Genomic DNA, 114,557 nt, shown 5'->3' with positions numbered 1-114,557 from the left:
TTGGTCTCGGCGAATGCCGGTCCGCAAATGTCGATGGCCTGCCCTGGCAGCTCGGCCTCCTGCCGACCGGATATTGCAATGTGCGGGGGGAAACCGAACGTCCCTCGGCTGACAGGCAGGGCGCTGGCCCCGCATCGGCACGCATGTCTTTCTTCCACCCCTTTTTCGGGAGGCAGACATGAATATGCGCATATCCCAACTGAACGGCGCCAACACCGCAGGCTATTTCGACCGCCTGCCGGAAAAGCTGGTGCTGGAAGGCTATCGCCGCTGGACCGCGGGTTTCGAGACAGGCTCGATCGTCCCGTGGGAAATGGCCTGGGGCCTCTATGCGGAAGCGCTTGGACTGTCCGAGGCAAAACGCGCGGTGGGCGAGCTGTCGCATTTCATCCGCGTCCTGCGCCATTGCGCAAGCTGTCCGCTGCGTGCTTTTCCCTTCGATTCGCACCATGTCTGCCGCGAGGAATGCCTGACGCTGGGGCTGGTTTCCGGCATACAGAATCAGGATGCGCTGCTGCTCGATACGTGCCTTGAAGCGATTGCCTGCCATCGCCGCTGCGACGATGTGGCAGGGGCTGCACGCAATTTTGCCGACACGCTGGCTGATTTCGGCCAGACTTTGTTGCCAATACCTATACATGCCATCGACAGCGCCTTGAATTTTACGCAGCGCGCGACTTTTCACTGACCCGCCACTGGCCGGAAAAATCCCAGCGTTTTGCGAATGAATGTGATTCGAGATTTTAAGCCGCCGTCATAAGGCGCAAGGAGATAGAAATGCAGGCCAGAACCGAACGACGCCTCGGCATTGCCGCCGCCCTCGTCCTGACCGCAGGGGCATTTGTCATGCCGGGCATATCCACCCAGATCGCACAGAACGATGTTGCGCCGCAGAGTCAGATTCATATGGCCGCGGTGGAGAACCTGCACACCGAACCGCGCCATGTCGTCAATATCGGCGAAACCAGTGCGGCTTCAGTTGAAACGGAGACGCCGGAACAGCTCTAACTGTTTGTTTTATCACATTATCCTACGATGATCGGCGCCTTCCCCTGCACCCGGTTGTAGAGATCGATGATGTCCTGGTTCATCAGGCGGATGCAGCCCGATGACATGGACTGGCCGATCGACCACCATTCCGGCGAACCGTGGATGCGATAGCCGGTGTCGCGGCCGTTCTGATAGATATAGAGCGCGCGGGCGCCCAGCGGATTGGTGGGGCCGGGCTCCTGCCCGTTGCGGTATTTTTCCAGTTCCGGCTTGCGCTGGATCATTTCCGGCGGCGGGGTCCAGCGCGGCCATTGCTTCTTGTATTCCACATTGGCGCGGCCCTGCCATTCAAAGCCCGCCTTGCCGATGCCGACGCCATAGCGCAGCGCCTCGCCGCCCGGCAGGACATAATAGAGATAGTGATCCTTCAGGCTGACCACGATGGTCCCCGGCGCCTGCCCGGTCGGGTCCGGCACGATCTGGCGGCGGAATTGCTTCGGCACTTTTTCATAAGGGATCGCCGGAAGATCGTAGGGGCCTTCCTGTACCGAAGCATACATGACATCCGGCGTGGTGATGGCCCTGTCGACGCTGATCTGCGGACGCATCGGCGTGATGCCGCCTGTCGACATCGGATCGACATTCATCTGAAAGGCCGACATATCCATCGTCTGACTGCAGCCGGCCGCACCGGTGAGGAGGATGGCTCCGGTGCCGAAGAGGAAGCGGCGGCGGCTCGGATCGTCAACAAGCTTGGTCATGCAAATTACCCGGACTGAAGGGTTGAAACACAGTCGCCAGGCGACCGCCCTGATCAACTGCAATTTGCGGTCTTATGGTTGAGGAAGGGTTAAACCACTCGCGCAGACCTGTCTGAAAATTTCATCTGAAAGCAGAAATTGCAGCACCCGCGACCGTTAAATCGATTTAAAAATCAAGGCAAATGTGTCGAGCGTGCGATATGCGTGGCAATAGGATGGCAAAATTGTGGCTTTTGCGTAAAATGACAACTGATGATTGTGAACGGAGTATGAAAGCCGGATCACACGATCCGGCTTTGATGGCGGCTCAATAATCTTTTTCGTAGAAGATGCCGCCGCTGGAATCACCTTCCGCGCCGAGCGATCCCTTGGCCTTCAGATTGCGGGTGATGTCCAGATTGACAGTGCCCTTGGTCGTGCCGGCGGACCCCGCCTCCACGCCCAGATAGATATTGTCGCGGATATAGCGGCCGGCCCGAACCGCCGTCTGGCCCTTGTCGTCGGTCACGACATCGAGGTCGTCGAGACCCGTTCCGGCGCGCAGCTTGTTCATCAGCGAGTTGTTGGAACCGCCCGCAAGTTCTGCCGCCGCGGCGGCAAGCTGCGCGATCTGGAAGGCCGACAATTCGCCGATGGAGCGCTTGAAGATCAGTTGCGCCAGCACTTCATCCTGCGGCAGTTCCGGCGTCGAGGAGAACTGGATATCGAGATTGTCGACCGTACCCGTCACCGTCACGATGGCCGTGATCTCGTCGCCTTCCGAGCGCGCCACGAAATTGAGCTGCGGATTGAGGTCGCCCACCAGCGTGACATGGCCTTCGTCGAAGGTGATGCGCTGTCCGAGAATGCCGATGCGGCCGCGGATCATGTCGAACGAACCGACCGGCTTGATATCGGTCACGGGGCCGGTCAGGCGGAGGCGTCCGCCCAGTTCCGTATCAAGGCCGCGACCGCGCACGAAAATCTGGTTCGGCGCATTGATGAGGACATCGAGGCGCGGCACGGAGGGACGCGCCGTCGGCGTCGGCACCCGGTTGCGGCGCGTTTCGACCTTGGCGCGGTCCAGCGTGACCTGAACATTTTTCGGCGTGTTCTTGTGCTGCACCGGAACATAGGCTGCGCCGCCGCCCAGATTTTCCGGCACGGTGATTTCGGCCTTGTCCACATCGATGCGGCCTGAAATCAGCGGATCGCGCATCAGCGGCCCGGTGATCGTGATACCGCCATCGACCGTTGCAACCACCAGCTTGCCGTCGGCATAGCGGGCGCGGTTGAGCTTGATGTCGATATTGGCCGGGAAATTGGCCGCCGCATTGGTGGAGATCGTGCCGCTGGCGGAAACCGAGCCGCCGCTGCTCAAATTCGCATTGACCTGGCGCAGCGTGACGGTTTCTCCCTCCATGCTGCCCATGACATTGATATTGGTGAGGCGCAGATTGCTTTCCGGGTCCACGAAGGTCGCGCCATTGGTGGAGAACATGCCGCGCAATTGCGGTTTCTCAAAACCACCGGATATATTGGCCGTCAGCGTCAGCGTGCCGCTTGCCTGCGCGCCGCGATCCGCCAGAAAACGGTTGGCAAGCGCCAGCGGGATATTGCCGTTCACATTGACGCCGAGCCCCTGGCCCGAAAACGGCACCTTGCCATTGGCGGTGACGTTGAGGCCGCGGGGACCATCGACGGTCAGCGACGAAAAGTCGATGGCCTTTGCCGCATAGCTGCCCGCTGCCTGCAAGGTCAGCGGCGCAAGCCCGTTTTCACGCAGCGGTTTCGCCGCAAGGCCGGTGCCGCGCAGATTGAACGTCGCCGCAGGATTGGTGAGCGGCCCGGTGACCCGCGCCGTCCCCGTCACATTGCCCGCGAGATCCTGTCCCTTGACAGCGCCGTTCAGCGCCGCCAGCGGGAGATTGGCCAGATTGACGTCGAGGGCAAGATCACCCCCATTGCGCCCTTGGCCGAGCGGCACGCCGCCATTGGCGCGGACATCGATGCCGCCGCCCGTCACTTGCGCATCGAGATTGAGCCGATTATTGGCCGAGGTGCCCTTGGCATCGGCATTGAGGGGGGCGATGCCCTGCTTCTTCAGTTCCGCTGCCGTGACACCCCGCGCCGCCATGTCGAAGGCGACATCGGGCGCCTGCCTGGTGCCGGTGATGCGGGCGGTGCCGTTGAGCGTGCCGCCCAGCCCCAGTTCCGGCTTGAACGTATTGGCGAGTGCCAGCGGCAGGTTGGACAGCGCGACCGACAGATCGAGACGGCCATCGACCACGCCATTGACCTTGACCTGACCGGCGCTGGCATCCGCGCCCGTATTGATGACGATATCGCCGAAGGAGATTTCCTCGCCCTTCACGGAGATGGTGGCGGGCGCGGCCAGATTGGCGCTAAGCGTGCCCTGCTTCACATTGGCCGAGGCGAGCCCCAGTTCAAAACCGCCATCCTTCGGCTCCAGCGAACCGGCCGCACTCGCAACCGTGCCGATCTTCAATTTGGTATTGGCCGTGAAATCGGTCTTCGATCCGGTTGCATTGGCCCTCGCGTCAAAGCTGTCGATGCCGAACGTGCCGACCAGAATATCGCGCGCCGCGGCATTGCCGTCCACCACCGGCACCCCGAACAGGTCCCTTGCCGTCAGGGCAATATCCGCCGACGCGATATGATTGCCATTGAGCTTGATGCCGCTCGCATTGGCTGTGACCGTTGCATTCTGGCGGCCGTCATTGGCGTCGAGCGTGATATCGGCATTGGCCGCGCCGGTCGCATCGGCAAGAGCCAGAGCGGCGGCGGTTGAAATATCCGGCGCATCGAGCTTCAGCGCGCCGGTCAAAAGCCCCTTGGCCGTCTGGGTGACATTGCCGGTCAGATGCGCGCCGCCTGCATTGAAGACGAGATCGGTCAGGCGCTTTTCGTCATTGACGATATAGATCAGCGTTCCAAGATCGACACGCTCACCATTGAGCAATGCGCTGCCGGCAAGCTTGCCGGAAAGGGCCGCACCTGTCTTTGCATTGCCGTCGAGCAGGGCGTTGAAGTCGAGCCCACCCCTGGAAAGCTTGCGCCCCGCCAGGGTGCCCTCCGGCGCATCGGCGCGCAGCGCCAGCGCGATCAGCTTGTCGTCGCCGCGCGCACTGCCCTTGAGCGTCATCCGGCCCGATGCCTGATCGGAAAGAAGCTTGAGATCGGACAGCATGACGCCGAAATCGAAGTCCGCCTTGTCGGACGCAAAGGAGCCATTGGCGGTGATTTCGCTCAATTCGTTGCCGATGCGGAAATCACGCGCCGAAAAACCTTCCGCACTGCGGCCAAGCGCGCCGCTCAAGGTGACGGCACCGTCGAGAATGCGGTCCACGGCTTCAGTGCCGGTGCGCATGTTCTGCGCCGTGCCGTCGAGGCCGAGCTGGAATGCGCCGCTGATCGGGCGAACGACGCCGCTGGCATTGATATCGATGCTGCCTGCAAGGTCACGGTCGGCCAGAGCGCCGAACGGCGCAAGGCTTGCCACCCTGGCGGCGATATCGCCATTGAAGGCAAAGTCGTCAATATTGCCCTTGAGGTCGAGGCTGAGGCCGTTGCCGGCAATATTGGCCTTTGCAAGCTCCACCGGCGAACCGGCGCGCCATGCGCCGTCAATGGCAAGCGCAATCCTGCTGCCGAGCGCCTCGGCGATTTCCGCCCGTTCCGCTGAAATGCCATCCATGCCGCCATCGACCTTGAAGGTGATATGGCGATTGGCGGGGTCGTTCAGGTTTTCGGCCAAGCCGCCCATGTCGAGCGCGATGCTGTCGGCGGAAATCGTTGCATTCTTGAGACCGGCAATGGCAAGCGTTCCCGTCCAGTCATTGGTCGGGCGATCGCCATAGGCGACCTGAAATTTCGCATTGTCGATATAGGTTTCGGCGCCCTTGACCGGCAGGAGCACGCGTCCCTTGCTATCATCGGCGATGGAGGCGTCGATGCGCAGCCTGTCCAGAAAATGGTCGTTGCCGGTTTCGGCGGAGGCTTTCAGCTTCAGGGCGGCGCTGTTCAACGAAAGATCGTCGAGGCGGAAACCGCCCGCATCCCCGAGGAAGCCATCGGCGGACAACACGGTTTGCGCGCCGAAGAAATCGCGGAATACCGGCGGCACCAGAACCGCGATCGGGCCGTTGAAACGGGCGGTAAAGGCACGCCCGCCATCGGGCGCCTTGCCCTCGCGGTTGAGCGCGAATTGGCCCGTCAGCGTGCGGGCGCCATTGGTGTCGAGCGCAAGATCGACCTTCAACGCGTCCAGCGGACCGGCCCCGGTCAAAGTCAGATCGACCGGCGGACGGCCATCGATGTTCAACAGGTTGGCGACAATGCCATTGGCGGGTTCGGAGACTTTCAGGTCGAGATCGACCTTCTGGTCGGCATTGGCATAATCGGCACGCAGGGCGAAATTGCCGCCCGGCCCGTCGAGGCGCTTGATGTCGAAATTGGAATTGAGCGATCCACCGGCAAGCGACAGGCTGCCATTGAGCGAGACGTCCGATTCAAGGCCGAAAATCGTCGGCCCGAAATGCATGCGCGCAATGGCAAGCTGCTCCAGATTGATCGAAATCGGCAGGTCCGGCAGGCTGAAACTGGACGATTCCGGCGAGGGCATGCTGTTGTCGGGCAGCGGCTTGCGAATGAAATCGATGCGCTCGGCGGCAAGCGACTGGATGCTGAGGCGGCCAATGAGAAGCGCGGCGCGGCTCCAGTCGAGCTTGGCATTCTCGATGCGCAGCCACACGCCTTCGCGGTCGGCGACGGTGATCAGGCCGACCGAAGCTTCCGAAGACAGGACCCCGCTGATGCCGGAAATGGAAATGCGGCGGTTGGGCGCGGAAAGCTGGCTTTCCACGAAGGACAGGAAATAGGATTTCTCTTCCTCGGGCTCGGGCTGCGGCTCCACACTGCCCGGCTCCTGGGCCTGGGCCGTCGTCTGTGCCGTCGTCTGGGCCGTCGTCTGGGCACGCGAGGCCACCGGGGCCTCCCGCTCCGGCCAGCCGAAGATGACCGCCGTGACGGCGAAAGCGACAAAGGCGATGATTGCAAGAAATCTGGTCAAAACGCCTGTCCTATACCTACGTACAAGCCATAGCTCGGATCGCCCGAGCGGCGGTTGAGCGGAACGGCGACATCAAGGCGGATCGGTCCAAGACCGGTCAGGTAGCGCAAGCCGCCACCGACGCCGACACGCATCTGTTCCGAGAAATCGGGAAACGACTTTTCGCCGACATAACCGGCATCGACAAAGGCCACCGCGCCGATGGAATCGGTGATGCGGGTGCGCACTTCGCCATTGGCCTCAACGAGCGAACGCCCGCCGATGATCTCGCCATTGCCGGCGCTCACACCGATATTGCGATAGCCGTAGCCGCGCACCGAGCCGCCGCCGCCCGCCAGGAAAAGCTGGCTCGGCGGCAGGTCCGCGATGGACGCGCCGACAATCGAACCGACCTTGACGCGGCCCGCGAGGATGACCCGATCTTTTTCGCCAAAGCCGTAATAGGTGCGGCCCTCGGCAGTGAAGCGGGTGGCGAAATTGCCGTAGTGGAACTCGTAGAAGGGCTGGATATTGCCTTCCAGATAAAAGCCCGAGCTTGGATCCGGCTTGTTGTTGCGGCTGTCATAGAGAAGATTGCCCTCAAGCCCCGCCGTGGTGAAATCACGCGAACCGAAGACATCATCCTTGAAATGGCCCTGGCTTGCCTTGGCATAGAGCGCGCCGGACAGCTCGTCGCTGAATATCTGCGTGAAGCCGGTCTTCGCATTGGCCGATGTTTCGGTATAGGCGTCGAGCACCTCGCGCTTGGCATCGAGCGAAGCGACAAAATCCGTATCCGGCGTGTAAACGCCCGGCTTCATGAAGGTGGCGCCCAGAAGATAGGTATAATTCTGCGGGTTGAAGGAATTTTCCTGCGTGCCGCCAATGCCGCTCACCTTGGCGTCGAAACGCAGGCGCTCGCCGCGCCCGAACAGGTTGCGGTGCATCCAGTAGCCGGTGACACCAAAGCCGTCGATAGTCGAATATTCGGCACCGAAGCCGAAACGGCGCGGCTTGCGCTCCTGCACGTTGAGCGTGATCGGCAGGCTGCCGTCCGGCGCGATTTTTTCGGCTTCCTCGAAACTCATCGCGCGGAACACTTCCATGCGGCCGAGACGCTTCTTGGCTTTCTCGATATCGTCGGGATCGTATTCCTGGCCTGGCTTCAGCCCCGTCATCCACGCCACGAATTGCGGGTCCATCCGCGCCGTGCCCACAACGCTGACCGGGCCGTAATGCGCCCGCCGGCCCGGATCGAGCGCGATATCGGCCGAGACCCGGTTGTCGGCGTGATCGGCGACAATGTCCTGGCCCGTCACCCGCGCCTTGGCATAGCCCTGCTGACGCCATGCCTCGACGGCAAGGCGCTCGGCCTTGATGACCGTGCCGGAGCGCGCCACCTGTCCCGGCGCAAAACCCGCGTCCTCCGGCGACTGCACCTTATCGCGCCGGTCGGTCGGCGGCGGCGCGATGTTGGAAATGGCCGTGCGCGAAAACAGGAATTGCGGGCCGGGATCGACCGTGATCGCCACCTTCGCATCGTTGGGGATTTCCGCATCCGGCGGAATGTCGTTCGCCTCGCGGCCATCGACCTTGATGGAGATCGTGCCGCCATAGCGGCCCTCGCCATAAAGGGAAGCCAGAATGCGGCGATAATCGCCGCGCGCCTTGGCCAGAAGGCCGGCGGAACCCGATGCGGGCCTGTCTGCATCCGAAACAAGGCCGGACGCGCCTTCAATGGTCGATTTCAGATCGGCTTCAGTCCCGTCCGCATTCTTGCGGTCGCCCGTAGTCGTGACCTCGACCGAATAGGTCTTGGGGTCGATGATATCGGGATCTTCCTTCTTGTCCTCGCCCCACAGACGAACACCGAATATCTCGAACGCCAATGCCGGCGACAGCGCGACAGAAGAAAAATGCGCCGCCAGCAAAAGCACGGCGATGCCCCTTCCCTGTATCGTCCTGTTACTCCAAGTCATACGCGCTACTGTCCGGTTCCTGTCTATGCGGTCGCCTGGCAGCGTCCCGTTCATCACCCCCAGCCCAGGACGATTCAGGGATTACCATAGGGAGAACGGAACTCCAAGCAACAACGCTAGATATGGACCATTTCAGTCAATGGAGTATTAACGTTACCACAGCACTGCGATTTGCCGTGTCAATTGAAGCATTTGCCGCCATGCCAGCGGCCCGATTGCGGCTCCGGGAGAGAAAAGTTGCGGCTCGCCGGCGGGGGAATGTCGGCGAGCCGCCCATCAGGTCATTGGGGAGGAGGAGAGAACGACCTGATAAGAAGAGGTTCTGCTGTGAAATCCTGGCGTTACGGATCAGCGGCCGGCATGCATCGGGCGCATATTGCCGAAATGGAACCCGCCGCCGCCAAAACCATGGCCGAAGCCGCCGCCAAAACCACGATTGACGAATGCCGGACGGTTGAAGCCGCCAAAATGCGCCGGAGCCATCACGGGGCCGGGGCCCCAGTTACGGCGTATATGCGCATTGGGCCATCCGCGACCGCCCCAGTTGCCGCCCCAGTTGCGGCCACCGTTCCAGCGCGGGCCATGGCCCCAGCGCGGATTCCAGCCGCCGCGATTGGACTGGCAGTTGCGGCCGATGCAGCCATTGACGTAATTCGGACCGCCCCGCCAGCCCGGTCCCCAACCGCCGCCCCAGCCGGGACCCCAGTAGCCGCCGGTGGCCCAGCCGAGGCCAAGCCCCAGGCCGAAGCCGGGCGCCCAGCCGTCATAATAACCATCATTGTTGACCACGACCGTCGTGCTGGACGGCGCCGCATAGGCCGGGCCGCTATAGGAACCGAAGCGGACATAGCGCGCCGAAACCCATCCGACACGGTTGCCGTTGTAGATCTGGAACCAGCCGTTGCGGCAGGAACCGGCATTGACCGTTGCGCCCGCAGGAAGCGCGGCGAGCTTGCCATAATTGGCGCCGGGGCCAGAACGGACATTGACCGAGGCCGAGACATAGGCCGTCGCAGCAGAAGCAATCGCGGGCGTCATCAATGCCGCCGCCACGACAGCCGCCCCAAGAATATGATTGTTAACAAGCATTCTCTTAAATAAAGACATCGCATCTTCTCCAGATTAGCGAGCACATAGAGACGCAATAAAAGTATCCAACACAAATTATGCTACGCCATTATCCGGCGCAAGACAAACAACAGATTCAATAATGGTAAATTTAGGGCGTATATTATTATTTTCTACACTTTGATATTAACGATGATCATCTTATATTTACACCGGGTAACGCGGCGATTACAGCAAATTGATTAAAAGTTTACAGATTATCCAAAAGAAAGGCGCCCCGGAGGAAACCGGGGCGCCACGCGGCTTTGGGGGAGAGAGGGGAGGATAAAGCCGCGATCACGGGCCGTCTGGCCAATCGGGTTGTGGGGCCCATGGATGCATCCCCGCAGCATTGCCACAGGGAAACTTCCGGCAGGCCCCATCAGAGCGCGTTTCCATCCGATTGAATGAGATCGGCGCTCCAACTGTTCGCATTAACGCGCATCCTTTCCGAAAACCGCTTCGCACTTTTCGGGGTGCGCTTTAAGGCAGATTGCGCACGTCTTCCGGCGACATGTACATCGGCATCATGTTGGTATCGAGGTGATGCATGACCCAGATGGAGCCGGCAAGCACGATAGCCAGGATGATGACCGTGAAGATGAGCGCCAGAATGTTCCAGCCGCCTTCCGACTTCGGATCGAGGTGCAGGAAATAAACCAGATGCACCAGGATCTGGACGACAGCGATGCCGAGAACGACGGCGGCGGTCGTGGCAGGCGTGAAGTAGCCGTTCATGGCCAGCATGAACGGAACGACGGTGAGGACAACCGCAAGCACGAAGCCGATCAGATAGGACTTCAGGCTGCCGTGGCTTGCGCCGTGGTCGTGTGTTTCATGTGCAGAGCTCATCACAGTACACCCAGCAGATAGACAAGAGTAAAGACGCCGATCCAGATGATGTCCAGGAAGTGCCAGAAGAGGCTGAGGCACATCACGCGCGTCTGGTTCTTTTCCGTCAGGCCGTCGCGCAGAAGCTGGGCGGAAAGCACCAGGATCCAGATGAGGCCGGACGTGATGTGAAGACCGTGGGTTCCCACCAGCGCGAAGAAGGCGGAGAGGAACGCACTGCGGCCGGGACCCGCGCCTTCATGGATCAGATGGTTGAATTCATAGACTTCCATCGCGAGGAAGCCGGCGCCGAGCAGGAAGGTCACGCCGAGCCAGAACAGGAGGCCAGCGCGGTTCTTCCTGAACATGGAAAGCGTGGCCAGACCATAGGTCAGCGACGACACCAAGAGCAGCATGGTTTCGATCAGAACGAAGTTGAGATCGAACAGTTCACGGCCGGTCGGGCCGCCCGCGAACTGATGCGCCAGAACGGCATAGGTTGCAAAAAGCCCCGAGAACAGGACGCAGTCGCTCATCAGGTAGATCCAGAAGCCGACCAGCGTGGTCGACCCTGCATCGTGATGGTCCTCATGCGCGGGGTGCTCGTTTCCGCCCGTGAACGGAGCGGCGGTAGAAATGCTTGCGCTCATCGGAATCAGGCCTCCTGAGCAGTCAGTTGCCGGGTACGGAGGTCTTCGACTTCCTGCACCTCTTCGGCCGAGACGTAATAGTCCCTGTCATTATTGAAGGAGTGAGCGATGGCGACGGCCAGCACAGCCACGGCGGAGGCGATTGCCAGCCACCAGATGTGCCACACCAGGGCAAAGCCGAGCGGAATGTTCAGCATGCCGATGATGAAGCCGGTGCCGGTGTTCTTCGGCATGTGGATGCGCGCGAACTTTTCGGTGCGGCGGACATAGCCGTTCTGCTTCATGTCCCACCAGCTGTCATGATCGCGCACATGCGGAACTTCGGCGAAGTTGTAGAAGGCAGGCGGCGAAGCCAGCGACCATTCCAGCGTGCGGCCCGTGCCCCAGCTGTCGCCATTGGTGTCGCGCAGCTTTTCGCGGTCGCGGATCGAAACCGCAATCTGCAGAACCTGGAACACGATGCCGCAAAGGATGACGGCCACGCCGATGGCGGCGATGATGAGATAGATGTGCCATGCCGGATTTTCGGTGTGGTTGAGACGGCGCGTCATGCCCATCAGGCCCAGCACGTAGAGCGGCATGAAGGCGAGCATGAAGCCGACCAGCCAGCACCAGAATGCGTTCTTGCCCAGGCGCTCGTTGAGCTTGAAGCCGAAGGCCTTCGGCCACCAGTAGACCAGACCGGCAAAGCAGCCGAACAGGACGCCCGAGATGATGACATTGTGGAAGTGGGCGATCAGAAACACCGAATTGTGCAGCACGAAATCCGCCGGCGGAACGGCGAGCAGAACGCCCGTCATGCCGCCGATGACGAAGGTGCACATGAAGCCGATGGTCCACATGACCGGCGTTTCCATGCGAACGCGGCCCTTATACATGGTGAAGAGCCAGTTGAAGACCTTGGCCCCGGTCGGGATGGAAATGATCATGGTCGCCACGCCGAAGAAGGCGTTGACATTGGCGCCGCCGCCCATGGTGAAGAAGTGGTGGACCCAGACCAGGAACGACAGGATGGTGATGGCGACGGTGGCATAGACCATAGAGGTGTAGCCGAACAGGCGCTTGCCGGAGAAGGTCGCCACGATTTCCGAGAAGATGCCGAAGCACGGCAGCACCAGAATGTAGACTTCCGGGTGGCCCCAGATCCAGATGAGGTTCACATACATCATCGGATTGCCACCGGCATCATTGGTGAAGAAGTGGAAATCCAGATAACGGTCGAGCGACAAAAGCGCCAGCGTGACGGTGAGGATCGGGAAGGCGGCGACGATCAGCACGTTGGAGCAGAGCGCGGTCCAGGTGAAGACCGGAACCTGCATCATGCCCATGCCGGGCGCGCGCATCTTGATGATGGTGGTGATGAGGTTGACGCCCGAAAGCAGCGTGCCCATGCCGGAAATCTGCAAGGCCCAGATATAGTAATCCACCCCGACATCCGGGCTGAATTCCTTGCCCGACAGCGGCGGATAGGCCAGCCAGCCGGTCTTGGCGAATTCGCCGACACCGAGCGAGATGTTGATGAGGATCGCACCGGCAACCGTCAGCCAGAAGCTGAGCGAATTGAGGTAGGGGAAAGCCACGTCGCGCGCGCCGATCTGAAGCGGCACGGCGAAGTTCATCAGGCCGACGATGAAGGGCATCGCCACGAAGAAGATCATGATCACGCCATGGGCGGTGAAGATCTGGTCGTAATGGTGCGGCGGCAGGAAGCCCTCATTGGCGCCGGAGGCAATCGCCTGCTGGGCGCGCATCATGACGGCATCCGAGAAGCCGCGGAACAGCATCACGAGCGCCAGAATGATGTACATGACGCCGATGCGCTTGTGGTCGACCGACGTAAGCCAGTCGTTCCAGAGCGGGGCCCATTTGCGATAATAGGTAATGGCTGCCAGAATAGCGAGCGCCCCGCCAGCCACCGCGGCCAAAGTGACCATGATGATTGGCTCGTGATAGGGTATCGCTTCGAGCGTAAGTTTTCCGAACATTTTTATCACGCTTCGATTGGAGCAATTCCGGGATGGCGCAGAAGCGCCCTCTTTCCGGAACCGCGTGAAACAAGGGGTGAAGGCGAATGGCCGCGACCTCATGCGAGGTCACGGACCGGTCGTCACATCAGTTTTCGAGCTGCGAAAGGCGCTGCGGCTGGACGGCGCAGATGATGTCGCTCGCCCACTGGCTGAAATCGACGGGCGAAGACTTGCGCAGATTGGCGCGCGCTTCGCGGATCATCTGCTGGCGATGCATTTCATCGTCGAGGCAGACGGACTTGCCGTCCCAGCAGCGGTTCACGATGTTGTGGAACAGCGTCTGGTCGTTGAAGGCGAAATATTGCGGCGGAACCTTTTCGCTCGGCTGGACCAGCGATGCGTAACGGGCGCGGTTCAGCTCCTCGCCATTGGCCTTGGCCTTCACATCGGCAACCCACTTGTCGAAGTCGGCCTGATTGTAGGCATGCGCCTTGAAGCGCATCTGGGCAAAACCCTGACCGCTGTAATTGGCGGAGATGCCGGCGAACTCGCCTTCATGATTGGCGATCAGGTGCAGCTTCGTCTGCATGCTGGGCATGGTATAGACCTGGCTGCCGAGCTGCGGGATGAAGAAGGAGTTCATGATGTTGCTGGAGGTCAGCTTGAAATTGACCGGCACATCGACCGGCATGGCCATTTCATTGACGGTGGCGATGCCCTGGTCGGGATAGATGAACAGCCATTTCCAGTCGAGCGCCACGACTTCGACATTGATCGGCTTCGCGTTCGATTCCAGCGGGCGATAGGGATCGAGCTTGTGGGTGCTGATCCACGTGACCGTGCCGAGAACGACAATGATCGCCATCGGGATGAGCCAGACGGCAAGCTCGATCTTGGTCGAGTGATGCCAGTCGGGCTGGTAATCCGCCTTCTCATTCGAGGCGCGGTACTTCCAGGCGAAGTAAAGCGTCATGAAGATGACGGGAACCACGACGAGCAGCATGATGCCAGTCGCAAAAAGGATAAGATCGCGTTCCGCCATGCCGACTTCCCCTTTCGGGGACAGCAGGACCTGGTTCTGGCAACCTGCGAGAAACGCAGAGAAGACCAAGACGGCGAACGAAACGATCGTCCGGGGGGTGCCGTTTTTCATTTGTCTTTCCATCCTGCGCACAGACCGTCAATTCCGGCGCATTCATCATTTCCTAGTTTTCGGTAAATTCTGAAATTTCCAAAAGTACCGTTATAACGAATAATGCCGTTTGTCACGCGTCTGACGAAAAATGTGCTGGATCGTAATGTCGCGCCCGAAACCCGGCATTTTCACCGGCCGTTCGGCCCGCTCGCGGATGCGGGCGACATGCCTCAACAGGGCGCCGATTGTCGGCCACGGCGGAGCGAATAAGCCCAAAGCATGGAGTTTGCAAGATGAAAACCACCGCCTGTTGCAGGAATAAACGGGATCGTGATGGGATTTTACCAATTCTACCGCAAATTATGTGCGGCCCAAAAACTGTGAAACGGCGGTGCCGGCGCCGCCCGATCCTTGCCCGGCCTTTTTCCGGAAGACCCAACAGCCGGGCGCGCCTGGACGGTTTATCTTCCCCGCCATCTATGCTTATTGAAAGACCGCGCGGAAATTGGGGGACAGGAATGATATTTGCCGACATGCCGCTCGATGAGGCTGAAGGGGCAATTCTGGGTTATGCAACGACGGCGGGCGCGCTGACCTTGCGCAAGGGCACGGTTCTCGATGCGCCCAACCTCGCCTTGTTGCGCGAGGCAGGCATAGGCTCGGTTCTGGCCGCGCGGCTGGAAAAGGGCGATGTCGGCGAGGATGAGGCCGCGCTCACGGTCGGGCGCGGGCTCGCATCCGCCGCAGTGGAAATCGGGACGGCCACAACCGGACGGGTCAACCTGCATGCGCGGCACAGCGGCGTGTTTTGCGCCGATGTCAGCCGTATCGACGCGATCAATGCGCATGATGCGCGCATTTCCGTCGCGACGCTGCGCGATCATGTGCGGGTGGAAGCCGGGCAGATGGTCGCCACCGTGAAGATCATTCCTTTTGCCGTGCCGCAGACCCTTTTGCGGGAAATTGCCCTTGATGCGCGGCCGGCGCTTCACGTCCATCCCTTCACCGGCGCGCGGATCGGACTGATCCAGTCCCGCCTTCCCTCGATCCGCGAGACGGTGCTGGAAAAGACCCGCGAACTGATGGAAAAGCGCGCCCTCCGGAATGGCGGCGCGCTCGTTCTGGAAAAGCGCGTCGCGCACGATCAGGCCGCGCTTGCCGCGGCAATCGCAGCGGTAAGCCCGGCCTGCGACATTATCGTGATTTTCAGCGCATCCGCGGTTGCCGATGCGGCCGATATCGTGCCGCAGTCGATCCGTCGTGCGGGCGGGAAAATCCTGCGCATCGGCATGCCGGTCGATCCCGGCAATCTGCTGGTTCTGGGCCGGCATGACGGCAAGTATATCGTCGCCGCCCCCGGTTCGGCGCGCAGCGCCCGCGAAAACAGCCTCGATCGGGTGCTGGATCGCCTGATGGCGGGGATTGCGCTTTCCGCCGACGATCTTGCCCGCATGGGGGTCGGCGGGCTGGTCCTTTAGCACTACAGTTGCATTCTTCGTGATGCCGGGCTGCAAAGAGCAATTTGTCTGCGTTCCGGTGCTCACGTACCTTTAAGTACGCTGCGCTCCGGTACTCGAAAATTACTCTTTTCGCCACGGCCTGACGAATTTGCAACTGTAGTGTTAGGCTGCATCATCCCGCTGGCCGGGAACGGGCGTCAGTCCCGGAGCGCGTAGTCGAAAACCAGTATGCCCTCGATGCCGCCTTCCGCCGCTTCGACGAGGCTTTTGCCGACCTTCACGTGTTCGGGATGCGGAAGATAGGCGTCGCGCGCCGCGCCATCCGCGAAATCGACCACAAAACCGTGCCGGAACCCTTTTTCCAGATGTTCCGGGCTGTTGTTTTCGCCCGCCGTGATGGACAGGATGCCGCCGATCCTGTCCTTGAGGGCCAGAACGCCCTCCAGCTTTTCCGCGATTTCAGCGGCATCAAGATCAGGGCGGAACCTGATGAGAACGATGTGGCGTATCATGAGCGGTTTCCGTCACTGAAAAAAGGCTTCCGGATCATTTCATACGGCATTTGCCGCGCCGGGCAAACAGAACTCCAGCGCAACTTTGCGCGGAAAACTCCCGAAAACGAAAAAGGCCGGGCTGAACCCGACCTTCCGCCTTCACTTAAGTTGCGCCAGTACATCCGTGGTCGCTTCCTCAGGTGAATTCCCGACACGTAGCTGAGTATGCCCCTTCTACGTCTCGGCAATATGACATTGCGGGCAGAAGCCAGATTGCTCCAAAACCGGTTCAACCCGGCCCTGCCCCGACAATTCCGGCCCACAAACCGTTGCCTGAAACTGCCGTATCCTCGCGTGAATGCGCCATCCACGCTCAAACCTTCCGCGCCAGTCTGCTCCCGCAGACGAACGCCCATATTCAGTCCCGGCGGCGCCCCACCCGGCGGTTCAGCGGTCGTTTCAACCATCGGCAATCCGGCCGGGCAGCTGCCGCGCCGCAGAACTGCCGTCAGGCCGCCATCGGCGTCTGGACCTGTTCGGGATGGTTGTAATTCCACACCTCGATCAGGCATTGCCGCATCAAATCAAGATCAACCGGACCGATCCGGCTTAGCACGAGATCAAGGTCGTCAGGCTCCACGCCTCGGTTGAGTAGCTCAACAATCGCCTCGATCAGAATTCGTTTATCGTCAAATCTGTAGCGCTGCATAAACCTGCTCCGCTAACTGCCCCAGCTTATGGTCGTAGATTAAACAGTCATGGTTAACCGAAGCTTAAGCCGCGAAAAACCAACGCAATTTACCGATACCAGAAACCGACGCAGATGCTTGCTTCCAAAAACCCTCCTACACGCACCCGCAGGAGATTCCATAAATAACTTAAACAGAAAAATGAAATGTTTTCTTCTTTCCGACAATATTAAGTCCAAATCTTAGTATATTTTCCGCGAAATCCAAGAAGAAATTTTCAAAAAGATATATTTTATTATTTACGTGCGTTCGAATGAGGCCCTTATGTCGTTTTTTCGGAAATATGTCGATTGGTCCTTCACTTGCCTCCGGCTCACCGGACTTCTGCTGCTGATCGGCGCAAGCGTCATGGGCGGCTATCTCTACACGCTGCAATATAAGGGGAATGTCCATACCATCGTCACCGGAGAAGCCTACCGCTCCAACCAGCCCGATCCAGCGCGCATCGCCTCGCTCCAGAAGCTTTACGGCATCAAGACCATCATCAATCTGCGCGGGGACGAACCCGGCTCGAAATGGTATGACGACGAGATTGCAGCCTCAAAGGCGCTCGGCATCAACCATGTGGATTTCGAAATGTCGTCGCGGCAGCAGCTAAGCCCGGCGCAGACCAGACAACTCATCGCCCTGATGCGGAATGTGCCAAAGCCGGTTCTCATCCATTGCAAATCCGGCGCCGACCGCACCGGCCTTGCCGCAGCGCTCTACATCGCGGCGATCGCCAAGGGGAGCGAAAGCCAGGCACAGCGGCAAATGTCCATCGCCTATGGCCATTTCGGTTTTCCCTTGAGCCCCACCTACGCGATGGAAAAAACGTTCGAAGCCATAGCGGCGGAACTCGGCTATACCGGCTCCCAACAGGTTCCCACGCCATAAACGCAAAACGCCGGGAACAAACCCCGGCGTTTTTCTATCGTAAGATCACGACGATCTTATTCGAGGCCGACGATCTTGCCGTCATTCCACTTGAAGATGTCGAAGCTCGGCGAGCTGAGGTCGCCGCTTTCGCCATAGGTCAGCGTGCCGATAGCCGTTTCGATCGGCTTGCCGTCATGCAGCGCCTTGGCAACCGCAGCGGAATCGTCAGCCGAACCGGCGCGCTCGATGCCGGCCTTGATGACTTCCACGGCAGCATAGGCGTTCATGGTGAAGGCTTCAGCCGGAATGTTCTTGGCCTTCAGCGCTTCGATGGCATCCTTGGAAGCCGGGTTCTTGGTGGCGTCCTTGGCATTGGTGAAGAGCGTTCCTTCAGCATTGGTGCCGCCGATTGCCCAATACTCGGTGTTGGAGAGGCCTTCGCCGCCAAGCACCAGAGCCTGCAGTCCTGCATCATGCAGCTGACGCGACAGCAGGCCGCCTTCGGCATGGTAGCCGCCGAAATAGACGATGTCGGCACCGGCTGCCTTCAGCTTGGTGACGAGCGCGGAAAAGTCCTTGTCGCCCGGCGTGACCGAATCATAATGGACTTCCGTGACGCCGCCCTTGTTGAGCGCGGCCTTGAAAGCATCGGCCAGGCCCTTGCCGTAAGCGCCCTTGTCGTGGATCACGGCAACCTTCTTGTCCTTGAAGTTCTTGAGGACGTAATCGGCCATGACCTCGGCCTGCTGGTCGTCGCGGCCGCAGGTGCGGAACACGTTTTCCAGGCCGCGCGCGGTCAGGTCCGGGCCGGTGGCGGTCGGCGTGACCATCAGGACGCCGTTTTCCGAGAAAACGTCGGAAACGGGGATGGCAACACCAGTCGTGACCGGGCCAACGACGAACTTGATGCCGTCGCCAACGATCTGGTTGGCAGCCGAAACGCCCTGCTTCGGTTCGCCCGCATCATCGGCAAATTTCAGGACGACTTTCTCGCCCTTGATGCCGCCAGCCTTGTTGATGACTTCCACGGCGGTTTCCGCGCCCTTTTTCACCTGATCGCCGAAAGCGGCAACCGGGCCCGTCAGCGGTGCAACCACGCCGATGGTGATGTCTGCATAAGCGGCGCTGGCAAAGCCGATGCTAGCGGCAAAAGCCACGCTGGACAGAAGTTTCAGGTTCATTCTTTTTCTCCTTTGGTGGGGCGGCGTCCTCCGACGGCCCCGAGACAACCCTTGCCGGTCAAATCTCAGCGCATCAGCGCTGCCGAATTGCCGGGCCCTCCCTTTTGTTCATCGCATGATCTCAAAGGGTCAATCCAAAAGCGCACCGCCGCCTCAAAGAGGCCAGAGCCATAATATTATCCGAAACTGCATCCGCCCTTTCGGAATCATGCTCCGGAACGGGAGCGCGCTTTCATGATGTAATAAGAATGCATTTCCGGCTTTCGATTGCAAGCGCCAAGTACCCGCAACTACAACGAAAATCGGCTCCTCCCAAAGTCTTAGTTCCCTCCCTTCCATGATGGTGATTTCTTCGCAAAAAAGGCCGCGATTCCCTCTGCGGCCTCCGGTGTCTCCCATGTATCGGCAAGGCGGGTGAGCGTCATGTCGATCACCGCCTCGTCTATCGGCGCGCCCAGCGCATGGACCAGCCGCTTGGCGGCGGCAACCGCTGCGGGCGCGGTGGAAAAGTAAGGCTTTATCTCCGCCTCCAGCGCCGCATCGAGCCTTTCGGCCTCGACCACCTCATGCAGGAGGCCGATGCGCCGCCCTTCCTCGGCATCGAAAAGGCGGGCGGATGTGAATGTGCGCAGCGCATTGGCCTCACCGATGCGCGCCACCACATAGGGGCTGATGGTGGCCGGTATCAGGCCGAGCTTCGTCTCCGTCAGCCCGAAGCGCGCGCCGGAAACGCTGATCGCCGCATCGCACACGCTGATGAGGCCGACGCCGCCGCCATAGGCCTGCCCGTTGATGCGCCCGATCAGCGGTTTCGGCAGGTCGCGCAATGCTTTCAGCATGAGGGCCAGCTTGCGCGCCTCCTCGATGCGCCGGGTGCGGGTGGCGTTCACCTGTTCGCGCATCCAGCCAAGGTCGCCGCCCGCGCAAAAGCTCGCACCTGCGCCGGTCAGGATCACGAGGCGCACGGCTTCATTGTCCGCCAGATGCAGCGTCGCCGTCGTCAGTTCATCGATCATCCGGCCGGACAATGCATTGTGCTGTTCGGGCCGGTTGAGCGTCAGCGTGGCCACGCCGCGCTCATCAATGGAAATTCGGATCGTCTCGAACGCCTTCATGCGGCTTTATCCTGCCGCAGCGCCTCAGCAAACAAGGCCGCCGACCGAAGCCTGTCCAGATCGAGACCGGTTTCGAAACCAAGATCATGCAGCATTTCGGCGACCAGCACCGTGTCCACATTGCCCTTGGCGCCCGGCGCGAAGGGACAGCCGCCAAGACCGCCGACCGAAGCGTCGAACACCCGCAGGCCTTTTTCCAGACTGACGCGGATATTGTCGAGCGCCCGCCCTCCCGTGTCGTGATAATGGCCGGCAAGGCTGTGCGCCGGGGCGATGGCCAGCACGGCGTCGAGCATGGCCGCAATCTTGTCCGGCGTGCCGCGCCCGATCGTGTCGCCAAGGCTCACCTCGTGACAGCCGAGCGAGAAGAGTTGCTCGGTCACATCGGCAACCGCCTGCGGTTCCACCGGCCCGTCATAGGGGCATTCGACCACGCAGCTCACATAGCCGCGAATGGCCAGGCCGTCATTGATCGCGGCACCGATGACGGGAGACAGGCGCTCGATGCTTTCCGCGATCGTGCAATTGATATTGGCTTTGGAAAAGCCTTCGGAAGCGGAAATGAAAACCGCGATTTCATCAACATTGGCTGCTGCCGCCGCATCATAGCCCTTCATGTTGGGCACCAGAGCCGAGTAACGCACGCCATCGGCACGCCTGATCCCGGCCATGACTTCCCGGCTATCCGCCAGTTGCGGCACCCATTTGGGGCTGACGAAACTCGTTGCCTCGATGCGCGAATAGCCGCAATCCGACAGGCGGTCGATCAGCGCAATCTTGTCGGCGGTTGGCACAAAACGCTTTTCGTTTTGCAGGCCGTCACGCGCTGCCATTTCGACGATTTCAACGTGTTCAGCCATGTTGCTCCTCCAGCTCGACCAGCAATGCACCTTCACTGACCTGATCGCCCGCCGTAACGGTTACGGATGCGACCTTGCCGTCGCGCGGCGCAGTCAGTGATAGTTCCATCTTCATGGCTTCCATCGTCACCAGCGGATCGCCCTTGGCGACGCTCGCACCTTCGACCACGGAAACCAGCCTCACCAGTCCCGGCATCGGCGACAGGATGCGGCTTTCGCTGGACGCATCCTCCTCCGCACCAATCGCCTGCACATGATGGAATATGGTGTCGCGGCCATCGAATTGCACGGTTACATCGTGCCCTATGCGCAGGACCGATGCTTCCGACACGCGGCCCTCGATGGCAAAACGGACGAGACCGTTCTTGTGCTCACGAATTTCGATGGCACCGAAAGCAAAGCCGAAATGCCTATCGCCCCTGGCCGCGAGGTTTATCGCGTGACGCTCGCCGTGATGATCGAGCAAAACCGAGCGCGATGCCTCGCCCCACAGGCGGAACCCGCGCAGGCCAGACCATGGGTCGCCTGTTTCAGGCGCATTCAGGAGATCGAGCGCACCAAGCGCGGCCAGCGCAAAGGCGATATCCGAAGGCTGCTTTTCGGTGAAAAGCGCTGCCGTCTCGCGTCCGATCAGCCCGGTATCGACATCGCCGGTGCGGAAAGCATCGAGATTGCAGAGCGCCGACAGGAACTGGCGATTGGTGACAAGACCGGCAATGCGGGTCTTGCCAAGCGCCGCATCGAGCCGGTTCAGCGCCTCGTCGCGCGTGGCCCCATGGGTGATGATCTTGGCGATCATCGGATCGTAGAACGGCGTGATCGTGTCGCCGGTGCGAACGCCGGAATCGACGCGCGCATTTTCAGGCGGGGCAAAGAGCGCAAGCTTGCCGGTCGCGGGCAAAAAATCCCGCGCCGGGTCTTCCGCATAAAGCCGCGCCTCAAACGCCCAGCCGTTGATGGCAAGCTCGTCCTGGCGCTTCGGCAGCGCCTCACCCGACGCCACGCGCAATTGCCATTCGACCAGATCAAGCCCGGTGATGGCTTCCGTCACCGGATGCTCCACTTGCAGGCGCGTGTTCATTTCCATGAAGAAGAAGCGGTCGGGCCGCAAGCCCTCCGACACATCGGCGATGAACTCCACCGTGCCCGCGCCGCAATAGCCAATGGCCAGCGCCGCCTTCACCGCCGCCTCACCCATGGCGGCGCGCATTTCCGGCGTCATGCCGGGGGCAGGCGCTTCCTCGATCACCTTTTGATGGCGGCGTTGCAGCGAGCAATCGCGCTCGAAAAGATGCACCGCATTGCCGAGCTTGTCGCCAAAAACCTGCACCTCGATATGGCGCGGCTTCGCCATGTATTTTTCGACCAGCACCGCGCCATCGCCAAACGAGGCTTCCGCCTCGCGCCGCGCGCTGTCCAGTGCCGCCGCAAAATCGGCGGCGCTATCGACACGGCGCATGCCCTTGCCGCCGCCGCCCGCGCGCGCCTTGATGAGTACCGGATAGGTGATCCGGTCGGCCTCGCTTTTGAGAAAGGCGCCATCCTGATTGTCGCCGTGATAGCCCGGCACGACAGGCACGCCTGCCTTTTCCATCAGCGCCTTGGCGGCATCCTTCAGCCCCATGGCGCGAATGGCCTTGGCCGATGGGCCGATGAAGACAAGTCCCGCGGCCTCGACCGCATCCACAAAGCCTGCATTTTCGGAGAGAAACCCATAGCCCGGATGGATGGCCTCCGCGCCGGTTTCCTTCGCGGCCTTGATGATCGCATCGACATTCAGATAGCTTTGCGCCGAAATGGCAGGGCCGACACGCACCGCCTCGTCGGCCATCTCCACATGCAGCGCCCGTGCATCCGCATCGGAATAGATCGCGACCGTGGCAATGCCGAGCTTACGCGCCGTGCGGATGACCCGGCAGGCGATTTCTCCGCGATTGGCAATCAGTATTTTCTGAAACATCTGATTGTCTTCCTACATCCTGAAGATGCCAAAACGCGTCGGCTCGACCGGCGCATTCAGCGTGGCGGAAAGCGACAGGCCAAGCACTTCGCGGCTCTTGCGCGGATCGACGATACCGTCATCCCACAGCCTTGCAGATGCATAAAGCGGGTGGCTCTGGCGCTCGAACATTTCGAGCGTCGGGCGCTTGAATTCCGCTTCCTCTTCCGCCGACCATGTGCCGCCGGTGCGCTCGATCCCGTCACGCTTGACGGTTGCCAGCACGCCTGCCGCCTGCTCGCCGCCCATCACCGCGATGCGGCTGTTCGGCCAGGTCCACAGGAAGCGCGGCGAATAGGCCCGCCCGGCCATGCCGTAATTGCCCGCGCCATAGGATGCGCCGATCAGCATGGTGAGCTTCGGCACATTGGCGGTTGCCACCGCCGTCACCAGCTTGGCGCCGTGCTTGGCGATGCCCTCGGCCTCATATTTGCGCCCCACCATGAAGCCGGTGATATTTTGCAAAAACACCAGCGGAATATTGCGCTGGCAGCAAAGCTCGATGAAATGCGCGCCCTTGGTGGCCGCTTCCGAAAACAGCACGCCATTATTGGCGATGATGCCGACCGGCATGCCGTAGACGCTGGCAAAACCGCAGACCAAAGTTGTGCCGTAGCGCGCCTTGAACTCATCGAAATCCGAGCCGTCCACCAGCCGCGCGATCACCTCGCGCACATCATAGGGAATGCGCGTATCGGCGGAAACGACGCCCAGAATTTCTTCCGGGTCGTAAAGCGGGGCAGCGCCGTCGCCCCTTGGAATGAACGTGCGCTTCTCGCTGTTGAGATTGGAGGCAATCGCGCGCGCGATCTGCAAGGCATGGGCGTCGTCATTCGCCAGATGATCGGCGACGCCCGAAAGCCGCGTGTGCACATCGCCGCCGCCGAGATCCTCCGCGCTCACCACTTCGCCGGTTGCGGCCTTGACCAAAGGGGGACCCGCCAGAAAGATCGTGCCCTGGCCCCGCACGATCACCGTTTCGTCGCTCATGGCCGGCACGTAAGCGCCGCCTGCCGTGCACGACCCCATGACCACGGCGACCTGCGGAATGCCCGCCGCCGACATCTGCGCCTGATTGTAAAAGATGCGCCCGAAATGGTCGCGGTCCGGGAACACCTCATCCTGATTGGGCAGGTTCGCGCCGCCGGAATCGACCAGATAGATGCAGGGCAGGCGGTTTTCGCCCGCGATTTCCTGTGCGCGCAAGTGCTTTTTCACCGTGACCGGATAATAGGTGCCGCCCTTCACCGTCGCATCGTTGCAGACGATCATGCAGTCGCGGCCCGATACGCGCCCGATGCCGGTGATGATGCCAGCCGAAGGCGCTGCCCCGCCATACATGCCATGCGCCGCCGTCAGCCCCACTTCCAGAAACGGCGAGCCCGGATCGAGCAATTGCGCCACGCGCTCGCGCGGCAGCAGTTTTCCGCGTGCGACATGACGCTCGCGCGCCTTTTCCCCGCCGCCGTCAATGGCAAGGCGAGCGGCTTCCGCCACCACATCGATTGCCGCCAGCATCGCCTTGCGGTTGGCCCCGAAGCTGGCGCTGCGCGTCGAGATTTCCGATTTCAGGACCGCCATCAACGGGTCTCCTGAAAGAGTTCCCGTCCGATCAGCATGCGCCGGATTTCCGACGTGCCCGCGCCGATTTCATAAAGCTTGGCATCACGCAAAAGACGGCCTGTCGGATAATCGTTGATATAACCATTGCCGCCCAGCGCCTGGATCGCCTGCAAGGCCATCTGGGTGGCGTTTTCCGCCGTATAGAGAATGCAGCCCGCCGCATCCTTGCGCGTCGTCTCGCCCCGGTCGCAGGCCGCTGCCACCGCATAGGTGTAGGCGCGCGAAGCGTTGAAGGTCACATACATGTCGGCGAGCTTGCCCTGCATGAGCTGGAACTCGCCGATCGGCTGGTCGAACTGCCTGCGCTCATGCACATAGGGCACCACGACATCAAGGCACGCCGCCATGATGCCGAGTGGCCCGCCAGCCAGCACCACCCGCTCATAATCAAGCCCGGACATCAGCACATTGACGCCCTTGCCCTCGGTTCCGAGCAGGTTTTCGGCTGGCACTTCGCAATCCTGAAACACCAGTTCGCAGGTGTTGGAGCCGCGCATGCCGAGCTTGTCGAGTTTTTGTGCGGTCGAAAATCCCTTGAAGGTTTTTTCGACGATGAAGGCGCTGATCCCGCGCGACCCCGCAGACGGATCGGTCTTGGCATAGACCACCAGCACATCGGCATCCGGGCCGTTGGTGATCCACATCTTGTTGCCGTTGAGAATATAGCGATCACCGCGCTTTTCGGCGGCAAGCTTCATCGAAACGACATCGGAACCCGCGCCCGGCTCCGACATGGCCAGCGCGCCGACATGCTCGCCGGAAATGAGTTTCGGCAGATATTTCGCGCATTGGTCGGGCGAACCGTTGCGCTTGATCTGGTTGACGCAGAGATTGGAATGGGCGCCGTAGCTGAGGCCGATGGAGGCGGAAGCGCGGCTGATTTCTTCCATCGCCACGCAATGGGCAAGGTAGCCCATGCCAGCACCGCCATAGTCTTCCGGCGCGGTGATGCCAAGCACGCCAAGCTCACCCAGTTCACGCCACAGATGCATGGGAAATTGATTGTTGCGGTCGGTTTCGGCGGCCAGCGGCGCAATGCGGCTTTCGGCGAAACGACGCACACTATCTCGAAGGGCTTCGATCTCCTCGCCAAGACCGAAGTTTATGCCCCCATTTTGGCCCAAAGCAAACATACTCGTCCTCCACAAGTTCTGCCCGGCGGCCATCCTTTGCAAGATGGCTTATGTTGAAGGCAGAGTGTCCCGTGAATGTCGAATAGGCAACCGTTTTGCGTGGCTTTCTGTGGCTATTTATTACCGGATAACGAAATTTTGTTGCGCTCGTTACCCGGCAACCAATCAGCCCTCCTGCAGCTCGGCTATATTGCGATAAAGCTCCAGCGCTTCCGGGTTGGCCAATGCCTCGCGGTTCTTCACATCGCGGCCATGCACGATATCGCGCACGGCAAGCTCCACGATCTTTCCCGATTTCGTGCGCGGAATATCGCGGACGGCAACAATCTTCGCCGGCACATGGCGCGGCGTGGCGCCGGTGCGGATTTTTGCCTTGATGCGGGCCTTGAGGTCGTCGTCCAGCGCCACCCCTTCGGCAAGCCGGACGAACAGCACCACCCGCACATCCTTGTCCCAATCCTGCCCGATGCAGAGCGCCTCGGCCACTTCCGGCATCTGTTCGACCTGATTGTAGATTTCCGCCGTACCGATGCGTACACCGCCGGGGTTCAGCGTCGCATCCGAACGTCCATGGATGACGATGCCGCCATGTTCGGTCCATTCGGCAAAATCGCCATGGCACCAGATATTGTCGAAACGTTCGAAATAGGCGGCCTGATATTTTTCGCCCTGCGCGTCATTCCAGAATTCCAGCGGCATGGATGGGAAGGCTTTTGTACAGACCAGTTCGCCCTTTTGCTCCTGTACCGGCTTGCCGTCATCGTTCCAGACATCGACCGCCATGCCGAGGCCCGCGCCTTGAATCTCGCCCTGCCAGACGGGCTCGGTCGGTACGCCCAGCACGAAGCAGGACACGATATCCGTGCCGCCGGAAATGGAGGCGAGATGCACATCCGGCTTGATGGCGTCATAGACGAAGGCAAAACCTTCCGGCGACAGCGGCGAGCCGGTGGAGGAGACAGTGCGCAGCGCTGACAGATCGTGCGTTTCGCCGGGCTTCAATCCGGCTTTCAGCACGGCATCGATGAATTTTGCCGAGGTGCCGAAATAGGTCATGCCCTCGGCGGCGGCATAATCGAACAGCACATTGCCATCGGGATAGAAGGGTGAGCCGTCATAGAGCAGAAGCGTGGCCCCCGATGCGATGCCCGAGGCCAGCCAGTTCCACATCATCCAGCCGCAGGTGGTGAAATAGAAGAAGCGGTCGCCGTCGCGCAGGTCCGCATGAAGGCTGTGTTCCTTCAGGTGCTGCAGCAGCACGCCGCCTGCCCGGTGCACGATGCATTTGGGGATGCCGGTGGTGCCGGACGAAAACAGGATATAAAGCGGATGATCGAAGGGAAGCCGCGTGAATTCCACCTCCTTCGCCCGGAACGGCTCCAGCGCCGCATCAAGCGCAATGCCCTTTTCCGCCCTGTCGGCGACGGCTTCCGCTTCGCCGAGATAGGTGACGATGACCGCGCGCTTCAGCCCCGGCAGTCTTGCCGTTACCTCGGCCACCTTGTCGGCCACCTCGATGCGCTTGCCATTATACCAGTAGCCGTCGCAGGCAAAGAACAGCTTGGGTTCGATCTGGCCGAAGCGGTCAAGCACGCCCTGCACACCGAAATCCGGCGAGCAGGAGGACCAGACCGCGCCGATGGATGCCGCCGCCAGCATCAGGGCTATCGCCTCCGGCATGTTGGGCATCATGCCCGCCACCCGGTCGCCCGGCTGCACGCCCTGCGAAAGCATGAATTGCTGCAGCTTCGAGACCAGCGCATGGAGATCGTTCCATGTCAGGCGACGCTCGACCCTGTTCTCGCCGCGAAAGACGATGGCTTCCTCGTCGCCCTCATGGCGCAACAGGTTTTCGGTGAAATTGAGCCGGGCGTCGGGGAAGAATCTTGCCTCGCGCATATGGCCCTTATCGACAAGAACCCTGTTGCCGCGCTCGCCGATGACCGCGCAGAAATCCCACACGAGCTGCCAAAACCCGGCGCGATCTTCCACCGACCAGCGATGCAGCGCGGCATAATCCGGCAGGCTCAAGCCCGTGCGCTGCTCCGCGCGAATGCGGAATTGCTCCAGATTGCTGGCGGCGATGCGCCCCGCATCCGGTTGCCAGAGCGGATGGTCCTGCGAAAGCTGCGTGGGGACTGCGTTGGTGCTCATCGTTCCTCCCGATATCGGCCTGTAACGGTCAAAAGCCGGTCTCCTCCCGACTGGCTTTATCATGAGTTTCCAGAGCACTTCCAGCAAAAGTGCGAAGCGCTTATGCGGGGAAATCAGTCCAGTGGACTGATTTGCGATCCCGCTTCGATGCGTGAGGCATATGCAGCGAAACGAATAGTTGGAGCGGTTCCGACGAGCCCATGGTTTTCCGCCATTTGCCATTGCAAGCGCACAAGGCATCAGTAAATTAGCTTTATGCAAGTAAGGGGTTTGGGGCCACTCATCATCAGTCTGGCGATTCTTGTCGCGGCCGCTGCACAGGCTGCAAATACACCGTGCAGCAAGGGCAAAGGCGGCATATCGCATTGCCGTGGCGATATTTTCGTTTGCAACGATGGCTCTGTGAGCGCCAGCAAGAAATCCTGCCGGGCTTATATGGGCAATGCCGGACTGATGGGTACGGAGCCTCAAACCATGCAGCCATCGGCAACAAAGGCGTGCCCGTGCCGTGACGGGCTGATCTGTACCGGCCCGCGTGGCGGTCGTTACTGCATGGATGACAATGGCAGGAAAAGCTACCTGCGGAAATAGACCGCGTGGCGGCGCCACATCCGTCGATCTGCATCAAATCATGGAGAAGAAATTGGTGGAGCCAAGCGGGATCGAACCGCTGACCTCCTGCATGCCATGCAGGCGCTCTCCCAGCTGAGCTATGGCCCCATCAGACCTCTTTCGAGGTGCATCGGGCAGGACTTGCTGCCCGGTGTGGCGGCTTATTAAATGGCGTTTGTCAGAAGATCAAGAGCTAAATCGCAACTCTTTCCACATCTGCCAAAAATAATTCACAGATCGCGCCCGGCGCCCGTTTCACATGCACCCAAAACGAAACGAGGCGACCCGAAGGCCGCCTCGCAAATGCATCGGATACTGACCCGGCAGGGATCAGCCTTCCTCGTCGTCGCCGCCGACGCCACCGCCGAGAATGCCCGACATGTCGTCGTCCTCGTCTTCCTCTTCTTCGAGGAAGGTGTCGTCATCATCGTCGCCCAGATCGACATCGTCGTCGTCGATATCCGGCAGATCGTCGCCGCCGCCCTTGGTTTCGTCGTCGGCATCTTCCAGCGAGACGAAATCCGGCTTTTCCAGTGCCGTGTCCAGTTCTTCCTCTTCCGCTTCCTCTTCGACAACGCGGCTTTCAAGCGTGGAGTCGAAATAGGAGCGCGGATAGGAAATGCCGGTGTAAGGCGAAACGATCGGATCGCGATTGAGATCGTAGAATTTCTTGCCCGTTTCCGGGTCGATACGCTTGGTACCAAGTTCAGCTTTTGCCACGTCTAGCCTCGTTAATTCACACGGGGACACAAATTCATAAAAATCGCGCCGGGGTGCCCGGATCAAAGCATATAGCCCTTCACCATGCTGTTCGCAGAGCCGTATGGCAAGGGGCAAGTCTTGAGCGCGTTCATATTGTTGTCCGGTGCATAAACGCAATTTGGCGCGTTTGTCAAAGCCAAACGCAAAGGGACAGGCAGACTCTTGGCCCTGCGTGTCGCCCGTACCGCGTATTCACGGATGACCCCAGCTTTATCCTATGCTAGGGAAGCCCCGCTTATCTCTCAATCCCGGCGCGTATCCGCGCCAAAAATGTGACTGTGAAAAATCCATGTCCCATTCCGCATCCCCGAAACCGGCAACCGCCCGCCGCTCGGCCGCACTCAAAGGCGAAATCCGCATTCCGGGCGACAAGTCCATTTCGCATCGCTCCTTCATGTTCGGCGGTCTTGCATCGGGCGAGACCCGCATCACCGGCCTCCTGGAAGGCGAGGACGTCATCAATACCGGCCGCGCCATGCAGGCCATGGGCGCGAAAATCCGTAAAGAGGGCGATGTCTGGATCATCAATGGCGTCGGCAATGGATGCCTGTTGCAGCCCGAAGCCGCGCTCGATTTCGGCAATGCCGGAACCGGCGCGCGCCTGACCATGGGCCTCGTCGGCACCTATGACATGAAGACGTCCTTTATCGGCGATGCCTCGCTGACCTCGCGCCCCATGGGCCGCGTGCTGAACCCGCTGCGCGAAATGGGCGTTCAGGTGGAAGCAGCCGAAGGCGACCGCATGCCGCTGACGCTGATCGGCCCAAGGACGGCCAATCCGATCACCTATCGCGTGCCGATGGCCTCCGCACAGGTAAAATCCGCCGTGCTTCTCGCCGGTCTCAACACGCCGGGCGTCACCACCGTCATCGAGCCGGTCATGACGCGCGACCATACCGAAAAGATGCTGCAAGGTTTTGGCGCGGACCTCACGGTGGAAACCGACAGGGATGGCGTGCGCCATATCCGCATTGTCGGCCAGGGCAAGCTCACCGGCCAGACCATCGATGTGCCGGGCGACCCGTCCTCGACCGCCTTTCCGCTCGTGGCAGCCCTTCTGGTCGAAGGTTCGGACGTCACCATCCGCAACGTGCTGATGAACCCGACCCGCACCGGCCTGATCCTCACCTTGCAGGAAATGGGGGCGGATATCGAAATCATCGATCCGCGCCTTGCCGGCGGCGAGGATGTCGCCGATCTGCGCGTCAGGGCCTCGAAGCTGAAAGGCGTCACCGTTCCGCCGGAACGCGCGCCTTCGATGATCGATGAATATCCGGTTCTGGCCATCGCCGCATCCTTCGCGGAAGGCGAAACCGTGATGGACGGGCTGGACGAACTGCGCGTCAAGGAATCGGATCGCCTCGCAGCCGTTGCGCGCGGCCTTGAGGCCAATGGCGTCGATTGCACCGAAGGCGAAATGTCGCTGACGGTGCGTGGACGCCCCGACGGCAAGGGGCTCGGCGGCGGCACCGTCGCAACCCATCTCGATCACCGCATCGCGATGAGCTTCCTCGTGATGGGCCTTGCATCGGAAAAGCCGGTGACGGTGGACGACAGCACCATGATCGCCACGTCCTTCCCCGAATTCATGGACATGATGCCGGGACTGGGCGCGAAGATCGAACGGAGCGACGCGCGATGACGCCGTTTATCGTCGCGATCGACGGACCGGCCGCCTCGGGCAAGGGAACCCTTGCCCGGCGCATCGCCATTCACTACGGCATGCCGCATCTGGATACGGGCCTGACCTATCGCGCCGTCGCCAAGGCCCTGATCGACAGGGGCCTGCCGCTCGACGATGAGGCGGTGGCGGCTGAGGCAGCACGCAATCTCGATCTGCGCGAGATGGACAAGGCGGTGCTTTCAGCCCATGCAATCGGCGAAGCGGCATCGAAGGTTGCCGTCATGCCCGCTGTTCGGCGGGCGCTTGTCGAGGCGCAGCGCAATTTCGCCAACGCACTCCCCTCCAGCGTTCTTGACGGGCGCGATATCGGCACGGTCGTCTGTCCCGATGCAGCCATAAAGCTCTTCGTCACCGCTTCGCCGGAAGTGCGCGCCGAACGCCGCCATGAGGAGATCGTGGCGCGCGGGGAGAAGGCCGATCTTGCGGAAATCCTCGCCGATCTCAGGAAACGCGATGCGCGCGACACGAACCGCATCGATTCCCCGCTCCGGCCTGCTGAAGACGCGCACTTGCTTGATACGAGCGAAATGAGTATAGAAGCGGCATTTCTGGCCGCAAAAAAGCTGATCGATCACGCTTTGGCGCAGCATCGGGGATGAATCCGGCAAGTTTTTTAGCTTTTCGGATCTCATTATGCCTCGAAAAGCTGGATTATCCCGAGTTCGGACCTATATAGGCCGCACTCACACTGAAAAGCCTGTCTTCGCGTTCCACGCGCCGGTTGTCTGCACAGACGGAGCCGAGGTCGGGCATAACGCAACACGAACCCCCGGCGCCGCATCCGATGAATTTTCCGGATGCATCAGGAGTATTCATGTCAGAATTCAACCCATCCCGCGCAGATTTCGAATCCCTGCTGGCAGAATCCTTTGCCCAGAACGATCTCGCTGAAGGCTATGTCGTCAAGGGCCGCATCGTGGCCATTGAAAAGGACATGGCGATCATCGATGCCGGTCTGAAGGTCGAAGGCCGCGTGCCGCTGAAGGAATTCGGCGCAAAGGGCAAAGACGGCTCGCTGAAGCCGGGCGACGAAGTGGAAGTCTACGTCGAGCGCATCGAAAACGCTCTGGGCGAAGCAGTGCTCTCGCGCGAAAAAGCACGCCGTGAAGAAAGCTGGGTCAAGCTTGAGCAGAAGTTCGCCAATGGCGAGCGCGTCGATGGCGTCATCTTCAATCAGGTCAAGGGTGGCTTTACCGTCGATCTCGACGGCGCCGTTGCCTTCCTGCCGCGTAGCCAGGTCGATATCCGTCCGATCCGCGACGTCACCCCGCTCATGCACGTGCCCCAGCCGTTCGAAATCCTCAAGATGGACAAGCGCCGCGGCAACATCGTTGTCTCGCGCCGCACCGTTCTTGAAGAAAGCCGTGCGGAACAGCGTTCGGAAATCGTCCAGAACCTCGAAGAAGGCCAGGTCGTTGAAGGCGTCGTCAAGAACATCACCGATTACGGTGCGTTCGTCGACCTCGGCGGCATTGACGGTCTGCTGCACGTCACCGACATGGCATGGCGCCGCGTCAACCATCCGTCGGAAATCCTCACCATCGGCCAGACGGTCAAGGTGCAGATCATCCGCATCAACCAGGAAACCCATCGTATCTCGCTCGGCATGAAGCAGCTCGAGAGCGATCCGTGGGATGGCATCGGCGCAAAGTACCCGATCGGCAAAAAGATCACCGGCACCGTCACGAACATCACCGACTACGGTGCATTCGTCGAAATCGAGCCGGGCATCGAAGGCCTCATCCACGTTTCCGAAATGTCGTGGACCAAGAAGAATGTCCATCCGGGCAAGATTCTCTCCACCACGCAGGAAGTCGAAGTCGTTGTGCTCGAAGTTGATCCGGTCAAGCGCCGTATCTCGCTCGGCCTCAAGCAGACCCTCGACAATCCGTGGACGACCTTTGCCCAGAAGTACCCTGTCGGCACCGTTGTTGAAGGCGAAGTCAAGAACAAGACCGAATTCGGCCTGTTCATCGGCCTCGACGGCGACGTTGACGGCATGGTTCACCTCTCCGACCTCGACTGGAACCGTCCGGGCGAACAGGTCATCGAAGAGTACAACAAGGGTGAAGTCGTCAAGGCTGTCGTTCTCGACGTCGACGTCGACAAGGAACGCATCTCGCTCGGCATCAAGCAGCTTTCCGGCGACAAGGTCGGCGAAGCAGCAGCTTCCGGCGAACTGCGCAAGAACGCCGTTGTGACCTGCGAAGTGACCGCCGTTACCGACGGTGGCCTCGAAGTCCGTCTCGTCGACCACGATCTGGAAAGCTTCATCAAGCGTTCGGATCTGTCGCGCGACCGCGACGAACAGCGTCCGGAACGCTTCACGGTCGGTCAGAAGGTTGACGCCCGCGTCATCGCCTTCGACAAGAAGACCCGCAAGCTGCAGGTCTCGATCAAGGCGCTTGAAATCGCTGAAGAAAAGGAAGCTGTCGCTCAGTACGGCTCATCCGACTCCGGCGCTTCGCTCGGCGACATCCTCGGCGCCGCCCTGAAGAAGCAGGAAAAGAACTAATCTTTCCTTCTTCGCATGAACATGGAAAAGCCCGCCCCCTCGGCGGGCTTTTTCTTTATTAAATAAATTTAATACTTTTCTTCTGCCACGAAATGGTCACGAATCGGGCCGACCCTTTGCATCGGATCAGCGCTGATTCAAAGAATATATTTCATCCATCACAGTTCAATTTCCAATAAATTTTTCTCTACATTCATAATGGAGGATAAAAGCGTCCAGATATCCGCTGACCTTGAAATATCCAATACAGTTAAGTTTGAACGGATTGCATAAGATGATTACCAAAACCAAATCCCTACCCGTCATTGTGCTTTCAGCGGCGCTTTTAAGCGCATCCTTTGCGACGATTGGTTTTGCCGAAGAGGCTGCACAGCCGAAGGCGGCCGCCATGCAAGGCACGAACGCTGCCGAACAAGCGGCCATCAAGAAGCTGGATGCGATTTCCGGAGACGGTCTGGCAGCGGTGCGCGGCGTCACGCTGGCGCGGCTGGCCATATTTCAGGGAACGCCGGACCAGGCCAGGATCATCCTCACGACCGTCAAGGATGATCTGGACAAGGCCCTGAAAGATACCCCGTCGCTCCTCGACAAGATGAAGGCGGCGGGCGCTCCGGCCGATGAAATCGCCGCGGTTCAATCGGGCACGCTGCCGGTCGACATGGAAGTCGGCGTCGTCGATGATTACAAGCTGACGCCGGAAAAGGCGGCGCATCTGAAAAAGGCCAACGAGCACATCCAGCATGGCCGCAAGAAAGAGGCTCAGGAAGAGTTGAAGCTTGCCGATGTCGATCTGGTGATAACCGAGACGACAGCCAATCTGCCGGCCATCGACAAGGACGTCGATCTGGCACTGGAACAGCTCGGCGACGGCAAATATTACGAAGCCAATCTGACGCTCATCAAGGCCGAACATATGGTGACGATCCATTCCAATATGTCGGTGGACAACACCAAGGACGCCGCCAAAACCGCGAAAGCGCCGGCGGATGCAAAACCCGCCGACAGCGCCAAGTCGGCTGACGCGGCCAAGAAAAGCTGAGATTATTCATGAAGACCAGAGGCCGGGATGGGAACATCCCGGCCTTATGCTACGCCCAGCATGTGGATGAGACCAAGGCTGATGGCGCATAGCGCAACCAGCGACAGCACGGCAGTCAGCGTCACGCGCCCACCGGCCGACGCCACCGAGCGCACATCGACGCCGAGGCCGAGGGCGGCCATGGAAATGATGGTGAGAATGGTCGATGCATATTGAATGGCGGGCAGGATCGCTTCCGGTATCAGATGCAGGGAATGCAGCGCCATCATGCCGAGAAAGCCGATGATGAACCATGGCACAAGCTGGAAGAAGCCGGGCTTTACGTCCGCGTCCTTGTTGCCTGAAATCAGCGCAAAGACCAGAATGACGGGGCCCAGCATCAGCACGCGCACGAGCTTGACCAGCGTGCCGATCTGGACGCTGAGCAGCGAAACCGGCGCGGTCGCGGCCAGCACCTGCGGCACCGCATAGACGGTAAGCCCCGCCAGGACGCCATATTGCGTGAAGGAGAGGCCAAGCAGCGGCACCAGCAGAGGCAGGGTGAGCACCACGATCACGCCGAGAATTGCCGTGAAGGCAATGGAGGCCGCGACATCCTCGCTCTTCGCGCCGATGACCGGAGCCATGGCCGCAATGGCGGAATTGCCGCAAATGGAGTTGCCGCAGGCCACCAGAACCGCCATGCGATGGGGAAGCCTGAGCAGACGCCCGATGCCGTAGCTCAAGGTGATCGCCACGGCGACCACCGCCGCAATGCCGAAAATGAGGCCGGATCCTGCTTCTATGACCGCGCTGGCGCTGATCGAGGCGCCGAGAAGCACGACGGCGATTTCCAGAAGCAGCTTGGCGGAAAAATTGATGCCCTTGTTGAAGCGTGGGCCGGGGCGCGCCAGACTGCGCACTGCCGTTCCCAGGAGAATGGCGATGACAAGGGCTTCCAGCCATGCTCGCCCGGCATAATGCTCCTCGATCTTTTCCAGCACCATCGCCGCAGCGGTGACGGCAATGCTCAAGCCAAGTCCGGGGAGGATGTTCTGGATTTTCGAGTATGTCATTTTCGGCATTTCGTCTTGAGGGGGAAATATTTTTCGATCCAATGCCTGATTTTCCCTGTTCAATCCATTTCATTATATGGCATATTTCATTCGAAAAAATCGAACGATTATTGCTATGACACTGGAACAACTGCGCATTTTCATCGAAGTGGCCGAGCGCGAGCACCTGACACGCGCATCGGAGGCCCTGCATCTGACCCCTTCGGCGGTCAGTTCGGCCATCCGCACGCTGGAGGAGCGCTATGGCGCGACGCTTTTCAACCGCATCGGGCGGCGGATCGAGCTGACGGGTGATGGGCGGATGTTTCTGGATGAGGCGCGGGCCACGCTGGCGCGCGCCCGGTCGGCCGAGCGCATGTTGTCTGAACTTGGCGGCGGCAAGCGGGGCATTCTCGCCATCCATGCCAGCCAGACCATTGCAGGCTATTGGCTGCCGCCCTTTCTGGCGCGCTTTCACGCCGCCTTTCCCATGATCGATGTGCGGCTGACGCTGGGAAACACCGAAAGCGTGACCGGGGCGACCGAGGAAGGGGCCGCCGATATCGGGCTTGTGGAAGGCGCGGTGCAGGCGCCGTCGCTCTCGATCAGCAAGGTTGCAACCGACCAGCTTATCCTTGTGGCCCGCCCCGACCACGACTGGGCATGCGCCGGCAAACTGACCTGGGACCGGCTTTTTGAAGGAAAGTGGATCCTGCGCGAGCAGGGATCGGGAACACGCAGCGTTTTTGAAGATGCCATGCGCGCCGCCGGCTACGACCCGGCGCGGCTGCATGTGGCGCTGGAACTGCCATCGAACGAAGCCATCTGTTCGGCCGTCCGCTCCGGCAATTATGTGACGGCCATTTCGGAACTCGTCGCCGCCCCGCACCTGACGGCGGGAACATTGGTGAAGGCGGATTTTCCGCTGCCCCAACGCCAATATCTCATGCTTCAGCACAACGGCCGCTATCGCACCAAGGCGCTGCAATCCTTCGCCAATCTGCTGTTGGCGGACCCTACTCAGCGAATCTGACGCAACATATCCGGCTGCGGGAAGCAAGTTGGCGCATTGCCGTTTCTGGCCTGCCACAGGCCAATGGAGCGGCGGGTCTTGAAGCCGGGCAAACCATCCGGCTTGCCGACATCGTAGCCCTGAGCCTGCATGCGTTTCTGCATCGCGCCGATATCGGAGCGGTACATGGTGCCGACATTGCCCCATGGCGATGAAAAGTCGCCCACCCCATAGGCGATGCGGTCGCCCACATGGCCGATAAAGAGCGCATAGAGATCGCTCATATTATAGTCTTTAAGCACGTAGAAATTCGGGCTGACGATAAAGGCCGGGCCAAAGCGCCCGGCGGGCATGAGGAGAAAGCCCTCGCCTTTCATTTCATTGGCCGGAAACGGCTTTCCATTGACCCGTGTAATGCCGAGCCTTGCCCATTCGGCAATCGTCTTGCCCTGGTCCGGCCCTTCCAGCGAGCAGGACACATTCTGCGGTACATTGACCTCAAAGCCCCAGTCGCGCCCCTTCTGCCAGCCATGCAGTTTCAGATAATTGGCGATGGAGGCGAGCGTGTCGGGCACCGAATTCCAGATATCGCGCTTGCCGTCGCCATCGAAATCGACAGCGTGTTTCAGATAGGAGGTCGGCATGAATTGCGGCTGGCCGAGCGCGCCCGCCCATGAGCTTTTCATCGCGGTTTCATCGATATAGCCCTTGGAAGCGATTTCGAGCGCTGCGATCAGTTCCTTGCGGAACATGTCCTTGCGCGTCGCCATAAAGGCCTTGGTGCCGAGAACCTCATAGGCATTATAGGGAATCTTCACCGTGCCGAAGCCGGATTCGCGGCCCCATACGGCAAGCAGGATCGGCCCCGGAACGCCGTATTTCTGCTCGATGCGCTTCAGCAGGCCGGCATATTGGCCGTAGCGCGCCGTGCCGCCGCCTGTGACCGCCGCAATAGTCTTCGTGTTGAAATATTTGCCGGGCGCGCCGAATTCCGCCTGTTTCTGCTCTTTCGGCGTCGAGGGCTTTTCGCCGGGAATGACGAGATCGGGCAGTTTCCAGTTGATCGAGACACCGGCGAAAGCCTGATCGAACACGGCGCGGGACACGCCCGCGGCCTTTGCCTCCGGCCAAAGGTCCTTTTCCAGCCAGTTGCGATACCGGCTTTCAACCTGCGCCTTGGACGGTGCGGCAATGGCGGGAGAAATGGCAAGAATGACGGCAAGACCCAGAGCAGTTTTCAAAGCATGCTTCCAACGGCTTGCAGCCATGTGTTTCTCCATCAAGTCTAAAGCGTTGTCCGTGCCCGTAACGCAGCCGCAAGCGTGCCTTCATCCAGATAATCGAGTTCGCCGCCGACCGGCACGCCGTGCGCGAGCCGTGTCACGCGCACATCGAAATTCGACAGCTGGTCGGTGATATAATGCGCGGTGGTCTGGCCTTCGACGGTGGCATTGACCGCGAGGATCACTTCCTTGATGTCGCCGCCGGCCACCCGCTCCACCAGACCCTTGATGTTGAGATCGTCCGGGCCGATGCCATCGAGCGGCGACAGGCGCCCGCCCAGAACATGATAGCGCACATTCATCGTGCCTGCACGCTCCAGCGCCCAGAGATCGGACACATCCTCCACGACGATCAATGTCGCCGGATCGCGCCGCTCATCGGTGCAGATCGTGCATGGATCGGACGTATCGACATTGCCGCAGCATGAACAGATGCGCACCTTTTCCGCAGCCTCCTGCATGGCGCCGCCAAGCGGCACCAGAAGCGCTTCCTTCTTCTTGATGAGATGCAGCGCCGCGCGGCGGGCCGAACGCGGCCCTAGCCCCGGCACGCGGGCCAGAAGCTGGATCAGACGTTCGATTTCAGGACCGGCTATTCGTTTGGACATTTTTTGTAAGGGAGTAAGGGAATAGGGGAGTAAGGGAGTAGGAACGGGAACTCAGGAATATGCGGCATGGCGGCAATCCGCCGACCAAACATATTCCCCTATTCCCTTATTCCCCTACTCCCCCAAGAATTAAAACGGCAACTTGAACCCCGGAGGGATCGGCAGGCCCGCGGTCAGCGACTGGGTCTTCTCGGCCATGGCGGCTTCGAGCTTGGCCTTGGCGTCGTTATGGGCCGCGATGATAAGGTCTTCGAGGATTTCCACCTCGTCTTCCTTCATCAGCGACGGGTCGATCTTCAGCGCCGACAAAGTGCCCTTGCCGGAAAGCGTGATCGTCACCAGACCGCCGCCCGAAGAGGCCGAGGCTTCCAGATTGGCGATCTCGTCCTGCATGGCCTTCATCTTGGCCTGCAATTCCTTCGCCTGCTTCATCATGCCCATCATGTCACGCATGGGTTCACTCCATCATTCCGTAGTTCAGTCGTCTTCAGACGGTACGTCCGGGGTTTCCGGCATTGCGTCGAGGTCGATATCCTCGTCGTCATTCTGTTCCGGCACGGCAATGCGCACGTCCGTGATTTTCGCGCCCGGAAAGGCCGCGAGAATCGCAGCCACATCAGGATCGGCGCGAGCATCCGTCACCAGATTGTCGCGGCGCTCCGTCTCCGCCTCGGCAATCGTCTGCCCCGCCACGTCGCGCGCGACGGTGACGATCCAGCGAATGCCGGTCCAGTTGAGGAGGCGTTGCGAAATATCGCTGGGCAGCGACTTCGGCGCATCGTCGGTCAGGCCGATTTCAAGACGCCCCGGCGCTATTGCCGCCAGACGCACACAGTTCTTGACCAGAATCTTGAACTGCATATCACGATGCTTGTCGGCAAGCGCGACGATATCATGCAGGCTGTTGACCGGCACCGAAGGTTGCGGCGCCGCTTCAGATGGCTTTGGCGCGGAAACCTGGATCGGCGGCGTTTCCACGATGCGCATGGCCGTGGCCGGTCCACCAGAAGCTGGAGCCATCGACGATGCGCCAACCGCGTCAGCGGCGAAACGCGCCTCCGGTGCGCCACCGCCGCCATTGGGCCGCAGATTGCCCGGCTGCGGGCGCGGCGCAGAAGCCGAACCATTGTCGAGACCGCGGATCGCCTCGTCCAGTGTCGGCAGATCGGCGGCATGAGCAAGGCGAATAAGAAGCATTTCCGCCGCCTGAACCGGCCGCGTTGCCGTATCGACTTCCGCAATGCCCTTGAGCAGCATCTGCCAGGTGCGCGACAGCACGCGAACGGAAAGTTTCTGCGCGAATTCACGTCCGCGCACCCGCTCGTCTTCCGACAGCGACACGTCCTCCGCCACATCCGGCGTGAAACGCAGGCGCGTCACCAGATGGTTGAAATCGGCAAGATCGGTCAGCACGACCGACGGGTCGGCACCGACATCATATTGGGCGCGAAACTCATTCAGGGCGCCAGCCACGTCGCCGCGCATCAGCATTTCAAACAGGTCGATAATGCGGGCGCGGTCGGCAAGGCCCAGCATGGAGCGCACGGCTTCCGCCGTGACGCTGCCCGCGCCATGCGCGATGGCCTGATCGAAGATCGACAGCGAATCACGTGCCGATCCTTCGCCCGCGCGCGCAATCATGGCAAGCGACGTGTCATCCACCGCGATCTGTTCGGCTTCCGCAATGCGGCGCAGATGTGCGGCAAGCGTGCCCGATTCGATGCGGCGCAGGTCGAAGCGCTGGCAGCGCGACAGGACCGTGATCGGAACTTTTCGGATTTCGGTGGTGGCGAAGATGAATTTTACGTGCGGCGGCGGCTCTTCCAGCGTCTTCAACAGGCCGTTGAAAGCCTGATTGGAGAGCATGTGCACCTCGTCGATGATATAGACCTTGTAGCGTGCCGAAACCGGGCGGTAACGCACCTGATCGATGATCTCGCGAATATCGTCGATACCCGTATGCGAGGCGGCATCCATCTCGATCACATCGACATGACGGCCTTCCATGATCGCCTGACAGTTTTCGCCCTGCACGGAAAGGTCGATGGTCGGCTGGTCGATCGTATCGGTCTTGTAATTGAGCGCGCGCGCCAGAATGCGCGCCGTCGTGGTCTTGCCCACCCCGCGAACGCCCGTGAGCATCCAGGCCTGCGCGATGCGGCCCGTCTCGAATGCGTTTTTCAGCGTGCGGACCATCGGCTCCTGGCCGATCAGATCGTTGAAATTCTGGGGACGATATTTGCGGGCGAGAACGCGATAGGCGCCATCAGCGGATTGTGTGTCCATGAGCTGCCCTTCCGTTCTCCATTCGCTTCTTTCCCGGCCGCCAGTTTGGACCGGTCCTGTGATCGCCGTCAACCAAAGAGGCGATCCATCAACAGTCGTCGGCGTCGTGAGAAAGGGTGGGAGGCTGGCACGATGACCCGTGCCGTGGCTCGTTAGGGCTGCTTCCTTCCGGACCTGACCCGGTTGGCGAGTGGCTCGTCCACCACCAACCTCCCGGCTTGCATATCGTCAATTGCCACGCAAAATGCAAGCGCTGAACGAAAAAAACTGGTAAGAAACAGCTTATGGAACAGTTCGAACTCGATAAACGGCTTCATGCCGACACTTTTTCCGTCGCGACGCTCGGCCTGTGCGAGCTTCGGCTGATGAATGACAGGCGCTGGCCATGGCTGATCCTGGTGCCGCGCCGCCCCCACCTCACCGAAATCCACGACATGACCCCGCTCGACCAGACCATGCTGACGTTCGAGACCGGCATCGTGGCGCAGGCGCTCAAGACCGTGACCCAATGCCAGAAGATCAATACCGGCGCGCTCGGCAATATCGTGCGGCAATTGCATCTGCATGTCATCGCCCGCAATGAAGGCGATGCGGGCTGGCCCGGCCCTGTCTGGGGTTTCGGCACCCGCGAAGCCTATGACAAAAACCAGGCCGACACATTCATCGCCGACATTCGCGCGGCGCTTTAGTTTGTTTTCACGCGCATCTTTTCGGGATGCGCTCTGTTTCCCCCACTCCTTTCCAGAGAGCATCATGGCTTTCCGTCTTTATGACCTGCCGGAAATCGAACCAAGCCGATCTGTCGGATTTTCCGGCAACCGGATCGACCGCCAATCCGAAAAGCGGCAGGATGATTCTGCCTTCACGGCGCTGGAACTTCCCGAGACGCGAATCATGCTGCTGGGCGGCAACAGGCTGCTGCTCGACCATGCTGATGAGAAGGCGCCGCGCGCCCTGTTCCGCCTCGGCGAGGCGAAGGAATTTGCGCCCGACCTGCATGAACCGATCCTGCTCGGTCTTCAGGATGGCGTGCCGCTTGTCGCACTGACGACGCCGTTCGATCCGGAAACGCTGGAAGCGCCTTTCCGGCTACAGGACTATCGCAGCATCTATACGGAAGGGCTGGTATCGGCCGAGCTGCTGGGCGCATTGGCGCAAGCCGCCGCACTCACCGCATGGCACGCCAATCACCGTTTCTGCGGACGTTGCGGCACGAAGACCGAAATGCGCGCCGGTGGCGCCAAGCGGCAATGCCCCAATTGCGGCGCGGAGCATTTTCCACGCACCGATCCGGTGGCGATCATGCTGCCGGTGCGCGGCGAAAAATGCATTCTGGCGCGTGGGCCGCATTTTGCGCCCGGCTCCTATTCCTGTCTCGCGGGCTTTATCGAGCATGGCGAGACGATCGAGGCCGCCGTGCGCCGGGAAAGCTTCGAGGAAATGAAGCTCGCCATCGGCCGTGTCGCCTATCATGCGAGCCAGCCCTGGCCGTTTCCCTATTCGCTGATGATCGGCTGTCATGCCGAGGTTTTGAGCGACGATTTCATCATTGACCGTTCGGAGCTGGAAGACGGCCGCTGGTTCTCGAAGGCCGAAGTGCGCACCATGCTGGAAGGTACGCATGAAAACGGGCTGCGGGTGCCGCCATCCGGCGCCATCGCAACCCATCTGATCAAGGCCTGGGTCTACGACCCAAGCTGACTACTCGGCGGCGAGCAACTGCGTGCCCCGAATGTCGCTGCCCTGATAGACACCCAGAATGCGCACTTCCTTGGTGAAGAAGCGCAGTTCTTCCAGCGCAAGCTGAAGATTGTGATCTTCGGGGTGTCCCTCGACATCGGCATAGAACTGCGTGGCGATGAAACGCCCGCCGATCTGATAACTTTCGAGCTTCGTCATATTGATGCCGTTGGTGGCAAAGCCGCCCAGCGCCTTGTAAAGTGCAGCCGGGACGTTGCGCACGCGGAAGACAAAGGTTGTCACGATGCGCTCGCCATTTTCAGGACGCGGCGCCCATTGGCTGTTCTTGGACAGAACCACGAAGCGGGTCACATTGTCTTCCGCATCCTCGACATTTTCTTCCAGAATATCGAGGCCGTAGAGATCGGCGGCAAGACGCGGCGCGAGTGCTGCCATGGAGCGGTCCTTCATATCGGCGACGAGACGCGCGGCCCCTGCCGTATCACCCGCGATGACGCCCTTCCAGCCGTTCTGGCGGATGACGTTGCGGCACTGGCCAAGCGCATGGACATGGCTGTGCACCGTCCTGATTTCCTCGCGTTTGACGCCCGGAAGCACCATCAACTGGAAATGGATCGGCAGGAAATATTCGCCGACGATATGCATGTCGGCGAGCGGCAGCAGATAATGAATATCGGCGACGCGACCGGCCAGCGTGTTCTCGATCGGGATCATGGCCAGATCGGCGGCGCCGGTTTCAACCGCATTGAAGGCATCCTCAAAAGTCGGGCACGGCAACGGCTCCATATCGGGAAACATGTTGCGGCACGCCGTGTCGGAATTTGCGCCCGCTTCACCCTGGAAGGAAATCCTGTTGGTTTTCATCGTGTCCATGCTTTCTCAAATGCCGCTCAACGGCGGTCGTCAGATATCCTTTGCGACAAGAAACCTTTTACGCCGCATTTATGCGACGTCAAATGGTTCCCATTTGCCTGCAAAATGCTCTGGCGCGGTCAAGATCGGCCTGCGTGTCGACGCCGAGCGGCACCGTCTTCACAAGTTCCACATCGATGCGCATTCCGGCTTCGAGCGCCCGCAACTGTTCCAGTTTCTCGCGCTTTTCCAGCGGCGACGGCCCAAGCTTCACGAAACGTTCAAGCGCCGGGCGGCGATAGGCGTAAAGGCCGATATGATGATAGAGCGGGCCTTCGCCATAAGGCGCTGTCGCGCGGGTGAAATAAAGCGCGCGCAGGCGCGCATTGCCAGCCAAAGGCGAACCGACGATCTTGACTACATTCGGATTGGTCTTTTCCTCTTCCACCGCAATCTTCACGCCAAGCGTGGCGATATCGGCAGGCCCATCTTCCAGCGGCAGGAGCGCGCGGCGAATCGTGTCGGGATCGATGGTCGGCAGATCGCCCTGAACGTTCACCACCGCATCGACCGCGCCCGCCGGATCAAGCTTCATGAGCGCCTCATAAATGCGGTCGGAACCGGATTCATGGTCGCCGCGCGTCATGATCGCTTCGTGGCCATGCGCCGTCACGATTGCAAAAATCTCTTCGCTGTCGGTTGCGACCACGGTGCGGCCCAGTTTTGCCGCCACGGCGCGATCCGCCACATGCACGATCATCGGCTTGCCGCAAATATCGGCGAGCGGCTTGTTCGGCAGCCGCGTCGAGGCCATGCGCGCCGGAATGAGAGTGAGTGTCTTTAATGTCTGAAGCATCATCGCCTCTTGAGATCGATAAGTCGCGGCCGTCTTGTAACCCGCTTTGCCTTTGCAGGAAATGCATCAAAAGTGTCAAAAAGTCACGGGTCCGGTTGCCCTTATAGGTGTTGCATCGCCCTGGCAAAAGACCTAGTTTCCGCCCGATGCCGGGGAGAGAATTGCGGTCCTGTCACAGGTTTGCATGCCGGCTAGGAGAGCGTTCTCGGGGAGAGCGTTTGGTAGAGGGAGCGCTGACGGGCGATGAATTCAACCCGGACTAACAAGTTTATCATGGCTTTTCTGGCAACGGTTTTCGTTGTCATGACGACGGGCATCCTGTCCGATTCTCTGTTTCACTCGCCTGCGCCTGAAAAGCCGGGCTTTGCCATCGAAGCGGCGGAAGCCTCGACCGGTGGCGAAGGGGGAGCCGCGCCGGCCAAGGAAGAAGTTTCCATTGCAACCTTGCTGCAAAACGCCGATCCGGCGCGCGGTGAAACCGTGTTCAAGCGTTGCGCCGCATGCCATACCGGCGAAAAGGGTGGCGCCAACAAGGTCGGCCCGCATCTGTGGGGTGTCGTGGACCGTCCGGCTGCCTCCGTTGAAGGTTTTGGCTATTCGGCTGCCATGAAGGAATTCGGCGCGGCGGGCAACAAGTGGGATTTTGAACATCTCAACAAGTTCCTGACTTCGCCGAAGGGCTTCATCAAGGGCACGGCCATGGGCTTTGCCGGCGACAAGAAGGACAATGAACGCGCCGACCTGATCGCCTATCTGCGCACACTGTCCGACAATCCGGTCCCGCTGCCGACCGCCGATGCGGCGCCGGCCAAGTAAGCGACGACTATCCGATCCATCTCAAGAAAAAAGCGCCGGCAATGTTCCGGCGCTTTTTTCTTGGTTCAATGCATTTTCTCGACCGCGTGCCTTTCTTCCTCCGCAAAAAACCATAAGACTTCTCCCTAATATATCCGAAACGGAAACGGAGAGACTGGATGAGAGCTTTCTGGGCAGGTGCGTTCGCGGTGGCCATGCTCGCGAGCACGGTGTCGATGGGGCACGCAAAGGACGCGGAACCCCAATGGCGATATTCCTCCAGCCTGCTTGGCGAGCCCAAATATCCGGCCGATTTCAAGCATTATGACTATGTGAACCCCGACGCGCCGAAAGGCGGCACGCTGAACATGGTCGCCGTCGGCACCTTCGACAGTCTCAATCCGTTCGTGGTGCAGGGTGTTCCCGCTGCCGGCCTTTCCGATTTCGGCGGCGGGATGCTCTACGATACGCTCATGGCGGATTCTCTCGATCAGGGATCGACGCAATATCCGCTCATCGCCGAAGCGCTGCAATATCCCGACGATTTCTCCTGGGTGAAGTTCAGGCTCAACCCCAAGGCGAAATGGCATGACGGCCAGCCGATCACCGTCGAGGATGTGATCTGGTCGTTCGACGTGCTGAAGAAGCAGTCGCCACTCTACAACAAATATTATGGCGATGTGGAGAAGGCGGAAAAGACCGGCGACCATGAGGTGAAATTCACCTTCAGCCAAAAGGGCAACCGCGAATTGCCGCAAATCATGGGCCAGCTTGCCATCCTGCCCAAGCATTGGTGGGAGGGCAAGGATGCGCAGGGCAGGCAGCGCGACGTCACCCGCCCGACGCTGGAAATCCCGCTTGGCTCTTCTGCCTACAAGATTGAAAGCATGACACCCGGACGCTCCATCACCTGGGCGCGCGTCAACGACTATTGGGGCAAGGATCTGGCCGTCAATGTCGGGCGCAACAATTTCGACCGTGTGCGCTATGAATATTATTTCAACGAGGATGCGACCTGGGAAGCCTTCAAGAAAGGCGGCCAATATGATTATCGCAACGAAAATCGCGCCCAGCGCTGGGCCGAACAATATAATTTCCCCGCCGTGCAGCGCGGCGATGTGGTGAAGGCGTCATTTCCCTTTCATGCCGTCGGGCGCATGCAGGGTTATTTCCTCAACACCCGCCGCGACAAGTTCAAGGACCCGAAGGTGCGTCAGGCGCTGACCTATGCCTTCGACTTCGAATCGATGAACCGCATGCTGTTCTTCAACCAGTACAAGCGCATCGACAGCTATTTCGCCGGCAATGAACTGGAACTGAGCGGCCCGCCGACACCGGCGGAACAGGCCATTCTGGAAACGGTGAAGGATGCGCTTCCCGCCGAGGCGCTGACCAAGGAATTCAAACTGCCGGTCTATGATACGCCGCAGGCAACCCGCGAAAATCTGCGCACCGCGATGAAGCTCTTTGCGGAAGCGGGCTGGACGCTGAAAGGCAACAAGCTGGTCGATGCCAAGGGCAATCCGTTCACCATCGAATTTCTCGGCAAGGACCCGACGGACGAGCGCATCTACAATCCGTTCGCGGCAAGCCTGCGCAAGATCGGCATCGATGCGACCGTGCGCATCGTCGATGCGGCGCAATATCAGGCCCGCGTCAACGATTTCGACTATGACGTCATCACCTCCATCATCCCGCAGACCGCCTCGCCCGGCAATGAGCAGCGCGACATGTGGGGCTCCAAGGCCGCCGACTTCAAGGGCAGCCGCAACTATGCCGGGATCAAGAACCCGGCCATCGACAAGCTGATCGATCGTGTCATCTATGCCAAGGACCGCGACGAGCTGGTCGCCGCGACCCATGCGCTCGACCGCGCGCTTTTGTGGAACTATTACGTCATTCCGCAATGGTATTCCGACAAGATCAATGTGGCCTATTGGAACAAGTTCGGCATGCCTGAAAAGCAGCCGGATTACAGCGGCATCGATCCTTTCTCCTGGTGGATAGACCCCGCGAAGGAAGCCAAACTCAAGACCGGCAGTGAATGAGGCCCGAGCGAGAATGACGATCCTTCGCATGAACCGCCGCCATTTTCTGGGACTTTCGGGAAGCGCCGCCATTGCGGCCTTCCTGCCGGCCAGGGCCTTTGCCAATATTGCGACGGGCAAGGCGCTGCACGGGCTTTCGGCTTTCGGCGACCTGAAATACGGGCCCGATTTTCCGCATTTCGACTATGCCAGCCCTGAAGCGCCGAAAGGCGGCACGTTCAACTTTGCCCCTTCAACCTGGGTCTGGAACCAGAATACCGACACGTTCAACACGCTCAACACCTTCACCTTCAAGGGCGATGCGCCGCCGCGCATGGAACTGACCTTCGATACGCTGATGGCTTCGGCGCTGGACGAGCCGGATTCCGTCTATGGCCTGATTGCGGAAAGTGCGACGCTTTCGAAAGACCGGCGCAGCTGCACGTTCCGGCTGCGCAAGGAAGCGCGTTTCCACGACGGTTCGCCGATCGAGGCGAAGGATGTGGTGTTCACCTATACAACCATCAAGGAGAAGGGCCATCCGATCCTGCGCCAGTCGCTGGCCGGTGTCGAAAAGGTGGAGGCGACCGGCCGCCGCGACGTGCGGATGCGTTTCGTCGAGGGGCGCGGACCGAACGCCATTCTCGATGCCGTGACCGTGCCGATCCTGTCGGCAAGCTGGTTCAAGGATCGCGATTTCGAAGCCACGACCATGGAGCCGGTGCTGGGCTCCGGCGCCTATAGGGTCGGCAATTTCGCCGCCGGTCAGTTCATCGAATATGACCGCGTCGAGGATTATTGGGCGAAAGACCTGCCGGTGCAGAAAGGCTTCAATCATTTCGACCGCATCCGCATCGAGTTTTTCCGCGACCGCCAGCCGCAATTCGAAGCCTTCAAGAAAGGCAGCATCGATTATCGCGAGGAGAGCGTTTCCAAGAACTGGGCGACGGCTTATGACTTTCCGGCCATGGAGCAGGGAAAAGTCGTCAAGCGCACCTTTCCGAAGGAGAAGCTTCCGCTCATGCAGGCATGGGCGCTGAACCAGCGCCGCGAACGTTTTCGCGATCCGCGCGTGCGTGAAGCCATCGCGCTCTGTTTCGACTTCGAATGGACCAACCGGCATCTTTTCTACGATGTCTATGCCCGCTCGCAATCCTGTTTCAACGGATCGGATTTCCAGGCCAGCGGCCTGCCGACGCCCGATGAGCTGAAGGTTCTCGAACGCTATCGGGGGAAACTGCCGGATGCGGTTTTCGGCGAAGCCGTTCTCATGCCGGTATCGGACGGAACGGGGCGCGACCGTGCGCAATTCGCGCAGGCCATCAAGCTGTTGGAGGCCTCCGGTTTCGAGCGCAAGAACGGCCAGTTCCACGACAGGGACGGCTCGAAATTCGCGCTGGAGATACTCAATAATTCCGAAGCTTTCGCCCGCGTCTATAATCCCTTCATCCAGAAATTGCGGGCCATCGGCATCGATGCAAGCCAGCGACTGGTGGATGCAAGCCAATATCAGGCGCGGCTGCAGGATTTCCAGTTCGACATGGTGGGCATGGCGTTGCAGTTCAGCCCCACGCCGACGCAGGAATCCCTTGCCGGCATGTTCGGCTCCGCGTCGGCCAGGGTGCCGGGCAGCTACAATCTGCCGGGTACGGAAGATCCGTTGATCGATGCGCTGATTGCGGATATCGGCAAGGTTTCGACACGTGAGGAACTTGTCGCCACGATGCGGGTGCTCGATCGGTACTTGCGTATCCGACGCGACTGGATTCCAAATTGGACCACAGCGAATCATCTCGCGGCCTATTGGGACCGGTTCGGTTTCAAGGAGCCCAAGCCCGATTACGGCTTCCCCGTCGAGACGTTGTGGTGGATTGAAGAAGAAAAGGCAAAAGCTGTTGGCAAGTCTTAACACATTGAATCTGCGGCGCGGACAGGGCTGATGGGCGCTTATATCCTCCGCCGTCTGCTTCTGATGATCCCGACGATTTTCGGCATCATGGCTATTTCCTTCGCCGTGGTTCAGTTCGCGCCCGGCGGGCCGGTGGAGCGCGTGATCGCGCAGCTTTCCGGACAGGGCGGCGATGCGCTCGACCGTCTTTCGGGCGGTAGCAGCGATTTTGGCCAGAGCGCCATCGACAGCGGCTCGGTCAACTCCAAATATCGCGGCGCGCAGGGGCTGGACCCGCAATTCATCGCCGATCTGGAAAAGCAGTTCGGTTTCGACAAGCCGCCGCTGGAGCGTTTCGGCCAGATGCTGTGGAACTATATGCGCTTCGATTTCGGCCGCAGCTATTTCCGCGATATCAGCGTGATCGACCTCATCAAGGAGAAAATGCCGGTTTCGATCTCGCTCGGCCTGTGGCTGACTTTTCTTTCCTACATGATTTCCATACCGCTCGGCATCCGCAAGGCGATCAAGGACGGCTCGCGCTTCGACACCTGGACAAGCGCCGTCATCATCGTCGGTTATGCGATCCCGAGCTTCCTTTTCGCCATCCTTTTGATCGTGCTTTTTGCCGGCGGTTCCTTCTTCGACTGGTTTCCGCTGCGCGGCCTCACCTCACCCGATTTCGCGCAGATGACGTGGTTCGAGAAGATCAGGGATTACCTCTGGCACATGGTTCTGCCGGTGACGGCGCTGGTCCTTTCCGCCTTCGCAACGACGACGCTTCTCACCAAGAATTCGTTTCTGGAAGAAATCCGCAAGCAATATGTGACGACGGCGCGCGCCAAGGGACTGACCGAGAACCAGGTTCTCTATCGTCACGTCTTCCGCAACGCGATGCTGATCGTGATTGCCGGTTTTCCGGGCGCCTTCATTTCGGCTTTCTTCACCGGCTCGCTTCTGATCGAAACCATCTTCTCGCTCGACGGGCTTGGGCTGCTGGGCTACCAGTCGGTCATCAACCGCGATTATCCGGTGGTCTTCGCCAATCTCTTCATCTTCTCGCTGATCGGCCTTCTGGTCGGGCTCCTGTCCGATCTCACCTATACGTGGATCGACCCGCGCATCGACTTTGACCGGAGGGACGTGTGATGACCGACACCACGCTTTCCCCCGCCGCAAAGCCGGTAAAGCGGCCATGGCTCTCGCCGCTCAACAAGCGCCGCTGGCAGAACTTCAAGGCCAACAAGCGCGGTTACTGGTCGCTGTGGATTTTCCTGTTCCTGCTGATTGCAGCGCTTTTCTCCGAGTTCATCGCCAATGACCGGCCCATCCTCGTTTCCTACAAGGGCGAGCTGCTGATGCCGGTTTTCGTCGATTATCCGGAAGAAAAATTCGGCGGCTTTTATGCCGTTACCGATTATCGCGACCCGGTCATCGAGGATGAGATCAACGCCCATGGCTGGGCCATCTGGCCGCCGATCCGCTATTCCTACAACACCGTGAACAATGAGATACCGGAGGCTGCGCCCTCGAAACCGTTCTGGCTTTATTCGCCGGAAGTGCGCTGCCAGCGCTATCCGCTCGGCATAAACGATCCCAATTGCCGCTTCGGCAATTTCAATCTGCTGGGCACCGACGATCAGGCGCGCGATGTCTTTGCGCGCGCGCTCTACGGCTTCCGCATTTCGGTGTTGTTCGGCCTGATCCTGACCTTCTTCTCCGCCATCATCGGCGTGACGGCAGGCGCGGTGCAGGGCTATTTCGGCGGCTGGGTCGATCTTCTGTTCCAGCGCTTCATCGAAATCTGGTCCTCGATCCCGGTTCTCTACCTGTTGCTGATCATCGCGGCGATCTTGCCGCCCGGCTTCTGGGTGCTGCTCGGCATCATGCTTCTGTTTTCTTGGGTGGCCTTTGTCGGCGTCGTGCGCGCGGAATTCCTGCGGGCGCGAAACTTCGAATATGTGAATGCTGCGCGCGCGCTCGGCGTGAAGAACAGCACCATCATGTGGCGGCACCTTCTGCCCAATGCGATGGTGGCGACACTCACCTTCCTGCCTTTCATCCTGAACGGCTCGATCACCACGCTCACCTCGCTCGACTTCCTCGGCTTCGGCCTGCCGCCCGGCTCGGCTTCGCTCGGCGAACTGCTCGCCCAGGGCAAGAACAACCTGCAAGCGCCGTGGCTCGGCATTACCGGCTTCGTGGTCATTTCGCTGATGCTGTCGCTTCTGATCTTCATCGGTGAGGCAACGCGCGATGCCTTCGATCCGCGAAAGGCATTTCAATGAACGGCGGACCGATAAACCAATTGGGGAATAAAGCCCTGCTGTCCGTCCGCGACCTGTCCGTGGCGTTCCGCCAGGGCGGCGAGGACCGCATCTCGGTCGACCACATTTCCTTCGACATTGCCGAAGGCGAAACGGTAGCGCTCGTCGGCGAATCGGGATCGGGCAAATCCGTCTCGGCGCTGTCGATCCTGAAGCTGCTGCCCTACCCGTCCGCCAGCCATCCTTCCGGCGAAATTCTTTTCAACGGCAAGGATCTGATGAAAGCCTCCGAGCCGGAACTGCGCCATGTGCGCGGCAACGACATCACCATGATCTTTCAGGAGCCGATGACATCGCTCAATCCGCTGCACAGCGTGGAGCGGCAGATCGGCGAAATCCTGAAAATGCATCAGGGCATGGGCGTTGAGGCCGCGCGGGCGCGAACGCTGGAACTCTTGCACGAAGTCGGCATTCGCGAACCGGAAAAGCGGCTCTCCGCTTTCCCGCATCAATTGTCCGGCGGGCAGCGCCAGCGCGTCATGATCGCCATGGCGCTGGCCAACAAGCCGAAGCTGCTGATTGCCGACGAGCCCACCACCGCGCTCGACGTCACCGTGCAGGCGCAGATTTTGAAGCTGCTGGCCGAGCTGAAGGCCGCGCAAGGCATGTCGATGCTCTTCATCACCCACGACCTCGGCATTGTGCGCAAGATCGCCGACAAGGTCTGCGTGATGAGCAAGGGCAAGATCGTCGAGGCCGGGCCGACCAGAGAGATTTTCGAGAACCCGCAGCACCCCTACACCAAACATCTGCTTGCCGCCGAACCGAAGGGCGAGCCGCCCGCAGCCGATCCCGCCGCAAAAACCGTGATGGAGGGGAAGGACATTCGCGTCTGGTTCCCGATCAAGAAGGGTTTCATGCGCAAGACCGTCGACCATGTGAAGGCGGTGGACGGCATCGACGTCACCTTGCGCGCCGGGCAGACGCTTGGCGTCGTCGGCGAATCGGGGTCCGGCAAGACCACGCTTGGCCTGGCACTTTCGCGCATGATTGCGTCCAGGGGCGATATCCGGTTCGACGGGCGCGACATCGCCAGGTTCAGCTTCAAGGATATGCGCCCGCTGCGCCGCGAGATGCAGATCGTGTTTCAGGACCCGTTCGGCTCGCTCTCGCCGCGCATGACCATCGCCGACATCATCGCCGAAGGGCTTCTGGTGCATGAGCCGAAGCTTTCCGCGGACGACCGCGATGCGCTTGTCGTTGCCGCACTCAACGAGGTGAACCTCGACCCGGAAACCCGCTTCCGCTATCCGCACGAATTTTCCGGCGGCCAGCGCCAGCGCATCGCCATTGCGCGCGCCATGGTGCTAAACCCGAAATTCGTCATGCTGGACGAGCCGACCTCCGCGCTCGACATGAGCGTGCAGGCGCAGGTGGTCGATCTGCTGCGCGCCTTGCAGAAGAAGCATGATCTCGCCTATCTTTTCATCAGTCACGATCTGAAGGTAGTGCAGGCCCTGGCCAATGATGTGCTGGTGATGCGCAACGGCAAGGCGGTCGAATATGGCGCGGCGAAGGACATCTTCGCCCACCCGCAGACCGAGTACACCAAGGCACTGATGGCCGCCGCCTTCCATATGGAGGCGACCGAAGGGGGAGTGAGACAATGAGCGATAGTAAAGGCAATATCCTTCTGGCGATCACGGACTGGGACCCGGAAATCTGGCTGAAGACGTTTCGGGATCACGCCCCGGATCGGCCGGTGGTGACGGACCGCGCGGAAAACGACCCCGCCATCCAATATGCGCTCGTGTGGAAACAGAAGCCCGGTTCGCTTGCGAACCTGCCCAATCTGAAGGTCATCTTCTCGCTCGGCGCGGGCGTGGACCACGTTTTCCGCGATCCGCAGATTCCCGATGTGCCGCTGGTGCGAATCATCTCCGGCGATCTCACCATGCGCATGACGGAATATGTGGTCTGGCAGGTGCTGGACCATCACCGGCTCGGGCCGCGCTATCGCAGGCAGCAGCAGAATCATGTCTGGCATGAAGATCGCCGCCAGCCCGCCGCGCATGAAGTGACGGTCGGCATTATGGGCCTCGGCGTGCTGGGCCGCGATGCGGCGGAAAAGCTGAAAACACTCGGTTTCAATGTCACCGGCTGGAGCCGCCGTCCGCACGAAATGGACGGTATGCAGACCTATCACGGCACGGACGGTTTTGCGAAATTCCTCAAGAGCGCCGATATCTTCGTCTGCCTGCTGCCGCTGACGCCGGACACGAAAGGCATCCTGTCCATGTCGATGTTCGCGCAATTGAAGACCGACGGGCCGCTCGGTGCGCCGGTTCTCATCAATGCGGGACGCGGCGGATTGCAGAATGAAGCGGATATTCTGGCCGCGCTCGACCGTGGGCTTCTTTCCGCCGTTACGCTCGACGTGTTCAATCAGGAACCGCTGCCAACCAACAGCCCGCTCTGGGATCATCCGCGCGTGACGATCACGCCGCATGCGGCGGCAAGCTCATCCGCAACCGCCCTTGTGCCGCAGATCATCCGCCAGATCGAAGCTTTTGAGCGCGACGGGACGCTGGAGCATATCGTGGATCGTTCAACTCAATATTGATCGATCCGGATAGCCCCATCCTCGCCGACCGTCACCCGATGGCCGGCGAGTTGCTTTTGCGCCTCGCGGTCGAGTTCAATAGCAATCGGCACATCATGCCCCATTTCACGGGCCACGATCAGGCCGAGAAGCAGGATCGCATCCGGCTCATGCAGGACAATGGCCGCAGGCGCATGGCCGCTATGGACAAGCTCCAGAAGCACGGCAGCGGCTGACGACGACCCGATGGTCCCCGGCAGGCACAGCACGCGCCCGGCAATGCTCTGCCCATGTTCCGGGTGTCGCACATCGGCAATACGGCCGCTTTTCGGATCGACGCCACCCCAGAAACTGATCGGCGCGGAGAGAACCAGCGCTTCCGCATCTGCGCCCTTTCCGGCAACGAGTACGGAACTTTCACCAATGCTCATGCTGCCTGCCTCCGGAAAACCGGCCTGCCCGCAACGGCACTTTCCACGCATTCCTCCAGCGAACCGTAAAGCACGCCATAGCCGGTGTTGCCGGGTGCATAATGGGCGAACTTGCCGGAATTGGTCATCAGCACGGCGCCGTCCTTAGCTGGCAAAACAGGCGTCACCACCACACATGTATCAGCCACGATCAGCACGCCTGCCTTTTCAAGCGCCTGCCTGCGCCCGCCCTTCTCCAGTTCGGCCAGCGCGTGACGCCCGGTGCAGGCATAAAGCGGCACGGCGAGCCTGCGTTCCGCAATGGCGCGCTCCAGCCGGTCGAATTCCGCTATCGAAAGATGCGGACTGCCAATCGCAACCGCATCGATATGATCCACCCGCCCGACCGTCGAAAGCCGCTTGCGCGTGGCCTCAATCATGTCCTGCGTGACGCGGATGACAGCTTCCGGCCTCTGATGCTGCAAGGCCGTTTCAAGGTCGGGGGCTTCCGGTGTCACGCCTGCAATATGGAACAGGCCGACGGCGCCGACCGACGCCGACGCCGCGCCAAAAGCCTTGAGATCGTCTTCATCGGGATGGACAGGACTGCCCGCAACCACCCCGATATTCGTGCCCACGCTGCGCCCGAACAGATTGCCGAGAATGGGCCATGCCACTTCCGACGACAGGAATGCGGGGGCCAGTCCTGAAATATCGATCACCACCGTGGCGCGGCGATTTTCCGTTCGATGCAGGCCGTAATCGGGGGCGCGGCCCGCAATGGCGCAGGCAATATCGAGAAAATCGCCGTAGCGATTGGTGCGCGCGCCCAGAACCGAATTGCAGAACACGACCGCATTGGATTCGCCCCAGGCGACATCGGTGCCTTTTTCCGGGCGATGCCCGGCCTGATAGGGCGCGCAGGTCCATGTCGGCTCGCAGCCGAGCCTGATATAGGCCCGCATCATGCGCCGGGCCATATCCGCCTCGTGAGCCGGCAAAAGATTGCGGGAACAGCCGGTGAGATCAATGGAACCGACATTGAGCGTGGAGCGCACCTCGACCTTCGCGCCGCCTTCGACCAGTTTTTCGGCGAAAAGCGTTCCGCTGTCGCCGTGATAAAGCGCGCCATCGATATGCGCGGAAGCAACCGGGATAAGACGCGGCGCGCCCATCAGTCTTGCAGTATCGGCCACGATGCGCATGGCCATCGCAGCGCCGTCTCCGCGATCGCCTGCGGCTATCGACCGTTCTTCATCGGTTAATGTCAGCGCCATGCTCAGCCCTTCTTGCGCGCCTTGTAGCGAATGGTCTCAAAACGCACATTGAGCGCATTGTAGAGCAGCAGGCGACCGACCAGCGGTTCGCCGATGCCGGTGATGAGCTTGATGACTTCCATGGCCTGCAAGCTGCCGATCACGCCCGGCAGCACGCCCAGAACACCGGCTTCCGCGCAGGAGGGGATCGTGCCCGGCGGCGGCGCTTCCGGGAAAAGATCGCGATAGGACGGGTTCTGTGCGCCATCCGGCCCCGTCGCATAGGGCATCAGGACAGTCACCGTGCCATCGAAACGCCCCATCGCGCCAGTAACCAGCGGACGCCCGACTTTCGCGGCGGCATCGGCCAGAACATAGCGCGTGGCAAAATTGTCGGAACCGTCGACCAGCACGTCATAATTGCCGATCAGCGCCTCAACATTTTCAGCATCAAGGCGAAGCTGGTGCCCCTCGACCTTCACATGCGGGTTGATGCGGGCAATGGCGGCAAGCGCGCTTGCCACTTTCGGCTCGCCAATGCTTTGCGTATCGTGAATGACCTGCCGTTGCAGGTTCGACAGCGAAACCGTGTCGTCATCGACAATGCCAAGCGTGCCGACGCCCGCAGCCGCCAGATATTGCAGCACCGGCGCGCCAAGCCCGCCGGCACCGACTATCAGCACACGGGCGGCCTTCAGCTTCTGCTGGCCCGGACCGCCGATTTCCGGCAGCACGATATGGCGCGCATAGCGTTCAAGTTCTTCGGACGAAAATGGTCTGGATGATGCATTCATGCGGTCAAACATATGCCGCCCGAACGGCGCTGTCAGCGACTATTTTGCCTCATATCCGTGTCAGTTGACCGGCGGCGACGTTGAAAAACTGCGCATCGCCTTCAAGCGCATCAAAAAGAGTGCGATCGGTGCCGGTCATGAAAGCCTGTCCGCCAAGCTCGTCCAGAATGCCGAAGAGCGCGGCACGGCGACCCGTATCGAGATGCGCGGCGATTTCATCGAGCAGGAGGATCGGCGCCATGCCGGAAAGTTCCGCCGTCAGCCGGGCATGGGCGAGAACCAGACCAATCAAAAGCGCCTTCTGCTCGCCGGTCGAGCAGAGCGCGGCCGGCATGGATTTCGGCCTGTGCTGGACGATCAGGTCGGTGCGGTGCGGACCATCGAGCGTGCGCCCTGCCGCCCGGTCGCGCGCGCGGCCATCGCGCAGGGTGCGGCGGAAATCCTCTTCAAGATCGAGCGCCGCCTCGACATTGATTCTCTGCTCCAGCGCGCCTTCCAGAAAACAGTCGGCCTTTGGAAATGGTCCTTCGGCGGGCAGCCGTTCGATCATCGCCGCGATCAGGCGCATGGCTTCGGCGCGGGCGGCGGCGATAGCCGTACCCAGTTCCGCCATCTGGCTTTCAATCGCACCCAGCCATTGGTCGTCATTATTGCCGTCATTCAGCAGCCGGTTGCGGCTGCGCATCGCCTTTTCATAATCAAGCACGCGCTTGCCATGAGCCGTATCGATGGCCAGCACCATGCGGTCGAGAAAACGCCTGCGGTCAGAAGCGCCGCCGGTGAAAAGCCCGTCCATGGACGGCACCACCCAGAGAATGCGCGCATAATCGAGCATGTCGTCGCCGGAGGCCGCAATACCGTTGATGCGCACCTTGCGCCCGCCCTCGCCGCCGCCCGCGGTGCCGGTCCCGATTTCCGCCTCGCCATAGACCATGCAGTCGAGCGCGGCGTGGATCGCAAAACCATCGAGCGAACTGGTGCGCGCCACATCGTCATAGGCCGCGCGGCGCAGGCCCCGGCCCGGCGACAGAAAGGAAACCGCCTCGATGAGATTGGTCTTGCCCGAGCCGTTCTCGCCCGTCAGCACCACATGGCCCGGCCCCAGAGGCAGCGACAATTCTGCATAGTTGCGGAAATCGGCAAGCTTGAGCCGCCGGATCGAAACGCGATCCGGGCGGCTTTGATCAGGCTCAGGCGTATTCACTTTTCTGTTCTTTAAACACGCATAGGCATCAGGACGTACAACACATCTTCATCGCCGGTGTCGCGCACCAGCGTCGGCGAACCGGCATCGGCCAGCATGAAGACCGCATCCGAGCCCGAAAGCTGGCTGGTGATATCGAGCAGATATTTCGAGTTGAAGCCGATATCGAGCGGATCGCCATCGTAGTCGGCAGCCAATTCGTCCGTCGCGCTGCCGGAATCGGGATTGTTGACGGTGAGCGTCAATTGGCCATCGGCAATCGAAAGCTTGACCGCGCGGCCACGCTCGCTGGAAATCGTCGAGACACGGTCGACGGAGGCGGCAAAATCCTGCCGGCCGATGGTGAGCTTCTTGTCATTGCCGGACGGAATCACACGCTGGTAATCCGGGAAGGTGCCGTCGATCAGCTTCGAGGTGAGCACGACCGAGCCGACCGTGAAGCGGATCTTGGCGTCCGACAGCTCAACCGTCACAACCACATCCGGCACATCGACCAGCTTCTGCAATTCGGCAACCGTCTTGCGCGGGATGATGATGCCCGGCATGCCTTCCGTGCCGGACGGGGCTTCCAGTTCGGCGCGCGCCAGACGGTGCCCGTCGGTTGCAACCGCGCGCAGCTTCAGCGCGCCGTCGCTTTCGATGGCATGGAAGAAAATGCCGTTGAGGTAATAGCGGGTTTCTTCCGTCGAGATCGCAAATTGCGTGCGGTCGATCAGGCGCTTCAGCGCCTGTGCCTCGATGCGGAACGAATGGGTGAAGGCACCGGCCGTCAGTTCCGGAAAATCGGACTGCGGCAGGCATTGCAGCCGGAAGGACGACTTGCCCGAAATGACCGACATGGAGCCGCCATCCGGGTTGGTGGACAGCATGACTTCGGCACCGTCCGGCAGCTTGCGGACGATATCATAGAGAAGGTGCGCGGGAACCGTCGTGGCGCCAGCCTGCTCGACCATCGCGGCGGTTGCCTCGTTGACCTCAAGATCAAGGTCGGTGGCTTTCAGTGCGAGGCTTGCGCCCTCGGCCTGCAAAAGCACGTTCGACAGGATCGGTATCGTGTTGCGGCGCTCCACGACGCGGTGGACGTGGTTGAGAGATTTGAGAAGGTTCGATCGCTCTAGGGTAACACGCATGTTCAAACGCACTCGCTCGCTGGGACAGGGCAACTGCATCTGACGGGCAGGCAGGCGGCCCCTGTCGATAAGGCGCCCGAGGCGCCAGAAGGTCCGTTAAAGTGGCAGATTTTTAAGGAGAAAAGCAAGCCCGCGCCATGTCGGAAAGCGACAGGGCCCGGGCTTTTTGTTGATAACCGCCGTAGATCGCGGGAAAGCTTACCGATCAGGCAGCCTGATCGTTGATCAGGCGCTTGAGAAGTTCGAGTTCCTGCGCCAGCTTGGTGTCGGCGCCGACCAGATCCTCGATCTTGCGCACGGCATGAAGAACCGTCGTGTGATCGCGACCGCCGAAGCGGCGACCGATTTCCGGCAGGGAGCGCGGCGTCATCATCTTGGCGAGATACATCGCCACCTGACGCGGCTTCACGATGGTGCGCGTGCGGCGGTTCGAGAGCAGATCCTGCTTCGAGACATTATAATGACGCGCCACGATGCGCTGGATTTCCTCGATGCGGATACGCTTCGGCTCGCCGACGCGGGTCAGATGACCGAGCAGTTCGTCGACGCGGTCGATGGAAATATTCGGCTCGAAGGACTGGCGGAACAGAAGCTGGTTGAAAGCGCCTTCCAGCTCGCGGCCCGATCCGGTGACGGTGCGGGCGACGTGGGAAAGAATCTCTTCGCCAATGGTCAGGCTCGGATCTTCCGCCTGTGCAACAGCCAGACGACGGCGCAGCATTTCGACCCGCATGTCGTAATCAGGCGCGGCCACTTCGAGCGCGACCCCGCCCTGGAGGCGCGAGCGGACACGCACATCGAGCGATTCCAGTTCGGACGGCGCGCGGTCGGCGGCGACCACGACCTGCTTGGCGCTATCGAGCAGCGTGTTCAGGAGATGGCAGAATTCGTGCTGGATCGACTTGCCCTGCAGGAACTGCATGTCATCGATCACGAGAAGATCGATATCGCGCAATTGTTCCTTGAAGGAGAGCGCATTGTTGTCGCGGATCGCGGTGGCGAAGCGCCACATGAAATATTCAGCCGTCAGATAGACGACACGGGCCTTTTCCTGACGCTGGAGTGCGGCGGCGGCGATGGCCTGCAGAAGATGCGTCTTGCCGAGGCCGACGGACGCATGGATGAACAGCGGGTTGAAGCGCACGGCGCTGGAGCCGGCTTCGGCGATGGTGCGGGCGGCGGCAAGCGCCACGCGGTTCGATGCGCCGTCGACAAAGCTGTCGAACGTATAGCGCGGGTCGAGCGGCGAACCCAGAACGGCGCCGGAAGCCGCCGCCGATTCCGCGACCACGGCAGAGCCGCGCTTTTCACCGAGCGACTGGCCGCCAAAGGATTGGCCCCCGAAGGATTGACCAAGCGGGAACACCATCTTTTCGCGCGGCGCGGCGGCAGGCTTGGTGTCTGCCGCTTCGCCAGCTTCCACCGGCGCAGCACTGCGCACCACGCGGCTCACACCGCGCACAACCACTTCCACTTTCAGGATTTGCGGGTTTTCTTCCTGCCACAGTTCGGTCAGGAGCTCGGAATAATGATTGTTGATCCAGGAGCGCAGAAATGCCGTCGGAACCGACAGGCGGACAATGCTCTTGGAAATGTCGTCGAGCTTCAGACGACCGAACCAGCTTGAATAGATCTCGGTTCCGACACGGGCTTTCAGCTTTGCCGTCAGGCGCTCGAAAACCTCATCCCCCGCAGTGCCGCTCAACTCGACCAGGCTCTTGTCATTTCCGGTAGCAGAAGATCCGTGGATACGGTTCGCATGCGCATCATCACCCATCGTTGCCGTCGATTTGCCGGTCATCATTGCCATCGTCTCGCCTGCCTTCACATTCGTACGCGCCGTTTTCTGGCGCTTGTCATTTTTTTCCTGCCCCGACCGCGGATTTATCGTCCGTCCGGCGCGGCAGGTACTCACTCACAAGACCCGGCTTCACAAGCTCTGGGCCAAACACAAACTCAAACGGTCCCTTCAGGACCCACACCCGGATACTCCTTCCCGGCGACCTTCTTTACGACTCGCAACACTTTTACCGAAGGCTGATTGCCCGGATCGAAATCCGCCACAACCATTCAATTGTCGGGGCCATGCCTAAAACGGCATTCCGGTTAATGAATGGTAAGCAATCAACCATAAAGATCATGACCTTATGACCAGAATATAACACCCGCGGGTTGTAATGCCCACGCCGACAAATGCTCTCTTTGATGCTAACTCCGGGCCGGTGGCCCACCCCTCTTATGCCCTGACTTTAGCGAAGGCTCGCGGCAAAGGGCAAGCCTTGGAATGCCACATTTTTTTGGCAAAACCTCTTGCAAGGGGCCTTCATAAATGAAGGGAATCAGACGCCAGCGAAATAACACCTTTGGATTCAATGCGTTTTCGCAGAGCAATTTTTAGGTGGTCCTGATATGTTCTGCCCGAAAATAATTTTAAAAATATTTCTTGACTCAAACACCCTTCCGAGTCCCTAAACCAGCCTGTGGATAACAGTGGATAAAGCCATACAACCAATTGAAAATGCTAATTAAATTACCGGATGCATAGATTAGACCCTTATGAAAGACCCCGCCTGAACATTGAAAAATCCCTACAATTCAAGGTGGTGCGAGGGGCGCCGTTTTCTGAAAAATCGCTTAAAAAAAGAAAACCCGGCTAACAATGAGCCGGGTTTCGAAACTGATCCATCGGAATGGATGAATGGTCAGGCGTTGAGTGCCTTGACGCGCTGGGCAAGGCGGGAAACCTTGCGCGAAGCGGTGTTCTTGTGCATCACGCCCTTGGAAGCAGCACGCATCAGCTCAGGCTCAGCCGCCTTGAACGCGATTTCCGCAGCCTGCTTGTCGCCGCTCATGAGAGCGTCTTCCAGCTTGCGCACGAAGGTGCGAACGCGCGAACGGCGGGACTTGTTGATCTCGGTGCGGGCAGCGATCTTGCGCACCGCCTTCTTGGCCGAAGGAGTATTGGCCATAAATGCCTCTCTTTTTCTGTCAGCTAGCCAGGGGGATAAAACCGCCGGGCACAAAACCTCTAGGGCAGCCGAGAAAATCCCTTGAAGATCCCTGGGGCCACCGATCCGTGGGCGGGCTTATAGATCAGCTTTGGCGCGGCGTCAACGTGGATTCTGCCCCAAAGACCGATCAAAAAGCCGCAAACCCGGCCCGCAGGCCTGTCAAACAGGACCGGAAGGCCTCCGGCAAGCGCCGGTTGGGGCGGTCATTCGACCGCCAGCCGGGCCGTCAGCGATTCTTGAACGATGGCGTGCGCTTGTCGATGAAGGCCGCCATGCCTTCCTTCTGGTCCTGCGTCGCAAACAGCGAATGGAACTGGCGCCGCTCGAAGCGAAGCCCCTCGCTCAGTGTCATTTCATAGGTGCGGTTGACCGCTTCCTTGACCATCAGTACCGACGGGCGCGAGAAGGATGCAATGCGTTCGGCGGCCTTCAGCGCTTCGTCCAGAAGTTCTTCCGGCGCGACGACCCGCGAGACCAGGCCGCTGCGTTCTGCTTCCGCCGCATCCATCATGCGCCCGGTCAGGCACATATCCATTGCCTTGGACTTGCCGACATAGCGCGTGAGGCGCTGCGAACCGCCCATACCGGGCATGACGCCGAGCGTGATTTCCGGCTGGCCGAATTTTGCATTGCTGCCAGCGATGATGAAATCGCACATCATGGCCAATTCACAGCCGCCGCCCAGCGCATAGCCGGAAACCGCCGCGATGATCGGCTTGCGGACACGGTCCACCTTCTGCCAGTCGGCGAACATGTCCTGAAGATAGGCATCCACGAAATCGATCGGCTGCATTTCCTTGATGTCGGCCCCGGCGGCAAAGGCCTTTTCGGAGCCGGTCAGGACGATTGCCCCGATCTTGCCGTCCGCGTCGAAAGCGCCGAGAGCCTCCGTCAGTTCGTCGAGCACCTTGCGGTTCAGCGCATTGAGCGCCTGCGGACGGTTGAGGCGGATGAGGCCGACGCCGCCGCGTGTCTCAACGATGATCGTTTCATAGGCCATGGATTTGAACTCCTCCTTCGGGCAGATCAAGCATTTCCTGTTTTTCCTGAAGCACGGGAAATGCTCTATTTCTTTGGTTTGAACCGCGCATCCTGTCCGAAAGCCGTTTCACGCTTTTCGGGATGCGCTTGCGCTGGCTGGCGGGCAAGGTGGACCGGCGGAGCTTCTTTTTCAAGGCCTCATTGCTGGCAGGAAGCACAGAAAAAAGTCGAACGTCCCGACTGGACCGCCCGCTCCACAATGCCGTTGCAAGCGGGATTTCGGCAGGCTTCCCCCTCGCGCCCGTAGACAGAGAATGAATGCTGGAAATAGCCGAGCGCGCCATCCGCCTGGATATAGTCCCTGAGCGACGATCCGCCTGCGGCAATGGCGTCGGCGATCACGGAGCGGATATCGCAAGCAAGCCGCTCCATGGTCGCCGCATCCTGCGCGATGGAGCCGGCAGCACGCATCGGCGACAAGTGGCTGCGCCAGAGCGCCTCGCAGACATAGATATTGCCGAGACCGGCGATCAGCCGCTGATCGAGCAGGGCCGCCTTCAGCGGTGTCCGGCGTCCCTTGAAGAGTTCCGCCAGGACCGTGCCCGAAAGCAGATTACCCGTCGGCTCGACGCCGAGACTTGCAAGCAGCGGATGACTGTCGAGCATGCCTTCCTCGGCAAAGAGCATGAAGCCGAAGCGGCGCGGATCATTGTAGACGATGCGGGCGCAAGCGCCATCGGCGCGCTGGAGATGAAACACGACATGGTCATGCGCGCTCAGCTTGGAGCGCTCGTGTTGAAAGATGCCGGGCATGCTGCCGCCATCTTCGGTCTCGATGCGAAACGAACCCGACATGCCAAGATGGCTGATGATGGAAAGCCCGTCATCGAGATGGATGGTCAGATATTTCGCACGGCGCCCGAGCGCTGCAATCCGTCGACCGGAGAGGCGTTCCACAAAACGGTCGGGAAAGGGAAAGCGCAGGTCCGGGCGGCGCTGTTCGACCTGGGCGACGGTCGCGCCCTCCATGACGGGCTGCAGACCGCGGCGAACCGTTTCGACCTCTGGCAATTCGGGCATTGAAAACTGATCCTGAACAAGAGCCGCAGATGGCTTTGCCCTTATATGTTCAGTTTTGCCTGCAATGCCAAGAGCTCAGCAATTGGTGCAGGGAATCGTATTGGTATAGCGCGGCGCCAGATAATAGGTTTCGCGCATCGGAATGCTCTTGGAAATCCAGGCATTGATCGGCTTGTAGTCGAGTTCGACATCGACCCTGATGAAGTACGATCCCTCAACCAGGAGGTTGGTCGGAAAATCGCCGACGGTATCCTTCGCCGCCGCAAAATTCGCGATATTGGCATAGGACCAGTCCACCTTCGGCGTCAGGTTTCTGGCACTCGCGGTTCCGTCGACCCTGATTGCGGTGATGCTTATCTTCGGGCTGGTGCGGCCATAAGGCAGGAGCGAAGCGCGGCCGATATTGAACATGTCGTCGAGGTCATTCTTCGTGACCGACAATTGGCGCGCAACCAGATCGGCAAGGGCGCTCGCCGAGCGCGACACTTTCTTGTTCGTGTCCATTCCATCGGCAAGATCGACGGAGCCCAGATAGATCAGAAGCAGGAGCGGCGCGATGAGCGCGAACTCAACCGCTCCCAAGCCGCGCCGGTCACTCAGAAATTTCCGAAGATAGTTACGCATGACAATCGATCGCTCCGGTGATCGCTCTGGCGATCACTGTTGTTTCAGTTCGGAAAGGGTTCGTTCTGCCAGGTGATGGTCGCAAAAAGCGGCATCGTGCCGCCTGCGGCATGGGGGCTGTTGACCAGATAAAGAATGTTGGTCAGCAGGGGCCAGGCATAAACCACGTTGAGCTGGTTGATCGTGGAGGTTCCGCTTGCCTCGGTAATGCCTTGGGTCGTCAATTTTCCATCCTGGTCGAGAAGCCCATCGGTCGGGACCTTGGCAAATCCGTCATAGGTGCCGAAACTGAAGGAAAGATTGGGGCAGCCTTGCGTGACCATGAACTGCATCTGCTGGCAAAGCTCGGTGCGAAGCCTTTCCTCGCTGATCGCCTTTCCCTTGATATCGCCCGTCTGCAACTTGCGCGCCACGGTCTCCGTCGCGTTGGATATGACCTGACGCGCCGCGAAACTCACACCGACCTCGATTGTCGCAAAGATGATGATGAGAAACGGAACGATGAGCAGCGCGAACTCAACCGCCGCCACGCCATTTTGCGCGCTGGCGAAACGGCGCCGATGCGCACGCACCCGCGCAAGGTGACGCGCAAAAATCCCCCAGATCATAACCCCACCCAATTCTGCCTGAATTCGATAGGGCGTATGGTTACAACAGGACAACCTGAAAGAGTATTAACGGAAATGGCGGCTTATGACCGAATAGTGTCATTTGTCGTCGAAACCGGTCTTTGCCGAGGCTTTTTCGCAATAGGGCGTGCAGGAAAGCGTTTGCACATCGGCCCGGCGGTAGATCCGCGTCGTTCCGCGTGCATTGCGTGAAACCACAAGCTCCCGGTCGAGGATCGGCTCACCCTGCTTGTCCATCACGACGATGTTGGTGACGCCGAAATCCTTGCCGGTCAGAACGATGGTCTGCGCATCCTGAACAACCGCATCGGCAATCGACGGATTTCCGATCACGACGCTGTCGGCCGGACGCGCCAGCCGCAAAATGCGCGCCTGGCTGGTTTCGAGCGCTATATAGTCTTCGGCAAATGCCGGTAAGCCGGCAAAGACGGCCATGAATGCAGCGCCCATGGCGGGCAGCTTGCCCATGCCGCCCAAAGAAAACAAACGACGCATCGCGCGACATTCCCCCGCTGTGCCGCCGATATTTGCGGCCCCATCAATTGATGAGCAAAGAATGAACAGGATTGGTGAAGGAAGAATTAAGTCGCTACCCCCTTCCGCGCGGATCGCCCCTGCAATTCGCCAAGGATTAACCAATCGCGCAATGTCATAGCCTGGAAAGCACTGAAACGCTTCATTAACCCTGATTGTTAAGAGGGCCACAATGCCTCTCTCCTATGCTTGAGCACATCCGAATTTAAAGCGCACTGCAAGAACCAGCGCGATCGGAACAGCGAGGAGCATGCGATGCCGACATTGATGACGCGTTTCATGAAGAACAGGGCCGGTTCGACAGCCATCGAATATGCGCTGATCGGCACACTCGTTTCCATCATGATCATCAGCGGCGTCGCGCTTGTGGCCGGCAGTGTCGGCGAAAAATTCAACGACACCGCCACACAGTTCGAGCAGGCGGCAAACCGCTAATCGATAAAGCGCGGTTCCGTGCAAACGGTGGAGTGACGCAGGACGCGGGGGGCATCGGCAATGACAGCAGCAGCCATGACGGCAATCTTCGCCCTGGCCATGGTGACCGCCATGATCACCGACCTGACGTCGATGACGATCCGCAACCGTGTTTCCATCGGCCTGACACTCGGTTTCGTCCTTCTTGCTCCGCTTCTCGGGCTTTCTCTTTCCGACTATGCCTGGCATCTGGCGGTCGGCGCCATCACGCTGATCGTCACCTTTTCGCTCTTCTGCCTTCGCGCCATGGGCGGCGGCGACGCCAAGCTCATCGCCGCGACGGCCTTGTGGTTCGGCCCCAATATCAGCCTCATGGATTATCTTGTGATGGTTTCGATCCTGGGCGGCGTGCTGACACTCACCATCATTCTCTACAGAATGATCCCGCGCCCGCTTCTCGCCAACCGCTATACCTTCATGGGCACGCTTGCCCGCAAGGATGTAGGCATACCCTATGGCATTGCCCTTGGCGCTGCCGGTCTGTGGACCTTTCCGCTCTCGCCGGTCGGAACAATGATGAAAGCCTCTATGGCGGGGATATTTTAACACTGCAGTTGCATTCTTCGTGATGCCGGCTGCAAAGAGCAATTTGTCTCATGTTCCGGTGCTCACGTACCTTCAATGGCGGGGATATTTTAAGCGCATCGCGAAAAGTGTGAAGCGGTCTTCGGACAGGATGCGCGTCAGCACAAACAGATAAAGCGCCTTTATGCGCGAGGCCCGCGCCTGCTCCCAATCTTTCTTCATTCGAATAAGATTATATTAACCATAATTACACGATTGCCAGTGCAATTTTGGAACACGTCGTCATGACGTGGGGATTTGCGTGGGGCACATCATGAAATCAGCTCGACTGCTCGTTTTAGGAGTAGCCGTTCTTGCGGCTGGCGGCGCTGGCTATATTGCCATGAATCTCGCCGCGCCGCCGCCGCCCCCTGTTGTCGTTGCGCCCGAAACACCGCAGATGAAACTGGAAGACGTGCTGGTCGCCACCGAAAATCTCGGTGTCGGCGCGGAACTGACATCGCAGATGCGCTGGCAGCCCTGGCCTGCGGAAGCGGTCAGCGAAGGCTATATCACCCGTGCTGGCGAGCCTGATGCCATCAATCAATTGAGCGGCGCCACCGTCCGGCTTCAATTCTTCACCGGCGAGCCGATCCGCAAGGCCAAGCTGATCGGGCCGGGACAGAGCTTCATGTCGTCGATCCTGCCGCCCGGCATGCGCGCCGTCGCGACGCAGATCAATGCCGAAAGCTCGGCAGGCGGCTTCATCCTTCCCAATGATTTCGTCGATGTCATCATGACCCGCCGCAAGCCGGACAATGGCGATAAATCGCTGATCCCCTTCACCACGGAAACCGTGCTGCAAAACGTGCGCGTTCTCGCCATCGATCAGGCCATTCAGGAGGACGAGCAGGGCCGCAAGGTCATGGTCGGCCAGACCGCGACGCTCGAAGTCACGCCGGAACAGGCCGAAATCATCACCGTCGCCCAGCAGATGGCCGACCGTCTGACGCTGGCGCTTCGCTCGACACAGGATGTCGAGGACAAGGATATCAAGCAGGCCGACTATCTGGTTTCCTCGCCCACCCGCAGCGGGACGGTCAAGGTCATCAAGTCCGGCAGCGTTACAGAAATAGGACCGCGCTCATGAGAAAGATAAATCGCGTGCGCCCGTATTCCACAAGGATCGCGCTGTTTGCCGGTGCGCTGGCCGCTTTTTCCCTGCCGCTTTCGGGCATGTCCGCACTGGCGGCAGCGGGCATCGTGAAGGTCGGCGGGCAGCAGCGGTCGCAGACGATCAAGCTTGGGCTCAACAAGTCTGTCGTGCTCGACCTTCCGCAGGATGCCTATGACGTTCTCGTCTCCAACCCGGCCATCGCCGATGCGGTGACACGCACATCGCGGCGCATCTATCTTTTCGGCAAGCAGATCGGGCAGACCAATATTTTCGTTTTCGGCCCGAACGGCGAACAGGTTGCATCCATCGATGTCGAAATCGAGCGCGACGTGAGCGGCCTTTCCGCCCAGCTGAAACGCCTCATTCCCGGTTCCGACATCCGCGTCGAACTCATCAACGACAATGTGGTGCTGACCGGAACGGTGCAGACCCCGCAGGATTCGGCGCAGGCCGCAAAGCTTGCCGGCCTTTTCGTTTCCGGCGGTGAAGCCACAACCGGCCAGTTTACGACCACGGCGTCCGCGCCGACGGATGGCGGCGGCGTTGCCATCAACAACCCTGACTGGGGACGGCGCCAGAGCGCCATCGTCAATATGCTGACGATTGTCGGCGAAGATCAGGTGACGTTGAAAGTCACCGTGGCCGAGGTCAGCCGCTCGGTCATGAAGCAGCTTGGCGTCAATATGAGCGGCGGCGGTGTTTCAAACGGTATTTCCTATGGCGGAATTTCCGAGAGCATTGCCGGGGCCATCGGCAACAACCTGTCCGATACCGGCTTTGGCCTCGCGACGAACAATTTTTCCGCCTATCTGCGGGCGATGGAATCGGCGGGCGTGATGAAGACGCTTGCCGAGCCGACGCTGACCGCGATCTCCGGCGAAAAGGCAGCCTTCAATGTCGGCGGCGAATATAATGTCATCAACAGCGTCACCTATGACGATGACGGAAAACGCACCAATGAGCTGGCCAAGATCAATTACGGCATCGGTCTTGAATTCATGCCGACCGTTCTGGGGCCGGGACGCATCAGCCTGAAGATCAGAACCTCCGTCTCCGAACCGACAACGGAAGGTGCGGGCACGACCAACAAGATGGAGGGCGTTGGCGCGAGCATTCTGTCGCTGCGCAAACGTGTCGCCGACACGACAGTCGAGCTTCCGTCCGGTGGTTCCATGATGATCGGCGGGCTCATCCGCGATGAAGTGCGCCAGTCGGTTTCAGGCTTTCCGGGCCTCACCAAGATTCCGGTTCTCGGCGCGCTGTTCCGCAGCAAGGATTTCATCCGCAACGAATCCGAACTGGTGGTGATCGTAACCCCCTATCTGGCGCGCCCTGTCGCCCGCCAGCAGCTGGCGCGGCCCGACGACAATCTCAACCCCGCCAGCGATGGCGCGGGATACATCCTTGGCAAGGTCAATCGCGTTTACGGCACGATGGAAACCAAACTGCCGCCCGGTCGCTACAACGGCGTCGTCGGTTATATCTACAAGTGAGCGGGGGACAGATCATGACCTATTCAGTCAAGGGTTTTTGCAGGATTTCCGCCCGTCCGGCGCTTGTCGCGCTGGCGCTTGCCCTTCTCGCAGGCTGCGCGAACCGCCAGCACGTGACCGTTGGCGCCCTGCCGGACGATTATCGCACCAACCATCCGATCACGATTGCCGAGCGGGAGCAGGTCACGGATATTCCAGTCGGGCAGGCCGACCGGAAGCTCAGCCCCATGCAGCGCGGCATCGTTGAGGGCGCCATCGCCAATTATCGGCGCGGCGGCTCCGGCATGCTTTATGTTCTGGTGCCATCGGGCGCGTCCAACCAGGCCGCGGCCTATCGGCTCAGCACCGAAGTTTCGGCCATGCTGCGGCGCGGCGGCATCAAGGCGAACAATATCGCCATCGAAAATTATCCGGTCGAAACCCCGGAAGCGGCAGCGCCCATCCGCATCAGCTATTATGCGATGACGGCGGGCACGACGCCGTGCGGCCGCTGGCCGGACGACCTCGCCAGCACGCCTGAAAACCGGCACTACGCCAATTTCGGCTGCGCCTCGCAGAACAATCTGGCCGCACAGGTCGCCAATCCGGCCGATCTTCTGGGGCCGCGCGTGATGTCGCCCATCGATTCGGACCGCACGACCGAACGTCTCAACGGCAAGCAGGGCTATGTGAAGATGTCGCCCGCACAGACCGACAACTGGCGCGAACCCCGCAGCCAGCAGGCCGAGTATTAAGAGGGCGCCATGACCAATTTCGCGTTCGAACCGGCGGAAGAAGAACAGGGCGTCGAGACAGGCCGCGCGCCGATCATGCTTGAAAATGTGCGCCCGATCCCGCGCATTTCGATCCAGGCCTTCTGCGTCAATGAAAGCGTTGCCATCCCGATCGAGCGGGCGGGCGGCGACCGGCGCATGGCGAAAACCCATCTCAAGGTCATGATGGGCGGCATTGCGGCGGCAATCGAGTTCTATCAGACCGCCTCCACCCCCAATCTCATCATCGTCGAATCGGCTTCCGAACCCAATGGGCTGCTGGAAGAATTGCAGCAATTGTCGGAGGTCTGCGATCCCGGCTCAAAGGTCATGGTCATCGGCCATTCCAACGAGGTCTGGCTTTATCGCGAATTGCTGCGCCGCGGTGTCTCGGAATATATCGTGGCGCCGGTTTCGCTCGCAGATATTCTGGCCATCGTCTCCTCGATCTTTCTCGATCCCGGCGCGGAGCCGCTCGGCCGCTCCATCGCCTTTATCGGCGCGAAGGGAGGCGTTGGCGCTTCGACCATCGCACATAATGTTGCCTGGTCGATCTCCGATCTCTTCCGGCACGATGTCGTGCTGGCGGATATGGACTTGCCTTTCGGCACGGCGAACATCAATTTCGATCAGGACCCGACGCTCGGCATTGCCGATGCCGTCTTTTCGCCGGAACGCATCGACGAGGTCTATCTCGACCGGCTGCTGGTGCAATATGGCGACCATCTGTCGATCCTCGCCGCCCCGTCCACCCTGGAGCGCACATTCGACTTCGGCGAGGACGCCTTTGCCGAACTGATCGATGTCGCGCAGCGCAGTTCTCCACTGATCGTGCTGGATGTGGCGCATGGCTGGAGCGGATGGACGCGGACCACCCTGATGCGCGCCGATGAGATCGTGATCGTCGCGACACCCGATCTTGCCAATCTGCGCAACACGAAGAACCTTCTCGACACGCTGGCGCAACTGCGCCCGAACGATCTCAAACCGCATCTCGTTCTCAACCAGATGGGCATTCCCAAACGACCGGAAATCGCGCTCGCCGATTTTTCCGAACCGCTTGGCATCGATCCCATAGCGACCATCGACTTCGATCCGCAGCTTTTCGGCAATGCGGCCAATAATGGCCGCATGCTGGCTGAAACCAATCCGGAAAGCCCGGTCGCCGAAGCCATCAGCCATATCGCGCATGTCGTCACCGGCAGGGCCGATGTGCAGCCGCGCAAGAAGAGCGGCATTTCGAGCCTTCTCGGCAAGTTCGCACGCAAGACCAGGTAACGGCAGGAAATCATGTTCGGCAGAAGAGGCAACGATACGGGAAACAGGCCGGAAAGCGGAATGCGACCGGCTGCGCCGAAACCTGCCATTTCCGCTGCGCTGGCCGCTTCTGCCCCGCCATCCGCGCAACCGTCCCGCACGCCGGCCGCCGTGCCGTCGACGCCGGTAAAATCTCCCGTCCAGACCGGCACGCAAGGCCGCGAAAAGACCGAGAGCTATTACGACACCAAATCGCAGGTCTTTTCAGCACTCATCGACACGATCGACCTGTCGCAGCTTTCCCGCATGGCGCCGGATGCCGCGCGCGAGGAAATCCGCGATATCGTCAATGACATCATCGCGATCAAGAATCTGGTCATGTCGATTGCCGAGCAGGAAGAGCTGCTCGACGATATCTGCAACGATGTTCTGGGCTACGGCCCGCTGGAGCCGCTGCTTTCCCGCAACGACATCGCCGATATCATGGTCAACGGTTCGCGCCGCACCTATATCGAAGTGGACGGCATGGTGCAGGAAACCGGCATCCGCTTCCGCGACAACCAGCAGCTTCTCAATATCTGCCAGCGCATCGTAAGCCAGGTCGGACGCCGCGTCGACGAATCGAGCCCGATCTGCGATGCCCGACTGCCGGATGGCTCACGCGTCAATGTCATCGCGCCGCCGCTGTCGCTCGACGGCCCGACCCTGACCATCCGCAAGTTCCGCAAGGACAAGCTGACGCTCGACCAGCTGGTGCGGTTCGGAGCCATATCGAATGCAGGGGCGGAACTCTTGCAAATCATCAGCCGCGTGCGCTGCAATGTCATCATTTCGGGCGGCACCGGTTCGGGCAAGACCACGCTTCTGAACTGCCTGACCCGCTATATCGACACGCATGAGCGCATCATCACCTGCGAGGATTCGGCCGAACTGCAATTGCAGCAGCCGCATGTGGTGCGCCTGGAAACCCGACCGCCCAATCTGGAGGGCGAAGGCGAAGTCACCATGCGCGACCTGGTCAAGAACTGCCTGCGCATGCGTCCCGAGCGCATCATCGTCGGCGAAGTGCGCGGGCCTGAAGTGTTCGACCTCCTGCAAGCCATGAACACCGGCCATGACGGTTCCATGGGCACGATCCATGCCAACAGCCCGCGTGAATGCCTCAACCGCATGGAAGCCATGATCGCCATGGGCGGCTATGTGCTGCCGCAAAAGACCGTGCGCGAGATCATCGTCGGTTCGGTCGATATCGTCATTCAGGCTGCGCGTCTGCGCGACGGCTCGCGCCGCATCACCCATATTACGGAAGTAGTTGGACTGGAGGGCGACGTCATCACCACTCAGGATCTCGTTCTCTACGATATCAAGGGGGAAGATGCGTCCGGCCGTATTCTCGGCAGTCACACATCGACCGGGATCGGACGCCCCGCCTTCTGGGAGCGCGCACGCTATTATAATGAGAACAGCCGCCTTGCCTCCGTGCTCGACAGCATGGAAAGGGCCAATGCATGACCGGGTCCGGCGCCAGCATCCTGATGTTCATCCTGCTTGCCGTCATTGCCTGCGCGGCTTCGTTCTATGCGCTTTTTTATGAAAAGCTGGGCAAGAAGGACCATGCAGCACGGCGTTTTGAAACCGTGCGCAACAGCGGCTCCGAGCGGGCGATAACACGCAGCGAACGCGACCGGAACGCCGACATCCAGAAGCGCCGCAAACAGTTGCAGGACAATATCAAGGATCTGGAAACCCGGCAGAAGCAGCGCGACAAGAACCAGAAATACCCGCCGCTGCGCATTCTGCTGACCCAGGCGGGATTGAACCTGACCTTGCAGAAATTCTATATTTATTCGGGTGTTGCAGCGTTTCTGGCGACATTCATCGCGCTCATCTTCGGCGCGCCGCTGCTTTTCCTGCCGGGCATTGCCATTGCCGGTTTCTTCGGCCTGCCGCGCTGGTTCGTGCTGCAAAGGCGCAAGCGGCGGCTGAAGAAATTCCTCGAAGAGTTTCCCAATGCGCTTGATGTCATCGTGCGCGCCACCCGTGCCGGGCTTCCGCTCAATGACGGTCTGCGGCTCATTGCGAGCGAGGCTGTGGAGCCGGTGAAGGGCGAGTTCAAGAAAGTCGTCGAGGCACAGCAGATGGGCCTTTCCATTCCCGACGCGGTCGGCAAGATGCCCGATTCCATGCCGTGCCCGGAAACCAACTTCTTCGCCATCGTCATCCAGATTCAGGCCCAGGCAGGCGGCAATCTTTCCGAAGCGCTCAACAATCTTTCAAAGGTTCTGCGCGACCGCAAGAAGATGAAAGCCAAGGTCAACGCGCTTTCCATGGAAGCCAAGGCTTCGGCTGCGATCATCGGGGCCCTGCCCTTCATCGTTACGATTCTGGTCTATCTGACGAGCCCGCAATATATGACGCTGCTTTTCACGTCTTCGACCGGCCACATGCTTCTGGGCATTGCAGCCGTCTTGATGCTGACGGGCATCTTCATCATGAAGAACATGATCAATTTCGATATGTGAGGCGCCGGACATGCTTTCTCTCCTCACGCAGAAATTTTCCGATCCGCAGTTTCTGATCGGCGCCCTCATTACAGTCGCCGTCTTCGCCACAGCGGTGACGATCCTCATGCCGGTTCTGAGCGGCAGCGCGCTCAAATCGCGCATGAAATCGGTCGCCACCGAACGCGAAGCCATCCGCTCGCGCGAACGCGCCCGGCTGGCAGCGGAAAGCGATCGCCGCAACAGCCTGCGTCATCAGCAGAAGCAGGGCATTCGCGAATTCGTCGAAAAGCTTGATCTCAAGCGCGCGCTGGCCGATGAAAAGACGATAGCGTCACTCCGGCAGGCGGGCTTCCGCGGGCAAAACCCGCTCAACATCTTTCTGTTCCTGCGCTTTGTGCTGCCCTTTGGGGCCATGATCATGGCCGCCATCTACATCTTCATGCTTGGCGTGCTTGCCGACCAGTCGTTGTTCGTTCGGTTTTTCGCGTGCATTCTCGCAGGCTATGCCGGTTTCTATGCGCCCAACCTCTATGTCTCGAACAAGGTCTCCAAACGCAAGCAATCCATCCGGCGCGCATGGCCGGACGCGCTTGACCTGATGCTGATCTGCGTCGAATCAGGCATGTCCACGGAGGCTGCGTTTCGCCGGGTGGCGGACGAAATCGGCATTCAGTCCGTTGAGCTTGCTGAGGAACTGATGCTGACCAATGCCGAACTGTCCTTCCTGCCCGAGCGCCGCCAGGCCTATGAAAACCTCGCCAGTCGCACGGGGCTCGAACCGGTCAAATCGGTAACGCAGGCGCTGATTCAAGCCGAGCGTTACGGCACGCCGATTGCGCAGGCATTGCGCACGCTGTCTCAGGAAAGCCGCGACCTGCGCCTGCTGGAAGCGGAAAAAAAGGCCGCTGCCCTGCCGCCAAAGCTCACCGTGCCGATGATCGTCTTCTTCCTGCCCGTGCTCTTTATCGTCATTCTCGGCCCGGCCTTCATCCAGATTTCGGCGCAAGGCGGGTTGTTCGGCGGCAACTGATAAGAAAGGCTTCAGCCTTTCGGCTTGTCCTTGAGCATGTTCCAGGAATTCTGCTGGGCCAGCATGGAGCGGAGATAATCCGTATTGGCCTTGGCCTGCTGCGGAGAAATCTCCTGCGCGGCAATCGCCTCGGCTTCCTGAAAGCGCCCCTGCAAGCCGACGGAAAGAGCCAGGTTCTGGCGCACGCGGCTGTCGGCGCCGGGCGCGGCTGCGGCCTGCTTGAAATAGGTTTCCGCCGTTCGCGCATCCCCGGCCAGAAGATAGGACATGCCCATATTGGAAATGATCGACGGTTCATTCGGCTGGAGTTGCAGCGCCTTCTGATAGGTCGCGCGGGCTTCTTCCTTGCGGCCCATCTGGTCGAGAATGGCGCCTTCCGCGGAAACCAGCTTCCAGTCGGGATAGGCCGGGTTCTGCGCGCGGCGAACGGCGTCCAGCGCGCCGTCGAACTGGCCCGCACCGGCGAGCGCCTTGCCGTAAGCCGCAAGAACGGCCTGATCCTTCGGATAGACGATGGCGAGCGCCCGCATCACGGCCAGCGCCTGATCGTTGCGGCCAAGCCGCGCCAGCACATTGGCATAGTTGAGCGCTGTCTGGCGGTCCTTGGGATTGCGCTCATATTGCGCGCCGAGCCGACCGGCCATGGCGGCAAGCTGCGCGTCGTTCATGTGATCGAAAGTAGCGATGGTTGCCGCGCGGCGCACCGAGCCCGTTGTCGTCCGGTCAACCGATGTGCAGCCGGACAGCACAAGTGCCGAAAGAAGAAAGGCGAAGCCGAGACGTGTTGCGATAGCATCTTTTCGAGCGATGTGCAGCATCCCGCCTCTCCTGCCAAAGCGTGTCGCGCATCCAACATGCTTTAGTCACCCTCAAGCCCAATTCCTGCACAATCAATAATCTGTTAACCCTAATGATTGGTTAATAAAGCGATTGCGGTTTTGGTTTCCGCACGGCAATAATCGCGCTATCTGTCTGTTTTGGCGCGCATCTTATCCGAAAGCTGTTTCACAGTTTTCGGGATGCGCTATCTGTCTGTTTTTATGGACTTCCGACAAAATCCCATGCGCTTTTGCCGGACATCACCTACTGGTCAGAAAGAGCATCATGTCTGTCGAACTTCTTTCCCGAAAATCCGAACAAAGCCGCCCGATCTGGTTTACGCCGAAAGGCGGGCTGGAAACCTCCGGTCTTCCAGCCGATGCAATTGCATGGGCCGGGGCCAACGGTTTTGACGGCGAAGCCGGACGCGTGCTGGTTGTTCCAGGCGCGGGCGGATCGGTGTCGGGGGCGCTTTTGGGAACCGGCGACGCGCAGAAGGGCGGCCAGTCGCAGCTTCTGGCCGGAAAGCTCGCCCGCAGCCTTCCGGAAGGAGACTGGCATATTGAGGGCGCGGTGGATGAGGCAGCGCTTGCCGTTCTGGGTTTCCTGATGGGCGGCTACGGTTTTACGCGTTATCGCAAGGCAAATGGCAAGGCGATCCGCCTTGCCCTGCCCGATGGCCTGGATGAGGCCGAAATCCGCCGCATCGCCGCTGCGGTGACGCTTGTGCGCGATCTCATCAACACGCCGACCAACGATATGGGGCCGGATGCCCTCGAAAATGCCGCCCGCGAACTGGCGAAGCGATACAAGGCCGACATTGCCGTCACGAAAGGCGATGCGCTTCTGGAAAAGAATTTTCCCATGATCCATGCGGTCGGTCGCGCCGGTGCGGTTGCGCCACGCCTGATCGATCTCACCTGGGGCAAGGCAGACGCCCCGAAAATCACGCTGGTCGGCAAGGGCGTCTGTTTCGACACTGGCGGCCTCGACATCAAACCGGCAAGCGGCATGCTCCTGATGAAGAAGGATATGGGGGGAGCCGCCAATGTGCTGGGCCTTGCTTCCATGGTCATGGACGCGGAACTGCCGGTGCGGCTGCGCGTATTGATCCCGGCGGTGGAGAATTCGATTGCCGGAAACGCCTTCCGTCCGGGCGACGTCCTGCAAAGTCGCAAGGGGCTGACCGTCGAAATCGGCAATACGGATGCCGAAGGACGGCTGGTCCTTGCCGACGCGTTGGCACTTGCCGATGAGGAAGAGCCTGAACTCCTCATCGACATGGCGACGCTGACGGGGGCCGCGCGTGTCGCGCTCGGTCCCGATCTGCCGCCCTTCTATACGCATGATGACGGGCTTGCCGCTTCGATTGCGGAACATGCCGATGCGACGGCGGACCCGCTGTGGCGGATGCCGCTCTGGAAGCCCTATGCGCAAAAACTGTCCTCGCGGATCGCCGACATCAACAATGTCACCACAGACGGCTTTGCCGGATCGGTGACGGCAGCGCTTTTCCTCGACAAATTTGTCGAGAAGGCTGGAAAATGGGCACATTTCGACATTTTCGGCTGGGTGCCGGTCGAAAAACCGGCCTCGCCGGTCGGTGGAGAGGCACAAGCCATCCGCGCTCTTTACCAGCTTTTGAAGGAACGCTATCCGGCGCGCTGAATCCACTTGCCTGAAACGCCGAAAGCGGATTGAATAAAACGGTTCCGAAACAATCCCCGTTTTGGTGGAGCCGGATGCCGATTGAACTGAAACCGTCGCAGGCGCTGACATTGCTGAGAACCCTGTCGCTGGAACAGGTGCGTGACGAGATGCCCGATCTCACCACGCGACAGACGGCAATTCTGCTCGCCATCTATCTGGAGCCCCCGCCGCATACCGTGCGGGGACTTGCAGCAAAACTGAACGTCACCAAGCCGGTCATCACGCGCGCGCTCGACACGATGGGCGCGCTCAAGCTCGTCTCCCGGCATCGTGATGAAAATGACCGGCGAAATGTGCTAGTAAAGAGGACGGTCGCCGGCGCACTCTATGTTGAAAGACTGGGCGATCTGGTGATCGCCAAAGCCAGGGAGTTACCACTTTGACCATGCTCGACCGCCGCCTGAACGCCTACCGCCCCGACCTCGCCGATGAACGGCTGACCGGTCAGGTGGAAGCGGCGCGTTTTACCGTCGGAACGCCGATGCAGGTTTGCGCACCCGTTGTCGATCTGCGCGCCGAACCGCGCATGGATAGCGGACCACAGACCCAGATCATCTTTGGCGATCCCGTCCGCGTCTTTGAGGAAATGGACGGCTGGTCGTGGGTGCAGGCCGAACGCGATGGCTATACGGGTTATGTCTCCTCCGCCGCGCTGGAACAGCCTACCGGAGCCGAAACCCATCTGGTCATCGTGCCGCGCACCTTCGTTTATCCCGGCGCCGATCTTCGTTTTCCCCACACCAAGGCGCTGTCGCTCGGTTCACGCGTGCGCATTGTCGGCGCGGCCGAGACACGCGGCACGAAATATGCGCTTCTGGAAAGCGGCGAGGCGCTGATCGTAAGCCATCTTGCACCGGTGGGCGAACATGCAGCCGACTATGTGACCATTGCCGAAACGCTTCTTCACACGCCCTATCTGTGGGGCGGCACGTCGGGCTTCGGCATCGACTGCTCCGGCCTCGTGCAGCTGTGCATGTGGGTGGCTGGCCGCAAGGTGCTGCGCGATTCCGACATGCAGCAGAATACGCTTGGCGAAATCGTCGAGCCCGATGCTGCCTATTCGAACCTGAAGCGCGGCGATCTCGTGTTCTGGAAGGGCCATGTCGCCATCTGCGCCTCGCCCGACATGCTGATCCATGCGAGCGGCCACACCATGACGGTCACGCTGGAGCCGCTACAGGATGCGATCAAGCGCATCGCCTATCTCTACGATCTGCCGACACTCATTCGCAGACCCTGAAAATGAGACTGGGAAATCATGAAGGCAAAGACGACATTGACGATGGCCACCTTGCTCATCGGCCTTGCCTTGTCTTTTCCTTCCCCCGTTTCCACTGAGAGAATTGCGCGCATGGCCATTCCCGCGTCCCCTGCCGCCTTTGCCGAGGTCAACGGCATCGAAATGTATTACCGGATCGTCGGCAAGGGGCCGCCGATCCTGCTCATTCCCGGCGGCCTGTCCGACCAGCATGTGTGGGATGCGCAACTCCCCATCCTTGCCCGCCATCACACCGTCATCGTCGCCGACAGTCGCGGCCAGGGGCGCTCCACCCGCACCGAAGAGCCGATCACCTATGGATTGATGGCCGATGATTACGTGGCCCTGCTCGACTATCTCCATATCGACAAGGTCGATCTTGTCGGCTGGAGCGACGGCGGCATTATCGGCCTCGATATCGCCATGCGATATCCCGAACGGCTGAAAAGCCTGTTCGCGCAGGCGGCGAACGTCACGCCCGATGGCAATACCGGCTATGTCGAGGCCCGGGCCGAGGGAAAGCCGATACCGGAACTGCGCCATTATGAGAGCATCGACAAGGAAATCCATGCGCTCTGGGCAAATGAGCCGAATTATACCGATGAGGATCTGTCGGATATCCATGTGCGCACCGCGATCGTCATCGGCGACCGCGACACAGCCATCACGCGCGAACATACGGAATTCATCGCCAGCCAGATACCCGGTGCCGAACTGATTATCCTGCCCGATGCCGGCCATGGTGTAGCGGTCGAAAATCCGCGTCTTTATGCGCACACGGTCCTGCGCTTCATCGACGGCAAGAACACCGATGGAACGAAGACCGCGAGCCGGAAAAGTTAAACCCGGTTCGGCAATACGCGGTCGGGCGGGCGGTGCCCGTCGACAAAAGCCTTGATATTGATGATGACCTTGTCGCCCATATCGATGCGGCCTTCCATGGTGGCAGACCCCATATGGGGCAGCAGGACGATCTTGCCCTTTTCGGCCAAGGCCAGCAGGCGCGGATTGACCGCCGGTTCGTTTTCGAAAACGTCGAGCCCCGCCCCGGCAAGCTTGCCCTGCTCGATCAGCTCGATCAGCGCATTCTCGTCGATGATCTGGCCGCGCGCCGTGTTGACCATATAGGCGGTCGGCTGCATCAGCGCGATGCGGCGGGCCGACAGGAGATGGAACGTGGCCGGCGTCGACGGGCAGTTGACCGAAATGATGTCCATCCGGGCCAGCATCTGGTCGAGACTGTCCCAATAGGTCGCTTCCAGCTCTTCCTCGACCTGCGGATTGACGCGTTTGCGGTTGTGATAGTGAATGGAAAGCCCGAAAGCTTTCGCCCGGCGGGCGACAGCCGTGCCGATGCGCCCCATGCCGACAATGCCGAGGCGCTTGCCCCAGATGCGCCGTCCGAGCATCCAGGTCGGCGACCAGCCCGGCCATTGGCCGTGGCGTTCACCCAGCACGTTTGCGCCCTCCACCAGACGTCTTGGCACCGAAAGCAGAAGCGCCAGCGTCATGTCGGCGGTGTCCTCGGTGAGGACATTGGGCGTGTTGGTGACTGTGATGCCGCGCTTTGCGGCTGCGGCGACGTCGATATTATCCACGCCATTGCCGAAATTTGCGATGAGCTTCAGATCGGGACCTGCCTGCTCGATGGCCGCCGCATCGATGACATCCGTGATGCAAGGCACCAGAACGTCCGCTTCCTTCATCGCGGCGATGATTTCCGGCTGATTCATGCGGTGGTCGTCTATGTTCAGACGCGCATCAAACAGTTCCCGCATCCGGGTTTCCACTGGGTCCGGCAATTTTCGCGTAAGAACGACCAGCGGTTTCTTCTTGTTCGACATTTCCACCCCATCGTTGAGCAAAGCCCCTGGAACGGCCCGTATTGTTACCAACGGACAGGGCGCGCTCCAAGAAATTTCCTGCACATTTCCAGCGGAAAACCGACTCCCACTTTTCCCGAAAATGCGTTAACCGAAGCTTCATGTTGAGACCTCCTTAACCAAGGCGGTGCAATATGGGATATTGCTTCGGCTGAACATCTCTATCAAGGCGAAGCGGCAAAGACAAAGAAAAACCGGAAACTTCAGGTGCCTCTTGGAAAGTCAGCAATGATTTTCCGGAAAGATGCAATTGAAATCAAATAATTAGGTCAGATTTCGATCTGTTGCACACAGATGGACGAATGATCTGGAAACAGGACGGCAACGTCGCCTCGCAGCCCCCTTCAACTGCTGAAGCCGCAACCGTCCTGTCATGACAGGACGGCGAGAGGTCGCAGTTTGTACACAGTACTTTCGCAACGCTTTTGGATGGCCACGCTTGGCTTTCTGGCATTTTTTCTCTTTTTGGCGCCGCTTGGCGCCACGCACAGCCATGGCGCGCAGGCTGCGGCCCCCGCTGGCACGACGGCCGGTACGACGGTCGGCGCAAGCGGGCTTCCCGTACCGCGCTTCGTCAGCCTGAAACCGGCGCGCGTCAATCTGCGCATCGGTCCGGGGCGCGACTACGCGGTCTCATGGCTTTTCATGAAGGCAGGCCTCCCGGTCGAGATCATCCAGGAATATGACAATTGGCGTCGGATCCGCGACGCGGATGGCACGGAAGGCTGGGTCTACCAGTCGCTGCTTTCCGGCAAGCGGACCGCCATCACAGCGCCCTGGCTCAAGAACAATCCGGGCTCGATGATCAATATGCGCCGCGATGCCAGCGATACAGCGGGACTTGCCGCCGAAATCGAGCCCGGCGTGGTCGGCACCGTGCGCGAATGCAACGGCCAATGGTGCCGGGTGGACATGGGTGGCGTCCGGGGCTGGATCAAGCAATCGGATCTGTGGGGCGTTTATCCGGGCGAGGTTTTCGACTGACCAGCAAAAGGCTCCGGACCTGTTCGATGATCCGGAGCCTGCGGTGATTTTACCAGGCAGGCGTCACCGATCCCTTGAATGTCGTGGCGATGAATTCCTTCACCGCATCGCTGTGGTAGGATGAGATCAGGGTTTTCACCCAATCGGCATCCTTGTCTGCCGCGCGAACCACGAGAATATTGACGTAAGGCGCTTTCTCGCCTTCCCGCACCAGCGGATCGGTGGCCGGGTTCAGGCCTGCTTCCATCGCATAATTGGTGTTGATGACGGCGGCATCGACATCTTCCATCGAACGCGGCAGCTGTGCGGCATCGAGTTCAACGAATTTCAGATTCTTCGGGTTTTCGGTGATATCGAGGGCGCTGACCTTCAGTCCCTTGGCCGGATCAAGCTTGATGATGCCGTTTTCGGCAAGCACGAGCAAGGCGCGGCCGCCATTGGTCGGATCGTTGGGGATTGCAATCGTCGCGCCGTCGGCCAGTTCCGAAATAGTCTTCAGCTTCTTCGAATACATGCCCATCGGAAAATTGACCGTTTCGGCAATGCTGACAATATCGAAGCCGCGATCGGCGACCTGATTGTCGAGATAGGGCTTGTGCTGGAACGAATTCGCTTCCAGCGCGCCATCCGCCAGCGCCATATTCGGAATGACATAATCCGAGAATTCCTGGATATCGATTTCAAGGCCGTTCTTTTCGGCGACTTCCTTCACCTTTTCCATGATCTGGGCGTGCGGTCCGGGCGTTACGCCGACGCGGACGGTCTTAGCAAAGGCGCTGCCAGCGGTGAAAACGGCCAGAATGGTCGCAGCGACGAGTAGTTTGCGCATGATATCTCCTTGGAATGTAGCCGGCCGAAACCTGGGAGGCGATTCAGCCGGGGCCGCACAACTCTACTCCTTTTCAGCGCCGCGCCATCAACAGGCAACAAAAAAAGCGGCCGCGCCGCTTTCTTTTTATTCCCGATTGAAAAGGGCCTGTCACCGGCCCCATCGCCCGCCCTGTCTACCGGCCCTTGCGGCGCAGGCGCACGATAATATCCACATTGACGATTTCCATGCCCTGCGGTGCATCCGGCATGTTGGCAACAGTCGGCTGCCCTCTCTCGCCATGCGGAATATCGAACACGACATTTTCCCCTTCGAGGAAGAAATGCTGGTGATCCGAAATATTCGTATCGAAATAGGTCTTCGAGCCTTCGACCGCGATGATACGCAGCATACCGGCTTCCGTGAACTGGTGCAGCGTGTTGTAAACCGTCGCCAGCGACACCGGCACGTCGGCCATGACGGCCTCTTCATGCAGGTCTTCTGCGGACAGATGGCGATCGCCCTGGGCAAAGATCAGGCTCGCAAGCGCAACGCGCTGCCGCGTCGGACGCAGGCCCGCATGGCGAAGCCGCTCTTCCAGCGAGACCGTCGAGTGGGTATGTGAAGACTGCATATTCACCGTTGGTTCCGTCACAAGCTTGTAGCAAAATCATCAATCGTCAAACGGGCTGTTGCCCATTGCATACTGACATTGATATATGCCGTTGCGAAATAACTATCAATAGCCTTGGGGATTGACCGCTTTTTCGGATAAACCTCCGAATAACCCCATTGCGTGATTTTACTGCCGGAAACAGTCTGTGGTAGGGATGTTCCGGTAAACCTACAACCGGGCCGGATTGCCGGTCGATACAGAATAAACCTCAAGGGAGGCGTAATGGCAGAACAGAAATCAAGCTACGGGTATGAAGAACTCCTGGCCTGCGCGCGCGGTGAGATGTTCGGTCCCGGCAATGCTCAGCTTCCCCTGCCCCCGATGCTGATGGTCCATCGCATCACCGATATTTCCGAAACCGGCGGCGAGTTCGACAAGGGCTATATCCGCGCCGAATACGACGTGCGGCCCGACGACTGGTATTTCCCGTGCCATTTTCAGGGCAATCCGATCATGCCGGGCTGCCTTGGCCTCGACGGCATGTGGCAGCTCACCGGCTTCTTCCTCGGCTGGCTCGGCGAACCGGGCCGCGGCATGGCGCTTTCCACCGGCGAAGTAAAGTTCAAGGGCATGGTCCGCCCGCACACCAAGCTTCTGGAATACGGCATCGATTTCAAGCGCGTCATGCGTGGCCGCCTCGTGCTCGGCACGGCTGACGGCTGGCTGAAGGCCGACGGCGAAACCATCTACCGCGCAACCGATCTGCGCGTCGGCCTGTCAAAGGACAGCGAGGGCCAGTAAGGCGCCTCGATCATCATCATCCACGAGCGCGACGGCAAAAAAGTGAACAGTTTTCATGCGGCCGCGCTCAAAACATGCGAAGAACGCACCTATGTAACCGCGAACAGGCGGCAGTCCGCAGGACGGACCCACCGCTCACGGATCAGGTGTAAAGGAGAACGCGATGCGGCGTGTGGTCGTAACGGGTATGGGGATCGTATCCTCGATTGGCAACAACACCGAAGAGGTCACGGCTTCGCTGCGTGAAGCAAAGTCCGGCATCTCCCGCGCTGAGGAATATGCCGAACTCGGCTTCCGCTGCCAGGTGCACGGTGCCCCGAATATCGACGTCGAAGCGCTGGTCGACCGGCGCGCGATGCGCTTTCATGGTCGTGGCACGGCCTGGAACCACATTGCGATGGATCAGGCTATTGCCGATGCCGGACTTTCCGAAGAGGAAGTTTCCAACGAGCGCACCGGCATCATCATGGGTTCCGGCGGTCCTTCGACGCGCACTATCGTCGATAGTGCCGACATCACCCGCGAAAAGGGTCCGAAGCGCGTCGGCCCGTTCGCCGTGCCGAAAGCCATGAGTTCGACGGCTTCCGCGACGCTTGCGACCTTCTTCAAGATCAAGGGCATCAACTATTCGATCTCCTCGGCCTGCGCGACGTCCAACCACTGCATCGGCAATGCGTTCGAGATGATCCAGTATGGCAAACAGGACCGCATGTTCGCGGGCGGCTGCGAAGACCTCGACTGGACGCTTTCGGTGCTTTTCGACGCCATGGGCGCCATGTCGTCGAAATATAACGACACGCCATCCACCGCCTCGCGCGCCTATGACAAAAACCGCGACGGCTTTGTGATCGCGGGCGGCGCGGGCGTTCTGGTGCTGGAAGACCTCGACACGGCCCTTGCCCGTGGCGCCAAGATTTACGGTGAGATCGTCGGTTATGGCGCGACCTCCGATGGCTACGACATGGTGGCTCCATCGGGCGAAGGCGCGATCCGCTGCATGAAGATGGCGCTTTCGACCGTCAAGGGCAAGATCGATTACATCAATCCGCACGCAACCTCGACGCCTGCGGGCGACGCGCCGGAAATCGAAGCGATTCGCCAGGTCTTCGGCTCGGGCGACGCCTGCCCGCCGATCGCCGCAACCAAATCGCTGACCGGACACTCGCTCGGTGCGACCGGCGTGCAGGAAGCGATCTATTCGCTTTTGATGATGCAGAACAATTTCATTTGCGAAAGCGCACATATCGAAGAACTGGACCCTGCCTTCGCGGACATGCCTATCGTTCGCAAGCGCATTGACAACGCTCAGCTCAACACCGTGCTCTCCAACTCCTTCGGATTTGGCGGCACCAATGCAACGCTGGTTTTCCAGCGCTACCAGGGCTGAGGGAGAGGGAAAATATGGAAGGTTTGATGAAAGGCAAACGCGGCCTCATCATGGGGGTCGCGAATAATCACTCACTCGCTTGGGGAATTTCAAAACAACTCGCAGCACAAGGTGCTGAACTCGCCTTCACCTATCAGGGCGATGCACTCGGCAAGCGCGTGAAGCCGCTGGCCGAACAGGTTGGCTCCGATTTCGTCCTGCCTTGCGATGTTGAAGATATCGAATCGGTCGATGCGGTTTTTGCCGAAATCGAAAAGAAGTGGGGCAAGCTCGATTTCATCGTGCACGCCATCGGTTTCTCCGACAAGACCGAACTGAAGGGCCGCTACGCAGACGTCACCACGCGCGAAAATTTCAGCCGCACCATGGTGATTTCCGCCTACTCCTTCACGGAAATGGCGCAACGCGCCGAAAAACTCATGAAGGACGGCGGCTCGATCCTGACGCTGACCTATGGCGGCTCAACCCGCACCATCCCGAACTACAATGTCATGGGCGTCGCCAAGGCCGCGCTTGAAGCCATGGTTCGTTATCTTGCTGCCGATTACGGCCCGCAGGGTATCCGCGTCAATGCGATCTCGGCAGGGCCGGTGCGCACGCTGGCCGGTGCCGGCATCGGCGATGCCCGCGCAATCTTCAGCTATCAGCGCCGTAACTCGCCGCTGCGCCGCACCGTCGATATCGACGATGTCGGCAAATCGGCAGTCTATCTGCTGTCCGATCTGTCGAGCGGCGTCACCGGTGAAATCCATTATGTGGATTCGGGCTACAACATCGTCTCCATGCCGACGCTGGAAGAGCTGAAAAGCTCTGACGCGGAACGCGGCGAGTGATCTTCGTTTTGCTTAACAAAAAACCCGGCTGAGATGCCGGGTTTTTTGTTTTATTTCTTCGCATCGAAGATTTTGAAACCATTCGACTCTTCAAGAAGCGTCACGTTCTTGAACAACCCTTTGAGGGTCGTTTCATAAGGCAATTGACGGTTTGCGACCATCAGCAGACGCCCGCCCGGCTTCAGACGCGAGGCGGCAGCGGCGATAAATGCCTGCCCAAGCGATACGTCCGTCGCCCGCCCCTCGTGGAACGGCGGGTTCATGATCACTGTGTCGTAGATGCCTGCCATCTTTTCGCTCGCCACGTCAAACCAGTTGAAGTTGATCGGCACCGACGCGGACAACCGCTCCAGATTGCCGCGTGCGGCTTCCAGCGCCTCGTAATCGGCTTCATAGAGGTCAATCGACGTGATGCGATCGGTAAATTTCAGGCATTGCGCGGCGAGATAACCCCAGCCCGCACCAAGATCGGCCACATTGCCGAAGACGATCTTTTCCATATGCGGGACGAGCAGCGCCGAACCCTTGTCGATGACGCCATGCGAGAACATGCCGGGTTCGGTCCGGAACACCTCATCAATATCGGTCGCAAGCGGTTTCAGCGCCGCGATGAAATCGTCGTCCAAATCGGCGGGGCGCTTCAGCCAGAAAACCACCGCATGGTTTTTCGACATGCGGTCGCTGATCTCGGCAATATTGCCGACCCATTTGCGAAAACTGTCGATACCAAGCTTCTTGTCGCCGGACACGGCAATCCACCCGCCCGGCTCAACACGCGCCAGAAGCTCCGCAAACCATGCCTCATTGCGTCCGCGATGTTTTCCGAGCAGAAGCAGCCCACCGGAAAAACGGCTGTCTGCGGCCAATCTCGGCTCTGCGCGAAAGCCTTCCCTGCCGAGCGCCAGCCAGTCGGGGCGCCAGGGTTGCAGGCATGTCAGCGCCTGCTTCCATTCCGGCTCCAGAAGCCGGTCCGCCGCAAGGCCGCAGGCGAGGAAGGATTGCCCTTGTTCAGGCATATCGAGAATGCCCTGATCGAAGGGGAGAAAAAGTGTTTTCTGTGCCGGTGTCATCATGGTTCATCCATGATCTTGAAATGAATCCCATGCAACAAAAAAGCGCGCCCGGAGGCGCGCTTTCCAGTTTCAGCAAAGACGCAACGCTTATTCAGCGTCAGCTTCTTCCTTCTTCTTTTCCTGAGCAATTTCCTTGCCCGTTTCCTGATCGACGACCTTCATCGACAGGCGAACCTTGCCGCGCTCGTCAAAGCCCATGAGCTTGACCCAGACCTTCTGGCCTTCCTTGACCACATCGGTGGTCTTGGCAACGCGGTCGGAAGCCAGCTGTGAAATGTGAACCAGACCGTCACGCGGGCCGAAGAAGTTCACGAAAGCGCCGAAGTCAGCGGTCTTGACGACCGTGCCTTCGTAGATTTCGCCGACTTCCGGCTCAGCAACAATCGAGTGAATCCACTTCTTGGCGGCTTCGATTTCCTTGCCGTTGGACGAGGCGATCTTCACCGTGCCATCGTCTTCGATGTTGATCTTGGCGCCGGTCTTTTCCACGATTTCGCGGATGACCTTGCCGCCGGAACCGATCACATCACGGATCTTGTCGGTCGGGATGTTCATCACTTCGATGCGCGGGGCGAATTCGCCGAGTTCGGCACGCGAGGTCGACAGGGCCTTCGCCATTTCGCCGAGGATGTGGATGCGGCCGCCCTTGGCCTGTTCCAGAGCCACCTTCATGATCTCTTCGGTGATACCGTCGATCTTGATGTCCATCTGCAGCGAGGTGATGCCGTTTTCCGTACCGGCAACCTTGAAATCCATGTCGCCGAGGTGATCTTCATCGCCCAGAATGTCGGAAAGAACGGCGAAACGTTCGCCTTCCTTGATGAGGCCCATGGCGATACCGGCAACCGGACGTGCGAGCGGAACGCCTGCATCCATCAGGGCCAGCGAGGTGCCGCAAACCGTTGCCATCGAGGACGAGCCGTTCGATTCCGTGATCTCGGAAACGGCGCGGATCGTGTAGGGGAACTGCTCGGCGGCAGGCAGCATCGGGTGGATAGCGCGCCATGCGAGCTTGCCATGGCCGATTTCACGACGGCCCGGCGAACCCATGCGGCCGGTTTCGCCGACGGAGTAAGGCGGGAAGTTGTAATGCAGCATGAAAGGCTGCTTGTAGGTGCCGGTCAGGGCATCGATCATCTGTTCGTCTTCGCCGGTGCCGAGCGTGGCGACGACGATTGCCTGCGTTTCACCACGGGTGAACAGGGCCGAACCGTGGGTGCGCGGCAGAAGGCCGACTTCCGAAACGATCGGGCGAACGGTCGAAAGGTCACGACCATCGATGCGGCTGCCGGTGTCGAGAATGTTCCAGCGAACGATCTTGGCCTGCAAGTGCTTGAAGATGGTCGCGAACTGTTCCGGCGACATTTCCGTTTCTTCCGCGCCTTCAGGGAAGAAATGTTCCTTCGCCTTTGCCTTGGCGGCATCGACGGCGGCGTAACGGGCCTGCTTTTCGGTGATCTTGTAGGCGTCGCGCAGCTCGTTTTCGACAACGGCAAGCATCTTGGCTTCGAGGGCCGACAGGTCTTCCGGCTGGAAGTCGCGCGGTTCCTTGGCGGCAACCTCAGCAAGCTTGATGATCGCGTCAATCACAGGCTGGAAGCCCTTCTGGCCGAACACGACGGCGCCGAGCATGACTTCTTCGGAGAGTTCCTGTGCTTCGGATTCAACCATCAGCACGGCTTCCGACGTACCGGCGACGACCAGATCGAGCTTCGATTCCGGCATTTCGTCGATATTCGGGTTCAGGACGTATTCGCCGTTGATGTAGCCGACGCGCGCGCCGCCGATCGGGCCCATGAAAGGCACGCCGGAAATGGTGAGCGCTGCCGAAGCTGCCACCATCGACAGGACGTCCGGATCGTTTTCCAGATCGTGCTGGACAACGGTGATGACAACCTGCGTGTCGTTCTTGTAGCCATCGACGAAGAGCGGGCGGATCGGGCGGTCGATCAGACGCGAAACCAGCGTTTCGTTTTCGCTCGGACGGCCTTCACGCTTGAAGTAGCCACCAGGAATCTTGCCGGCGGCATAGGTCTTTTCCTGATAGTTGACGGTCAGCGGGAAGAAATCCTGACCCGGCTTCGGCTCCTTGGCGGAAACGACTGTCGCCAGAACGACGGTTTCTCCATAGGTTGCCAGAACCGCGCCGTCAGCCTGACGAGCGATCTTGCCGGTTTCGAGCGTAAGCGGACGACCGCCCCATTCGATTTCTACTTTATGGGTATTGAACATATCTTGTCCTCATGTGGCGATGCCGCGCAAAAGCGTCTGAAGGCATTGCCGGGTTGGCGGACAGGCCACGGGCAAGACAACGGGAAGCTCGCGGAAAATCAAACGAACTGCCTGCAATCCTGCCCCATGACTGGTCCAGTCGCGAGCCGTTTGGCTCTCGGGCATCCGATCCGGGAGCGCCATGCCGCCGGGCCGGGTTTCAAGGGCCACGAATAGCCCCATTCAAAATCAAACGGGCGACGTTTTGAGGCGTCGCCCGATTTCAACCTTAACGGCGCAGGCCGAGACGGCCGATCAGCGCCTGATAACGCGCTTCGTCAATGCCCTTGACATAGTCAAGAAGGCGACGACGCTGCGAAACCAGCTTCAGGAGGCCGCGACGCGAATGATTGTCATTCTTGTGGCCCTTGAAGTGTTCGGTGAGGTTGGCGATACGCTCGGAAAGAACGGCAACCTGTACTTCAGGAGAACCGGTGTCGCCTTCCTTGGTGGCGTATTCCTTGATAAGTGCTTGCTTGCGCTCAGCAGTAATCGACATCGTAACACCTTTCTAGATGAGAGGAAAACCAGACGCCCGGGCCGGGATGTCGTCCAGCGCGGGCCATTGACACGATTGACATGCTTTTACGCATGATCGATGAGGGGCATATAGTGCAAAATCGGCAGGAATGCCAGTCTCAATTCAATTTACAGCCACACCGCACGCTTCCGACGCAATCTCAGCCGGTTGTGAAAACGCGCTTCGGCTTGAACTGCCCGTGCTCGATATAGCCGATGGCAAGCAGTTTTCCACGTGCCGTGACGCAGGCTTCGTCCGCTTCCAGCGGTGCATCGCGCCCGCGCAGGATCACCGGATTTCCCAGACGCACGCGTTGCGCCTGATCGTCGGAAAGCGGCACCTGCGGCAGGCAGTCGAGCGCCGCACCCGTATCGATCACCAGAGCATCGAGCGCGGAAAAATCGCGGCGCGGCGCGGGCTCCACGACATTGCCTTCCTCATCCTTCGGCGGAAGCGGGGGCCATGCCTGTTCAAGTTCTGCAAGCGTAACGGAATCCTCTTCCGTGAACGGTGCCACCTCAATGCGACGCAGTTGCGAAATATGGCCGTAGCAGCCGAGATCACGGCCCATGTCGCGGGCCAGGGAGCGCACATAGGTGCCCTTGGAACATTCAACCTCGAATTCGGCGCGGTCGGCATCCGGAATGCCAACGATCTCCAGACGGTCGATCTCGACTTCGCGGGATGGAATCTCGACCGTCTCGCCTTCACGGGCGAGGTCGTAGGCGCGCTCGCCATCGATCTTGATGGCGGAGAACTGCGGCGGAACCTGCGAAATGACGCCGGTATAGTTCGGCAGCAATGCCTCGATATCCGCGCGCGACGGACGCTTGTCCGAAGTCTTGGTCGGCTGACCTTCCAGATCGTCCGTGGAGCGCTCCTCGCCCCAGCTGACCGTGAAACGGTAGATCTTGGTTCCATCCATGACATAAGGCACGGTTTTCGTGGCTTCGCCCAGCGCTATGGGCAACATGCCGGAAGCAAGCGGATCGAGCGTACCGGCATGACCGGCTTTTTCGGCGTTGAACAGCCACTTGATCTTCGAGACCGCTTCGGTCGATCCCATCCCCTTCGGCTTGTCGAAAATGACCCAGCCGGATATCGGGCGACCTTTTTTCTTGCCCCGTCTTGCCATGCTTTATTCGTCTCCATTGCGGGAAGCCTTGTCTGCCTCCCCATCTTCTTCATCGTCATGCCCAAGATCGCGGGCGACTTCCGGCGAGCGCAGCAGCGCATCGATCCTGGAAAAATTGTCAAAACTCGTATCGGCCCGGAAGCGGAATTCCGGCATGTATTTCATTTGGGCGAGGCTCGGCGCCATGCGGCCGCGAATGAACTTCGCATTTGCAGCCAAAGCCTTGATGACCGCCTGGGTATCGGCATCGCCAAGCGGCGTGATGAAGCAGGTCGCGATCTTGAGATCGGGCGACATGCGCACTTCCGACACGGAAATCACGGTGCGAGCCAGAAGATCGTCGCGGATTTCTCCACGCTGAAGCACCTGCGCCAATGCGTGACGCACCTGCTCGCCCACGCGAAGCTGGCGCTGGGAAAGGCCGCCTGAGCCTTTGGGGTTCGGAGAACGTGCCATAACAGTTAAATCCTCGATAAACAGCCATAAACCGGCGTCCAACCCTCAGGCTGTCCGACCGCATGACTTGAAAATTATGGGCGCAACCTACCACAATCCAGATGGGAGTCAGACCCTCGGAACCGGGCAATAGAAAGCCGGACCGCCCAATTGGGACGGTCCGGCTCAAAGTTTTTAGAGCGTGCGCGAAACGTGTTCGACGCGGAAGGCTTCGATGACATCGCCTGCGCGAATATCGTCGTAGTTCTCGAACGCCATACCGCATTCCTGACCGGCCGGAACTTCCGACACTTCGTCCTTGAAGCGCTTGAGCGTCTTGAGCTTGCCTTCGTGGATGACCACGTTGTCGCGGATGAGGCGGACACCTGCGCCGCGCTCGACCTTGCCTTCGGTGACACGGCAACCGGCGACCTTGCCAACCTTGGTGATGTTGAAGACTTCGAGAATCTCCGCATTGCCAAGGAAGGTTTCGCGACGCTCCGGCGACAGAAGGCCCGACATCGCCGCCTTAACGTCATCGATGAGATCATAGATGATGTTGTAGTAGCGGATTTCGATGCCCTGCTGATCGGCTGCGTCGCGGGCCTGCTTGTTGGCGCGGACGTTGAAGCCGATGATCGCGGCGTTGGAAGCCTCGGCGAGCGACACGTCGCTTTCCGTGATGCCGCCTGCGCCCGAATGGACGATGCGGGCGCGAACTTCGTCGGTGCCGAGCTTGTCCAGCGCATTCGAGATCGCTTCGATGGAACCCTGCACGTCGCCCTTGATGACGAGCGGGAATTCCTTCGTGCCCGACACCTGGAGCTGGTTCATCATCTGCTCGAGCGAGCCGCGGGCGCCGGACTGGCGTGCAACAGCCTTGTCGCGCGCCAGTCGCTGGCGATACTCGGCGATTTCACGTGCCTTGGCTTCATTGGCAACCACTGCGAAACGGTCGCCCGCCTGCGGCGTTCCCTGAAGGCCGAGGATTTCGACCGGCATTGCCGGACCGGCTTCCTTGACATGCTCGCCACGGTCATTGACCAGGGCGCGCACACGGCCCCATTCGCTGCCGGCAACGAGAATGTCGCCTGGATGCAGCGAGCCCTTCTGGACCAGAACGGTGGCAACCGAACCGCGACCACGATCGAGCTGGGCTTCGATGACCACACCTTCGGCGGTGCGGGTCGGATCGGCTTGCAGGTCGAGCATTTCCGCCTGAAGCAGAACTGCGTCGAGCAGCTTGTCGAGGTTGATCTTGTTCTTGGCCGACACTTCGACGTCGAGCACTTCACCGCCCATCGATTCCACGAAGACTTCATGCTGCAACAGTGCAGTACGAACCTTCTGCGGATCGGCGGCAGGCTTGTCGATCTTGTTGATCGCCACGATGATCGGCACACCGGCCGCCTTGGCGTGGTTGATCGATTCGATCGTCTGCGGCATCACGCTGTCGTCGGCGGCAACCACCAGAATGGCAATATCGGTTGCCTGCGCACCGCGGGCACGCATTGCGGTGAACGCGGCGTGGCCCGGCGTATCGATGAAGGTGATCTTCTGGCCGTTCTGTTCGACCTGATAAGCACCGATATGCTGGGTGATGCCGCCGGCTTCGCCCGACACGACATTGGCATGACGGATGGCGTCGAGCAGCGAGGTCTTGCCGTGGTCGACGTGGCCCATGATGGTCACGACCGGCGGACGCGAAACCATGGCAGCCTGATTGTCTTCCACGTTGAAGATGCCTTCTTCAACGTCCGATTCAGCAACGCGCTTGACGGTGTGGCCGAATTCTTCGGCGATCAGCTGTGCGGTATCGGCATCGATGACGTCGCCCGGCTTCATCATCTGGCCCTGCTTCATCAGGTACTTGATGATATCGACGGAACGCTCCGCCATGCGCTGGGCCAGTTCCTGCAGCGTGATGGTTTCAGGAATGGTCACTTCACGCGAAATCTTTTCGCGGGTTTCCTGCATCTGCGAACGCTTGAACTTTTCCTGACGGCGACGCATCGCGGAAAGCGAGCGCGAACGGCCCTCTTCCTCAAGATTGCTCGTCAGCGTCAGCTTGCCGCGACGGCGATCATCATCGCCCTTCGTGGCCTTCGGCGCGCGTACTTCCGGCTTCGCCGGAGCCCCGCGACGGACCGCGCCGCGACGATCATCGTCGTCATCCGACTGGCCGGGCTTGCGAAGCTGGCTCTGCGGAAGCGGCTTGCCCGGAATCGGGGCAGCATCGGCAAGGCTTGGCGCCGCCGGACGCGGACCACCCTGCTGCGGGCGGCCAGCCTGCGGCGGACGATTGCCCTGGGGACGACCCTGTTGCGGGCGGCTGCCCTGCGGCGCCGGGCGCGCATCATCGCGACGCTCGGTGCGGGCTTCCGGCTGCGGCATGCGCTTGGCGGCTTCTTCCTCGGCCTTGCGGCGGGCATCGGCCTCTGCCTTGAGACGGGCTTCCTCTTCCGCCTGGCGACGGGCAGATTCTTCCCGTTCCTTGGCGCGGCGCGCATCTTCCTCGGCGCGGCGCTTGGCTTCCTCAACAGCGCGCGCGCGTTCCTCGACTTCACGGGCCTGCGCTTCTTCAAGCGCGCGGCGACGTGCATCCATTTCGGAGCGCGACAGCGTGTTCAGCACCATGCCGGAGCGGTCGGACGGGCGCGGACGCTGTGCCTGCTGGCCGCTGGGGCGCTGCTGCACCGGGCGCTGCTGGGCGACATGCGGCTTCGTGACCGGAGCAGCAGGTGCTGCCGGCTTCGGCGCGGGCGTTGCCGGCGTCGGCGCGCGCACGGCCGGAGCAGGCTGTGCGGCCTGTGCCGGGGCCGGTGCTGCCGGCGCGGGAGCCGCAGGTGCCGAAACTGCCGGCGCCGCAGGCCGTGGGGCCGCTGCCTCTACTTCCGGCTTCTCGTCAGGCCGCGAGAACTTACGCTTCTTGGTTTCAACGACGACAGCCTTCGTGCGGCCGTGGCTGAAATTCTGGCGCACGGTGCTCTGTTCGACGCCTGGCCGCTTCATGGTCAGCGTCTTCTTCGTATTAACGCTCAGCGTCTTGTCGTCGTTTGTTTTATCGCTCATTACGTTTCCGTTTCCTTCGCGGCTCCGGCCGCTCTACTCGAGCATTATCCAACGCGACCGGGTCAGGTTGGATAATGCTCCAGTCATCCGCTTCAACGCGCAATCCAATCCAGGGTCTGCCAGGCCCCTCCAGAGTGCGCTCCAAAGCGTGTCGCCATTGTATCAAACTCTTACGACACGCTTTACGCTTTTGTTTTCATGCATGCCTTTATCCCAAAACCGGTTCCCACGTTTGGGAGACATGCGCTAGTCCAGGTCCGACAGGCTTTCACCACGATAGCGATGCAACATAAGCGCCCGCTTTACGAACCCGGCTGCCGCCTTTCCTTCAAGCACGGCTGCATGTATCACATTTCCGCCCCCAAATGCCAAATCCATTTCTTCTCCCGTAAAAAGAGAGAAAGAAGGGATCTCCGGACCATCCAGATGCACCACGGCGCGGCGAGCCTGATCGAGCTTGCGCACACCATCGGCGGCGGCTTCCTTTGCGTGCAGCACCATGGCGGCTGTCCCGGTGCGGATCGCCTGATCCACCTTGGTCGAGCCCGACACCACAGCCCCGGCCTTGCGCGCCAGAGCAAGGCTGCCGAGAGCGGATTTCGTCAGCAGCTGGTCCACCAGCGCGCCAAGATCCGCCTGCGGCGTCACACCTTCTTTCAGCGCCCGCGCAAAAAGCTTGCGCTTGACCGCTTCATCCACCAGACGACGCTCGGCCTTGACCCAGCATCCCCTGCCCGGCAGATTCCTTTTCAGGTCCGGCACCACCGAACCATCAGGGCCGGCCACGAAACGGATCAGATCATCGGCAGAACCGCTTTCGCGCGTGACGATACAGGTTCTGTCATTCATATCCTGCTCCACGCCAACTCCAGTCTTGCCATATTGCGGCCTGCCCGCACATCGGACGTAACGCGGGCGCTGTACCAGAGCAAAAGCCCCGCCACAACCCGTAAGATGGCCGCAACCGCACTCGAAACCCGAACTGGCCGATCAATTCAGATGAACAAGGGCCTTGTTATCGAGCCTAATTGCGAGAGCCGCACAGCTTACGCCTGAATTGCCCCAGACGCAGGAAGCCATGCGGCTCTTTTCCTTCCAACCCGCTTCCTAGAGCGCGTTTCGATCTGATTGGATCGGATCGGCGCTCTAATCCGACGCGCATCTTTCCCGAAAACCGTTTCACGGTTTTCGGAATGCGCATCTTAGGAAGCGGTTTCCTCTTCACCAGCTTCGGCTTCTTCTTCCTGAGCCGATGCCAGTTCTTCTTCCGTGATCCATCCTGCCTTCAAACGCGCAGCCAGGACCATCTGTTCCGCATCGACGCGCGAAACGTCGAAAGCCGAGAAGATGCCGCTATGAGCGACGGTTTCGCCGTCCTTGCGTTCACGCCAGCCAACCAGATCATCGACGGCATAACCGGCGAAGTCCTCAATCGTCTTGACGCCATCTTCACCGACAGCCACCAGCATCGCCGTGGTCATGCCCGGCAGCTCACGCAGCTCGTCTTCAACGCCCAGTTCCTTGCGGCGTCCATCCTGTTCGCTTTCGATGCGATCCAGATATTCGCGGGCACGATCCTGGATTTCGCCAGCCGTATCCTCATCGAAACCATCGATGGAGGCGATTTCGCCCGGCTCGACATAGGCCAGTTCTTCAACGGATGCGAAACCTTCGGAGGCCAGAACCTGACCCACCATCTCGTCCACGTTGAGCGCTTCCATGAAGAGGGTCGAACGTTCTGCGAATTCCTTCTGGCGACGTTCGGATTCCTCGTCTTCCGTCAGGATGTCTATGTCCCAGCCCGTAAGCTGGGAAGCAAGGCGCACATTCTGGCCGCGACGACCGATTGCAAGTGATAGTTGGTCATTCGGGACGACAACTTCAATACGTTCGGCGTCTTCATCAAGAACAACCTTGGCGACTTCAGCCGGCTGAAGCGCGTTGACGATGAAGGAAGCCGCATCCGGCGACCAGGGAATGATGTCGATCTTTTCGCCCTGCAATTCGCCGACGACAGCCTGAACGCGGGAACCGCGCATACCGACGCAGGCGCCGACAGGATCAATCGACGCGTCACGCGATACCACGGCGATCTTGGCGCGGGAACCCGGATCGCGGGCCACCGACTTGATCTCGATGATGCCGTCGTAGATTTCCGGAACTTCCATGGTGAAGAGCTTGGCCATGAAGGACGGGTGGGTGCGCGACAGGAAAATCTGCGGGCCGCGCTGTTCGCGGCGCACGTCATAGACATAGGCGCGGATGCGATCGCCATAGCGGAAAGCTTCACGCGGGATCAGCTCGTCGCGGCGCACAATGGCTTCGCCACGGCCGAGATCGACGATCACATTGCCATATTCGACGCGCTTGACGGTGCCGTTGACGATCTCGCCGACACGATCCTTGTATTCGTCATACTGGCGGTCGCGCTCAGCCTCGCGCACTTTCTGCACGATCACCTGCTTGGCGGACTGGGCGGCGATACGGCCGAAATCCATCGGCGGCAGCTGATCGGCGATGAAATCGCCAACCTGCGCATCGGGGTTACGTTCGCGCGCCATGAACAGCGAAATCTGCGTCGCGTAATCCTCGACATTTTCCACGACTTCCAGCAGGCGCTGCAGCTTGATCTCGCCGGATTTCGCATTGATGTCCGCGCGGATGTTGCTTTCCTGACCGTAGCGCGAGCGCGCGGCCTTCTGGATCGCATCGGCCATGGCCGCAAGAACGATCTCGCGGTCGATCGACTTCTCGCGTGCGACCGCATCGGCGATCTGCAGAAGCTCCAGCCTGTTAGCACTGACTGCCATTGGACTCTCCTTGGTGTCGCATCCGGCTCCTCAAGATGCCGGACGCCTGAAACTTATTCTTTCTCTTCGGCTTCACCCGATGCGGCTTCACCGGACTGTCCGTCCGCCTCGTCGCTACCGAGATCGTCACCGGGAATACGGCCTTCGCGCAGGGCCTTGTCCTTGCGCAGCGCATCGCGAATCAGGTCATCGGTCAGCACGAGACGTGCATCCGCGATCAGATCGAATGGAATGCGCACGACAGGCTCGCTGCCATAGGAAATCTGGTCGCTTTCGATCACGACAGACTCCGCATCGCCCATGACGATACGTCCGCGGAATTTCTTGCGGCCTTCATGGACGATGGAGGTTTCCACCTTTGCGATATGGCCGGCCCAGTCGGCAAAGTCCGACTTTCTGACCAGCGGACGGTCGATACCGGGAGACGAAATCTCCAGATGGTATTTTCCGTTGATCGGATCTTCCACGTCGAGAACCGGCGCAACCGTGCGGCTGACCAGTTCGCAATCATCGACAGTCATCGTGCCATCGGGACGCTCGGCCATGATCTGCAAGGTCTGGCCGTTCAGCCCCGAAAGACGCACACGCACCAGCCGGAAGCCCAGCGTATTGATGATGGGTTCGATGATGGAAGCCACTTTCGCATCGATGCCCGTCTCGCGGATGATACGTTCATCCGCGTCTGCCGCGAGCGCTTCTGCTTCGTTTGCCTGAACCTGTTCCGTCAACCTAAGTACCTTTCAAAAGGCTGCAAAGCCTCTTCAAGCTGGCCGCAAGTAACAAAAAAGAGCGGGACCGGGTGGACCCACTCTTGTTCGAACGACCAAGAATTTGAAACTTATATACCAGCGGAAGCGGATTTTTTCAAGACCGCTTCTGATGTTCCATCAGACGCCTTTACCGCTGGCGGCCTCAAATGCGGATAAAGGTCAGATAAGCGGCGCACCGGCCTTCGCGAAAAGCCTTCGCTTCATAGCGCGTTCCCGGCCAGCCTTCATAGGCATCATTCCAGTCGGACGGGCCTTCCGCCTGCCAGTCGAAGGCGGGATGGCGACGGCAATGCTGGAGCGTCCAGTTGACATAATGTTCGATGTCGGACGCGAAACGGAATATTGCGCCGGGCTTGAGGACACGGGCAAAGCGGTCGAGATTGGCGTCACTCACAAAACGGCGCTTCCAGTGGCGACGCTTGTGCCATGGATCGGGATAGAAAAGATCGATACCCGACAAGGAGGTGTCCGGCAGCCAGTCCAGCACCGCCGTTGCATCCTCGTCATAAAGGCGCAGGTTGTGTCGCGGCTGGCTGTCCAATGCGGCAAGCATCTTGGCCATGCCGTTGATGAACGGCTCGACGCCGATGAAACCCGTCTGCGGATAGCGGCCCGTCTCATGGTGCAGATGCTCACCGCCGCCAAAACCGATTTCCAGACGCACCGCATCGACCTTCGCTTCAAAAAGCGTGCGCAGATCCTGTGGCGCCGGGCTTTCGACATCGATCTTCAGGCGCGGCAGAATATCCTCGAACAGGTTCTTTTGATGGTTGCGCAGGGGCTTGCCGTGGCGACGGCCGAAAAAATTTCCGGCACCGCGCAGAGGATGAGTTTCTTCGGTCATAGTTTATCCATCGGGATGCGCTCCAATAGCAGAAGAGCGCGATCAAAGACCGCGCCCTCCGAAATTTGCCCGACACATAACGCCATGCAGCCCGTGATGCAACTTTCCGGCAGGAAGTTACGCTACCGCTGCCTTCAACGCCTTGGTGAGATCGGTCTTCTCCCAGGAGAAGGAACCGTCACGGCCCGGCTTGCGACCGAAATGACCATAGGACGACGTCTTGGCATAGATCGGCTTGTTGAGGTCGAGATGCTTGCGGATGCCGGTGGGCGACAGGTCCATGACTTCACGAAGCGCTTCCTCGACTGCAGATTCAGCCACTTTGCCGGTGCCATGCAGATCGACATAAACCGAAAGCGGCTGCGCGACGCCAATGGCATAGGAAAGCTGGATCGTGCAGCGGTCGGCAAGACCGGCGGCAACCACATTCTTGGCAAGATAGCGCGCGGCATAGGCAGCGGAACGATCCACCTTGGTCGTGTCCTTGCCCGAGAATGCGCCGCCGCCATGCGGCGCGGCCCCGCCATAGGTATCCACGATGATCTTGCGGCCCGTCAGACCGGCATCGCCGTCGGGCCCGCCAATGACGAACTTGCCGGTCGGGTTGATGTACCAGTTGCAGTTGGCTGCAATCGGAAGCTCGCCCAGAGCCTCACGGATATAGGGCTCGACGACCGAGCGGACCTTTTTCGAATCCCAGCTTGCATCCAGATGCTGCGTGGAGAGAACAATCTGCGTAACCTCGGCAGCCTTGCCATTCTCGTAACGCACCGTGACCTGGCTCTTGGCGTCGGGACCGAGCTTGCCCGCGTCGCCCTCGCCCTTGTGGCGGGCCTCGGAGAGCTTTTCGAGAATCTTGTGCGAATAATAGATCGGCGCCGGCATCAGGTCCGGGGTTTCGCGGCAGGCATAGCCGAACATGATGCCCTGATCGCCCGCGCCTTCCTCACCCTGACGGTCGGCGGCATTGTCCACGCCTTGCGCGATGTCGGCGGATTGCGGATGCAGAAGCACGTCGATCTTCACGGTCTTCCAGTTGAAGCCATCCTGCTCATAGCCGATTTCGCGGATCGCCTTGCGGGCCGCCGAGCGGAAACGCGACGGGTTGATCAGCGGATGCCCGGCGGCATCATGGGCGATCGTGCCGTCCTTATTCTTCTTCAGGAATGTATCCGGCACGCGCACTTCGCCGGCAATGACCACGCGATTGGTGGTGGCAAGCGTTTCGCAGGCAACACGGACAGACCATGGATCGACGCCGGTGCGGCGCGCTTCCTTGTAGATCATGTCCACGATTTCATCGGAGATGCGGTCGCAAACCTTGTCCGGATGTCCTTCGGACACAGATTCGCTGGTGAAGAGATAAGAACTGCGCGACACGGGTAACCCCTCTTGAAAATCCAACGGAGAAAATCTCCGCCATGGAAACACAGTAGCGCCCGGAACAGGTTTTCAGCGTTCCGGGCACGGTAATGTGTTAGCGAAGTTGGGATCAGACCGTCAATGCATAATCTTGTTGCGACGGCGCCCTGGCGGGAAATTTCGTTCCAGACGGCAGTTCCCGCGGGTTAAGGCGCACAAATCGCAAAATCCGGCGGGACATGGTTATGCCCCGCAATTTCAGCTTTTCTACACTATGAAATCAGTCAGCGTCCGCAGCGAGCGACTTCACCAGATCAATGATCTTGCGGCGCACTTTCGGGTCTGAAATCTTCGTGAAGGCACGGGTCAGCTGGACCCCTTCGTTGGAATTCAGGAAGTCGACCACATAGGTTGCTTCATTGTCTTCCGCAAAACCGGCCTGGGGCGAAGAGCCTGGCGCATCTTCAAAAAAGAAGGAAACCGGAACGTTCAGAATTGCCGAGATCGCCTGAAGTCGGCTTGCACCGACGCGATTGGTGCCTTTCTCGTATTTCTGGATCTGCTGAAAGGTAATCCCGAGATTTTCGCCGAGTTTTTCCTGACTGAGGCCCAGCATGTTACGGCGAAGACGGATGCGGCTGCCGACATGCACGTCAATGGGGTTGGGCTTCTTTTTATTCTCAATCATACAACTGTCACTCCTCGCAGCTGCGAGCTTTCATTCATGCCTGTTCGTCTGAACAGCGATAACAACACGTTTTGGAAGGTAGTCTGACGATTTTTCCGCAAAAACCGTCGCCGCCAAGCCATAACATCGCAACAATATTAGTCTGTCAATGAAAACGCCTGCCGATTGGCAGCCGGAAAGCCACGCTCAACACGAGTAAGGCCAGCAGAACCACCATAGATTGCAGATGACCGGGCGGCGTGCCCCAAAATGGTGCACGCGCTGACGGTAGGTAAGCATCGATGACCCCGACAGCATCATGTGCGAGGCCATCGGTGATTCGACCATAAGCATCAACGACGGCGGAAAGACCATTATTAGCTGCACGAATGAGCGGCAATCCCTGTTCCACGGCGCGCAGCTGCGCCTGACGGAAATGCTGGTACGGGCCAGGCGTATCGCCGTACCACGCATCGTTCGTCACGTTGATGATGGCGGTGGCTTTCTGGCCGACATATCCCAGTTCGTCCGGGAAGATGGCTTCGTAACAGATCAGGGGCAGGAAAGTCTGGCCATCCTTTACATTCAAGGACCGGCGCGACGTGCCAGCCGTGAATCCGCCCGGCATTTCCACCACTTCCTGAAGTCCAAGCCTGCGCAGAAAACCTTCATAAGGGAGATATTCACCGAACGGGACAAGGTGCACCTTGTCAGCCGCGTCGACAATGACGCCATGGTCATCAATCGTATAAATGGAATTGTAATAGCGCGGCTCGTCGCCCGCTGCTCCCTTCTCCTCGCGAACGGCGCCGGTGAGCAGAACCTGCCCCTCCTGCAAGACGTCTCCAATGCGCGAAAGGGCTTCCGGCGTCGATGTCAGGATGTAGGGAACGGCCGTTTCCGGCCATATGATAACATCGGGCTTCGGCTTGCCTTCGGCAGGCGCTTCGCCCGTCAGCGACACCAGCCTGTCGAAAATCGACCGACGCTCGGCATTGTCCCATTTCATGGTCTGGGCAATGGAGGGCTGCACGATACGCACTGCGAGCGAGCCTTTTTCCTCGCCGATGGCCGGAGCCTTTGAAAGCGTCCAGGCCCCGAAGCCCACATGAGCGGCGATGAGCAACAGGGCTATTGCAATGCCCGTCTTCGCAAGCCGTCCGCCGATGAAAAGCGCCGGTGCGGCAAAGACGAAAACAGCCACCGCGCTCATTCCCACAAGGCCGAGCACGGCGACCGACTGCATCAGAAGCGGCGTCGGCATGATGGCATAGCCGATGGCGTTCCACGGAAAGCCGGTAAAAAGGAAAAGGCGCAGCCATTCCGCCAGCGCAAAACCGAAGGCCAGCGCGACGATGCGTCCCAAACCGTCCGACCAGAAGATGCGGGCAACCGCAGTCGCAAACGCATAAAACAGCGCCAGAAATGCGGGCAGGCCCAGAACCGCGAGCGGCAAAGCCCAGGCGAACTGGTCCGCATCGACCAGCAGCGCGGTCCCGATCCACCACAATCCGGCGACGAAATAGCCAAAACCGAACCACCAGCCGACCATGGCAGCGGGAACGAGGCGTCGCAGCGGACCCGCACCGGCTTTGGCGATGGCGCCGTCAACCAGCCAGACAAGAATGGGAAATGAGATGAAGCCCGCGACAAAAACATCGAATGGCGGCTGGGTCAGCGTGGCGAAGGCACCGCTCAGAAAAGCGGCCAGCGCACGACGCCAGCCGCTCGAAAGAATGATCCTGCCCGCCAGCCTTTCGATCATCAGGCCTCTTTGGGATCGTCGGTTGCGGCTTCAACCTCTGCGGGCTGTTCTCCAGGCTTGGCGGAAACGACAGCGCGCTGCTGGCGTCGGCGGTCAGCGGCGGAAAGCGGCACAATGCGCACTTTCTTCACCCGGCGCGGATCAACTTCCAGCACATGGAATTCGTATCCCGGAATTGCCTGCACCACCTCGCCGCGAACCGGAATGCGCCCCAGAACCGAGAAGATAAGACCACCGACCGTATCGACATCCTCGCCATGCTCGCCCGCCTCGAAGGAGGGGCCGATTTTCGCAGCCAGCTCTTCCAGATCGGCACGCGCGTCGACGACGAACACGCCGTCGGCCTCTTCGGCGATCATGATTTCCTCGTCGTCATGTTCGTCTTCGATATCGCCGACGACCATTTCGACAATGTCTTCCAGCGAAACCAGACCGTCGGTGCCGCCATATTCGTCGATGACCAGCGCCATCTGGATATGGGTGGCCTGCATGCGCGCCATCAATCCGCTCGCCATCATCGATGGCGGCACGAACAGGACCTTGCGCATCAGATTGAGCTCACCGATCGTCCTGGTGAGATCGATGCGCCCCATGTCGAATTTGGCCGCCTTGTCTTCCGCCGTCGCCTTGCGCGTGCTGCTGCGGCGCGCGGTTTTCTGGCGGGCCTGCCTGGTGATGTAATTGAGAACATCGCGGATATGGATCATGCCGCGCGGATCATCCAGCGTCTCGGCATAGACCGGCATACGCGAATGGCCGGATTTTTCGAAAAGCTCCAGCACTTCCCACAGCGGTGTGGAGATTTCCACCGCCTCGACATCGGCGCGGGGAATCATCACGTCCTCGACGCGGATTTCGCGCAGGCGAAGGATATTGTGCAGCATCGCCTTTTCTTCGGGCGAAAATGCTGAATCCTGCTCGCTTGCCGTGCTGGAGAGGGCATCGGCCAGATCTTCGCGCAGCGACGAGGATTGGCGCGAACGCATGAACGGGAAAATATTGGACAAGAGGGAGCGCTTTTCGGCCACGACGGGCCGCTGCGTACTTTGCCCTTCGGCGTCTTGGGTCTCGCTGCGGTTTTCGCCAGCGGACGGAGGGTGCGATGTTTGGTCAGCCATGGTCAATCGTTGTTCGTGTCCTCATCGGATACAGCATAAGGGTCGGGAATGGCAAGAGCATGAAGGATTTCACGCTCGCGCGCCTCCATCACATCCGCTTCCTCATCGGTTTCATGATCGTAGCCCAAAAGGTGCAAAAAGCCATGCACGATGAGATGCGTGAGGTGATTTTCGAGCGGCTTGCCCTCTTCACGGGCTTCGCGCTCCACGGTTTCGCGCGCGATGATGATGTCGCCAAGCATCGGTCCCGGCTGCGAGCCGGCCTTCACCGGAAAGGCCGGAAAGGACAGAACATTGGTCGGCTTGTCCTTGCCGCGCCATTCGGCGTTCAGGGTCTGGATAGAGGCGTCGTCGGTGAAAACCACGCTCAGTTCGCTTTTGGCGTCCCGGAGACCCAGATTGCTCCAGGCGGCTTGAACCGATTTGCCCACGAGACTTTCAAGGCTCGCTTCATCCGGCCAATTGCCGGCTTCGATCATGATATCGATGTGGATCGCGTTATTTGACACGTTATGCGGCGGTCGCCTTTCAGCAGACCGCATCGTCCTTTCAATTGTAAGAAAGCTGCCTGCCAAAAAGGCAGACAGCATTATTTAAATCGTGATTCCAACAGGCAATTGCAAGATCATTCCGAACGCGCATGCTGTTTGCCGTCGCGGTCGTAAGCGCCGACAATGGCCGCCACCAGCGGATGACGCACAACGTCCTTCTCCGTGAAGCGCACCTTGATGACGCCTTCCACATCGTCCAGCACGCGAAGCGCCTCGACCAGCCCGGATTTCTGGCCGGGCGGCAGGTCGATCTGGCTCGGATCGCCGGTCACGATCATGCGCGACCCTTCGCCAAGGCGCGTCAGGAACATTTTCATCTGCATGGATGTCGTGTTCTGCGCTTCATCGAGAATCACCGCAGAATGCGCCAGCGTGCGTCCGCGCATGAAGGCAAGCGGCGCGATCTCGATCACGCCCGCCGTAATGGCGCGTTCAACCTTTTCCGCCGGCATCATGTCGTAAAGCGCATCGTAAAGCGGGCGCAGATAGGGATCGACCTTTTCCTTCATGTCGCCGGGCAGGAAGCCCAGACGTTCGCCCGCCTCGACAGCCGGACGCGAGAGGATAATGCGCTCGACAAGGCCCCGCTCCAGAAGCATGGCCGCATGGGCTACGGCAAGATAGGTCTTGCCGGTGCCGGCGGGACCGACGCCGAACACCAGTTCCGACCGGTCGAGCGCACGCATATAGGCATCCTGCGTCGGCGTGCGGGCGAAGATCGTCTTCTTGCGCGTGGAAATCTGGGCAGCGGAAAGCTTTCCCTTGTTTTCCATCGTCGGCAAGGTGAGCTGGTCGTCGGCGGCAATCGCCATGCGCAGCGCGCCGTCCACATCGGACACCGTCAGCTCATGGCCCTTCTGCAATGTTTCATAGAGATGGTCGAGCGCGCGGCGCGCCTGTTCGGTTGCGGTCGGCTCGCCCCTTATCGAAAGCTGGTTGCCCTTCGAGCGAACGTCCACACCCAGCTTCTGCTCGATCCGCGCCAGATTTTCATCGAACTGGCCGTAAAGCGCGCTGGCGAGGCGGTTATTGTCGAAGGTGAGCACGATATGGGCCATATCCGAGGCCCCGGTCGTCGGGCTTTTTTGTGTTTGATTGGTTGGCTTGGCAGATTTCAGCTTTTCCGTAGCGCTCAACCGTATCTCCTTAAGGCACAATCCTGAAAAGTTGCAGACTTCTCAGACCAGATTATGCGTGAACACGGACCGTCCACGCATTGCAATCACAGTCTCGACAGGATTACCGGCAAGCGACTCAAGACGCCGAAATTTTCTGCCTCGGCATCATCATGCCTTCAGGCCAGTTTTTGCGCAATAAGGCTGTTGGTGCCCGTGGACACGATTTTCACATGAATGATGTCGCCGATCCGGTCCCCGTTGTCATCGATGATGACAGGCAGGAGCCATGGCGAGCGGCCCACCATCTGACCGGCCTCGCGACCGGGCTTCTCCAGAAGCACATCCATCGCGCGCCCGATCATCGAATCCTGGAACGCATATTGCTGTTCCGACAGCAGCGCCTGAAGGCGCTGGAGGCGCTCGTCCTTCACCGGCTCCGCGACGTGATCGTCAAGATCGGCGCCGGGCGTTCCGGGGCGCGGCGAATATTTGAACGAATAGGCCTGCGCGTAATGAACCTCGCGCACGAGCCGCATCGTATCCTCGAAATCCTGATCGGTTTCGCCGGGAAAACCGACGATGAAATCACCCGAAAGCGCCATATCCGGGCGCACCTCGCGGATGCGCTCGATCAGGCGCAGATATTCGTCCGCCTTGTGACGGCGGTTCATCGCCTTCAAGATCCGGTCGGAACCGGACTGCACCGGCAGATGCAGATAGGGCATCAGTTGCCGCAGGTCGCGATGCGCGGCAATCAGGCTGTCATCCATGTCGCGCGGGTGGCTGGTCGTGTAGCGCAGACGCGCAATGCCGGGAATGCGCGCAAGGCGGAACAGCAATTCGCCGAGGCCCCATTCGCGACCATCATCGCCTTCGCCATGCCAGGCATTGACATTCTGGCCAAGCAGGGTCAGCTCGCGCACACCGCTATCGGCAAGGCGTTCTGCCTCCGTCACGATCTGCTTCACACTGCGCGAGACTTCCGAGCCGCGCGTATAGGGCACCACGCAGAAGGTGCAGAACTTGTCGCAGCCTTCCTGCACGGTGAGGAAGGCGGAAACACCGCGCTTGCGGGTCTCCTCGCGCTTCGGTGCCGGAAGATGCTCAAACTTGTCTTCAATGGCGTAATCGGTCTCGACCACCTTCTCGCCGCCGCGCACCCGCGCCAGCGCATGAGGCAGGCGATGATAGGTCTGCGGGCCGATGACGAGATCGACATTCGGCGCGCGGCGCAATATTTCCTGCCCTTCGGCCTGCGCGACGCAACCCGCGACGCCAATGGTCAATTCCTTGCCATTCGCTTCACGCGCATCCTTCATCTTGCGCAGGCGGCCCAGCGCGGAATAGAGCTTTTCCGACGCCTTCTCGCGAATATGGCAGGTGTTGAGCAGAACCAGATCGGCATCGTCCGGAGTGTCGGTCGCGACATAGCCTTCCGCAGCGAGGCTGTCGGCCATGCGCTGGCTGTCATAGACATTCATCTGGCAGCCATAGGTCTTCACGAAAACCTTGCGCGTATTGGCGCGCGGGCTCGTTTCCTGTGCCGTTTTCGGTTCAATCTGGGTCGTGTTGTCGCTCATGCGGGGCTATCTACAGCTTTTGCCGCCATTTTGGAAGGTGACAATCTGCTCAGCTTTTCAAGCTTCCGGGATTTCCCGTCCAAGCAGCGCGCTTTGCAACAGCGCCCTTACCCGATTTTCCATCGTGCGGGCGAGCGCCTTGCGGTCCGTCTCCGCCGTGACAAGGACGGGTTCGCCGAAGCGTACCTCCACATCGATCGCGCCTTCGCGCAGAATGCCCTTCAGATGCGGCATCAGCTCGACGTCGCCCGGCCATGAGGCAAGTGGGCGGTGATAGCGCCCCATGGCCATGCCATGCACGCCCGTATAAGCAATCGCCACCGGCTGCACCACGACCTCCGGCACGCCCGCCTCACGGATTGCCGCGTGCGCTGCGCCGAAAAGCGCGGTCTTGAATGGCAGCACCCGATTGCCATCCGATGTGGTGCCTTCGGCAAAAAGCACCATTGCATCGCCTGCAATCAGCCGGTTGGCGATTTCGGAAGTCTGGCGGGCGGTTTTGCCGCGCCGTTCGCGCTCCACGAAAACCGTGCGCTGCAACACGGCGAACATGCCGAAAACCGGCCAGTCCCGCACCTCGGATTTGGCAATGAACGACACCTGCCCCACCGCCGAAAGGATGACGATATCGCTCCATGACGTATGGTTGGAAACAAGGAGAAGCGGACGCCCCTCATGCAATTTGCCGACCGTCCTGATGCGGAAGCCGAACAGGCGCGCGACAACGCGATGGAAGAAATTGGGCAGGCGGCGCTTCCAGCCGTTCTTCAGCTTCAGGAACAGATATTGAAACGGGATCAGCGACAGGCTGAGCGCGACCATGGCCGCGACAACCAGAAATATCCTGATCGCGCCGATCATTGAGGCCTCTTCAGGTCGCGCCGCAGGATCAGCGCCGCCGAACGACCGTTCGCCGTTTCGTAATAAGCGGGACGGTCGCCGACTTTCTGGAAGCCGAGGCGGCGATAAAGCGCCTGTGCCGCGATATTGACCTCATCTACTTCCAGAAACAGCGTTTCGGCGCGCTCCTGATAGAGATGGCGCAGCACGGCATCCATCAGCATGCGCCCGACACCCTGCCGCTGCACATCGCGCGAGACGGCAATCGTCAGGATTTCCGCTTCTCCCGCCACAAGACGCGCCAGCACAAAGCCACAGGCATCATTTGGCTTGCCTTCCGCACGGGCAACGAAGCCGAAAACCGTATCCTGCGCGATCAGTGACCTGAGATCGTCGGAACTCCAGCCATGATGAAAAGCGACCGCGTGGATGCGCTGGATCGCGTGACTGTCCTGGGCACGCAATGGCTCCACCGAAACCTGTCTGCGACCGAAACGGCCGAACGGCAAGCCCATCATCGGCTATTCTCCGTCAGCCTTGCGCGCCAGCGCGAAGCCGACCTGCGGCTTTGCATCCGGTCCGCGCATATAAAGCGGCTTCGGCGCATCGCCCGGCTCCCGCAGGCCCGCCAGACGCGCATAGATACCGATTTTCGCCGTGGGCTCCTCAGGGCCAAGCGCGAGACGGCCGCCGGTTGCTTCGTTGATCGCGGAGGCGGCGGAACCTGCAAGAACGGTATTTTCCGCTTGAGACGCTGCAAGGACTTCCGCTTCTTCCCGCGACAGAACCAGAGGCTTTGCGCCTGGCAGGCCCTTTGCATCGAATGCCTGCGCATAAATCTCGCCGCGATGCGCGTCGAGAAGGACCAGCACCGGCTGTTCCGGCAAGGTGAGATGCGTTTGCGCGGCGAGCGCCTCGAAGGCTGTGATCCCTATGGCAGGAATGCCCAGCGCCAGCGCGAAACCACGCGCCGCCGAGACACCGATACGAACGCCGGTAAACGATCCCGGCCCTATATTGACCGCCACCCGATCCATGTCGCGCAGCGACAGTTTCGCTTGCAGCAGCGCGCGCTCGACATAGTCCATCAACACTTCCGCATGTCCCTTGCCGATATTTTCACTCCTGTCGGCAAGCACGACATCGCCATCGGAGTTATAGACGGCAACGGAACACCACGAAGCGGCAGTATCAAGCGCAAGTATCTTCATGCGAACCGGGTAAATCAGATTTTGCGTCGCGACAAGTCGAGTCTTGGCCAAGTCTTGTCCAAAGGCCGGATCAAGTCCGGTTTTTCACCCTTCCGGCGGAACAAAAAACGCAGGCCTGCGTTTTCCTCGCGGGTGCGGGAACGTTTCTCCGTCGTCTTGACGGCAACAAAGTCCCATCTGGCAACGAACCTCATAAGGATCTGGCGGGTTCGTTTACGTTTGGAACCGCTGCCCGCCGACTGCGAGCGGCGTCCTCCAGCCGCTTCCAAGCCCAGATTGAGCAAAAGGATATGAGGATACAATGTCCAAGAAGTCGATGCATGCAACCCGCAACGATCTTCCTTCCAATACGAAGACGACAATGATCGCGCTGCTTAATGAAAATCTGGCCGCGACAATCGATCTTGCCCTCATCACCAAACAGGCGCACTGGAACCTCAAGGGGCCGCAATTCATCGCCGTTCACGAAATGCTCGATGGCTTCCGCACCGATCTCGACAACCATGTCGATACTATTGCCGAGCGTGCCGTGCAGATCGGCGGGACAGCCTATGGCACCACGCAGGTCGTGGCGAAGGAAACCAAGCTGAAGCCTTACCCGACCGACATCTATGCCGTTCACGATCATCTGCTGGCGCTGATCGAGCGTTATGGCGATGTTGCCAATCTCTTGCGCCAGTCGATCAAGGATGCGGACGACGCGGGCGATGACGATACGGCAGATATTTTCACCGCCGCATCGCGCAGCCTCGACAAGGCCCTATGGTTCCTTGAGGCCCATGTTCAGGAAAAGAACTAACCTCGAAGAGGCAGTGAAAAGGCCGGGAAAGCCCCGGCCTTTCTGTTGCGCGATGATCAGTTTGCCCATTCACCGCCGCGCATCACCGGCTCGCGGGTTCCGTCCGCATTGATGCCATCGACGTCGATTTCGCCCGAACCGATCATCCAGTCGATATGGATCAGGCTCGAATTGCCGCCCTGCGCCCTGATCTGTTCCGGCGTCAGCTTTGCGCCATCGATGAAACACTTGGAATAGCACTGGCCAAGCGCAATGTGGCTTGCGGCATTTTCATCGAACAGGGTGTTGTAGAACAGAAGTCCGCTCTGCGAGATCGGCGAGGAATGCGGCACCAGCGCCACTTCGCCCAGACGACGTGCGCCCTCATCCGTATCCAGCACCTTGTTGAGAACTTCTTCGCCGCGGCTCGCCTTTGCCTCGACAATGCGTCCGCCTTGAAAGCGAACCGCAATATTCTCGATCAGCGTGCCCTGATGAGACAGCGGCTTGGTGCTCGTCACATGACCCTCGACACGCAGCGCATGCGGCGTGGTGAACACTTCCTCCGTCGGAATGTTGGGATTGCAGGTAATGCCGTTTTTCGCCGTGGATGCGCCGCCGTGCCATTCGTGCCCATCGGCAAGGCCCACGGTCAGATCGGTGTTCGGCCCCTTGAAATGCAAGGCGCTGTAGGCCTTGCCGTTCAGAAGGCGGGTGCGGGTGCGAAGCGCTGCATTGTGCGCGGCCCAGGCCCCGACCGGATCGTCGACATCGACGCGCGAAGCCGCGAAGATCGCATCGGCCAGTTTGCGGGTGGCGACATCTTCCGGTTCATCTGGAAACATCAGCTTCGCCCAATCCGGATTGGGATAGGACACGATATTCCAGTTGATGTCGAAACCGGCGATTTTTTCGAGCGCCGGCTGATAGGCCTTCGAATTGGCGCGGTTGGCGCGTGACACCCTGGCCGGGTTCTGGCTGGAAAGAAGCATCGGATTATCGGCTGCGATGGCCAGGCGCGCAGCCCCATCCGAATAGGCCCTTGCCATGCCTTCATAAAGCCAGTTCGCCGCGCGGTCGAAGCTCGCATCGGATGCGTTCTCGTAACGGGCAAGCGTCAATTCGTCATCCGCGAAAAAGGGCGTTACCAGTCCGGCCCCGGCCTTGTAGGCATGTTTGGCGATGAGACGCACCAGCGGCAGGGCGACGACCGGCGCGGTAATCACCAGATCCTGCCCTTCGCGAAGCTGCAAGCCAACGCGAACCGCGACTTCCGCCAGACGCTCGAGTTTCACCGGATCGATAACAGCTTCGAAAGAATTGTTGAGCATATATTGACAAGCCTCCATAATTTAGTTCACTTATTAAACGAAACAAACGCAATTGCCAGCAATAAAATAGCAATTCCAATACAAATGGATTTTTATATATATTTGATTGTAAACTTCCTCAGGAGTAATCATGAACATTAGATTATTTTTAATCTTATTCTCTTCTTCTGTAATTTCCGGATGCGCAACACAAACTTCTGCTCAACTGCGCGCCATCGATCAAAACGCCTGTCGCAATGCAGGATTTGAACCGAAGACGGCCACATTCACGAAGTGCCTCAAGAAGCGGGACCTGCAGCGCGCCATCGACAAGCGCATCTGGCAGGATGACCAGAATATCAAGGAAGGCCTCCCCCTGCCTTATCCGCCGTTCTGATGCGACTGAAACAGTCCCGATCCCAAACAGGGTCGCTTTACCAGCAAATCAGTGGCACTATTCCACTACTGGATATAATCTCGCAACCCTCTTTCGGTGCGGGCAGCCATATCAAGAAAGCAACGGCAATGAAGTGGAAAGCACTCTTCTTACTGGGCATTACCAGTCTTCTTGCCGGCTGCGTAACCATGACGCCAGAACAGCGCCGCGCAGCCGACGAACAGACTTGCCGCAGCTATGGTTTCAAGGCCAGAACCGACGCATTCGCCAATTGCCTCATGCGGCTCGATCTCGATCGCAGAGCCGACCGCCGCGCCTGGCAGAACCAGGTCGATTTCTATGACACGCCGATGGTTATCTATCGGCCTTGAAGCTCAAGCGGACATACCGGCACTCAGCCGCAAAACAAAAACGCCGGTCTGGATAAAACAGACCGGCGTTTCAGATTGTCTGGACGTGATGCCGTCTTACAGCGGTGCTTCCGGTCTGTCCTGAGACAGAAGAAGCGCGCCGATGGCGTCAACCTGTTTCTGGCTTGCCGGGGCATAGCCGAGCGATGTCGTCTGCGGCGCAGTCGTATCGAACTGCGGCTGGTAGGAGGCCATCTGCACATGCTGCTCCTGCTGGGAAGCAGGCACACCACGATGACGCGCCAGACGATCGCCACGGGCCTGCGGGCCCGCACCTGAGTTCTGTTCGACGCCTTGGGCCTTTGCAGCTTCGGCGAGCGCCATCTGAACGGTCGGCTCCGTCCCCGGAACCGGGCCGATCTGCGGCAGGGTCACGTCATAGGATGGATCTTGAGGAACGGAAGGCGATTGCGGCGAATAGGCGAGAGCAAGATTATATGGTTCCTGCGGGACCGGATTCTGCAGCGAGCCGTCGCGATTGCGCTTTTCGTAGAAGGAGTTGCCCCCGGCAACGAGCACATAATGCATGTTGTTATAGGGGAATTTCAGGCCCGCCGTGTGGAAGAACATGGCGTTTTTGAGCTTGGGATGACGCTCCCCCTTCAGAACCGCATCGGCGGCAGCCTGAACATCGGGCAGCGCCTTGGAATTCATCTGACGGGTGAGAACGCCGGGCGCAAACTGGTTTTTCTGGCCCACAACACCACAAATCGTATCCGGATACCGGCCGGAGGCGAGCCTGTTCATGACAACCGTTCCAACGGCCAGAAGGCCATCGGAACTGGACCGGTTCGATTCGAAGAACATCGCACGTTCAAGGCATTCCCTGTCGCGGGCGGTGTAGGTGTAGGTCTTCACGCCATTGACGGTCTTGACGTGGCTTGCCGCCGCCTTTCCCGAACTGGCCTTTTCCGAGGTTCCGGTCGTGGTACAACCTGTCACCACGAATGGCGCAACCACAAGCCCGATCAGAGCGGGCAATTTCCACTTCGCGGCGCGCGTCAATGGCTCAATCTCATGTTAGGACCCTTAACTGATCCAGTCATTCATTCAGGCCGCGCATCTGGAACGATGTGCCGCGAATGTCTGACTGCGGTGCAAGTCAAAGAGGACGAAGATCAAAAACTCACGCCCTACTGTCGCTCAATCGAATTCAAGGTTTTGGAATTTTTAGGCCAAAAAAAGGCGAAGGGTCAAATCCCAACAATGCTGACGACGCCTGAAATGTGCGAAAGCAAAACCGAATCGAGAGTGCGAATATGCCTACAAGCCCTTTAAATATATTAACAATTCCTTAACGAAGATTATCAATTCAGATAAGGTATTGATTTAACGGGATTCAAAATCCAGCAATACACGCCATATCGCTGCCTTAATTCACCTTTGCTTGCGCATTTTTTGCATGCACATTCCTGCTGTTTCAGATGATCTGCGGAATTTCTCTTGTGAGAGGGTTCCGTTGCGCTTCGTCAACTTTGGAAACAAAGCTGTAACATCGCGTGAAATTGGGGATTGAAGGCCGATTCCGGTCGTAAAGTTGCGAATCGGGCGCGCCTGATCTTTTGCTTCGCAAACCTTCGCCGCCAGCAAAAACGGCCCGCCACGGGAAGCGTGACGAGCCGGACAAGTTCATTGCCTGGCATCGCGAACGATCAACCGAAAGAATAACCGGCGCCGCGAACGGTGCGGATCGGATCGAGCGCGCGACCGACATTGATTGCCTTGCGCAGCCGCCCGACATGGACATCCACCGTGCGATCATCCACGTAGATGTCTGGACCCCAGACGCCATCGAGAAGCTGGCTGCGCGAGAAGACACGGCCCGGCGACATCATGAAATATTCGAGCAGGCGGAATTCCGTCGGTCCAAGACGGACTTCCTTTTCCTTGCGGTAGACGCGATGCTGCTGGCGATCGAGAACAAGATCGCCCACTTTCAGCACATGCGATAGAATGCTCGGATTGGACCGGCGCAGCATCGCCTTGACGCGCGCCAGAAGCTCCGGCGTGGAAAACGGCTTTACGACATAATCGTCAGCGCCGACGCTCAGGCCCCGGACACGTTCGCTTTCCTCGCCGCGCGCCGTCAGCATGATGATGGGCAGGCGTTCCGTTTCCGGCCATTGACGCAGGCGGCGGCAAAGCTCGATGCCCGATACACCCGGCAGCATCCAGTCCAGGATGAGCAGGTCCGGCACGTTCTCGCGCAGGGCTATTTCGGCCTCGTCGCCGCGCAGCATTGTATCGACCTGATAGCCCTCTGCCTCGAGATTGTAGCGAAGCAGAACGCTCAGTGCCTCTTCGTCTTCCACCACAGCGATTTTGGGTGCCTGTGACATCCGGTATTTTCCTATCCAGATTTGGCGGACGGTGGATACAATCCCCCCAGTCGACCGCGTGCCGCCGCGCTATACACTCATTCCAAGCCGCCGGAACGAAGTCCGGTCGACCGCAGTTCAGGGTTTACGCGCCTCATCCACGACAATACCGTGGCTCAGGTCTTCCTTGGGTCGCTCAGCCGGCATTTGCAGGCCAGTCACGATATAATAAACGGTCTCCGCGATGTTGGTCGCGTGATCGCCGATGCGCTCGATATTCTTCGCGCAGAACAGAAGATGCGTGCAGGCGGAAATATTGCGCGGATCTTCCATCATGTAA

At 59.8% G+C, this 114,557-nt stretch carries 105 protein-coding genes, 1 tRNA gene and 1 other RNA gene (2 of these 107 cut by a window edge); 39 read left to right on the top strand and 68 right to left on the bottom strand.

The window, feature by feature from the left end:
* The 3 genes from AVM02_RS14530 to AVM02_RS14520 form a co-directional block, all read left to right on the top strand.
* On the top strand, positions 1-182 hold the 3' portion of the coding sequence (locus AVM02_RS14530) for a hypothetical protein (protein ID WP_411507627.1). 4 nt of this gene lie to the left of the window's left edge; the window shows 182 of its 186 coding nt (coding positions 5-186); its start codon lies off the left edge, out of view; the stop codon is at positions 180-182.
* Positions 179-688: a hypothetical protein gene (locus AVM02_RS14525; RefSeq protein ID WP_411507626.1), complete on the top strand. Its 510-nt coding sequence runs from the start codon at positions 179-181 to the stop codon at positions 686-688. Before AVM02_RS14530 ends, AVM02_RS14525 begins: the two co-directional genes overlap by 4 nt.
* Positions 689-777: 89 nt before the next feature.
* Positions 778-1,008, top strand: a complete 231-nt coding sequence (locus AVM02_RS14520; RefSeq protein WP_411507625.1) for a hypothetical protein — start codon at positions 778-780, stop codon at positions 1,006-1,008.
* Positions 1,009-1,025: 17 nt separating this feature from the next.
* Here the strand turns inward: AVM02_RS14520 and AVM02_RS14515 are convergent, their stop codons facing one another.
* The 8 genes from AVM02_RS14515 to cyoA all read right to left on the bottom strand — a co-directional run bounded on the left by AVM02_RS14515 (position 1,026) and on the right by cyoA (position 14,488).
* Entirely contained in the window at positions 1,026-1,751 is a 726-nt protein-coding gene (locus AVM02_RS14515) for a L,D-transpeptidase (protein ID WP_411507624.1), read from the bottom strand.
* A gap of 307 nt (positions 1,752-2,058) precedes the next feature.
* Positions 2,059-6,822, bottom strand: a complete 4,764-nt coding sequence (locus AVM02_RS14510) for a translocation/assembly module TamB domain-containing protein (protein WP_411507623.1) — start codon at positions 6,820-6,822, stop codon at positions 2,059-2,061.
* Positions 6,819-8,738, bottom strand: a complete 1,920-nt coding sequence (locus AVM02_RS14505) for an autotransporter assembly complex protein TamA (RefSeq protein WP_411507686.1) — start codon at positions 8,736-8,738, stop codon at positions 6,819-6,821. The genes AVM02_RS14510 and AVM02_RS14505 overlap by 4 nt, the downstream gene beginning before the upstream one ends.
* A 390-nt stretch (positions 8,739-9,128) precedes the next feature.
* Complete coding sequence (locus AVM02_RS14500; RefSeq protein WP_411507622.1) at positions 9,129-9,887, bottom strand: SH3 domain-containing protein; 759 nt, start codon at positions 9,885-9,887, stop codon at positions 9,129-9,131.
* 483 nt (positions 9,888-10,370) lie between these two features.
* Positions 10,371-10,739, bottom strand: coding sequence for a cytochrome o ubiquinol oxidase subunit IV (locus tag AVM02_RS14495; RefSeq protein WP_411507621.1), 369 nt, complete (start codon positions 10,737-10,739; stop codon positions 10,371-10,373).
* On the bottom strand, positions 10,739-11,368 hold the full coding sequence (gene cyoC, locus AVM02_RS14490; RefSeq protein WP_411507620.1) for a cytochrome o ubiquinol oxidase subunit III: 630 nt from the start codon (positions 11,366-11,368) through the stop codon (positions 10,739-10,741). The genes AVM02_RS14495 and cyoC overlap by 1 nt, the downstream gene beginning before the upstream one ends.
* Positions 11,369-11,373: 5 nt before the next feature.
* On the bottom strand, positions 11,374-13,353 hold the full coding sequence (gene cyoB, locus AVM02_RS14485; RefSeq protein ID WP_411507619.1) for a cytochrome o ubiquinol oxidase subunit I: 1,980 nt from the start codon (positions 13,351-13,353) through the stop codon (positions 11,374-11,376).
* Positions 13,354-13,480: 127 nt separating this feature from the next.
* Complete coding sequence (gene cyoA / locus AVM02_RS14480) at positions 13,481-14,488, bottom strand: ubiquinol oxidase subunit II (protein ID WP_411507618.1); 1,008 nt, start codon at positions 14,486-14,488, stop codon at positions 13,481-13,483.
* 500 nt (positions 14,489-14,988) lie between these two features.
* Here cyoA and AVM02_RS14475 point away from each other — a divergent pair, with 500 nt between their 5' ends.
* Positions 14,989-15,948: a molybdopterin-binding protein gene (locus AVM02_RS14475; protein ID WP_411507617.1), complete on the top strand. Its 960-nt coding sequence runs from the start codon at positions 14,989-14,991 to the stop codon at positions 15,946-15,948.
* A 179-nt stretch (positions 15,949-16,127) separates the two neighbouring features.
* On the opposite strand, the gene AVM02_RS14470 is transcribed toward AVM02_RS14475, so the two are convergent.
* Both AVM02_RS14470 and AVM02_RS14465 read right to left on the bottom strand, forming a co-directional pair.
* Entirely contained in the window at positions 16,128-16,442 is a 315-nt protein-coding gene (locus tag AVM02_RS14470) for a Dabb family protein (RefSeq protein ID WP_411507616.1), read from the bottom strand.
* Between the two features lie 490 nt (positions 16,443-16,932).
* Positions 16,933-17,133, bottom strand: a complete 201-nt coding sequence (locus AVM02_RS14465; protein ID WP_411507615.1) for a hypothetical protein — start codon at positions 17,131-17,133, stop codon at positions 16,933-16,935.
* Positions 17,134-17,437: 304 nt separating this feature from the next.
* Between AVM02_RS14465 and AVM02_RS14460 the strand changes: the two genes are divergently transcribed.
* A complete protein-coding gene (locus AVM02_RS14460) occupies positions 17,438-18,049 on the top strand; it encodes a tyrosine-protein phosphatase (protein ID WP_411507614.1) in 612 nt (203 codons plus the stop codon).
* A gap of 56 nt (positions 18,050-18,105) precedes the next feature.
* On the opposite strand, the gene AVM02_RS14455 is transcribed toward AVM02_RS14460, so the two are convergent.
* From AVM02_RS14455 to AVM02_RS14415, 9 genes are all read right to left on the bottom strand, one after another.
* Positions 18,106-19,212, bottom strand: coding sequence for an ABC transporter substrate-binding protein (locus AVM02_RS14455; RefSeq protein ID WP_411507613.1), 1,107 nt, complete (start codon positions 19,210-19,212; stop codon positions 18,106-18,108).
* Positions 19,213-19,532: 320 nt separating this feature from the next.
* Positions 19,533-20,327 (bottom strand): crotonase/enoyl-CoA hydratase family protein, encoded by a 795-nt coding sequence (locus AVM02_RS14450; RefSeq protein WP_411507612.1) that lies wholly within the window; start codon positions 20,325-20,327, stop codon positions 19,533-19,535.
* Positions 20,324-21,187, bottom strand: coding sequence for a hydroxymethylglutaryl-CoA lyase (locus AVM02_RS14445; RefSeq protein WP_411507611.1), 864 nt, complete (start codon positions 21,185-21,187; stop codon positions 20,324-20,326). Before AVM02_RS14445 ends, AVM02_RS14450 begins: the two co-directional genes overlap by 4 nt.
* On the bottom strand, positions 21,180-23,147 hold the full coding sequence (locus AVM02_RS14440; RefSeq protein WP_411507610.1) for an acetyl/propionyl/methylcrotonyl-CoA carboxylase subunit alpha: 1,968 nt from the start codon (positions 23,145-23,147) through the stop codon (positions 21,180-21,182). The genes AVM02_RS14445 and AVM02_RS14440 overlap by 8 nt, the downstream gene beginning before the upstream one ends.
* 12 nt (positions 23,148-23,159) lie before the next feature.
* Positions 23,160-24,767 carry a carboxyl transferase domain-containing protein gene (locus tag AVM02_RS14435; protein WP_411507609.1) on the bottom strand — a complete coding sequence of 536 codons (1,608 nt, stop codon included), beginning with the start codon at positions 24,765-24,767 and terminating at the stop codon, positions 23,160-23,162.
* The gene (locus AVM02_RS14430; protein WP_411507608.1) at positions 24,767-25,942 is read right to left on the bottom strand and encodes an isovaleryl-CoA dehydrogenase; all 1,176 of its coding nucleotides are present in this window, start codon (positions 25,940-25,942) and stop codon (positions 24,767-24,769) included. Before AVM02_RS14430 ends, AVM02_RS14435 begins: the two co-directional genes overlap by 1 nt.
* 165 nt (positions 25,943-26,107) lie before the next feature.
* Complete coding sequence (locus tag AVM02_RS14425) at positions 26,108-28,096, bottom strand: acetoacetate--CoA ligase (protein WP_411507607.1); 1,989 nt, start codon at positions 28,094-28,096, stop codon at positions 26,108-26,110.
* 644 nt (positions 28,097-28,740) lie between these two features.
* Positions 28,741-28,816, bottom strand: a tRNA-Ala gene (locus tag AVM02_RS14420).
* A 222-nt stretch (positions 28,817-29,038) separates the two neighbouring features.
* The gene (locus tag AVM02_RS14415; protein WP_411507606.1) at positions 29,039-29,428 is read right to left on the bottom strand and encodes a TIGR02300 family protein; all 390 of its coding nucleotides are present in this window, start codon (positions 29,426-29,428) and stop codon (positions 29,039-29,041) included.
* A gap of 331 nt (positions 29,429-29,759) precedes the next feature.
* Here AVM02_RS14415 and aroA point away from each other — a divergent pair, with 331 nt between their 5' ends.
* The 4 genes from aroA (at position 29,760) to AVM02_RS14395 (ending at position 34,708) form a co-directional block, all read left to right on the top strand.
* Entirely contained in the window at positions 29,760-31,112 is a 1,353-nt protein-coding gene (gene aroA, locus AVM02_RS14410) for a 3-phosphoshikimate 1-carboxyvinyltransferase (RefSeq protein WP_411507605.1), read from the top strand.
* Positions 31,109-31,753 (top strand): (d)CMP kinase, encoded by a 645-nt coding sequence (cmk, locus tag AVM02_RS14405; RefSeq protein ID WP_411507604.1) that lies wholly within the window; start codon positions 31,109-31,111, stop codon positions 31,751-31,753. The genes aroA and cmk overlap by 4 nt, the downstream gene beginning before the upstream one ends.
* 215 nt (positions 31,754-31,968) lie before the next feature.
* Complete coding sequence (gene rpsA, locus AVM02_RS14400) at positions 31,969-33,669, top strand: 30S ribosomal protein S1 (protein ID WP_411507603.1); 1,701 nt, start codon at positions 31,969-31,971, stop codon at positions 33,667-33,669.
* A 274-nt stretch (positions 33,670-33,943) separates the two neighbouring features.
* Positions 33,944-34,708 (top strand): YfdX family protein, encoded by a 765-nt coding sequence (locus AVM02_RS14395; protein WP_411507602.1) that lies wholly within the window; start codon positions 33,944-33,946, stop codon positions 34,706-34,708.
* Between the two features lie 44 nt (positions 34,709-34,752).
* Here the strand turns inward: AVM02_RS14395 and AVM02_RS14390 are convergent, their stop codons facing one another.
* On the bottom strand, positions 34,753-35,772 hold the full coding sequence (locus AVM02_RS14390) for a YeiH family protein (protein ID WP_411507601.1): 1,020 nt from the start codon (positions 35,770-35,772) through the stop codon (positions 34,753-34,755).
* Between the two features lie 106 nt (positions 35,773-35,878).
* Between AVM02_RS14390 and AVM02_RS14385 the strand changes: the two genes are divergently transcribed.
* Entirely contained in the window at positions 35,879-36,775 is an 897-nt protein-coding gene (locus AVM02_RS14385; RefSeq protein ID WP_411507600.1) for a LysR substrate-binding domain-containing protein, read from the top strand.
* Here the strand turns inward: AVM02_RS14385 and AVM02_RS14380 are convergent.
* From AVM02_RS14380 to ffs, 5 genes are all read right to left on the bottom strand, one after another.
* On the bottom strand, positions 36,763-38,022 hold the full coding sequence (locus AVM02_RS14380) for a lytic murein transglycosylase (RefSeq protein WP_411507599.1): 1,260 nt from the start codon (positions 38,020-38,022) through the stop codon (positions 36,763-36,765). The two genes, AVM02_RS14385 and AVM02_RS14380, sit on opposite strands and share 13 nt — an antisense overlap.
* Positions 38,023-38,039: 17 nt before the next feature.
* Positions 38,040-38,645, bottom strand: a complete 606-nt coding sequence (recR, locus tag AVM02_RS14375) for a recombination mediator RecR (RefSeq protein WP_411507598.1) — start codon at positions 38,643-38,645, stop codon at positions 38,040-38,042.
* A 129-nt stretch (positions 38,646-38,774) separates the two neighbouring features.
* The gene (locus AVM02_RS14370; RefSeq protein ID WP_112588560.1) at positions 38,775-39,098 is read right to left on the bottom strand and encodes a YbaB/EbfC family nucleoid-associated protein; all 324 of its coding nucleotides are present in this window, start codon (positions 39,096-39,098) and stop codon (positions 38,775-38,777) included.
* A gap of 24 nt (positions 39,099-39,122) precedes the next feature.
* Positions 39,123-41,003, bottom strand: a complete 1,881-nt coding sequence (locus AVM02_RS14365; RefSeq protein WP_411507597.1) for a DNA polymerase III subunit gamma/tau — start codon at positions 41,001-41,003, stop codon at positions 39,123-39,125.
* A gap of 44 nt (positions 41,004-41,047) precedes the next feature.
* Positions 41,048-41,145: signal recognition particle sRNA small type (gene ffs, locus AVM02_RS14360), an RNA gene on the bottom strand.
* Between the two features lie 70 nt (positions 41,146-41,215).
* Here ffs and AVM02_RS14355 point away from each other — a divergent pair.
* Both AVM02_RS14355 and nudC read left to right on the top strand, forming a co-directional pair.
* Positions 41,216-41,620 carry an HIT domain-containing protein gene (locus AVM02_RS14355; protein WP_411507596.1) on the top strand — a complete coding sequence of 135 codons (405 nt, stop codon included), beginning with the start codon at positions 41,216-41,218 and terminating at the stop codon, positions 41,618-41,620.
* Positions 41,621-41,684: 64 nt separating this feature from the next.
* A complete protein-coding gene (gene nudC, locus AVM02_RS14350; protein ID WP_411507595.1) occupies positions 41,685-42,632 on the top strand; it encodes an NAD(+) diphosphatase in 948 nt (315 codons plus the stop codon).
* Here the strand turns inward: nudC and AVM02_RS14345 are convergent, their stop codons facing one another.
* A complete protein-coding gene (locus AVM02_RS14345; protein WP_411507685.1) occupies positions 42,633-43,496 on the bottom strand; it encodes a prephenate dehydratase in 864 nt (287 codons plus the stop codon).
* A gap of 88 nt (positions 43,497-43,584) precedes the next feature.
* Positions 43,585-44,340, bottom strand: a complete 756-nt coding sequence (locus AVM02_RS14340) for a 3-deoxy-manno-octulosonate cytidylyltransferase (RefSeq protein WP_411507594.1) — start codon at positions 44,338-44,340, stop codon at positions 43,585-43,587.
* A gap of 243 nt (positions 44,341-44,583) precedes the next feature.
* On the opposite strand from AVM02_RS14340, the gene AVM02_RS14335 reads away from it, so the two are divergent.
* The 7 genes from AVM02_RS14335 to AVM02_RS14305 all read left to right on the top strand — a co-directional run bounded on the left by AVM02_RS14335 (position 44,584) and on the right by AVM02_RS14305 (position 53,940).
* Positions 44,584-45,156: a c-type cytochrome gene (locus AVM02_RS14335; protein WP_411507593.1), complete on the top strand. Its 573-nt coding sequence runs from the start codon at positions 44,584-44,586 to the stop codon at positions 45,154-45,156.
* Positions 45,157-45,314: 158 nt separating this feature from the next.
* Complete coding sequence (locus tag AVM02_RS14330; protein WP_411507592.1) at positions 45,315-47,183, top strand: extracellular solute-binding protein; 1,869 nt, start codon at positions 45,315-45,317, stop codon at positions 47,181-47,183.
* Positions 47,184-47,196: 13 nt separating this feature from the next.
* The gene (locus AVM02_RS14325) at positions 47,197-49,071 is read left to right on the top strand and encodes an extracellular solute-binding protein (protein WP_411507591.1); all 1,875 of its coding nucleotides are present in this window, start codon (positions 47,197-47,199) and stop codon (positions 49,069-49,071) included.
* A 30-nt stretch (positions 49,072-49,101) separates the two neighbouring features.
* Positions 49,102-50,199, top strand: coding sequence for a microcin C ABC transporter permease YejB (locus AVM02_RS14320; protein ID WP_411507590.1), 1,098 nt, complete (start codon positions 49,102-49,104; stop codon positions 50,197-50,199).
* Positions 50,199-51,338, top strand: coding sequence for an ABC transporter permease (locus AVM02_RS14315; RefSeq protein WP_411507589.1), 1,140 nt, complete (start codon positions 50,199-50,201; stop codon positions 51,336-51,338). Before AVM02_RS14320 ends, AVM02_RS14315 begins: the two co-directional genes overlap by 1 nt.
* Entirely contained in the window at positions 51,335-52,987 is a 1,653-nt protein-coding gene (locus AVM02_RS14310; RefSeq protein ID WP_411507588.1) for an ABC transporter ATP-binding protein, read from the top strand. The genes AVM02_RS14315 and AVM02_RS14310 overlap by 4 nt, the downstream gene beginning before the upstream one ends.
* A complete protein-coding gene (locus AVM02_RS14305; protein WP_411507587.1) occupies positions 52,984-53,940 on the top strand; it encodes a 2-hydroxyacid dehydrogenase in 957 nt (318 codons plus the stop codon). The genes AVM02_RS14310 and AVM02_RS14305 overlap by 4 nt, the downstream gene beginning before the upstream one ends.
* On the opposite strand, the gene AVM02_RS14300 is transcribed toward AVM02_RS14305, so the two are convergent.
* From AVM02_RS14300 to AVM02_RS14240, 13 genes are all read right to left on the bottom strand, one after another.
* Entirely contained in the window at positions 53,931-54,350 is a 420-nt protein-coding gene (locus tag AVM02_RS14300; protein ID WP_411507586.1) for an aconitase X swivel domain-containing protein, read from the bottom strand. The two genes, AVM02_RS14305 and AVM02_RS14300, sit on opposite strands and share 10 nt — an antisense overlap.
* The gene (locus AVM02_RS14295) at positions 54,347-55,606 is read right to left on the bottom strand and encodes an aconitase X (protein ID WP_411507585.1); all 1,260 of its coding nucleotides are present in this window, start codon (positions 55,604-55,606) and stop codon (positions 54,347-54,349) included. Before AVM02_RS14295 ends, AVM02_RS14300 begins: the two co-directional genes overlap by 4 nt.
* Positions 55,607-55,608: 2 nt before the next feature.
* The gene (locus AVM02_RS14290; RefSeq protein WP_411507584.1) at positions 55,609-56,391 is read right to left on the bottom strand and encodes a molybdopterin-synthase adenylyltransferase MoeB; all 783 of its coding nucleotides are present in this window, start codon (positions 56,389-56,391) and stop codon (positions 55,609-55,611) included.
* Positions 56,392-56,428: 37 nt separating this feature from the next.
* Positions 56,429-57,583, bottom strand: a complete 1,155-nt coding sequence (gene recF, locus AVM02_RS14285; RefSeq protein WP_411507583.1) for a DNA replication/repair protein RecF — start codon at positions 57,581-57,583, stop codon at positions 56,429-56,431.
* A gap of 11 nt (positions 57,584-57,594) precedes the next feature.
* The gene (gene dnaN, locus AVM02_RS14280; RefSeq protein ID WP_411507582.1) at positions 57,595-58,713 is read right to left on the bottom strand and encodes a DNA polymerase III subunit beta; all 1,119 of its coding nucleotides are present in this window, start codon (positions 58,711-58,713) and stop codon (positions 57,595-57,597) included.
* A gap of 205 nt (positions 58,714-58,918) precedes the next feature.
* The gene (gene dnaA / locus AVM02_RS14275; RefSeq protein ID WP_411507684.1) at positions 58,919-60,517 is read right to left on the bottom strand and encodes a chromosomal replication initiator protein DnaA; all 1,599 of its coding nucleotides are present in this window, start codon (positions 60,515-60,517) and stop codon (positions 58,919-58,921) included.
* An 898-nt stretch (positions 60,518-61,415) separates the two neighbouring features.
* Positions 61,416-61,682 carry a 30S ribosomal protein S20 gene (gene rpsT, locus AVM02_RS14270; protein WP_411507581.1) on the bottom strand — a complete coding sequence of 89 codons (267 nt, stop codon included), beginning with the start codon at positions 61,680-61,682 and terminating at the stop codon, positions 61,416-61,418.
* A 268-nt stretch (positions 61,683-61,950) separates the two neighbouring features.
* Entirely contained in the window at positions 61,951-62,724 is a 774-nt protein-coding gene (locus tag AVM02_RS14265) for an enoyl-CoA hydratase (RefSeq protein WP_411507580.1), read from the bottom strand.
* Complete coding sequence (locus AVM02_RS14260) at positions 62,714-62,899, bottom strand: hypothetical protein (RefSeq protein ID WP_411507579.1); 186 nt, start codon at positions 62,897-62,899, stop codon at positions 62,714-62,716. Before AVM02_RS14260 ends, AVM02_RS14265 begins: the two co-directional genes overlap by 11 nt.
* Positions 62,900-62,903: 4 nt before the next feature.
* Entirely contained in the window at positions 62,904-63,785 is an 882-nt protein-coding gene (mutM, locus tag AVM02_RS14255; RefSeq protein WP_411507578.1) for a bifunctional DNA-formamidopyrimidine glycosylase/DNA-(apurinic or apyrimidinic site) lyase, read from the bottom strand.
* A 75-nt stretch (positions 63,786-63,860) separates the two neighbouring features.
* Positions 63,861-64,409, bottom strand: a complete 549-nt coding sequence (locus AVM02_RS14250; protein ID WP_411507577.1) for a TadE/TadG family type IV pilus assembly protein — start codon at positions 64,407-64,409, stop codon at positions 63,861-63,863.
* 44 nt (positions 64,410-64,453) lie between these two features.
* A complete protein-coding gene (locus AVM02_RS14245; RefSeq protein ID WP_411507576.1) occupies positions 64,454-65,017 on the bottom strand; it encodes a TadE/TadG family type IV pilus assembly protein in 564 nt (187 codons plus the stop codon).
* Positions 65,018-65,116: 99 nt separating this feature from the next.
* Positions 65,117-65,533 (bottom strand): pilus assembly protein N-terminal domain-containing protein, encoded by a 417-nt coding sequence (locus tag AVM02_RS14240; protein WP_411507575.1) that lies wholly within the window; start codon positions 65,531-65,533, stop codon positions 65,117-65,119.
* Between the two features lie 294 nt (positions 65,534-65,827).
* Between AVM02_RS14240 and AVM02_RS14235 the strand changes: the two genes are divergently transcribed.
* The 9 genes from AVM02_RS14235 to AVM02_RS14195 all read left to right on the top strand — a co-directional run bounded on the left by AVM02_RS14235 (position 65,828) and on the right by AVM02_RS14195 (position 74,763).
* The gene (locus tag AVM02_RS14235; protein ID WP_411507574.1) at positions 65,828-66,007 is read left to right on the top strand and encodes a Flp family type IVb pilin; all 180 of its coding nucleotides are present in this window, start codon (positions 65,828-65,830) and stop codon (positions 66,005-66,007) included.
* Between the two features lie 60 nt (positions 66,008-66,067).
* Positions 66,068-66,592, top strand: coding sequence for a prepilin peptidase (locus AVM02_RS14230; protein WP_411507573.1), 525 nt, complete (start codon positions 66,068-66,070; stop codon positions 66,590-66,592).
* A gap of 292 nt (positions 66,593-66,884) precedes the next feature.
* The gene (cpaB, locus tag AVM02_RS14225; RefSeq protein ID WP_411507572.1) at positions 66,885-67,700 is read left to right on the top strand and encodes a Flp pilus assembly protein CpaB; all 816 of its coding nucleotides are present in this window, start codon (positions 66,885-66,887) and stop codon (positions 67,698-67,700) included.
* Entirely contained in the window at positions 67,697-69,220 is a 1,524-nt protein-coding gene (locus AVM02_RS14220; protein ID WP_411507571.1) for a type II and III secretion system protein family protein, read from the top strand. Before cpaB ends, AVM02_RS14220 begins: the two co-directional genes overlap by 4 nt.
* Positions 69,221-69,234: 14 nt before the next feature.
* Positions 69,235-69,954 carry a CpaD family pilus assembly protein gene (locus tag AVM02_RS14215; protein ID WP_411507570.1) on the top strand — a complete coding sequence of 240 codons (720 nt, stop codon included), beginning with the start codon at positions 69,235-69,237 and terminating at the stop codon, positions 69,952-69,954.
* Positions 69,955-69,963: 9 nt separating this feature from the next.
* Positions 69,964-71,250, top strand: a complete 1,287-nt coding sequence (locus tag AVM02_RS14210) for a CpaE family protein (RefSeq protein WP_411507569.1) — start codon at positions 69,964-69,966, stop codon at positions 71,248-71,250.
* A 12-nt stretch (positions 71,251-71,262) separates the two neighbouring features.
* Positions 71,263-72,741, top strand: coding sequence for a CpaF family protein (locus AVM02_RS14205; protein WP_411507568.1), 1,479 nt, complete (start codon positions 71,263-71,265; stop codon positions 72,739-72,741).
* Positions 72,738-73,751: a type II secretion system F family protein gene (locus tag AVM02_RS14200; protein WP_411507567.1), complete on the top strand. Its 1,014-nt coding sequence runs from the start codon at positions 72,738-72,740 to the stop codon at positions 73,749-73,751. The genes AVM02_RS14205 and AVM02_RS14200 overlap by 4 nt, the downstream gene beginning before the upstream one ends.
* A 10-nt stretch (positions 73,752-73,761) precedes the next feature.
* A complete protein-coding gene (locus AVM02_RS14195) occupies positions 73,762-74,763 on the top strand; it encodes a type II secretion system F family protein (RefSeq protein ID WP_411507566.1) in 1,002 nt (333 codons plus the stop codon).
* 11 nt (positions 74,764-74,774) lie between these two features.
* Here the strand turns inward: AVM02_RS14195 and AVM02_RS14190 are convergent, their stop codons facing one another.
* Positions 74,775-75,581: a tetratricopeptide repeat protein gene (locus AVM02_RS14190; RefSeq protein WP_411507565.1), complete on the bottom strand. Its 807-nt coding sequence runs from the start codon at positions 75,579-75,581 to the stop codon at positions 74,775-74,777.
* A 286-nt stretch (positions 75,582-75,867) separates the two neighbouring features.
* Here AVM02_RS14190 and AVM02_RS14185 point away from each other — a divergent pair, with 286 nt between their 5' ends.
* The 4 genes from AVM02_RS14185 to AVM02_RS14170 all read left to right on the top strand — a co-directional run bounded on the left by AVM02_RS14185 (position 75,868) and on the right by AVM02_RS14170 (position 79,393).
* Positions 75,868-77,250 carry a leucyl aminopeptidase family protein gene (locus AVM02_RS14185; RefSeq protein ID WP_411507564.1) on the top strand — a complete coding sequence of 461 codons (1,383 nt, stop codon included), beginning with the start codon at positions 75,868-75,870 and terminating at the stop codon, positions 77,248-77,250.
* 74 nt (positions 77,251-77,324) lie between these two features.
* A complete protein-coding gene (locus AVM02_RS14180) occupies positions 77,325-77,675 on the top strand; it encodes a MarR family winged helix-turn-helix transcriptional regulator (protein WP_411507563.1) in 351 nt (116 codons plus the stop codon).
* A gap of 2 nt (positions 77,676-77,677) precedes the next feature.
* Complete coding sequence (locus tag AVM02_RS14175; protein ID WP_411507683.1) at positions 77,678-78,532, top strand: NlpC/P60 family protein; 855 nt, start codon at positions 77,678-77,680, stop codon at positions 78,530-78,532.
* Positions 78,533-78,550: 18 nt separating this feature from the next.
* Positions 78,551-79,393 (top strand): alpha/beta fold hydrolase, encoded by an 843-nt coding sequence (locus tag AVM02_RS14170; protein ID WP_411507562.1) that lies wholly within the window; start codon positions 78,551-78,553, stop codon positions 79,391-79,393.
* Here AVM02_RS14170 and AVM02_RS14165 read toward each other — a convergent pair.
* Positions 79,390-80,394 carry a 2-hydroxyacid dehydrogenase gene (locus AVM02_RS14165; protein WP_411507561.1) on the bottom strand — a complete coding sequence of 335 codons (1,005 nt, stop codon included), beginning with the start codon at positions 80,392-80,394 and terminating at the stop codon, positions 79,390-79,392. The genes AVM02_RS14170 and AVM02_RS14165 overlap by 4 nt on opposite strands.
* 438 nt (positions 80,395-80,832) lie before the next feature.
* Between AVM02_RS14165 and AVM02_RS14160 the strand changes: the two genes are divergently transcribed.
* The gene (locus tag AVM02_RS14160) at positions 80,833-81,417 is read left to right on the top strand and encodes an SH3 domain-containing protein (RefSeq protein WP_411507560.1); all 585 of its coding nucleotides are present in this window, start codon (positions 80,833-80,835) and stop codon (positions 81,415-81,417) included.
* A gap of 49 nt (positions 81,418-81,466) precedes the next feature.
* On the opposite strand, the gene AVM02_RS14155 is transcribed toward AVM02_RS14160, so the two are convergent.
* Together AVM02_RS14155 and irrA are read right to left on the bottom strand one after the other, a co-directional pair.
* On the bottom strand, positions 81,467-82,246 hold the full coding sequence (locus AVM02_RS14155; protein WP_411507559.1) for a MetQ/NlpA family ABC transporter substrate-binding protein: 780 nt from the start codon (positions 82,244-82,246) through the stop codon (positions 81,467-81,469).
* A gap of 175 nt (positions 82,247-82,421) precedes the next feature.
* Positions 82,422-82,859, bottom strand: coding sequence for an iron response transcriptional regulator IrrA (gene irrA / locus AVM02_RS14150; RefSeq protein WP_411507558.1), 438 nt, complete (start codon positions 82,857-82,859; stop codon positions 82,422-82,424).
* Positions 82,860-83,123: 264 nt separating this feature from the next.
* Between irrA and fabA the strand changes: the two genes are divergently transcribed.
* The 3 genes from fabA to fabI all read left to right on the top strand — a co-directional run bounded on the left by fabA (position 83,124) and on the right by fabI (position 85,862).
* Positions 83,124-83,642 carry a 3-hydroxyacyl-[acyl-carrier-protein] dehydratase FabA gene (gene fabA, locus AVM02_RS14145; RefSeq protein WP_411507557.1) on the top strand — a complete coding sequence of 173 codons (519 nt, stop codon included), beginning with the start codon at positions 83,124-83,126 and terminating at the stop codon, positions 83,640-83,642.
* Positions 83,643-83,805: 163 nt separating this feature from the next.
* Positions 83,806-85,029, top strand: coding sequence for a beta-ketoacyl-ACP synthase I (fabB, locus tag AVM02_RS14140; protein WP_411507556.1), 1,224 nt, complete (start codon positions 83,806-83,808; stop codon positions 85,027-85,029).
* A gap of 14 nt (positions 85,030-85,043) precedes the next feature.
* Positions 85,044-85,862, top strand: a complete 819-nt coding sequence (gene fabI, locus AVM02_RS14135) for an enoyl-ACP reductase FabI (RefSeq protein WP_104756644.1) — start codon at positions 85,044-85,046, stop codon at positions 85,860-85,862.
* 50 nt (positions 85,863-85,912) lie between these two features.
* Here the strand turns inward: fabI and AVM02_RS14130 are convergent, their stop codons facing one another.
* The 20 genes from AVM02_RS14130 to tsaB form a co-directional block, all read right to left on the bottom strand.
* Positions 85,913-86,935: a class I SAM-dependent methyltransferase gene (locus AVM02_RS14130; RefSeq protein WP_411507555.1), complete on the bottom strand. Its 1,023-nt coding sequence runs from the start codon at positions 86,933-86,935 to the stop codon at positions 85,913-85,915.
* 87 nt (positions 86,936-87,022) lie between these two features.
* Positions 87,023-89,167: a polyribonucleotide nucleotidyltransferase gene (gene pnp, locus AVM02_RS14125; RefSeq protein ID WP_411507554.1), complete on the bottom strand. Its 2,145-nt coding sequence runs from the start codon at positions 89,165-89,167 to the stop codon at positions 87,023-87,025.
* A 268-nt stretch (positions 89,168-89,435) separates the two neighbouring features.
* Entirely contained in the window at positions 89,436-89,705 is a 270-nt protein-coding gene (rpsO, locus tag AVM02_RS14120; RefSeq protein WP_006473093.1) for a 30S ribosomal protein S15, read from the bottom strand.
* A gap of 181 nt (positions 89,706-89,886) precedes the next feature.
* Positions 89,887-90,861, bottom strand: coding sequence for a tRNA pseudouridine(55) synthase TruB (gene truB / locus AVM02_RS14115; protein WP_411507553.1), 975 nt, complete (start codon positions 90,859-90,861; stop codon positions 89,887-89,889).
* A 3-nt stretch (positions 90,862-90,864) separates the two neighbouring features.
* Complete coding sequence (gene rbfA / locus AVM02_RS14110) at positions 90,865-91,317, bottom strand: 30S ribosome-binding factor RbfA (protein ID WP_411507552.1); 453 nt, start codon at positions 91,315-91,317, stop codon at positions 90,865-90,867.
* Positions 91,318-91,491: 174 nt separating this feature from the next.
* The gene (infB, locus tag AVM02_RS14105) at positions 91,492-94,368 is read right to left on the bottom strand and encodes a translation initiation factor IF-2 (RefSeq protein ID WP_411507551.1); all 2,877 of its coding nucleotides are present in this window, start codon (positions 94,366-94,368) and stop codon (positions 91,492-91,494) included.
* A gap of 246 nt (positions 94,369-94,614) precedes the next feature.
* Positions 94,615-95,217: an RNA-binding protein gene (locus tag AVM02_RS14100; RefSeq protein ID WP_411507550.1), complete on the bottom strand. Its 603-nt coding sequence runs from the start codon at positions 95,215-95,217 to the stop codon at positions 94,615-94,617.
* A 353-nt stretch (positions 95,218-95,570) separates the two neighbouring features.
* A complete protein-coding gene (gene nusA, locus AVM02_RS14095) occupies positions 95,571-97,178 on the bottom strand; it encodes a transcription termination factor NusA (RefSeq protein ID WP_411507549.1) in 1,608 nt (535 codons plus the stop codon).
* A gap of 53 nt (positions 97,179-97,231) precedes the next feature.
* On the bottom strand, positions 97,232-97,906 hold the full coding sequence (gene rimP / locus AVM02_RS14090) for a ribosome maturation factor RimP (protein WP_411507548.1): 675 nt from the start codon (positions 97,904-97,906) through the stop codon (positions 97,232-97,234).
* A 184-nt stretch (positions 97,907-98,090) separates the two neighbouring features.
* Positions 98,091-98,792: a tRNA (guanine(46)-N(7))-methyltransferase TrmB gene (locus tag AVM02_RS14085; RefSeq protein ID WP_411507547.1), complete on the bottom strand. Its 702-nt coding sequence runs from the start codon at positions 98,790-98,792 to the stop codon at positions 98,091-98,093.
* A gap of 117 nt (positions 98,793-98,909) precedes the next feature.
* Positions 98,910-100,172 (bottom strand): methionine adenosyltransferase, encoded by a 1,263-nt coding sequence (gene metK / locus AVM02_RS14080; RefSeq protein WP_411507546.1) that lies wholly within the window; start codon positions 100,170-100,172, stop codon positions 98,910-98,912.
* Between the two features lie 262 nt (positions 100,173-100,434).
* On the bottom strand, positions 100,435-100,842 hold the full coding sequence (locus AVM02_RS14075) for a helix-turn-helix domain-containing protein (RefSeq protein WP_411507545.1): 408 nt from the start codon (positions 100,840-100,842) through the stop codon (positions 100,435-100,437).
* 145 nt (positions 100,843-100,987) lie between these two features.
* On the bottom strand, positions 100,988-102,586 hold the full coding sequence (gene lnt / locus AVM02_RS14070; protein ID WP_411507544.1) for an apolipoprotein N-acyltransferase: 1,599 nt from the start codon (positions 102,584-102,586) through the stop codon (positions 100,988-100,990).
* Complete coding sequence (locus tag AVM02_RS14065; RefSeq protein WP_411507543.1) at positions 102,586-103,704, bottom strand: hemolysin family protein; 1,119 nt, start codon at positions 103,702-103,704, stop codon at positions 102,586-102,588. The genes lnt and AVM02_RS14065 overlap by 1 nt, the downstream gene beginning before the upstream one ends.
* A 2-nt stretch (positions 103,705-103,706) precedes the next feature.
* Positions 103,707-104,213 carry an rRNA maturation RNase YbeY gene (ybeY, locus tag AVM02_RS14060; protein WP_411507542.1) on the bottom strand — a complete coding sequence of 169 codons (507 nt, stop codon included), beginning with the start codon at positions 104,211-104,213 and terminating at the stop codon, positions 103,707-103,709.
* 116 nt (positions 104,214-104,329) lie between these two features.
* Complete coding sequence (locus AVM02_RS14055; RefSeq protein WP_411507541.1) at positions 104,330-105,391, bottom strand: PhoH family protein; 1,062 nt, start codon at positions 105,389-105,391, stop codon at positions 104,330-104,332.
* Positions 105,392-105,549: 158 nt separating this feature from the next.
* Positions 105,550-106,953: a tRNA (N6-isopentenyl adenosine(37)-C2)-methylthiotransferase MiaB gene (gene miaB, locus AVM02_RS14050; protein ID WP_411507540.1), complete on the bottom strand. Its 1,404-nt coding sequence runs from the start codon at positions 106,951-106,953 to the stop codon at positions 105,550-105,552.
* 57 nt (positions 106,954-107,010) lie between these two features.
* A complete protein-coding gene (locus AVM02_RS14045) occupies positions 107,011-107,814 on the bottom strand; it encodes a lysophospholipid acyltransferase family protein (protein ID WP_411507539.1) in 804 nt (267 codons plus the stop codon).
* On the bottom strand, positions 107,811-108,311 hold the full coding sequence (rimI, locus tag AVM02_RS14040) for a ribosomal protein S18-alanine N-acetyltransferase (RefSeq protein WP_411507538.1): 501 nt from the start codon (positions 108,309-108,311) through the stop codon (positions 107,811-107,813). The genes AVM02_RS14045 and rimI overlap by 4 nt, the downstream gene beginning before the upstream one ends.
* 3 nt (positions 108,312-108,314) lie before the next feature.
* Entirely contained in the window at positions 108,315-109,004 is a 690-nt protein-coding gene (gene tsaB, locus AVM02_RS14035) for a tRNA (adenosine(37)-N6)-threonylcarbamoyltransferase complex dimerization subunit type 1 TsaB (protein WP_411507682.1), read from the bottom strand.
* Positions 109,005-109,305: 301 nt separating this feature from the next.
* On the opposite strand from tsaB, the gene dps reads away from it, so the two are divergent.
* Complete coding sequence (gene dps, locus AVM02_RS14030; protein WP_411507537.1) at positions 109,306-109,803, top strand: DNA starvation/stationary phase protection protein Dps; 498 nt, start codon at positions 109,306-109,308, stop codon at positions 109,801-109,803.
* A gap of 56 nt (positions 109,804-109,859) precedes the next feature.
* Here the strand turns inward: dps and AVM02_RS14025 are convergent, their stop codons facing one another.
* Positions 109,860-111,113, bottom strand: a complete 1,254-nt coding sequence (locus AVM02_RS14025; RefSeq protein WP_411507536.1) for an aminopeptidase — start codon at positions 111,111-111,113, stop codon at positions 109,860-109,862.
* 130 nt (positions 111,114-111,243) lie between these two features.
* On the opposite strand from AVM02_RS14025, the gene AVM02_RS14020 reads away from it, so the two are divergent.
* Positions 111,244-111,489 (top strand): hypothetical protein, encoded by a 246-nt coding sequence (locus tag AVM02_RS14020; protein WP_411507535.1) that lies wholly within the window; start codon positions 111,244-111,246, stop codon positions 111,487-111,489.
* A 128-nt stretch (positions 111,490-111,617) separates the two neighbouring features.
* Positions 111,618-111,860 (top strand): hypothetical protein, encoded by a 243-nt coding sequence (locus tag AVM02_RS14015; protein ID WP_411507534.1) that lies wholly within the window; start codon positions 111,618-111,620, stop codon positions 111,858-111,860.
* A 96-nt stretch (positions 111,861-111,956) separates the two neighbouring features.
* Here AVM02_RS14015 and AVM02_RS14010 read toward each other — a convergent pair whose 3' ends face one another.
* The 3 genes from AVM02_RS14010 to phoU all read right to left on the bottom strand — a co-directional run.
* Entirely contained in the window at positions 111,957-112,904 is a 948-nt protein-coding gene (locus AVM02_RS14010) for a cell wall hydrolase (protein ID WP_411507533.1), read from the bottom strand.
* Between the two features lie 647 nt (positions 112,905-113,551).
* Positions 113,552-114,238: a phosphate regulon transcriptional regulator PhoB gene (gene phoB / locus AVM02_RS14005; protein ID WP_006468130.1), complete on the bottom strand. Its 687-nt coding sequence runs from the start codon at positions 114,236-114,238 to the stop codon at positions 113,552-113,554.
* 117 nt (positions 114,239-114,355) lie between these two features.
* Positions 114,356-114,557: the 3' end of a phosphate signaling complex protein PhoU gene (gene phoU / locus AVM02_RS14000; RefSeq protein ID WP_006468129.1), read on the bottom strand. Its footprint extends 521 nt past the window's final position; 202 of the gene's 723 nt are visible here — the last part of the coding sequence; its start codon lies off the right edge, out of view; the stop codon is at positions 114,356-114,358.

This window comes from Brucella anthropi, assembly GCF_046630315.1.
In the GTDB taxonomy this organism is placed as follows: Bacteria; Pseudomonadota; Alphaproteobacteria; order Rhizobiales; family Rhizobiaceae; genus Brucella; species Brucella anthropi_A.
Note: the sequence above shows the minus strand (reverse complement) of the source record. Positions and strands in the feature narration are given on the sequence as shown.

What these genes read in the sequence shown, in the direction of transcription:
- AVM02_RS14525 (WP_411507626.1), top strand. Translation starts at nt 179, where the DNA reads ATGAATATGCGCATATCCCAACTGAACGGCGCCAACACCGCAGGCTAT.
- AVM02_RS14520 (WP_411507625.1), top strand. Translation starts at nt 778, where the DNA reads ATGCAGGCCAGAACCGAACGACGCCTCGGCATTGCCGCCGCCCTCGTC.
- AVM02_RS14515 (WP_411507624.1), bottom strand. Translation starts at nt 1,751, where the DNA reads ATGACCAAGCTTGTTGACGATCCGAGCCGCCGCCGCTTCCTCTTCGGC.
- AVM02_RS14500 (WP_411507622.1), bottom strand. Translation starts at nt 9,887, where the DNA reads ATGTCTTTATTTAAGAGAATGCTTGTTAACAATCATATTCTTGGGGCG.
- AVM02_RS14495 (WP_411507621.1), bottom strand. Translation starts at nt 10,739, where the DNA reads ATGAGCTCTGCACATGAAACACACGACCACGGCGCAAGCCACGGCAGC.
- cyoC (WP_411507620.1), bottom strand. Translation starts at nt 11,368, where the DNA reads ATGAGCGCAAGCATTTCTACCGCCGCTCCGTTCACGGGCGGAAACGAG.
- cyoB (WP_411507619.1), bottom strand. Translation starts at nt 13,353, where the DNA reads ATGTTCGGAAAACTTACGCTCGAAGCGATACCCTATCACGAGCCAATC.
- cyoA (WP_411507618.1), bottom strand. Translation starts at nt 14,488, where the DNA reads ATGAAAAACGGCACCCCCCGGACGATCGTTTCGTTCGCCGTCTTGGTC.
- AVM02_RS14475 (WP_411507617.1), top strand. Translation starts at nt 14,989, where the DNA reads ATGATATTTGCCGACATGCCGCTCGATGAGGCTGAAGGGGCAATTCTG.
- AVM02_RS14470 (WP_411507616.1), bottom strand. Translation starts at nt 16,442, where the DNA reads ATGATACGCCACATCGTTCTCATCAGGTTCCGCCCTGATCTTGATGCC.
- AVM02_RS14465 (WP_411507615.1), bottom strand. Translation starts at nt 17,133, where the DNA reads ATGCAGCGCTACAGATTTGACGATAAACGAATTCTGATCGAGGCGATT.
- AVM02_RS14460 (WP_411507614.1), top strand. Translation starts at nt 17,438, where the DNA reads ATGTCGTTTTTTCGGAAATATGTCGATTGGTCCTTCACTTGCCTCCGG.
- AVM02_RS14455 (WP_411507613.1), bottom strand. Translation starts at nt 19,212, where the DNA reads ATGAACCTGAAACTTCTGTCCAGCGTGGCTTTTGCCGCTAGCATCGGC.
- AVM02_RS14450 (WP_411507612.1), bottom strand. Translation starts at nt 20,327, where the DNA reads ATGAAGGCGTTCGAGACGATCCGAATTTCCATTGATGAGCGCGGCGTG.
- AVM02_RS14445 (WP_411507611.1), bottom strand. Translation starts at nt 21,187, where the DNA reads ATGGCTGAACACGTTGAAATCGTCGAAATGGCAGCGCGTGACGGCCTG.
- AVM02_RS14440 (WP_411507610.1), bottom strand. Translation starts at nt 23,147, where the DNA reads ATGTTTCAGAAAATACTGATTGCCAATCGCGGAGAAATCGCCTGCCGG.
- AVM02_RS14435 (WP_411507609.1), bottom strand. Translation starts at nt 24,767, where the DNA reads ATGGCGGTCCTGAAATCGGAAATCTCGACGCGCAGCGCCAGCTTCGGG.
- AVM02_RS14430 (WP_411507608.1), bottom strand. Translation starts at nt 25,942, where the DNA reads ATGTTTGCTTTGGGCCAAAATGGGGGCATAAACTTCGGTCTTGGCGAG.
- AVM02_RS14425 (WP_411507607.1), bottom strand. Translation starts at nt 28,096, where the DNA reads ATGAGCACCAACGCAGTCCCCACGCAGCTTTCGCAGGACCATCCGCTC.
- aroA (WP_411507605.1), top strand. Translation starts at nt 29,760, where the DNA reads ATGTCCCATTCCGCATCCCCGAAACCGGCAACCGCCCGCCGCTCGGCC.
- cmk (WP_411507604.1), top strand. Translation starts at nt 31,109, where the DNA reads ATGACGCCGTTTATCGTCGCGATCGACGGACCGGCCGCCTCGGGCAAG.
- rpsA (WP_411507603.1), top strand. Translation starts at nt 31,969, where the DNA reads ATGTCAGAATTCAACCCATCCCGCGCAGATTTCGAATCCCTGCTGGCA.
- AVM02_RS14395 (WP_411507602.1), top strand. Translation starts at nt 33,944, where the DNA reads ATGATTACCAAAACCAAATCCCTACCCGTCATTGTGCTTTCAGCGGCG.
- AVM02_RS14390 (WP_411507601.1), bottom strand. Translation starts at nt 35,772, where the DNA reads ATGCCGAAAATGACATACTCGAAAATCCAGAACATCCTCCCCGGACTT.
- AVM02_RS14385 (WP_411507600.1), top strand. Translation starts at nt 35,879, where the DNA reads ATGACACTGGAACAACTGCGCATTTTCATCGAAGTGGCCGAGCGCGAG.
- AVM02_RS14380 (WP_411507599.1), bottom strand. Translation starts at nt 38,022, where the DNA reads ATGGCTGCAAGCCGTTGGAAGCATGCTTTGAAAACTGCTCTGGGTCTT.
- recR (WP_411507598.1), bottom strand. Translation starts at nt 38,645, where the DNA reads ATGTCCAAACGAATAGCCGGTCCTGAAATCGAACGTCTGATCCAGCTT.
- AVM02_RS14370 (WP_112588560.1), bottom strand. Translation starts at nt 39,098, where the DNA reads ATGCGTGACATGATGGGCATGATGAAGCAGGCGAAGGAATTGCAGGCC.
- AVM02_RS14355 (WP_411507596.1), top strand. Translation starts at nt 41,216, where the DNA reads ATGGAACAGTTCGAACTCGATAAACGGCTTCATGCCGACACTTTTTCC.
- nudC (WP_411507595.1), top strand. Translation starts at nt 41,685, where the DNA reads ATGGCTTTCCGTCTTTATGACCTGCCGGAAATCGAACCAAGCCGATCT.
- AVM02_RS14345 (WP_411507685.1), bottom strand. Translation starts at nt 43,496, where the DNA reads ATGAAAACCAACAGGATTTCCTTCCAGGGTGAAGCGGGCGCAAATTCC.
- AVM02_RS14340 (WP_411507594.1), bottom strand. Translation starts at nt 44,340, where the DNA reads ATGCTTCAGACATTAAAGACACTCACTCTCATTCCGGCGCGCATGGCC.
- AVM02_RS14335 (WP_411507593.1), top strand. Translation starts at nt 44,584, where the DNA reads ATGAATTCAACCCGGACTAACAAGTTTATCATGGCTTTTCTGGCAACG.
- AVM02_RS14330 (WP_411507592.1), top strand. Translation starts at nt 45,315, where the DNA reads ATGAGAGCTTTCTGGGCAGGTGCGTTCGCGGTGGCCATGCTCGCGAGC.
- AVM02_RS14325 (WP_411507591.1), top strand. Translation starts at nt 47,197, where the DNA reads ATGACGATCCTTCGCATGAACCGCCGCCATTTTCTGGGACTTTCGGGA.
- AVM02_RS14320 (WP_411507590.1), top strand. Translation starts at nt 49,102, where the DNA reads ATGGGCGCTTATATCCTCCGCCGTCTGCTTCTGATGATCCCGACGATT.
- AVM02_RS14315 (WP_411507589.1), top strand. Translation starts at nt 50,199, where the DNA reads ATGACCGACACCACGCTTTCCCCCGCCGCAAAGCCGGTAAAGCGGCCA.
- AVM02_RS14310 (WP_411507588.1), top strand. Translation starts at nt 51,335, where the DNA reads ATGAACGGCGGACCGATAAACCAATTGGGGAATAAAGCCCTGCTGTCC.
- AVM02_RS14305 (WP_411507587.1), top strand. Translation starts at nt 52,984, where the DNA reads ATGAGCGATAGTAAAGGCAATATCCTTCTGGCGATCACGGACTGGGAC.
- AVM02_RS14300 (WP_411507586.1), bottom strand. Translation starts at nt 54,350, where the DNA reads ATGAGCATTGGTGAAAGTTCCGTACTCGTTGCCGGAAAGGGCGCAGAT.
- AVM02_RS14295 (WP_411507585.1), bottom strand. Translation starts at nt 55,606, where the DNA reads ATGGCGCTGACATTAACCGATGAAGAACGGTCGATAGCCGCAGGCGAT.
- AVM02_RS14290 (WP_411507584.1), bottom strand. Translation starts at nt 56,391, where the DNA reads ATGTTTGACCGCATGAATGCATCATCCAGACCATTTTCGTCCGAAGAA.
- dnaN (WP_411507582.1), bottom strand. Translation starts at nt 58,713, where the DNA reads ATGCGTGTTACCCTAGAGCGATCGAACCTTCTCAAATCTCTCAACCAC.
- dnaA (WP_411507684.1), bottom strand. Translation starts at nt 60,517, where the DNA reads ATGATGACCGGCAAATCGACGGCAACGATGGGTGATGATGCGCATGCG.
- rpsT (WP_411507581.1), bottom strand. Translation starts at nt 61,682, where the DNA reads ATGGCCAATACTCCTTCGGCCAAGAAGGCGGTGCGCAAGATCGCTGCC.
- AVM02_RS14265 (WP_411507580.1), bottom strand. Translation starts at nt 62,724, where the DNA reads ATGGCCTATGAAACGATCATCGTTGAGACACGCGGCGGCGTCGGCCTC.
- mutM (WP_411507578.1), bottom strand. Translation starts at nt 63,785, where the DNA reads ATGCCCGAATTGCCAGAGGTCGAAACGGTTCGCCGCGGTCTGCAGCCC.
- AVM02_RS14250 (WP_411507577.1), bottom strand. Translation starts at nt 64,409, where the DNA reads ATGCGTAACTATCTTCGGAAATTTCTGAGTGACCGGCGCGGCTTGGGA.
- AVM02_RS14245 (WP_411507576.1), bottom strand. Translation starts at nt 65,017, where the DNA reads ATGATCTGGGGGATTTTTGCGCGTCACCTTGCGCGGGTGCGTGCGCAT.
- AVM02_RS14240 (WP_411507575.1), bottom strand. Translation starts at nt 65,533, where the DNA reads ATGCGTCGTTTGTTTTCTTTGGGCGGCATGGGCAAGCTGCCCGCCATG.
- AVM02_RS14235 (WP_411507574.1), top strand. Translation starts at nt 65,828, where the DNA reads ATGCCGACATTGATGACGCGTTTCATGAAGAACAGGGCCGGTTCGACA.
- AVM02_RS14230 (WP_411507573.1), top strand. Translation starts at nt 66,068, where the DNA reads ATGACAGCAGCAGCCATGACGGCAATCTTCGCCCTGGCCATGGTGACC.
- cpaB (WP_411507572.1), top strand. Translation starts at nt 66,885, where the DNA reads ATGAAATCAGCTCGACTGCTCGTTTTAGGAGTAGCCGTTCTTGCGGCT.
- AVM02_RS14220 (WP_411507571.1), top strand. Translation starts at nt 67,697, where the DNA reads ATGAGAAAGATAAATCGCGTGCGCCCGTATTCCACAAGGATCGCGCTG.
- AVM02_RS14215 (WP_411507570.1), top strand. Translation starts at nt 69,235, where the DNA reads ATGACCTATTCAGTCAAGGGTTTTTGCAGGATTTCCGCCCGTCCGGCG.
- AVM02_RS14210 (WP_411507569.1), top strand. Translation starts at nt 69,964, where the DNA reads ATGACCAATTTCGCGTTCGAACCGGCGGAAGAAGAACAGGGCGTCGAG.
- AVM02_RS14205 (WP_411507568.1), top strand. Translation starts at nt 71,263, where the DNA reads ATGTTCGGCAGAAGAGGCAACGATACGGGAAACAGGCCGGAAAGCGGA.
- AVM02_RS14200 (WP_411507567.1), top strand. Translation starts at nt 72,738, where the DNA reads ATGACCGGGTCCGGCGCCAGCATCCTGATGTTCATCCTGCTTGCCGTC.
- AVM02_RS14195 (WP_411507566.1), top strand. Translation starts at nt 73,762, where the DNA reads ATGCTTTCTCTCCTCACGCAGAAATTTTCCGATCCGCAGTTTCTGATC.
- AVM02_RS14190 (WP_411507565.1), bottom strand. Translation starts at nt 75,581, where the DNA reads ATGCTGCACATCGCTCGAAAAGATGCTATCGCAACACGTCTCGGCTTC.
- AVM02_RS14185 (WP_411507564.1), top strand. Translation starts at nt 75,868, where the DNA reads ATGTCTGTCGAACTTCTTTCCCGAAAATCCGAACAAAGCCGCCCGATC.
- AVM02_RS14180 (WP_411507563.1), top strand. Translation starts at nt 77,325, where the DNA reads ATGCCGATTGAACTGAAACCGTCGCAGGCGCTGACATTGCTGAGAACC.
- AVM02_RS14175 (WP_411507683.1), top strand. Translation starts at nt 77,678, where the DNA reads ATGCTCGACCGCCGCCTGAACGCCTACCGCCCCGACCTCGCCGATGAA.
- AVM02_RS14170 (WP_411507562.1), top strand. Translation starts at nt 78,551, where the DNA reads ATGAAGGCAAAGACGACATTGACGATGGCCACCTTGCTCATCGGCCTT.
- AVM02_RS14165 (WP_411507561.1), bottom strand. Translation starts at nt 80,394, where the DNA reads ATGTCGAACAAGAAGAAACCGCTGGTCGTTCTTACGCGAAAATTGCCG.
- AVM02_RS14155 (WP_411507559.1), bottom strand. Translation starts at nt 82,246, where the DNA reads ATGCGCAAACTACTCGTCGCTGCGACCATTCTGGCCGTTTTCACCGCT.
- irrA (WP_411507558.1), bottom strand. Translation starts at nt 82,859, where the DNA reads ATGCAGTCTTCACATACCCACTCGACGGTCTCGCTGGAAGAGCGGCTT.
- fabA (WP_411507557.1), top strand. Translation starts at nt 83,124, where the DNA reads ATGGCAGAACAGAAATCAAGCTACGGGTATGAAGAACTCCTGGCCTGC.
- fabB (WP_411507556.1), top strand. Translation starts at nt 83,806, where the DNA reads ATGCGGCGTGTGGTCGTAACGGGTATGGGGATCGTATCCTCGATTGGC.
- fabI (WP_104756644.1), top strand. Translation starts at nt 85,044, where the DNA reads ATGGAAGGTTTGATGAAAGGCAAACGCGGCCTCATCATGGGGGTCGCG.
- AVM02_RS14130 (WP_411507555.1), bottom strand. Translation starts at nt 86,935, where the DNA reads ATGATGACACCGGCACAGAAAACACTTTTTCTCCCCTTCGATCAGGGC.
- pnp (WP_411507554.1), bottom strand. Translation starts at nt 89,167, where the DNA reads ATGTTCAATACCCATAAAGTAGAAATCGAATGGGGCGGTCGTCCGCTT.
- rpsO (WP_006473093.1), bottom strand. Translation starts at nt 89,705, where the DNA reads ATGTCGATTACTGCTGAGCGCAAGCAAGCACTTATCAAGGAATACGCC.
- truB (WP_411507553.1), bottom strand. Translation starts at nt 90,861, where the DNA reads ATGGCAAGACGGGGCAAGAAAAAAGGTCGCCCGATATCCGGCTGGGTC.
- rbfA (WP_411507552.1), bottom strand. Translation starts at nt 91,317, where the DNA reads ATGGCACGTTCTCCGAACCCCAAAGGCTCAGGCGGCCTTTCCCAGCGC.
- infB (WP_411507551.1), bottom strand. Translation starts at nt 94,368, where the DNA reads ATGAGCGATAAAACAAACGACGACAAGACGCTGAGCGTTAATACGAAG.
- AVM02_RS14100 (WP_411507550.1), bottom strand. Translation starts at nt 95,217, where the DNA reads ATGAATGACAGAACCTGTATCGTCACGCGCGAAAGCGGTTCTGCCGAT.
- nusA (WP_411507549.1), bottom strand. Translation starts at nt 97,178, where the DNA reads ATGGCAGTCAGTGCTAACAGGCTGGAGCTTCTGCAGATCGCCGATGCG.
- AVM02_RS14085 (WP_411507547.1), bottom strand. Translation starts at nt 98,792, where the DNA reads ATGACCGAAGAAACTCATCCTCTGCGCGGTGCCGGAAATTTTTTCGGC.
- AVM02_RS14075 (WP_411507545.1), bottom strand. Translation starts at nt 100,842, where the DNA reads ATGATTGAGAATAAAAAGAAGCCCAACCCCATTGACGTGCATGTCGGC.
- lnt (WP_411507544.1), bottom strand. Translation starts at nt 102,586, where the DNA reads ATGATCGAAAGGCTGGCGGGCAGGATCATTCTTTCGAGCGGCTGGCGT.
- AVM02_RS14065 (WP_411507543.1), bottom strand. Translation starts at nt 103,704, where the DNA reads ATGGCTGACCAAACATCGCACCCTCCGTCCGCTGGCGAAAACCGCAGC.
- miaB (WP_411507540.1), bottom strand. Translation starts at nt 106,953, where the DNA reads ATGAGCGACAACACGACCCAGATTGAACCGAAAACGGCACAGGAAACG.
- AVM02_RS14045 (WP_411507539.1), bottom strand. Translation starts at nt 107,814, where the DNA reads ATGATCGGCGCGATCAGGATATTTCTGGTTGTCGCGGCCATGGTCGCG.
- rimI (WP_411507538.1), bottom strand. Translation starts at nt 108,311, where the DNA reads ATGATGGGCTTGCCGTTCGGCCGTTTCGGTCGCAGACAGGTTTCGGTG.
- tsaB (WP_411507682.1), bottom strand. Translation starts at nt 109,004, where the DNA reads ATGAAGATACTTGCGCTTGATACTGCCGCTTCGTGGTGTTCCGTTGCC.
- dps (WP_411507537.1), top strand. Translation starts at nt 109,306, where the DNA reads ATGTCCAAGAAGTCGATGCATGCAACCCGCAACGATCTTCCTTCCAAT.
- AVM02_RS14025 (WP_411507536.1), bottom strand. Translation starts at nt 111,113, where the DNA reads ATGCTCAACAATTCTTTCGAAGCTGTTATCGATCCGGTGAAACTCGAG.
- AVM02_RS14020 (WP_411507535.1), top strand. Translation starts at nt 111,244, where the DNA reads ATGAACATTAGATTATTTTTAATCTTATTCTCTTCTTCTGTAATTTCC.
- AVM02_RS14015 (WP_411507534.1), top strand. Translation starts at nt 111,618, where the DNA reads ATGAAGTGGAAAGCACTCTTCTTACTGGGCATTACCAGTCTTCTTGCC.
- phoB (WP_006468130.1), bottom strand. Translation starts at nt 114,238, where the DNA reads ATGTCACAGGCACCCAAAATCGCTGTGGTGGAAGACGAAGAGGCACTG.